At 44.0% G+C, this 115,343-nt stretch carries 102 protein-coding genes, 3 tRNA genes, 1 other RNA gene and 1 pseudogene (2 of these 107 cut by a window edge); 58 read left to right on the top strand and 49 right to left on the bottom strand.

The window, feature by feature from the left end; genetic code table 11:
* The 5 genes from JMX83_RS01685 to adk all read left to right on the top strand — a co-directional run.
* Window positions 1-1,822, top strand: partial view of a heme lyase CcmF/NrfE family subunit gene (locus JMX83_RS01685; RefSeq protein WP_201598494.1) — the 3' portion only. It extends 209 nt beyond the left edge of the window; only the last 1,822 of its 2,031 coding nucleotides appear in the window; the start codon falls outside the window, past its left edge; it ends in the stop codon at window positions 1,820-1,822.
* Window position 1,823: 1 nt separating this feature from the next.
* Window positions 1,824-2,474 (top strand): DsbE family thiol:disulfide interchange protein, encoded by a 651-nt coding sequence (locus tag JMX83_RS01680; RefSeq protein ID WP_201598493.1) that lies wholly within the window; start codon window positions 1,824-1,826, stop codon window positions 2,472-2,474.
* 65 nt (window positions 2,475-2,539) lie between these two features.
* Window positions 2,540-3,028, top strand: coding sequence for a cytochrome c-type biogenesis protein (locus JMX83_RS01675; RefSeq protein ID WP_371532508.1), 489 nt, complete (start codon window positions 2,540-2,542; stop codon window positions 3,026-3,028).
* A complete protein-coding gene (gene ccmI / locus JMX83_RS01670) occupies window positions 3,025-4,305 on the top strand; it encodes a c-type cytochrome biogenesis protein CcmI (RefSeq protein ID WP_201598489.1) in 1,281 nt (426 codons plus the stop codon). Before JMX83_RS01675 ends, ccmI begins: the two co-directional genes overlap by 4 nt.
* A 217-nt stretch (window positions 4,306-4,522) precedes the next feature.
* On the top strand, window positions 4,523-5,179 hold the full coding sequence (gene adk, locus JMX83_RS01665) for an adenylate kinase (RefSeq protein WP_201598488.1): 657 nt from the start codon (window positions 4,523-4,525) through the stop codon (window positions 5,177-5,179).
* A gap of 194 nt (window positions 5,180-5,373) precedes the next feature.
* Here the strand turns inward: adk and secB are convergent, their stop codons facing one another.
* From secB to rsgA, 4 genes are all read right to left on the bottom strand, one after another.
* On the bottom strand, window positions 5,374-5,826 hold the full coding sequence (gene secB / locus JMX83_RS01660) for a protein-export chaperone SecB (protein ID WP_057760989.1): 453 nt from the start codon (window positions 5,824-5,826) through the stop codon (window positions 5,374-5,376).
* A gap of 182 nt (window positions 5,827-6,008) precedes the next feature.
* Window positions 6,009-6,272: a glutaredoxin 3 gene (grxC, locus tag JMX83_RS01655; protein WP_201598487.1), complete on the bottom strand. Its 264-nt coding sequence runs from the start codon at window positions 6,270-6,272 to the stop codon at window positions 6,009-6,011.
* Window positions 6,273-6,569: 297 nt separating this feature from the next.
* Window positions 6,570-7,025, bottom strand: a complete 456-nt coding sequence (locus JMX83_RS01650; protein WP_201598479.1) for a rhodanese-like domain-containing protein — start codon at window positions 7,023-7,025, stop codon at window positions 6,570-6,572.
* 161 nt (window positions 7,026-7,186) lie between these two features.
* On the bottom strand, window positions 7,187-8,290 hold the full coding sequence (gene rsgA / locus JMX83_RS01645; protein ID WP_201598478.1) for a ribosome small subunit-dependent GTPase A: 1,104 nt from the start codon (window positions 8,288-8,290) through the stop codon (window positions 7,187-7,189).
* A 221-nt stretch (window positions 8,291-8,511) separates the two neighbouring features.
* Here rsgA and orn point away from each other — a divergent pair, with 221 nt between their 5' ends.
* The gene (orn, locus tag JMX83_RS01640; protein WP_201598474.1) at window positions 8,512-9,099 is read left to right on the top strand and encodes an oligoribonuclease; all 588 of its coding nucleotides are present in this window, start codon (window positions 8,512-8,514) and stop codon (window positions 9,097-9,099) included.
* Between the two features lie 145 nt (window positions 9,100-9,244).
* On the opposite strand, the gene JMX83_RS01635 is transcribed toward orn, so the two are convergent.
* Both JMX83_RS01635 and JMX83_RS01630 read right to left on the bottom strand, forming a co-directional pair.
* Window positions 9,245-10,132, bottom strand: coding sequence for a UDP-2,3-diacylglucosamine diphosphatase (locus tag JMX83_RS01635; protein WP_201598472.1), 888 nt, complete (start codon window positions 10,130-10,132; stop codon window positions 9,245-9,247).
* Between the two features lie 123 nt (window positions 10,133-10,255).
* The gene (locus JMX83_RS01630) at window positions 10,256-10,771 is read right to left on the bottom strand and encodes a peptidylprolyl isomerase (protein WP_058025915.1); all 516 of its coding nucleotides are present in this window, start codon (window positions 10,769-10,771) and stop codon (window positions 10,256-10,258) included.
* Between the two features lie 314 nt (window positions 10,772-11,085).
* Here JMX83_RS01630 and JMX83_RS01625 point away from each other — a divergent pair, with 314 nt between their 5' ends.
* From JMX83_RS01625 to JMX83_RS01605, 5 genes are all read left to right on the top strand, one after another.
* On the top strand, window positions 11,086-12,825 hold the full coding sequence (locus JMX83_RS01625; RefSeq protein ID WP_201598470.1) for a glutamine--tRNA ligase/YqeY domain fusion protein: 1,740 nt from the start codon (window positions 11,086-11,088) through the stop codon (window positions 12,823-12,825).
* Between the two features lie 197 nt (window positions 12,826-13,022).
* Window positions 13,023-13,574 carry a TFIIB-type zinc ribbon-containing protein gene (locus JMX83_RS01620; protein ID WP_201598468.1) on the top strand — a complete coding sequence of 184 codons (552 nt, stop codon included), beginning with the start codon at window positions 13,023-13,025 and terminating at the stop codon, window positions 13,572-13,574.
* Between the two features lie 224 nt (window positions 13,575-13,798).
* On the top strand, window positions 13,799-14,437 hold the full coding sequence (locus JMX83_RS01615) for a peroxiredoxin (protein WP_201598466.1): 639 nt from the start codon (window positions 13,799-13,801) through the stop codon (window positions 14,435-14,437).
* 221 nt (window positions 14,438-14,658) lie between these two features.
* A complete protein-coding gene (locus JMX83_RS01610) occupies window positions 14,659-15,321 on the top strand; it encodes a glutathione S-transferase family protein (RefSeq protein ID WP_201598465.1) in 663 nt (220 codons plus the stop codon).
* Between the two features lie 334 nt (window positions 15,322-15,655).
* Complete coding sequence (locus JMX83_RS01605; RefSeq protein WP_201598464.1) at window positions 15,656-16,594, top strand: META domain-containing protein; 939 nt, start codon at window positions 15,656-15,658, stop codon at window positions 16,592-16,594.
* Window positions 16,595-16,738: 144 nt separating this feature from the next.
* On the opposite strand, the gene ruvC is transcribed toward JMX83_RS01605, so the two are convergent.
* Window positions 16,739-17,323 (bottom strand): crossover junction endodeoxyribonuclease RuvC, encoded by a 585-nt coding sequence (ruvC, locus tag JMX83_RS01600; protein WP_071001968.1) that lies wholly within the window; start codon window positions 17,321-17,323, stop codon window positions 16,739-16,741.
* Between the two features lie 153 nt (window positions 17,324-17,476).
* Here ruvC and JMX83_RS01595 point away from each other — a divergent pair, with 153 nt between their 5' ends.
* The gene (locus JMX83_RS01595) at window positions 17,477-18,100 is read left to right on the top strand and encodes an FxsA family protein (RefSeq protein ID WP_201598463.1); all 624 of its coding nucleotides are present in this window, start codon (window positions 17,477-17,479) and stop codon (window positions 18,098-18,100) included.
* Between the two features lie 113 nt (window positions 18,101-18,213).
* Here JMX83_RS01595 and ssrS read toward each other — a convergent pair.
* Window positions 18,214-18,409, bottom strand: a non-coding RNA gene (gene ssrS, locus JMX83_RS01590) — 6S RNA.
* A 234-nt stretch (window positions 18,410-18,643) separates the two neighbouring features.
* On the opposite strand from ssrS, the gene gpmI reads away from it, so the two are divergent.
* Together gpmI and JMX83_RS01580 are read left to right on the top strand one after the other, a co-directional pair.
* Window positions 18,644-20,308: a 2,3-bisphosphoglycerate-independent phosphoglycerate mutase gene (gene gpmI / locus JMX83_RS01585; protein ID WP_201598460.1), complete on the top strand. Its 1,665-nt coding sequence runs from the start codon at window positions 18,644-18,646 to the stop codon at window positions 20,306-20,308.
* 231 nt (window positions 20,309-20,539) lie between these two features.
* Complete coding sequence (locus tag JMX83_RS01580) at window positions 20,540-22,015, top strand: S41 family peptidase (RefSeq protein ID WP_201598459.1); 1,476 nt, start codon at window positions 20,540-20,542, stop codon at window positions 22,013-22,015.
* Window positions 22,016-22,103: 88 nt separating this feature from the next.
* Here the strand turns inward: JMX83_RS01580 and JMX83_RS01575 are convergent, their stop codons facing one another.
* From JMX83_RS01575 to JMX83_RS01565, 3 genes are all read right to left on the bottom strand, one after another.
* On the bottom strand, window positions 22,104-23,810 hold the full coding sequence (locus tag JMX83_RS01575) for a sigma 54-interacting transcriptional regulator (protein WP_201598458.1): 1,707 nt from the start codon (window positions 23,808-23,810) through the stop codon (window positions 22,104-22,106).
* A gap of 171 nt (window positions 23,811-23,981) precedes the next feature.
* Complete coding sequence (locus tag JMX83_RS01570) at window positions 23,982-25,742, bottom strand: sensor histidine kinase (RefSeq protein ID WP_201598457.1); 1,761 nt, start codon at window positions 25,740-25,742, stop codon at window positions 23,982-23,984.
* A 36-nt stretch (window positions 25,743-25,778) separates the two neighbouring features.
* Window positions 25,779-26,414 (bottom strand): response regulator, encoded by a 636-nt coding sequence (locus tag JMX83_RS01565; RefSeq protein WP_058025905.1) that lies wholly within the window; start codon window positions 26,412-26,414, stop codon window positions 25,779-25,781.
* A 435-nt stretch (window positions 26,415-26,849) separates the two neighbouring features.
* On the opposite strand from JMX83_RS01565, the gene JMX83_RS01560 reads away from it, so the two are divergent.
* Together JMX83_RS01560 and JMX83_RS01555 are read left to right on the top strand one after the other, a co-directional pair.
* Window positions 26,850-27,926: a serine hydrolase gene (locus JMX83_RS01560; protein WP_201598456.1), complete on the top strand. Its 1,077-nt coding sequence runs from the start codon at window positions 26,850-26,852 to the stop codon at window positions 27,924-27,926.
* Window positions 27,927-28,007: 81 nt separating this feature from the next.
* Window positions 28,008-28,673: a thiamine phosphate synthase gene (locus JMX83_RS01555; RefSeq protein ID WP_201598455.1), complete on the top strand. Its 666-nt coding sequence runs from the start codon at window positions 28,008-28,010 to the stop codon at window positions 28,671-28,673.
* A gap of 26 nt (window positions 28,674-28,699) precedes the next feature.
* Here JMX83_RS01555 and JMX83_RS01550 read toward each other — a convergent pair whose 3' ends face one another.
* Window positions 28,700-29,029, bottom strand: a complete 330-nt coding sequence (locus JMX83_RS01550) for a TraR/DksA family transcriptional regulator (protein WP_101206384.1) — start codon at window positions 29,027-29,029, stop codon at window positions 28,700-28,702.
* Window positions 29,030-29,471: 442 nt separating this feature from the next.
* Here JMX83_RS01550 and JMX83_RS01545 point away from each other — a divergent pair, with 442 nt between their 5' ends.
* The 5 genes from JMX83_RS01545 (at window position 29,472) to ruvB (ending at window position 34,645) form a co-directional block, all read left to right on the top strand.
* A complete protein-coding gene (locus JMX83_RS01545; RefSeq protein ID WP_201598453.1) occupies window positions 29,472-30,686 on the top strand; it encodes a phosphoglycerate kinase in 1,215 nt (404 codons plus the stop codon).
* 254 nt (window positions 30,687-30,940) lie between these two features.
* Window positions 30,941-31,327, top strand: coding sequence for a hypothetical protein (locus tag JMX83_RS01540; protein WP_058025900.1), 387 nt, complete (start codon window positions 30,941-30,943; stop codon window positions 31,325-31,327).
* A gap of 400 nt (window positions 31,328-31,727) precedes the next feature.
* The gene (fba, locus tag JMX83_RS01535) at window positions 31,728-32,765 is read left to right on the top strand and encodes a class II fructose-bisphosphate aldolase (RefSeq protein WP_071001960.1); all 1,038 of its coding nucleotides are present in this window, start codon (window positions 31,728-31,730) and stop codon (window positions 32,763-32,765) included.
* Between the two features lie 99 nt (window positions 32,766-32,864).
* Window positions 32,865-33,485: a Holliday junction branch migration protein RuvA gene (ruvA, locus tag JMX83_RS01530; protein WP_201598451.1), complete on the top strand. Its 621-nt coding sequence runs from the start codon at window positions 32,865-32,867 to the stop codon at window positions 33,483-33,485.
* Window positions 33,486-33,664: 179 nt separating this feature from the next.
* On the top strand, window positions 33,665-34,645 hold the full coding sequence (ruvB, locus tag JMX83_RS01525) for a Holliday junction branch migration DNA helicase RuvB (protein ID WP_058025939.1): 981 nt from the start codon (window positions 33,665-33,667) through the stop codon (window positions 34,643-34,645).
* A gap of 75 nt (window positions 34,646-34,720) precedes the next feature.
* Here the strand turns inward: ruvB and JMX83_RS01520 are convergent, their stop codons facing one another.
* The 5 genes from JMX83_RS01520 to JMX83_RS01500 form a co-directional block, all read right to left on the bottom strand.
* Window positions 34,721-36,148 (bottom strand): FAD-binding oxidoreductase, encoded by a 1,428-nt coding sequence (locus tag JMX83_RS01520; RefSeq protein WP_201598449.1) that lies wholly within the window; start codon window positions 36,146-36,148, stop codon window positions 34,721-34,723.
* Between the two features lie 96 nt (window positions 36,149-36,244).
* Window positions 36,245-37,903 (bottom strand): ABC1 kinase family protein, encoded by a 1,659-nt coding sequence (locus tag JMX83_RS01515; protein WP_201598447.1) that lies wholly within the window; start codon window positions 37,901-37,903, stop codon window positions 36,245-36,247.
* A 115-nt stretch (window positions 37,904-38,018) separates the two neighbouring features.
* On the bottom strand, window positions 38,019-38,723 hold the full coding sequence (locus JMX83_RS01510; protein WP_201598446.1) for a ubiquinone biosynthesis accessory factor UbiJ: 705 nt from the start codon (window positions 38,721-38,723) through the stop codon (window positions 38,019-38,021).
* A gap of 92 nt (window positions 38,724-38,815) precedes the next feature.
* Window positions 38,816-39,865: a bifunctional demethylmenaquinone methyltransferase/2-methoxy-6-polyprenyl-1,4-benzoquinol methylase UbiE gene (gene ubiE / locus JMX83_RS01505; protein WP_201598445.1), complete on the bottom strand. Its 1,050-nt coding sequence runs from the start codon at window positions 39,863-39,865 to the stop codon at window positions 38,816-38,818.
* Window positions 39,866-39,960: 95 nt separating this feature from the next.
* The gene (locus JMX83_RS01500) at window positions 39,961-40,674 is read right to left on the bottom strand and encodes an FFLEELY motif protein (RefSeq protein ID WP_201598444.1); all 714 of its coding nucleotides are present in this window, start codon (window positions 40,672-40,674) and stop codon (window positions 39,961-39,963) included.
* 334 nt (window positions 40,675-41,008) lie between these two features.
* On the opposite strand from JMX83_RS01500, the gene JMX83_RS01495 reads away from it, so the two are divergent.
* The gene (locus JMX83_RS01495; RefSeq protein ID WP_201598443.1) at window positions 41,009-42,688 is read left to right on the top strand and encodes an ATPase; all 1,680 of its coding nucleotides are present in this window, start codon (window positions 41,009-41,011) and stop codon (window positions 42,686-42,688) included.
* 640 nt (window positions 42,689-43,328) lie between these two features.
* Window positions 43,329-44,936, top strand: coding sequence for an inorganic phosphate transporter (locus tag JMX83_RS01490; RefSeq protein ID WP_201598442.1), 1,608 nt, complete (start codon window positions 43,329-43,331; stop codon window positions 44,934-44,936).
* Between the two features lie 100 nt (window positions 44,937-45,036).
* On the opposite strand, the gene JMX83_RS01485 is transcribed toward JMX83_RS01490, so the two are convergent.
* Window positions 45,037-46,269 carry an aminotransferase class I/II-fold pyridoxal phosphate-dependent enzyme gene (locus tag JMX83_RS01485; protein ID WP_227675662.1) on the bottom strand — a complete coding sequence of 411 codons (1,233 nt, stop codon included), beginning with the start codon at window positions 46,267-46,269 and terminating at the stop codon, window positions 45,037-45,039.
* 161 nt (window positions 46,270-46,430) lie between these two features.
* Window positions 46,431-46,668: pseudogene (locus JMX83_RS15420) on the bottom strand (helix-turn-helix domain-containing protein); the annotation flags it as partial.
* A gap of 388 nt (window positions 46,669-47,056) precedes the next feature.
* On the opposite strand from JMX83_RS15420, the gene msrB reads away from it, so the two are divergent.
* The 10 genes from msrB to JMX83_RS01435 all read left to right on the top strand — a co-directional run bounded on the left by msrB (window position 47,057) and on the right by JMX83_RS01435 (window position 53,053).
* Window positions 47,057-47,482, top strand: a complete 426-nt coding sequence (gene msrB / locus JMX83_RS01480; protein ID WP_201598436.1) for a peptide-methionine (R)-S-oxide reductase MsrB — start codon at window positions 47,057-47,059, stop codon at window positions 47,480-47,482.
* Window positions 47,483-47,625: 143 nt separating this feature from the next.
* On the top strand, window positions 47,626-48,111 hold the full coding sequence (locus JMX83_RS01475) for a glutathione peroxidase (protein WP_201598434.1): 486 nt from the start codon (window positions 47,626-47,628) through the stop codon (window positions 48,109-48,111).
* 223 nt (window positions 48,112-48,334) lie between these two features.
* Window positions 48,335-48,410, top strand: a tRNA-Val gene (locus JMX83_RS01470).
* A 37-nt stretch (window positions 48,411-48,447) separates the two neighbouring features.
* Window positions 48,448-48,524: transfer RNA gene (locus JMX83_RS01465), tRNA-Asp, on the top strand.
* A 348-nt stretch (window positions 48,525-48,872) separates the two neighbouring features.
* Window positions 48,873-49,139, top strand: a complete 267-nt coding sequence (locus tag JMX83_RS01460) for a YrhK family protein (RefSeq protein ID WP_201598432.1) — start codon at window positions 48,873-48,875, stop codon at window positions 49,137-49,139.
* A gap of 216 nt (window positions 49,140-49,355) precedes the next feature.
* Window positions 49,356-49,718, top strand: a complete 363-nt coding sequence (locus JMX83_RS01455) for an ArsR/SmtB family transcription factor (RefSeq protein WP_201598431.1) — start codon at window positions 49,356-49,358, stop codon at window positions 49,716-49,718.
* A gap of 47 nt (window positions 49,719-49,765) precedes the next feature.
* Window positions 49,766-50,173, top strand: coding sequence for an arsenate reductase (glutaredoxin) (gene arsC / locus JMX83_RS01450; protein ID WP_201598430.1), 408 nt, complete (start codon window positions 49,766-49,768; stop codon window positions 50,171-50,173).
* A 19-nt stretch (window positions 50,174-50,192) separates the two neighbouring features.
* Window positions 50,193-50,933 (top strand): arsenical resistance protein ArsH, encoded by a 741-nt coding sequence (arsH, locus tag JMX83_RS01445; protein ID WP_201598541.1) that lies wholly within the window; start codon window positions 50,193-50,195, stop codon window positions 50,931-50,933.
* Between the two features lie 68 nt (window positions 50,934-51,001).
* Window positions 51,002-52,309 (top strand): arsenic transporter, encoded by a 1,308-nt coding sequence (locus JMX83_RS01440; protein ID WP_201598429.1) that lies wholly within the window; start codon window positions 51,002-51,004, stop codon window positions 52,307-52,309.
* A gap of 123 nt (window positions 52,310-52,432) precedes the next feature.
* Entirely contained in the window at window positions 52,433-53,053 is a 621-nt protein-coding gene (locus tag JMX83_RS01435) for a DUF411 domain-containing protein (RefSeq protein WP_201598428.1), read from the top strand.
* A gap of 189 nt (window positions 53,054-53,242) precedes the next feature.
* On the opposite strand, the gene JMX83_RS01430 is transcribed toward JMX83_RS01435, so the two are convergent.
* Both JMX83_RS01430 and JMX83_RS01425 read right to left on the bottom strand, forming a co-directional pair.
* Window positions 53,243-53,318: transfer RNA gene (locus tag JMX83_RS01430), tRNA-Asn, on the bottom strand.
* 257 nt (window positions 53,319-53,575) lie between these two features.
* The gene (locus JMX83_RS01425) at window positions 53,576-54,778 is read right to left on the bottom strand and encodes a pyridoxal phosphate-dependent aminotransferase (RefSeq protein ID WP_201598427.1); all 1,203 of its coding nucleotides are present in this window, start codon (window positions 54,776-54,778) and stop codon (window positions 53,576-53,578) included.
* A 523-nt stretch (window positions 54,779-55,301) separates the two neighbouring features.
* Here JMX83_RS01425 and JMX83_RS01420 point away from each other — a divergent pair.
* The 4 genes from JMX83_RS01420 (at window position 55,302) to JMX83_RS01405 (ending at window position 60,480) form a co-directional block, all read left to right on the top strand.
* The gene (locus JMX83_RS01420; RefSeq protein WP_201598426.1) at window positions 55,302-56,039 is read left to right on the top strand and encodes an SDR family NAD(P)-dependent oxidoreductase; all 738 of its coding nucleotides are present in this window, start codon (window positions 55,302-55,304) and stop codon (window positions 56,037-56,039) included.
* A gap of 66 nt (window positions 56,040-56,105) precedes the next feature.
* Window positions 56,106-57,812, top strand: a complete 1,707-nt coding sequence (locus JMX83_RS01415) for an NAD(P)/FAD-dependent oxidoreductase (protein WP_201598424.1) — start codon at window positions 56,106-56,108, stop codon at window positions 57,810-57,812.
* 60 nt (window positions 57,813-57,872) lie between these two features.
* Window positions 57,873-58,943 carry a DUF1365 domain-containing protein gene (locus tag JMX83_RS01410; protein WP_201598421.1) on the top strand — a complete coding sequence of 357 codons (1,071 nt, stop codon included), beginning with the start codon at window positions 57,873-57,875 and terminating at the stop codon, window positions 58,941-58,943.
* A gap of 82 nt (window positions 58,944-59,025) precedes the next feature.
* On the top strand, window positions 59,026-60,480 hold the full coding sequence (locus tag JMX83_RS01405) for an SAM-dependent methyltransferase (RefSeq protein ID WP_201598419.1): 1,455 nt from the start codon (window positions 59,026-59,028) through the stop codon (window positions 60,478-60,480).
* Between the two features lie 116 nt (window positions 60,481-60,596).
* Here JMX83_RS01405 and JMX83_RS01400 read toward each other — a convergent pair whose 3' ends face one another.
* Window positions 60,597-61,769 (bottom strand): MFS transporter, encoded by a 1,173-nt coding sequence (locus JMX83_RS01400; RefSeq protein WP_201598418.1) that lies wholly within the window; start codon window positions 61,767-61,769, stop codon window positions 60,597-60,599.
* Window positions 61,770-61,877: 108 nt separating this feature from the next.
* Here JMX83_RS01400 and JMX83_RS01395 point away from each other — a divergent pair, with 108 nt between their 5' ends.
* From JMX83_RS01395 to JMX83_RS01380, 4 genes are all read left to right on the top strand, one after another.
* Window positions 61,878-62,765 (top strand): LysR family transcriptional regulator, encoded by an 888-nt coding sequence (locus tag JMX83_RS01395; RefSeq protein ID WP_201598417.1) that lies wholly within the window; start codon window positions 61,878-61,880, stop codon window positions 62,763-62,765.
* A gap of 39 nt (window positions 62,766-62,804) precedes the next feature.
* The gene (locus tag JMX83_RS01390) at window positions 62,805-63,215 is read left to right on the top strand and encodes a DUF2177 family protein (protein WP_201598416.1); all 411 of its coding nucleotides are present in this window, start codon (window positions 62,805-62,807) and stop codon (window positions 63,213-63,215) included.
* Between the two features lie 154 nt (window positions 63,216-63,369).
* Window positions 63,370-63,921, top strand: a complete 552-nt coding sequence (locus JMX83_RS01385; RefSeq protein WP_201598415.1) for an acyl-CoA thioesterase — start codon at window positions 63,370-63,372, stop codon at window positions 63,919-63,921.
* 173 nt (window positions 63,922-64,094) lie between these two features.
* Window positions 64,095-65,183, top strand: coding sequence for a cation diffusion facilitator family transporter (locus tag JMX83_RS01380; RefSeq protein WP_201598414.1), 1,089 nt, complete (start codon window positions 64,095-64,097; stop codon window positions 65,181-65,183).
* A gap of 171 nt (window positions 65,184-65,354) precedes the next feature.
* On the opposite strand, the gene dps is transcribed toward JMX83_RS01380, so the two are convergent.
* Complete coding sequence (gene dps / locus JMX83_RS01375) at window positions 65,355-65,837, bottom strand: DNA starvation/stationary phase protection protein Dps (protein WP_201598413.1); 483 nt, start codon at window positions 65,835-65,837, stop codon at window positions 65,355-65,357.
* 478 nt (window positions 65,838-66,315) lie between these two features.
* Between dps and uvrB the strand changes: the two genes are divergently transcribed.
* Both uvrB and JMX83_RS01365 read left to right on the top strand, forming a co-directional pair.
* Window positions 66,316-68,427: an excinuclease ABC subunit UvrB gene (gene uvrB, locus JMX83_RS01370; RefSeq protein ID WP_201598412.1), complete on the top strand. Its 2,112-nt coding sequence runs from the start codon at window positions 66,316-66,318 to the stop codon at window positions 68,425-68,427.
* 527 nt (window positions 68,428-68,954) lie between these two features.
* Entirely contained in the window at window positions 68,955-69,332 is a 378-nt protein-coding gene (locus tag JMX83_RS01365; RefSeq protein WP_201598410.1) for a hypothetical protein, read from the top strand.
* A 141-nt stretch (window positions 69,333-69,473) separates the two neighbouring features.
* Here JMX83_RS01365 and JMX83_RS01360 read toward each other — a convergent pair whose 3' ends face one another.
* Both JMX83_RS01360 and JMX83_RS01355 read right to left on the bottom strand, forming a co-directional pair.
* Window positions 69,474-69,863: a hypothetical protein gene (locus JMX83_RS01360; RefSeq protein WP_201598408.1), complete on the bottom strand. Its 390-nt coding sequence runs from the start codon at window positions 69,861-69,863 to the stop codon at window positions 69,474-69,476.
* 173 nt (window positions 69,864-70,036) lie between these two features.
* Complete coding sequence (locus JMX83_RS01355) at window positions 70,037-70,552, bottom strand: hypothetical protein (protein WP_201598406.1); 516 nt, start codon at window positions 70,550-70,552, stop codon at window positions 70,037-70,039.
* 316 nt (window positions 70,553-70,868) lie between these two features.
* Here JMX83_RS01355 and recJ point away from each other — a divergent pair, with 316 nt between their 5' ends.
* Window positions 70,869-72,710, top strand: coding sequence for a single-stranded-DNA-specific exonuclease RecJ (recJ, locus tag JMX83_RS01350; protein ID WP_201598404.1), 1,842 nt, complete (start codon window positions 70,869-70,871; stop codon window positions 72,708-72,710).
* A 68-nt stretch (window positions 72,711-72,778) separates the two neighbouring features.
* On the opposite strand, the gene JMX83_RS01345 is transcribed toward recJ, so the two are convergent.
* From JMX83_RS01345 to JMX83_RS01320, 6 genes are all read right to left on the bottom strand, one after another.
* On the bottom strand, window positions 72,779-73,444 hold the full coding sequence (locus tag JMX83_RS01345; protein ID WP_201598402.1) for a trimeric intracellular cation channel family protein: 666 nt from the start codon (window positions 73,442-73,444) through the stop codon (window positions 72,779-72,781).
* 67 nt (window positions 73,445-73,511) lie between these two features.
* Window positions 73,512-74,147 (bottom strand): trimeric intracellular cation channel family protein, encoded by a 636-nt coding sequence (locus JMX83_RS01340; RefSeq protein ID WP_201598401.1) that lies wholly within the window; start codon window positions 74,145-74,147, stop codon window positions 73,512-73,514.
* 102 nt (window positions 74,148-74,249) lie between these two features.
* Complete coding sequence (locus tag JMX83_RS01335) at window positions 74,250-75,350, bottom strand: multidrug resistance efflux transporter family protein (protein WP_201598399.1); 1,101 nt, start codon at window positions 75,348-75,350, stop codon at window positions 74,250-74,252.
* A gap of 98 nt (window positions 75,351-75,448) precedes the next feature.
* Window positions 75,449-76,180 (bottom strand): 7-carboxy-7-deazaguanine synthase QueE, encoded by a 732-nt coding sequence (queE, locus tag JMX83_RS01330; protein ID WP_201598398.1) that lies wholly within the window; start codon window positions 76,178-76,180, stop codon window positions 75,449-75,451.
* Window positions 76,181-76,425: 245 nt separating this feature from the next.
* Entirely contained in the window at window positions 76,426-77,247 is an 822-nt protein-coding gene (gene dapD, locus JMX83_RS01325) for a 2,3,4,5-tetrahydropyridine-2,6-dicarboxylate N-succinyltransferase (protein WP_071001928.1), read from the bottom strand.
* Between the two features lie 224 nt (window positions 77,248-77,471).
* The gene (locus JMX83_RS01320; RefSeq protein ID WP_201598397.1) at window positions 77,472-78,428 is read right to left on the bottom strand and encodes an alpha/beta fold hydrolase; all 957 of its coding nucleotides are present in this window, start codon (window positions 78,426-78,428) and stop codon (window positions 77,472-77,474) included.
* 411 nt (window positions 78,429-78,839) lie between these two features.
* Here JMX83_RS01320 and JMX83_RS01315 point away from each other — a divergent pair, with 411 nt between their 5' ends.
* From JMX83_RS01315 to JMX83_RS01290, 6 genes are all read left to right on the top strand, one after another.
* On the top strand, window positions 78,840-80,003 hold the full coding sequence (locus JMX83_RS01315) for an FAD-dependent oxidoreductase (RefSeq protein WP_201598396.1): 1,164 nt from the start codon (window positions 78,840-78,842) through the stop codon (window positions 80,001-80,003).
* 207 nt (window positions 80,004-80,210) lie between these two features.
* Window positions 80,211-81,206, top strand: coding sequence for an arsenosugar biosynthesis radical SAM (seleno)protein ArsS (gene arsS / locus JMX83_RS01310; RefSeq protein ID WP_201598395.1), 996 nt, complete (start codon window positions 80,211-80,213; stop codon window positions 81,204-81,206).
* 106 nt (window positions 81,207-81,312) lie between these two features.
* Window positions 81,313-82,134, top strand: a complete 822-nt coding sequence (locus JMX83_RS01305) for a DUF547 domain-containing protein (protein ID WP_201598394.1) — start codon at window positions 81,313-81,315, stop codon at window positions 82,132-82,134.
* A gap of 42 nt (window positions 82,135-82,176) precedes the next feature.
* Window positions 82,177-82,884, top strand: a complete 708-nt coding sequence (locus tag JMX83_RS01300; RefSeq protein ID WP_201598393.1) for a TIGR04283 family arsenosugar biosynthesis glycosyltransferase — start codon at window positions 82,177-82,179, stop codon at window positions 82,882-82,884.
* A 53-nt stretch (window positions 82,885-82,937) separates the two neighbouring features.
* Window positions 82,938-83,615 carry a TIGR04282 family arsenosugar biosynthesis glycosyltransferase gene (locus JMX83_RS01295; protein ID WP_201598392.1) on the top strand — a complete coding sequence of 226 codons (678 nt, stop codon included), beginning with the start codon at window positions 82,938-82,940 and terminating at the stop codon, window positions 83,613-83,615.
* A gap of 72 nt (window positions 83,616-83,687) precedes the next feature.
* Entirely contained in the window at window positions 83,688-84,731 is a 1,044-nt protein-coding gene (locus tag JMX83_RS01290; protein ID WP_201598390.1) for a methyltransferase domain-containing protein, read from the top strand.
* Window positions 84,732-84,898: 167 nt separating this feature from the next.
* On the opposite strand, the gene mtnP is transcribed toward JMX83_RS01290, so the two are convergent.
* Window positions 84,899-85,792: an S-methyl-5'-thioadenosine phosphorylase gene (gene mtnP, locus JMX83_RS01285; RefSeq protein ID WP_201598387.1), complete on the bottom strand. Its 894-nt coding sequence runs from the start codon at window positions 85,790-85,792 to the stop codon at window positions 84,899-84,901.
* Window positions 85,793-86,245: 453 nt separating this feature from the next.
* Between mtnP and JMX83_RS01280 the strand changes: the two genes are divergently transcribed.
* Genes JMX83_RS01280 through JMX83_RS01270 form a run of 3 tightly spaced genes read left to right on the top strand, consistent with a single transcriptional unit; the run spans window position 86,246 to window position 89,832 of the window.
* Window positions 86,246-87,265, top strand: coding sequence for a TAXI family TRAP transporter solute-binding subunit (locus tag JMX83_RS01280; protein ID WP_201598385.1), 1,020 nt, complete (start codon window positions 86,246-86,248; stop codon window positions 87,263-87,265).
* On the top strand, window positions 87,243-87,803 hold the full coding sequence (locus tag JMX83_RS01275) for a DUF1850 domain-containing protein (RefSeq protein ID WP_201598383.1): 561 nt from the start codon (window positions 87,243-87,245) through the stop codon (window positions 87,801-87,803). The genes JMX83_RS01280 and JMX83_RS01275 overlap by 23 nt, the downstream gene beginning before the upstream one ends.
* Window positions 87,775-89,832 (top strand): TRAP transporter permease, encoded by a 2,058-nt coding sequence (locus JMX83_RS01270; RefSeq protein ID WP_201598382.1) that lies wholly within the window; start codon window positions 87,775-87,777, stop codon window positions 89,830-89,832. Before JMX83_RS01275 ends, JMX83_RS01270 begins: the two co-directional genes overlap by 29 nt.
* 128 nt (window positions 89,833-89,960) lie before the next feature.
* Here the strand turns inward: JMX83_RS01270 and lipA are convergent, their stop codons facing one another.
* Window positions 89,961-91,004 carry a lipoyl synthase gene (gene lipA / locus JMX83_RS01265; protein ID WP_201598381.1) on the bottom strand — a complete coding sequence of 348 codons (1,044 nt, stop codon included), beginning with the start codon at window positions 91,002-91,004 and terminating at the stop codon, window positions 89,961-89,963.
* A gap of 148 nt (window positions 91,005-91,152) precedes the next feature.
* Window positions 91,153-91,548: a carboxymuconolactone decarboxylase family protein gene (locus JMX83_RS01260; RefSeq protein WP_201598380.1), complete on the bottom strand. Its 396-nt coding sequence runs from the start codon at window positions 91,546-91,548 to the stop codon at window positions 91,153-91,155.
* Between the two features lie 336 nt (window positions 91,549-91,884).
* Between JMX83_RS01260 and acnB the strand changes: the two genes are divergently transcribed.
* The 3 genes from acnB (at window position 91,885) to JMX83_RS01245 (ending at window position 95,773) form a co-directional block, all read left to right on the top strand.
* On the top strand, window positions 91,885-94,488 hold the full coding sequence (gene acnB, locus JMX83_RS01255; RefSeq protein WP_201598379.1) for a bifunctional aconitate hydratase 2/2-methylisocitrate dehydratase: 2,604 nt from the start codon (window positions 91,885-91,887) through the stop codon (window positions 94,486-94,488).
* A 207-nt stretch (window positions 94,489-94,695) separates the two neighbouring features.
* On the top strand, window positions 94,696-95,124 hold the full coding sequence (locus tag JMX83_RS01250) for a DUF805 domain-containing protein (protein ID WP_201598378.1): 429 nt from the start codon (window positions 94,696-94,698) through the stop codon (window positions 95,122-95,124).
* A gap of 205 nt (window positions 95,125-95,329) precedes the next feature.
* Window positions 95,330-95,773, top strand: a complete 444-nt coding sequence (locus JMX83_RS01245; RefSeq protein WP_201598377.1) for a PACE efflux transporter — start codon at window positions 95,330-95,332, stop codon at window positions 95,771-95,773.
* A gap of 118 nt (window positions 95,774-95,891) precedes the next feature.
* Here the strand turns inward: JMX83_RS01245 and JMX83_RS01240 are convergent, their stop codons facing one another.
* Window positions 95,892-96,689 carry an enoyl-CoA hydratase/isomerase family protein gene (locus tag JMX83_RS01240; protein ID WP_201598376.1) on the bottom strand — a complete coding sequence of 266 codons (798 nt, stop codon included), beginning with the start codon at window positions 96,687-96,689 and terminating at the stop codon, window positions 95,892-95,894.
* Between the two features lie 372 nt (window positions 96,690-97,061).
* Here JMX83_RS01240 and JMX83_RS01235 point away from each other — a divergent pair, with 372 nt between their 5' ends.
* Window positions 97,062-97,874 (top strand): alpha/beta fold hydrolase, encoded by an 813-nt coding sequence (locus tag JMX83_RS01235; protein WP_201598374.1) that lies wholly within the window; start codon window positions 97,062-97,064, stop codon window positions 97,872-97,874.
* Window positions 97,875-98,007: 133 nt separating this feature from the next.
* Here the strand turns inward: JMX83_RS01235 and JMX83_RS01230 are convergent, their stop codons facing one another.
* From JMX83_RS01230 to JMX83_RS01205, 6 genes are all read right to left on the bottom strand, one after another.
* Window positions 98,008-99,072, bottom strand: a complete 1,065-nt coding sequence (locus tag JMX83_RS01230) for an HpcH/HpaI aldolase/citrate lyase family protein (protein WP_201598372.1) — start codon at window positions 99,070-99,072, stop codon at window positions 98,008-98,010.
* A gap of 69 nt (window positions 99,073-99,141) precedes the next feature.
* Window positions 99,142-100,323: a cysteine protease StiP domain-containing protein gene (locus tag JMX83_RS01225; protein ID WP_201598370.1), complete on the bottom strand. Its 1,182-nt coding sequence runs from the start codon at window positions 100,321-100,323 to the stop codon at window positions 99,142-99,144.
* 138 nt (window positions 100,324-100,461) lie between these two features.
* Window positions 100,462-101,280, bottom strand: a complete 819-nt coding sequence (locus JMX83_RS01220; protein WP_201598368.1) for an HAD hydrolase family protein — start codon at window positions 101,278-101,280, stop codon at window positions 100,462-100,464.
* Between the two features lie 42 nt (window positions 101,281-101,322).
* On the bottom strand, window positions 101,323-102,615 hold the full coding sequence (locus JMX83_RS01215; protein WP_201598366.1) for a phosphoribosyltransferase domain-containing protein: 1,293 nt from the start codon (window positions 102,613-102,615) through the stop codon (window positions 101,323-101,325).
* A gap of 43 nt (window positions 102,616-102,658) precedes the next feature.
* Window positions 102,659-103,888 (bottom strand): trypsin-like peptidase domain-containing protein, encoded by a 1,230-nt coding sequence (locus tag JMX83_RS01210; RefSeq protein ID WP_201598364.1) that lies wholly within the window; start codon window positions 103,886-103,888, stop codon window positions 102,659-102,661.
* 66 nt (window positions 103,889-103,954) lie between these two features.
* A complete protein-coding gene (locus tag JMX83_RS01205; RefSeq protein WP_201598362.1) occupies window positions 103,955-105,112 on the bottom strand; it encodes an ATP-grasp domain-containing protein in 1,158 nt (385 codons plus the stop codon).
* A 293-nt stretch (window positions 105,113-105,405) separates the two neighbouring features.
* Between JMX83_RS01205 and JMX83_RS01200 the strand changes: the two genes are divergently transcribed.
* A complete protein-coding gene (locus JMX83_RS01200; protein WP_201598360.1) occupies window positions 105,406-106,674 on the top strand; it encodes a TerD family protein in 1,269 nt (422 codons plus the stop codon).
* A 121-nt stretch (window positions 106,675-106,795) separates the two neighbouring features.
* Here the strand turns inward: JMX83_RS01200 and JMX83_RS01195 are convergent, their stop codons facing one another.
* From JMX83_RS01195 to JMX83_RS01160, 8 genes are all read right to left on the bottom strand, one after another.
* Entirely contained in the window at window positions 106,796-107,404 is a 609-nt protein-coding gene (locus tag JMX83_RS01195; RefSeq protein ID WP_201598358.1) for a TerD family protein, read from the bottom strand.
* Window positions 107,405-107,461: 57 nt separating this feature from the next.
* A complete protein-coding gene (locus JMX83_RS01190; protein ID WP_058024750.1) occupies window positions 107,462-108,214 on the bottom strand; it encodes a TIGR00266 family protein in 753 nt (250 codons plus the stop codon).
* 207 nt (window positions 108,215-108,421) lie between these two features.
* Window positions 108,422-108,997, bottom strand: coding sequence for a TerD family protein (locus JMX83_RS01185; protein ID WP_101206441.1), 576 nt, complete (start codon window positions 108,995-108,997; stop codon window positions 108,422-108,424).
* Between the two features lie 471 nt (window positions 108,998-109,468).
* Window positions 109,469-110,389, bottom strand: coding sequence for a glutaminase (locus tag JMX83_RS01180; protein ID WP_201598356.1), 921 nt, complete (start codon window positions 110,387-110,389; stop codon window positions 109,469-109,471).
* Window positions 110,390-110,617: 228 nt separating this feature from the next.
* Window positions 110,618-111,679, bottom strand: a complete 1,062-nt coding sequence (locus tag JMX83_RS01175) for a DUF475 domain-containing protein (RefSeq protein ID WP_201598354.1) — start codon at window positions 111,677-111,679, stop codon at window positions 110,618-110,620.
* Window positions 111,680-111,901: 222 nt separating this feature from the next.
* Window positions 111,902-112,477, bottom strand: a complete 576-nt coding sequence (locus JMX83_RS01170) for a TerD family protein (RefSeq protein ID WP_058024753.1) — start codon at window positions 112,475-112,477, stop codon at window positions 111,902-111,904.
* Window positions 112,478-112,735: 258 nt separating this feature from the next.
* Complete coding sequence (rlmKL, locus tag JMX83_RS01165; RefSeq protein WP_201598351.1) at window positions 112,736-115,030, bottom strand: bifunctional 23S rRNA (guanine(2069)-N(7))-methyltransferase RlmK/23S rRNA (guanine(2445)-N(2))-methyltransferase RlmL; 2,295 nt, start codon at window positions 115,028-115,030, stop codon at window positions 112,736-112,738.
* Between the two features lie 168 nt (window positions 115,031-115,198).
* On the bottom strand, window positions 115,199-115,343 hold the 3' portion of the coding sequence (locus tag JMX83_RS01160) for a mechanosensitive ion channel family protein (RefSeq protein ID WP_227675660.1). Its footprint extends 1,070 nt past the window's final position; 145 of the gene's 1,215 nt are visible here — the last part of the coding sequence; its start codon lies off the right edge, out of view; its stop codon occupies window positions 115,199-115,201.

Below are 115,343 nucleotides of genomic sequence, written 5' to 3'. Positions count from 1 at the left end.
CTACGTCACTCAGCACTCCAATACGTTGCTGCCTTGGTATTACAAGCTGTCTGCAACGTGGGGCGGGCATGAAGGGTCATTGCTACTGTGGATGACCATTATGGCCACTTGGTGTGCGCTGGTCTCTTATTTCAGTCGTGGGTTGCCTCTGTCCATGCGTGCGCGTGTCCTTGTGATATTGGCAGGCGTACAGATGATGATGCTAGCGATGCTGATCTTTACCTCATCGCCATTTGATCGAACCTTGCCCAATTTGCCAGTTGATGGCGCGGATCTAAACCCTGTCTTGCAAGATTTTGGTTTGATTATTCATCCACCGATGCTCTACATGGGCTACGTAGGTATGGTCGTGCCATTTGCTTTTTGTATGGCGGCGTTGTGGGAAGGGCGCTTGGATGCGGTGTGGACACGCTGGTCGCGTCCGTGGGCGCTAGCTGCTTGGGGTTTCTTGACGGTTGGTATCGCACTTGGCTCTTGGTGGGCATATTATGAGCTTGGCTGGGGCGGCTGGTGGTTTTGGGATCCAGTAGAGAACGCGTCACTGATGCCATGGCTGGCGGGTACAGCATTGCTACATTCGCTTGCGGTCACTGAAAAACGCGGCGTGTTCAAGGCATGGACGATCATGCTTGCTATTTTTGCCTTTGCGCTAAGTTTGCTCGGTACGTTCCTTGTACGTTCAGGCGTTATCACTTCAGTCCATTCATTTGCTGCTGACCCAACGCGTGGTCTCGTTATTCTAGCCATTCTTGGCGTGATTATCGGCGGTGGTCTGCTGATGTTTGCGGTACGTGGTTGGCGCTTGACGGTTGAGAGTCAATATCGACTGATCTCACGCGAGTCGTTCTTGGTGATTAATAACGTCATTATTTTGATTTCGACCTTGGTTGTCCTACTTGGTACGCTATACCCCATTATTGCTGATTCTTTTGGCTTAGGTCAGGTATCGGTCGGCCCTCCATACTTCAATGCGCTATTTGTGCCATTAACATGGTTGCTGCTGGTAGCGATGGGTATGGGCTCTAATATTCGCTGGAAACAAGACAGCCGTCCATTATTGGGTGCTGGCATGGTTATCGCTGTGAGCAGTCTGGTGTTGGCGGCGATTATCGCTTATTTCACAAGTCCATCAGCGATGCTCAACATTGGTGTCACGTTGGCAGTGAGCTTTTGGGTGCTCTTATGGATGGTGGTCGACTTTAGAGACAAAACCAAGAATGCACCGAGTAGAGTAAAGGGGTTGCGTCAGCTGCGTCTGAGCTATTGGGGTCAACAGACTGCCCATATTGGGGTGCTCGTTGCAGTTATCGGAGTGGCATTTACCAGTACACTCAGTATTGAACGTGATGTGGCGCTGGGACCAAATGATAGTGTCAATGTCCAAGGCTATGACTTTACAGTAAAAGGTTTTAGCGAAGTAAAAGGCAGTAACTTTGACGCCACCCAAGCCGAGGTATTGGTGAGCAAAGACGGTCAAGAGGTAGCTACGTTATATCCTGAAAAGCGTAACTATATCATCAGTATGATGCCAATGACCGAGGCGGCAATCGATGCCAGCCTTATGCGCGATGTGTATGTCGCACTTGGTGAGCCAATTGCTGAGGACAGCAACGAGTGGGCGTTCCGTATCTATGTCAAACCGCTTATTCGCTGGATATGGCTAGGTGCGCTTATTATGGCGTTTGGTGCATTGCTCAGCATGCTAGACAATCGTTACCGTATTAAGAAAACCAGAACACCTGCGCAAATCGCTGCCAAAAAATCAGGCTTTGCTACGGTGGCAGATTTGGAATCGCAAGCTATCAAGACAGGGGATCAGTAACATGACGACCTCAAACAATGCACCTGATAAACAGACTCAGCAAAGCAATAAAAATACCAAACGTAAAAAGTCGCTTAAGTTAGGGTTTTTGATTCCTCTGGTGATTTTTATTGGTCTGGTTGCCATGCTGTATATGCGCTTGGGCAAACCGACGGATATCGTGACCAACACCGCGCTTGAGCGTCCAGTACCCGCTTTTGAGCTGCCATTGTTGTCCGATACCAGTCGTATCATGACCAATGACAACCTACCTGACGAGCCGTTCTTGATGAATATCTGGGGATCATGGTGTCCTACTTGCATCATCGAGCATCCTTTCTTAATGAAATTGGAGGAGCGCGGTGTCAATTTGGTAGGTGTCAACTACAAAGATGACATCGGTAATGCACTCGGATACCTGAACAAAGGCGGCGATCCCTTTTCGATGTCTATTCAGGATCTATCGGGGCAGTTTGCTTTAGATTTGGGCTTAACTGGCGCGCCTGAGACTTTTGTCGTCGATGGTGAAGGGATTATTCGTCAGCATATTATCGGTGAGGTCAATGAGAGCAACTGGCAAAGCCGTATCACGCCTTGCTTGATGGTGCTTAATGATGCCAATAATAATGGCGTCAGTTTAGAGCCAAGTCAGGTTGAGGAGGCGTGTCAATGATAGCTTATCAAATAAAATCCGTTACGATAAAGTTAGCAAGCTTGCTTATCGCTTGTCTATTCAGTATGGCTAGTTTTGCTGCTATCGACGTCTATGATTTTGACTCTGTACAGCAAGAGGCACAGTATCGAGGCCTTATCGAAGAGCTGCGTTGTCCAAAATGTCAAAACCAAAATCTAGCAGGCTCTGATGCCCCGATTGCCCAAGATTTAAAGCAAAAAACCTATGATTTGGTCAAAGATGGTCGTAGCGATGGTGAGATTCGTGCCTATATGCAGGAACGTTATGGCGACTTTATCAGCTACAAGCCACCAGTTCGTCCTTCAACGTGGATCTTATGGTTTTTCCCACCATTATTGCTCATCATCTTGTTAGTAGGTTGGTTTTGGCAAAGCAAACGACGTCAGCTTGTTGCCAGTGGTGCAAGCGGTATGACAGCAGACAGTACCGCTGAGGCGCTGTCTGTTGCCGAAAAAGCGGAGCTTGAGCGCTTATTATCACGTGCTGATAACAAAGACGATCACGATATTACAAGCCTTGGGGGCAAAAAATGACCATATTTTCTACGGTTGGCTTATTTATTGCGCTGAGCCTACTTACCGCCTTATTGCTTGCTGTTATAGCTATCAAACCATGGTTGAGAGCACCGCGTACGCATAGTAAGCCTTTGGACAATCAGCTATTAGATATCAACGTTGCCGTATTTCGTGAGCGCTTAGCAGAGCTGAAAATAGATAAAGACAGCGGCATCATTGATGATCATCATTATCAAAACCAAAAACTTGAGCTTGAACGCCAGCTGTTGGACGCTCAGCGCGAAGTCGCACCCATGGTGACGCCTGGTATCAAGAGTCGATTGATTATCGTCGTCTGGGTGCCCGTATTAGCCGCTATGGCGTACTTGATGGTCGGAGATCGCACGCCTGTATTCGAGCTTTGGGCAAGCGAAGACAAAGTAGGTCAAGTGGCGGATGATTTATTAACTGGCAAGATTGACCAGCCGCCTGCTTGGGCGATCGAAGATGGCAATCAGCTGATTAGTGCCATGCAGACCAACGTCTATCGCCATGCGTACGATTACAACCGTTGGATGCGCCTATCAGAGTTGTTCTTATCGTTAGAGGCGACCGATTCAGCACTAGAGGCCTTATCACGTGCTTATCGTTTATCACCTGATAATGAAGAGATTGCGATTACTTACGCGCAGATTAATTTCTTTGCTAATAAGGGTCAGTTAGACGAAAATAGTCGCCGAGTGCTAGAAACTGTATTGGCCAAAAACCCACAGCATGAAGGCGCGCAAATGCTCATGGCAATGGGTGAGGCGCGAGCGAATAACTTTGATCAAGCACAAGGCTGGATTAAGCGTTTGCGTGACAGTATTTCTGCCAAACCAGGCGATCATACGCAGGCGCTATCAAGCCTAGATGAGCTCAGTGCCAATGTAACCATGCAGCAGCAACAAGCCTCCGAAGGTATCGAGGTGACCGTTAAGATCAACTCAAGCCTACTGCCACTGGTCAAAGCGGATGACGTGCTGTTTGTGGCGATTCGTGATGTGAATGGTGGCCCGCCATTTGCGGCTAAACGTTTACCAATTACCGCCATCAAACAAGGTGAAGCTACTATTAGCCTAAGTGATCTTGATGCCATGATGCCAGGGCGTACTCTAGGATCTGCTCGATCTGACAAAGTACAGTTGGCTGTCATCGCTCGTATTAGCCATAGTGGTACGGCAATCGCAGAGTCAGGAGACCTATCAGGCAATCCTGTGGTGATTAGTGCCGATCAAAACCAGGCTAATGTAGAAATCAATCAACAAATCCCCTAGTATTGGGATATGTTATTGTCAGCATTTGTCGTATCAATGCTGTTGCCCACAAAATGGTGCAACAGCGTTGTATGAACAGCTAAGTCATGGCAACTTATGACCATAATCATGAAAATACTTGAGGTTTGCAAGGCCACAAGGTAAGGTATCTCTGCAATCCGCCAATCCCTAAGTTTTATTAATCCTAAAATCCCACTCAATTCAGGAGAATCGTGTAATGATGCGTATTATTTTGCTAGGTCCACCAGGCGCCGGTAAAGGTACTCAAGCCCAGTTTATTTCTAAAGAATATGATATTCCGCAGATATCAACGGGTGATATGCTACGTGCTGCAATCAAAGAAGGCAGCGAGCTTGGCAAAAAAGCCAAAGATATCATGAATGCTGGTGGTCTGGTTTCTGATGACCTCATTATCAATCTCGTAAAAGAGCGTATTGCAAAGCCTGATTGTGCCAACGGTTGTATCTTTGATGGTTTTCCACGTACTATTCCACAAGCGCAAGCACTTGCTGATGCTGATGTTGCCATCGATCATGTGGTAGAGATCAGTGTACCTGATGATGAAATCGTGAACCGTTTGTCTGGCCGTCGTCAGCATCCAGGTTCAGGCCGCGTTTATCATGTTGATTACAATCCGCCAAAGCAGGAAGGTATCGACGACGTGACTGGTGAAGCGCTTATCCAGCGTGAAGACGATCAAGAAGCGACCATTCGCGACCGTCTGTCGACTTACCATGAGCAAACATCTGCATTGGTTGGTTTTTATCAAGAAAAAGCCGCCGAGGGTGCAGATTCACCAAACTACGATAAGTTTGATGGCACGCAAGACATCGAAGAGGTTAAGCAGCAAATCTTATCTGCGCTAAAAGGCTAATGTTCGATTTTGGCTAATTAATTTAGCAGTCGATATAGTCATTAGAGACCCTGTTTCATTACAGGGTTTTTTTATGGCTAATGATTTCATACCTCATAAAAAACACCCACAAAAAAACCGCTTACTCATCATAAGTAAACGGCTCTTTCATCAAACATAATACTTATAAAGCTAGCATATTTATGATTTAAAAATTACGCATTACCTTGAGCATCAACTTGTGCTTGCTGCTGGCTTTGTGCATACGCTTGATCAAAGTTCACAGGGGCAAGCAATAGCTGAGGGAAGCTACCACGCGTCACGATGTCGCTGATGACTTCACGAGCATATGGGAACAGCACGTTAGGGCAGTATGCACCCAAGATTTGACCGATTTGATCTTCTGGAATGTCTTTTAACAAGAAGATACCTGCTTGATGTACTTCAGCGATGAATGCTGCCTCTTCCGCATTTTTTGCGGTTACGCTTACGGTCAAGATGATTTGATAATGATCATCATCTAATTTTTCAGCGTTGCTAGACAAGTTGATATCAAGCTCTGGGTTCCACTCTTTGGTGAATACGCTAGCGCCTGGGACTTCAAGTGACATGTCTTTTACATAGATGCGTTCTAATGCCAGTTGTGGTTGTGCTTGTTCTTCAGCCATGATAAATCCTCTAAAATTAAATCAAGTGATGGGGCAAACGGTCATGTTAATAAAAAGTCATTGTAATATAAACTAAGCGTGTAGCTCGATATTTTTTTAACCCTACTTTATATTACGGTTTCCAAGCTTGCCACTGTCTATCTTTACATAAATAAAGACAGACAGTAAAGCAAGGTAGCAGATTAACCCGCTAATAGCTCGTCAAGTTTGCCTTGTTGGTTCATTTGGTTAAGCTCATCAAAACCGCCGACAAAGGTCTCACCAACGAAAATTTGTGGCACAGTGCGGTAGTTATTGGTTTTTTTCATCAGTGCCTGACGATCTTCGCTGCTCATGTCGTGCATGCCGATTTCTTCGTAATCAACGCCTTTGGTTTTTAGTAGTTGTTTGGCGTTTGAGCAGTATGGGCAGATAGGGGTCGTATAAACTTTAACAGGTACAGTCATGGTAAATCCTTATTTATAAATTTATGAGATAACAAACTTATTATAGATAGCCTGATAAATTATCATAGTCTAAGTAATGGTAGAATCTGTTATCAATGAGTAAAGTGCAAATGTATTCGATTATGCTCATACTAAAGTGGGGATGAGCATGACAAATTCAAGCCGTCTTAGGTTAAAACCCTCGGTAGTAGTATAAACAGGATATAAAAAAAGACACCTATTGCTAAGGTGTCTTTTTATTTTGCTATCGTTAATCAGATGCTGTTTTTAGTCAGAAGCCATATTTCAGCCAATCTACTATTTGCTTAAACTAGGCTTGGTCTTAGCTTTGTTTTTTGACCTGGCGTCTTTTACACCAACCAATGGCATACCAGCGCCTTGCCAGCCGCCAATACCGCCCTCTAAGCGATAGACACTGTCTTTACCAATCATCTGAATGGCTGCGCCTGCTTGTACGCCCATGTCGCAGATGATAATCACTGGCTGCTCAATCGCACGAATCTCTGCTAAGCGCTCTTTGAGATCAGTGAACGGTATGTTGCGGCTGCCTTGAATATAACCTGATTCAAACTTCTTCTTGGCGCGAATATCGATCAGCTGCGCGTTTTGAGAGTTGACCATCATGCCAAGGGTGTTGGGCGATATTTTTCTACCGCTACGTTTGTTTTCAATGGTAAAAAACAGGATAGCAAGTACGGCTAATATACCAAATAAAAACGGGTGGTTGCCCACAAATTCCAGCGCACGATCCAAACCATACCTCCAAAAAAATAGGTGTTCTATTGAGCTGAGAAGCCAGCTCAATAATATTGAACAAGGCGCTATTATACCGATAAGGTCATCTATAGTAAACGGGCGATGACACGGTCAATAATTGAGCCGTCATTTTGCCTTTGAAATGACGTTAATTGGGCTTAATAAGGCTTAGTATCAGCTTCCTCTCGTAGCGTCACGAGATTTTCAACGCGGCGCTGTAATACGGTACCGTCAGCCACGGCTTCCCATAGTGCACAGCCTTTGCTGTTATAGGTGTGGCGACAGTCACGGAACTGGCAATCGCCAGCCAATGGCGCCAGCTCAACGAAGCCTGAGATGATATCGTCAGGCGTCAGATGCCAGATACCATATTCACGAATACCTGGTGTATCAACGATGCCGCCTTGGGTCAGATCGTCTGGATTAAATGGCAGTAGTCGACTGGTCGTCGTGGTATGTTGACCAAGCTTGGAGTTTTGCGAGATGATATTGACGCTTTGACCAGATTCTGGGAGTAGGGCATTGATTAAGCTGCTTTTGCCAACGCCAGATTGTCCAGCAAAGATGACTAGCTTTTTATCTATATAGCGTTTTAGTTCATCAAGGCCTTCTTGCTCATCGCTCTCAGCGATGTTTTCAGGACAATCGACTGAGGTCAGGACGCTCTCATAACCAAGTGCGGCATACTGTGCCAACAACTCATTGGTATCTACACCATTTTCTTGGGCCAACAGATCGGCCTTGTTGAGTACCAGTAACGGTTTGACGCCTGCGTGATGGCATACTACGAGATAGCGATCAATTAGAGTCGGGGCGGCGGCAGGTAGTGGCGCAAAGACAATAGCTAGTATATCGACATTGGCGGCGACGGGTTTGAGCTTATGATAGCGGTCAGGGCGAGAGACCAATGAGGTACGCGGTTTGACGGCTTCGATACGGCCAAAGCCTGTGTTGGAATCGGCACTCCAGCGCACTTGGTCACCAGCGGCTAGCATCGGCAAGTTAGTGCGTACATGGCAGCGCCAAATATCGCCGAGCTCAAGCGTTTGCCAAAACGGCTCCGGATCATCAGGTGCAATCTCTGGCTGCTCAGGTATCACTGCAGGTAGGCTGGTGACTTGTACTTCTAGTTGCTTACCGTAATGCGCCATGACCACACCATCCATCAGGCTGTCATCGATGCTGTCTTGATTGGACAATTGCTGCTTGTCGATGCGACGAATCTGTTGTTTGGTCAGTTTGCGTTGCCGGATTAATGCCATGGGTTTTTGACCTATTATAAAAATATTGCTAAGTGTAGCGTGAAAATTTGCTAACATACAGCCTAAAGCGTCTGCGGCAGACAGTGGTTTTGTAATATTGTACGACTCTATAGGTTTTCTAAACCAAGTAGCGTGTTGCAATACTGTTTGAGCACGAGTGTCTACATGTAATACGTTTTTCTAAAGTTGTTTTTCCAAAATTATGAATGATAGGATATTTTATGGCTACCGGCGACCATCCCAATAAGATTAAGATCAAAAACCAAGGCAAAAAAGGGTTGGTATGGATTGATTTAGAAATGACCGGACTTGATACGTTAAATGATGAGATTATCGAGATTGCTACTGTCGTTACTGACGAAGATTTGAATGTACTTGCTGAAGGGCCTGTGTTTGCGATCAAGGTATCGGATCAAGTCTTAAATAAAATGGATGACTGGAACACCAAGCAACATGGTCAGTCAGGATTGGTCGATCGTGTGCGCCGTAGCACGGTGACCTTGGCAGAAGCGGAAGCTGAGACCATTAAGTTCCTAAATAAATGGGTCGATAGTGGTAAGTCACCAATGTGCGGCAACTCTATCTGTCAAGATCGCCGCTTTATGGCGCGTCAAATGCCAGAGCTTGAGCGCTTCTTTCATTATCGTAACCTTGATGTGTCGTCAATTAAAGAGCTGTGTTTCCGCTGGCGTCCTGACATTCTAAAGAACTTTGAAAAAGGGGGCAGTCATCTAGCCTTAGATGATATTCGCGACTCTATTCGTGAGCTAAAGCATTATCGTCAGCATTTCTTTAAATTGATGGATTAGATAGCGAGCGATAAGCAGTTCAAGATTGTAGTGAACGTAAAAAGGGTCTGTTGAACTATCAACAGACCCTTTTTGTATTGAAAAGAGGTTTTTTAAGGTGCATTGTTTAAAATGCCATTAAGTTTAAAACGCCATTAAACGCATTTTAGCGAACAAGACATTCAAACTCGTACAACTCAAACTCAGTATTATTACTGCTTAAATCGTTACTATTGACACGGTCATTTGAATACTCATCATCTGTCACCACCCCAATCACCGCGCTTACTTTCGGCTGGCGATCGTCTTTATCTAACAATCGCCAGTCGCCAAGCACGTAGCGTTTTTTATCAGCAGTCGCCTGATGAATATCTGGACGGTGAGTATGACCGTGCAATAAGGCATCGCTAGCAGTGATTGCCTGACGAACTGCCACATCATTCACATCCATGATATAAGCCGCTTTGTTCGCATTGTTTTGCTGGCTTCTTTTACGCATGTTGTCTGCGATCGCCAAGCGTTTTTCTAATGACTTATTAAGCAAATACCACTGGGTCAGACGATTACGCATAATTTTGCGAAAGAACTGATATTTCTTGTCATCGGTACAGAGTGCGTCACCGTGCTCTAAGCGATAATTCTGCTGACCAACAGTCAAGTTATACGGCTCGCTGATAAGCTCACCACCGAACAGATTACAAAACGGTTGGCCTAACAAAAAATCACGGTTGCCGTGCATGACTAATATCTCGCAACCATTGATACGTAGCTTTTTGAGCTTTGCAATCAACGGGGTTAGCCAATGCGTTATTTGTTCATCCTCTGACCTTTTTTCTTTCAATAGGGATAAATACATATCATCGCCTAGCCACACCTCAAACCAGTCGCCCAATATAAAGAGGCGTTTGAGCGCTGGCAGGGCGAGACAGTCATCAAGCAGCGCCAAAAAAGCCTGCACTAAGGCAGGCTCCTGAGGCGATAAATGCAAATCGCTAATCAATACTTGCCGCACTTGATGAGGGCGGGTCGTGATTAAGTGATTAAAACGTTGCATTTATCTTTGTCCTCGTGACTTATCGTATGGCAAGCATGACTTAATAAATTTTATTAGAAAGTGCTCGCTTATTCACAGCTATCGCTAAGTAACTATTACTGAGTAGCTGCTGTTGAGTGGCTACTACTGAGTAATGATGGTCGCTGAGTTGATAACAACTGGCTCTTTTGGCACATCAGCATGCATGCCGAAACGACCAGTTGGGACGCCTTTCATTTTTTCGATTACATCCATACCGCTAGTGACTTTACCAAATACCGTGTAACCCCAACCTTGCATGTTTTTGCCAGAGTGGTTTAGGAAATCGTTGTCTTTTACGTTGATGAAAAACTGGCTAGTTGCTGAATGCGGATCTTGGGTACGCGCCATTGCGATAGTACCTTTATCGTTCTTTAGGCCGTTGTCCGCTTCGTTTTCGATAGGCGCGTTGGTTGGTTTTTCATTCATCTCAGCGTCCATTCCGCCGCCTTGAATCATGAAACCATCAATGATGCGATGGAAAATCGTACCGTCATATTGACCAGATTTTACGTAGTTTAAGAAGTTTTCTACGGTTTTTGGTGCTTTTTCTTCGTTGAGTTCGATAACGATCGCACCCATATTGGTGTCAAGTTCTACTACTGGTGGCATGTCTACCATGGGATATTCCTTTTTGATTGCAGCGCCTTAAATGACGCTGTCAAGTGGTGGTTAAAAATTGGTGGTTAAAAAGTTACGGGTAGTCTAACGGCTTTTTTATCCCGTGTCATGTATCAGGCTGTTAATGCGTTTGCAAAAGCTGATAGAATAACGCAACTTTACCCATTTTTGATCAGCTTTGACAAATTTTGATAATGCGGTCGCACTATCTGAGTTTTTATATCCCAATTTATTTTAATAATTTATTTTGAACGTTTTGTGATGCGTGATTGCACGTACCACAAATTGACAATTTGCGTTAGGAGCAATACCCGATGAGTGAGCACTCAAGCAACAATGCACAAAAAGACGAAGTAAAAAACGACTTTATTCGTAATATCATTCGTGACGATGTCAATGCGCAAAAGTATGAGCAAATTGTCACACGTTTTCCGCCTGAGCCAAACGGCTACTTGCACTTAGGTCACGTAAAATCTATCTGCTTAAACTTTGGCGTGGCCAAAGAGTTCGGCGGTGTGTGCAACCTGCGTTTTGATGACACCAACCCAACTGCAGAAAAACAAGATTTTATCGATAACATCGAAAATGATGTGAAGTGGCTCGGTTTTGAGTGGGCAGGTGAGGCGTACCACGCGTCAAGTTATTTTGACCAGTTACATGCATGGGCAATACAGTTGATTGAACAAGGCGATGCTTATGTCGATTTGCAAACGCCTGAGCAGATTCGCGATAACCGTGGGTCGTTCAATGAAGCGGGCAAACCATCTCCGCAGCGTGATGCTAGCGTCGAGGAAAACCTAGCCCTTTTCAATGATATGAAAGACGGTAAGTACGCTGAAGGTAAGGCGGTATTGCGCGCCAAAATCGATATGGCTAGCCCAAATATGAATCTGCGTGACCCTGTTATCTATCGCGTGATGCATCAATCTCATCATCAGACAGGTGATAAATGGTGCATTTATCCAATGTATGACTTTGCGCATCCACTTTCTGATGCACTTGAAGGTATTACCCATTCACTATGTACGCTTGAGTTTGAAGACCATCGCCCATTCTATGATTGGGTTATCGCCAAGATCGGCTTTGACGTGCCGCCGCATCAATATGAGTTTAGCCGCTTAAACGTGGATCATACATTGACCAGTAAGCGTAAGCTTAAGCAGCTCGTCGATGAAGGTATCGTGAGCGGTTGGGATGATCCCCGTATGCCGACTGTCGCTGGTATGCGCCGCCGTGGTTATACGCCAGAAGGCTTGCGTGATTTTTGTGAGCGTGTGGGCGTGACCAAAGCCGATAGCGTGGTTGATTTTCGCTTATTGGAATTCAGCGTCCGTCAGTCATTAGAGACGACAACTGGTCGCGGCATGGCAGTACTAAAGCCATTAAAAGTGACGATTACTAACTTTAGCGAGGCGGTCAGCAGTTGGGACACGCAAAAAGCCGATAGCGTCAATGCGCGTTTTGATGACGCGACGCAAACGCTTTGGTTGACTCAGCCCAAACATCCTAATGTCGATATGGGTGAGCGCGAGATTCCGTTTACTGAGACGCTATACATTGATCAAGGCGATTACGAGATTGAGCCGCCAGCAGGCTACAAGCGTCTATCACCAGAAAAGCCAGAGATTCGTTTGCGTAACACCTACGTGTTAGCCGTCACTGAGCATATCACTGATGAAAACGGCAATGTCGTTGAACTAAAAGCGACGATTGATCCTGCTACCTTGGGTAATAATCCTGAGGGCCGCAAGGTTAAAGGGGTAATTCACTGGGTATCAGCCAGTCAAGGTGTGCCAGCGACCGTGCGCATGTACGAGCAGCTATTCAGTGCTGAGGACCCAAGTAGCGTCGCTGATGTCCATCAAGCGCTAAACCCTGACTCGCTCACTGAGCTAAATGCAGTGGTTGAGCCATCTTTAGCCAATGCGGCTGCGGGCACGCGTTTCCAGTTTGAGCGCGAAGGGTACTTTATCGCTGATAGCGAAGATCACAGCACTGATAAACCCGTATTTAACCAAATTGTCAGCTTACGCGATAGCTATAAGCCAGCGTAATCTATGTTGGCCCAGTCTCTAAAAATGTCATTGCTAAAATGATGTTTTGAAACAATACTGAACAATAGTAGTTTGCAATCAAGCCTATTTCTAGTACGCTAGGGATGGGCTTTTTTGTGAATAATTATAAATCTACAGACAGTGCTTATTTGTGAATTATCAAACATACCCTAAACTTAACCTTAAAAGAGGATGTTATGAGTTTAAATTGCTATAAATGTACCAACCAAACCTTATCACCGACTAAGCTTGATGACACCCTGTCAGCTTTGGTTTGCGAATCCTGCGAAGGGACTTACCTCGATTTACTAAGCTATCGTACTTGGCTTGAAAATCATCCTGCTGTCAATAATGCGAATGAGACCTTAGACGCTTTCAGTGCAGATGAATTAGACAACACAGATAATGCGCTCATCTGTCAACGTTGTCGTAAGTTTATGCTGAAATATCGCATTAACAATGAGCATAAAAACACCATTAACGTTTGCCACACTTGTGATGATGTTTGGTTAGACCGAGGTGAATGGTCATTACTCAAATATCTAAACATGCAGGATAAACTCACTGCGGTAATGAGTGAGCCGTGGCAACAGCAACTAAGAAATCAAGATCGTGATCAGTCTTTTAAAAAACTTTATCAGCAGAAGTTAGGCACAGACTTCGATAAAGTTGAAAGTTTTGCGACGTGGTTGAGTGAGCATCCACAAAAGAGTGATATCCAGCACTATTTGTCACAATATAGACCTTAACAGGGCTATCATAGAACTGACCCAGATTCCACGTTCTCCGATAGTTTAGAGTGGAATAACCGCATTACAATCCGTCACAAGACATTCATAACCAGTTTGCTACTATAAAGTCAGTTTTTACGGATGTGCTTTGCATTTTTATAGCGAGCGCATCGAGGATAATAATAGAGCGCGCGGCCGATGGGTCAATACAAGCGTTCATCAACATAGCTAAGGAATAAAGCATGGCACATTTACGTTTAGGCGATACCGCACCCAATTTTGATGCTACAACCACAGAAGGTGATATCAATTTTCACGAGTGGGCAGGTGATCAGTGGGTCGTTTTCTTCTCGCATCCAGCAGACTTTACGCCAGTATGTACCACTGAGCTTGGTCGTGCAGCAGCACTGAATGGCGAATTTCAAAAGCGCAATGTGAAACCAATCTGTATCTCTGTCGATAGCTTAGAAGACCATAAAGCGTGGGCGAGCGATATCGGTGAGACTCAAGGGACAGAGATGAATTTTCCAATCATCGCTGATCCTAACAAAGAAGTCGCTGAGCTATATGACATGATGCACCCAAATGCAGATAGCACGCATACGGTACGCAGCGTTTTTATCATTGATCCAAACAAAAAAGTGCGTCTAACGCTGACGTATCCGGCCAGTTGTGGTCGTAACTTTGATGAAATCATCCGTGTTATTGATGCACTACAATTGTCAGATGAGTATAACATCGCAACGCCTGTAGATTGGAAGGACGGTGATGACGTAATCATTCCACCAAGTGTCAAAAACGAAGATATTGCTGCCAAATATCCAAAAGGTCATAAAGAAATCAAGCCGTACCTACGTACGACACCAGCCCCTAATAAATAACTGGACTGGTTGCATAAATATGATTAAATAAAGCCCCGTGACTTAAAGTTATGGGGCTTTTGCTATTTTGCCTCATGTTCAATAAGCCTTTGCCATGACGGTCAGAGTAAGCTATAACTATGGTATGGAGTATCAATAGATAGGTGCTCATTAGTACCACCATCATAATAAAGCGTATCAGCGCTAAATTTCTATTCAATTATTCTTACAAGGAGTTCATCATGAAAAAATTATACGTCACCCGTACAGCACCCAACCCGCGTAAAGCCCTTATCTTATTAGCATCAAAAGGTATCGATGTTGATGATATGGATGACATCGATGTGATTGATATTGATTTTGCCAAAAATGAGCAGATGTCAGACGAATTTACCAAAATAAATCCGATGCAGAAAGTCCCCGTCTTAACATTAGACGATGGCACCGTGCTCAATGACTCACAAGCAGTTTGCGAATATCTGGATCGCGTCTATGGTGAGCGTTCCGTTATGGGCAATGACGTGATACAGCGTGCGCAAGTGTGCTCGATGCGCCGTATTGCTGAGTTTGAGGTGATGTATAATTTGATGCTAGCGTTTCAGCATAGTCATCCGTCTAAAGCCCAGCGTGTTGAACAGGTACCAGAATTTGTTGCGCCATCAATTGCCCGTGCTGTCAAAGCCATGGGGTATTTTGAGACAATCCTGGAAGGTCGTGAATATCTGGTGGGTGAGCAATTGAGCTTTGCTGACATCGTGCTGTATTTGGGCTTAGACTTTGGTAAAGTGCTCAAGGTTGATCCTAATGAGCAAGGCAACAACCTAGCCCGTTTTTATCAAATGATGAATGAGCGCTTCAGCATTAAGAACATGGCTAAAGCTAAGCCTGCAGAAGTCAATGATTAGATAAAGAGATACATCGCAAGTTTTGTTGCTTTTAGATGCTTGCTCATTAAAGACAATATCGGGGATAGCTAATATGTATTAGCTATCCTTTTTTTGTCCATGAAATTAATGACATTAGATAGCAAAATAATAAAAGAATTTAAAACATAATAAAAATCAACATTTTATTACATAAGCTAATAATGCTCGGTCTATAGTGGTTAATCTAACGTGATTATAATAACGATATTCCAGAACAGTTAATTAAATGTTTCTTCAAAAGATGCAAGACCAGCAAGTATATAGAAATAAGTAATCGAGAAAATTGAGATACGCTTACTAAGAGGTTCGTAATATGGTAGGTAGAGCCAAAAAATCAGCACTGACAACGTTTTTATTGCCCAGCATAGTGGCGGCAAGCTTGATGCTGAGCGCTTGTCAAAAAGAAGACGTTTCTAATGAAAACGAGATATCAGGCACATCTGACATTAGTGAAACCACAGACGCATTATCTAGCGCAAACCTTTTGACAGATAACGAGCCAGCAATGGATAAACCTGGCTCGACTAAATTAAGTGCTGAAGAAAAGCTTATAACTACCTTATCCCGTCATCGCTGGACATTAATGAGTGCAATGGATGCCAATGAAAAACCTATGCCTGAGTTTGCGGATATCAATAGTCAGGTGACCCTAGTGTTCAATCAAGACACACTCAGCTACAGCGTTGGCTGCAATATGGTGAGCGCTGCTTATGAGCTACAGGGCCATGCTTTGAGCACTGAAGAAGTCATGAGCACCAAAATGTCTTGCAGCGATCTTGATATGGCAGAAAACACATTAAATACATTAATGCTCGGCAGCAGTGAATTAAAAATGGAGCAAGGTGAAAATCCAATATTGACCCAATTTACTGACGACGATGTGACTTTGGTTTGGAGTGGCAAACTCACACCTCAAGCGAAATACAACAGTAAGGGCGAGACGTTATTTTGGGCAGTGAATGCCAAAGAAGTCAATTGTGATATGAATGGTGAAAATCAGTGTCTCCAAGTTAGGCCCGTCACTTACAACGACCAAGGTGTCAAAGTTCGTGAAGGGAAGTGGAGAGTATTTGCAGGAGAGATAGATGGCTACCAGCATGACGGTATGCACGAAGAGATACTACGGTTACAGCGCTACCGATTAGAGACTAACGAATTAATAGCGGCAGATGAGACAGCAGAAAATGATACTGATGATGAAAAGTATGCATATGTACTCGATGCTGTCATTGAAAGTTCAGTCGTAGAGTAGTCCGCTATAATTTTGTCTTTTAAAAGATAAAAGCGACAGGACTTATACTCATAAAAAAACACGCATCCAATGGCGTGTTTTTTTTATTGTCTTACTATTTTAATGCCTATTTTTTTTAAAGCTTGTCTGCTTTAACGCTTATCTTTAACGCAAGTTACCCAAATCTTCCTCGGTCAAACGCCAACGACCTTTTTTCTTAGAGCCACCGCGTCCTCGCATAGAGCTATTAAGTAGTATTTTATTCATAGAATGACTGGAGTGTGCATGACAAATAGCACAGGCAAGACCATCGGCTGCATCCTGCTGTGGTACGACTTCTAACTGTAGTATGCGGCAAACCATCTCCTGTACTTGCTCTTTAGCAGCAGCACCATAGCCGCACACGGCTTGTTTGATCTGCCGAGCAGTATACTCTGATACTTCTAAATCCAAGGCGACCATCGCTGCAATCGCTGCGCCTCGTGCTTGCCCAAGCTTGAGTGCAGAATCAGGGTTTTCTGCCATAAAGACTTGTTCAATCGCCGTATAAATAGGCTCGTCAGCGTATTTTAAGTGATGCTGTGTGATGCGGGTCAATCCATTAAAAATACGCTTGAGGCGTTCAGGCATCTCTTTGGTGTCTGTGCGAATCGTGCCTGCATCGATATAAGTGAGCTTATCACCCGTCTGCTGGACTATTCCATAACCCGTCATACGTGACCCTGGGTCGATCCCGATAATAATTGCCATAGTATTCCGTCTTGCTTACATTTTGTTTTATGGCTTAAAAATCAGCCGTAAGTTTGATAGTATAGCAACCAATCCCCATATACATCATATGTTAGCCATTTTAATTTGCATGGCGCTCAATTTATTGGTTTTTATTTTATAGGACGACACTTTATGGGTCAGATAGTTGGTATAGCCATCGTTTGGTTTATTATCGAGATGCTACTGTGGTATTTGCTTGCTCAATTCATGAGCGGCTGGTGGGTATTCATGTGGTTTATTGTCGCAGCAGTGATCGGTATCTCTCTTGTGCGTAAAGGTATGGCTTCTTTGAATCCAATGGCTCAGCAGATGAAAGCAGGTGGTATGATGAACCCTGCAATGCGTCCACCAGAGTCCACCATGATTAAGAGTATTGCCATGGCAGTCGCTGGTATTTTGCTACTTATTCCAGGTGTGCTGAGTGATTTGCTCGCGCTACTCGTGATCTTGCCACCAGTACAAAAGAAACTCAAAGACTTTGCCAATAACTATGTCATGAACAATCAGCAAAAAATGATGGAAATGATGGCAAAACAGATGGGTGGTCAAATGGGCGGCGGCCAAAATCCATTTGGTGGTATGGGTGGTCAGAATCCATTCGGTGGCGCAGGCGGTATGAATAACCAAAATCCATTTGGTCAACAACAGCAAAACCCGTTTGGGGACGTATTCAAACAGCATACGACTGTTGATGGTACGGCCAAAAACATCCCTAAAGACGTGAAAAAAATTACCAAATCTGCTAATGATGAGTAACGGTGACTTAGTCATTCATTAGGCATAGAAAAAGCCCCTTCCGTCATTAACGAAAGGGGCTTTTTGGTGGCAGTAAATACATTAATTATAAAGAACATATTTACAAACCGAATGAAACAACCGAAGTGCCGCTGTAAGATGGTGACCCATGAACCGTGAAGTTCAGGGCGGATGCGTCATCATCTCTGCAGGTTTCCTGATACACCGCAAGCGGTGCAGGCATACACAATGAGACGATAGGTACCACATCCTGGTAAAGCATTATCGGCTCAGGGAATAAACATCTACTAGCCAACACTTCAGAATAGATTCATCTTAACCAATGATATGAATGATTGCAAGTATGATTTACAGATTGATACGCAGTATTGTTACCTGATATATGTGGTAGGTTTTGGGCTTTTGATAACGATACAAACCTCATCATTTTTTAGTGAAAAATTGTCAGTTTTTCAGCTATTTTAAGATATGTGTTAATATAGAGGGCTTTCCATACCCTAACATAGCATTAAAGGCGTTCATTCACTCGAGGAGCGGTAATATATGACCAGTACCCAGCAAGCATCAGAATCTATTGACGACAATCAGGCGCAGCAGCTCAGCAGTAAACAAGAAGACGGCGCACAGAATAAAAAAACGCCGCATGTCTTAATGATATTAGACGGCTTCGGTCATCGTGAAGAAGATAAAGATAACGCCATTGCTGCGGCAAATATGCCAAATTTAGACAGAATTTATCAGCAGTATCCTCATGGGCTGATTTCTGCTTCAGGAGAAGATGTGGGTCTGCCAGATGGTCAGTTTGGTAATTCAGAAGTCGGGCACATGAATTTGGGTGCTGGCCGTGTTCTTTATCAAGACTCGACTCGCATCTCAAGTGAACTTGCCAATCGCGAATTCTACAAAAACGAAGCATTGGTTGATGCAGTAAAAGCGGCTAATGAGCTTGGCGGTAATGTACATATTATGGGTCTGCTCTCTGATGGTGGTGTTCACTCACATCAAGACCATATCGAGGGCATGTGCCATTCAGCATTGGTTCATGGCGCCAAGAACGTCTTTATCCATTGCTTCTTAGACGGCCGTGATACCCCGCCAAAATCTGCGGATAAATACATCAATCGTCTACGTGATTACATTGATAAGCTTAATGCTCATTATGAAGGCGGGCGCGTACAGATTGCTAGCATCATCGGTCGCTACTATGCGATGGATCGAGACAACCGCTGGGATCGCGTGCAAAAAGCTTATGAGCTGATCACTGAAGGTAAAGCAGATCGTTTGTCGACACGTGCGGATGGTGCTGTCCAAGCGGCTTATAAGGCACGTGAGACTGACGAATTTATCAGTCCGACGACTGTCATCGGACGTGATGAAGTGCCTTATACCGTCGAAGACAATGATGCGCTGATATTTATGAATTTCCGTGCCGACCGTGCTCGTGAGCTTGCTCAAGCCTTTGTCTTACCTGATCATGAGTTTTCGGGATTTGCCCGTCAAAAGCAGCCAAAACTTGCTGCCTTTGTGATGTTGACCAAGTACTCAGACGTTTTGGCGGACAATGCAAAAACCAGCATTGCTTACTATCCAACGTCTTTGGCCAATACCTTGGGAGAGTACCTGCAAGATCAAGGCAAAACCCAGCTACGTATCGCGGAAACTGAGAAGTATGCGCATGTGACGTTTTTCTTTAGCGGTGGCCGTGAAGAAGAATATGAAGGCGAGACGCGTATCTTGGTACCCTCTCCAGATGTGGCGACTTATGACTTAAAGCCTGAGATGAGCGCACCCGAAGTCACAGATAAGTTAGTAGAAGCGATTGAGTCTGGCAAATATGATGTACTAGTAGTCAATTATGCCAACGGTGACATGGTGGGGCATACAGGTATCTTTGACGCTGCGGTACAAGCCGTAGAAGCCTTGGATGTCTGTGTGGGCCGTGTTGAGTCGGCAGTAAAAGCTGCTGGCGGTGACATGCTTATTACGGCTGATCACGGTAACTGTGAGCAAATGCAAGACTACGAAAGTGGCCAAGTACATACTCAGCATACGACAGAGCATGTACCGCTGATTTATGTAGGCGCACAAAAACTACAGGTACGTCGTGGCGGTAAGCTCAGTGATGTGGCACCGACTATTTTGGCACTAATGAATGTTGATGCACCCACTGAAATGACTGGTGAGAGTTTATTGGTTTCAGCATCGTAAACCGGTTGTCTCAAATTATCCGTACATCGGATAATCTGTAAAGGCATGGCTCATTAGATGAATGATAGAAACTAGAAAAGGGAAGGGTAGCTATTACCTTTCTCTTTTTTATGATGTGTTTTGCTTGATGATTTGCAAAACTGCCCTAGTTTGAGAGAGGCCTTTGGTGTTAACTTATACGGCAATACATAACAATAACTTTATACATTCTATTATCTAAATGAGTTTTTTATGCCTCCTACCTCTTTTGTACGCTCATCTTTGTCTAAACAATTAGACCAACGAGTGATGAAGTCGTCGCTAGCTAATATTGTATCTAAATTCGCGTTTTTTAAATCTTTATGCTTCAAGCCTACTTTAGCAATGGGTTTACTTGGATTATGTGTTGTCAGTATGGACGCGCAAGCAGCAGTGACCTCAGCCGATGATGCTAGTCCGACATCAAGCCTACAGCTTATCAGTTTGAATGCCGATGATATAGTGGCTGAAGATGATACTGAGATGCTGAATGCGGCAGACGAATCAGATGATTCAATAGACAGTATGCCGGACGAGAGTGCGTTAATAGACGATGATGACAATATCGACACCAGTATTCCATCAGAGGTTGCGCAAGTATCATTGAATGCAATTTCTCCTGAGACATTAAAGACCTTTGTTGCTGTTGTTGATTTAGTGCGCCGTCAGTATGTTGATGCGGTCAATGATGAGGAGTTATTTAATAATGCAATGAGCGGTATGCTAACTAAGCTTGATAGCCATGCCGAGTTTTTGGATGCTGAAGCCTATGAAAACCTACGCGCTTTTACCGAAGGTGACGTAGGTGATATCGGTATCCAAGTTACTTATCAGCCAGATGTAGGCTATTGGGTCATCACAGAAGTTATTGATGATTCGCCTGCAGATAAGAAAGGCATCGCGGTAGGCGATTATTTACATCAGGTTGGTGAGTTCAAACTTGACGAAAATCGGCAAAGTAATGACGTTGAGCAGCTATTAACAGGGATTGCTGGTACCCAAGTAGATATCATCACTTCTAAAGCGGGTCGCCGCAAGCACACGACGACATTACAGCGGAATAATAGTCACCCTCAAATTGTCGAAACCAAACTCGTCGATGGCATTGCGATTGTTAAACTACCTGCGTTCCAGAACAATAGCCGTGAAAAGCTGTTGGAAGGTTTGATTAATTTAGATGCACCGATCTCAGGCATTCTACTAGATATGCGTGACAATCCGGGCGGTGTTCTTACATCAGCGGTGAGCGTTGCCAGTTTATTTATGAATGATACCGATGTGGTACAAGTACAAGCACGTCAAGACAAATCGCGCGTACTAACGACCCAAGGGGATGCAATACTCAAACCTCTACCTATGGTTGTTCTACAAAATCGCTACTCGGCATCCGCGGCAGAAGTTCTGGCCAGTAGTTTACAGGCACAAAAACGCGCTACTATCATCGGCGAAGTAAGCTATGGTAAAGGCTCAGTACAGTCAGTCATACCACTCAATGACGAGCAAGCAGTCAAGTTGACAGTAGCGAACTATATGACAGCATCAGGCAGACAGATCGACGGCATCGGTGTTGAGCCTGACATTACTTTGTCAGGAAGTGAGAGCTCATGGGAGCAGCAGGCACTGGATTTACTAAAACCCCGCGCGCTCGATTCCGGCATCCGCTTCATTCGAAAGGCTACTGCAAATTAGTATATTGTTGATAGACTAAGACTTAACAACATACCGTCAGACAGCCATTGAATCTATGAAATAAAAATTCAATGGCCCGATAGAAGACCTACTCAGATTGGTCTTCTGCAATTTCTAACTTTTTCATACGATAACGTAATGAGCGAAAAGTCGTCCCAAGCAGTTCTGCTGCTTGGGTTTTGTTCCAGCCAGTCTGTTTGAGGGCTGTGATGATCAATAGCTTTTCTTGTTCCTGTAGATAATGCTCCAACCCTTGGGCTGGCAACTGACCATCAAGCGGTTCTTGCAGGCTTGCAGTCTCATTCTCTTTTGGTTGAATAGAACGGTTGAGCGGTGCTTCCTCATTCGTATCACTTGGACTGGTTGATGGTTCTGTATGATTAGGTACTGAGCGCTGTATCATTGAAGGGTAGTGTTGGGTATTAGTACGATAAGGGTGCAAATTAGTTGTTTCTTGCTTGTGCTTTACAGCCGCTAGCTCACGGTCAGATTGAAGCGCCTGTTCACGGTTTTCTGTGGCTTTAGACACTGTTTGGGTGATTGGTTGAGATTGGTTTTGCTCATTTGCGTAATGGTCAGATTGTTGCGCATTGCTGTGAGCTTGCGTATCTTCAAGGTCGTGACTAACATCAGGTAAGCCTAAATGACTGATATCAATGTCCGAAGTTTCCGCCAACGTCACTGCACGCTCAAGTAAATTACGTAGTTCTCGGACGTTACCAGCAAAGTCATGACGCTGCAAACGCTCGCTGGCTTCACGCGTGAGAGATGGTGGTATGTTTAGCTGCCATTCAGCAGAAATCATGGCTAAAAAGTGCTCTGCTAATACAGGGATGTCATCACGTCGATCATTCAGTGTCGGCAGCTTAAGCTCAATCACATTGATACGATAATACAAATCTTGTCGAAACGCACCATCCTGTACCAAGCGACTCAAATCTTTATGAGTGGCGGATAAAATGCGGATGTCTACTGGTACTTCTTTAGTGTCACCAATGGCCCTCACGGTCTTTTCTTGGATAGCACGCAACAGCTTCACCTGCATCGCTAATGGTAAGTCTGCCACCTCATCCAAAAATAAAGTACCGCCATTGGCTTGCTGAAACAATCCCTGCTTGTCAGCCACAGCCCCTGTAAAACTGCCTTTTTTATGACCAAAAAACTCTGATTCCATCAGCTCAGAAGGTATTGCACCGCAGTTTACTGGTACAAAGCTGCCATCTCGTCGCGGACTTAAATCATGAATCAGTCTAGCGACGACCTCTTTACCTGTACCAGACGCACCAGATAAAAAAACAGGCGCTTGTGAGCGTGCCAATTTTAGTATGGTGTTTTTAAGAGGGTGCATGACTGCAGAATCACCGATTAGCCTAGCGTCCAGCATCTTTTGCTCAGGTGAGGATTCAGGTGTGGCTTGTGCCTCATTATCTTGATGAATAACCTTTAGAGCGTTTTCTACCAATTGACGTAATCTTGGTAGCTCAAGTGGTTTATTGACAAAATCAAAAGCACCAAGCTTCAGTGCTTCAATGGCCAGATCCATACTTCCATGAGCAGTGATGACGGCTATCGGCGTATTCGAGCTGTTGCTAATTTCTTTGACCAGCTCCAACCCTGAGCCGTCAGGTAGTTTCAAGTCAGTGAGGCAAAAATCATAAGTATTGTCTTGCCAGTATGATCTTGCTTGCGCCAAAGTATAGGCTACATCACTTTTGATGCCCATCTTAGTCAAAGTGATTTGCATCAATCGGCATAGATCCACTTCGTCATCAACGACTAGCGCGTTTGTTGTCATACATTATCTCGTCAAATTCAATGGCTACAAAATATTAATAGCTAGGTCTAAATAGGGGTAAATTTCTTTTACAAAGAAATGTGTAAATCAATCATGTATAGTGGCTATTAGCTACCAATATGTAATGTTCAAAAATTTATGATTAGGTAGTGTTTTGATTTATGACTGGGATTAATAAAGATTTTCTTCCACGGCTTGAAAGATATTTTCAGAGTCAATAGCAGGCGAAATCAAACGAAAACACGTTTTTTCATGCTCAGGAATATAGAGCAAACGTGCCTGATTGGCTTCACAAAAGGCTTGCGATAAATATAGTCCCAAGCCGGTACCAGCTTTGTCTGTTGTAAAAAATGGATTAAACAAATGTTTTAAATCTTCAGTCTTAATACCATCACCATCATCCAATATGTCAATTATAACATCGTTGTCTGCACAGTAAATCTCGATTTCTACGTAAGCGTGAGGATGGCTATAACTGCTATAACGCAAGCCATTATTGATCAAATTAATCAAAATTTGTTCTAACTGGTGAGGATCAAATGATATGGTTGGTTGGGTTTTTACATGTAGAAAAATGTCGTGCCCTTGAAAATAGTTATCCAAAAATGCTGGCATCCACTCAGCCAAAACAATGGCTTGCTGAGAGGCCGCTTGCTGGCGAGACAGTTTTAAAATATCTTCAATAATACGGTTTACACGTTTGGTTTGTGAAAATATCATTTCATAAAGCTCATGATTGCCAGTCATGTCTACATTTGATGCATTTGCCAATGCATTGTCATTTTCTTGAATTTCGGTCAAGTCTTCCATCAGTAGTTGGCTGGCTTGTGAGATAGCGGCTAGAGGATTTCTAATTTCATGAGCAATACTGGCAGTGAGTTGCCCTAACGACGCCAGTTTTAATTGTTGGGCGCTAGCCTGCTCACGGCGTAAGTCTTCTAATAGGATTAATTTGCTATCATCTTTTAGCGGGATGATTTGTACACGTAGCTTACCAAATATCGAAGCGTTTGCCACCTCAGGTACATCGTACGTAAACGTACGTGATTGTCCTGTAGCGACTGACAAGCAAGCTTGGAGTAGCTGAGAATGCTGTTTGCTAAGTTGTTGTTTGAAGTTAAATAGAATGACATGAGGCGTATCGCCTCTCATTTCATCAGTTGAAGTGCTAGATGCGCGCAACGATGAATCCTGTGTGATACTGAGCAGTTGGTGGGCCGCTAGATTTGCAAGGACGATATCCTGTTTATCGATGACAATGACACCATTGACCATTTGTGTAATCACTTCTTGATTGATGACATTAAGTCGTTCAACCTCTTTGGCATGACTTTGTGCAACTTTCTCAAGCTGTACCAAACGTTGTGAGATAGACCAACTCAAACCACCTACTGCTAAGAAGCTTGCTGACATCAGCAAAGCATCGCCTAAATTGGCCAAATTCATGCTATTGGCAATGGCATAAAAAAACTGCTGATAGATAACAAAAATAATAGCCAATAAGGTGATAACTAGCGCTTGTGAACCATGCAATAGCATAAAGCTAGCGGCGACAACGACCATATAGAGCATGGTCAGCTGTAAGTCAGGCTCACCTGCTGTATACAGCAATAAGCTTAATATAATAACGTCTAATACTAGCCCAAACGCTAACTGTCGACGCATCTGCTTTGTGACAACGTAAAACAACCCGAGCAAAATCAAACTCAGCATCACATAAAAGCTCAGGGCTGTCTGCTGCAAAAAACTGGGGAGAGAGGCGCTATCACCAGCGCGCGCAGATATATATATCATCAGCATAGAAAATATGCTGACGACAAAGCGATAACTGCTGTAAATAATGCCTAGTCTGCGCAGCTGCGGCAAAGGAAGGGTATCATCGTGGTGTACATAGCGACTGATGGCAGAAATGATGGTGGTAGCAGGTTTCATAAATTGACCGTGATGACAAATGAGATACTAAGCAACTTATGGTTGAATCAAACCATGGCGAATGGCCAAATGCGTTAATTTTACATCACTATCAACGCCAACTTTTTCATAAATACGGTAGCGATAGGTATTGATGGTTTTGACGCTGACAAATAATTGGTCAGCAATCTGCTGAGGGCTTTGGCAATTGACCACCATCATAGCCACTTGCTTTTCTCTGTCACTTAATAAATCAAAAGGCGAGCTGGCATTGTCAGACAATAAGACGTCCGCCAATTGTTCAGCAACGTCTTGGCTAAAATAACGACCACCTTGATAGATTTTTTTGACCGCGCGTATCATCTCATCAAGTGGCGTACCTTTTGTGATATAACCATTTACACCAGCCTTGATGAGCATTGAGGGGTAGGGCTGTGCAGACATGCTACTAACAGCTAAAATCTTGATACCCATATCGAGCTGAATCAAGCGTTTGGTCGCTTCAAGACCACCAATATTAGGCATATTGACATCTAGCAATACCACGTCAGGACGTAACTGCTTGGCCTGCTTGATTGCCATATCACCGCTATCTGCTTCGCCCACTACTTCGATATCGGGGCTGTCTGACAACATACGGCTAATACCCATCCGTACTAAATCATGATCATCGACCACCAACACTTTAATCATCACCATACTCTTTATCGTTTGTCAGAATGAATGTTCTTATAAGGGTTAAATAACAGAAAAAACAAAGTTAACATAAGCCGTTTTTTGGTTCTAAATACAGTTTTTTGATTCTAAATACATAGGATACGGCTAATATGCTGTATCAATATCTTCATTTAATATAATAAAGTACAAAGAATGATAACATTCTAAGTTAAGTTATATTGCTGTATTGTTAATCAGTGTTTCTAAAATATAAATCAGTTGTATCAAAGTTTGAATGAAGCTAAAAAAAACCATTAAATCAGTTTGATAGATTAAACTTAAATGTAAACCATGATACACTAAAAATACAAAAGCTCTATGTGAGTACTTACAAACACATCTATAAACGCTACGTACGTTCTTGGCGTCAGGCAGTATGTAACTGGCGTGATAGCGACAGCAGGAGGCATAATGAAGCAACTACCATTAACCAAACAGCAATTGATCGCTGCTATGATTTCATTGAGTTTGGGCAGTGTTGCACAAGCCGCACTTACGATTAATGGTAGCACTGAGACAGCTTCTAGTGCACGCTTGAGTTGGGGCGGTGCGGATAGTTTGTCTGAAGCGCGTAACATCATGTACAAGTCTAATGGCTCTGCTATCAAAAAAGTCGATAATGGTTATGGTACGACCAATATCACGAATAGCAACAGTTTTGCTAGCAGTAACAATACCGCTCGATACAATACGACTTATCGCGGCGCGTTTGGTAGCAGTGATATGATCCCAATCAGTACTGACTCGCGCAGTGTCGCGGTGATTGATGCTGAAACGGGTGAATCTATCTACGAAAAAGACGCCGATATTGCACGTCCTATGGCCAGTATTACCAAAATAATGACAGCCATGGTTGTGCTAGATGCAGGTCTTGATATGCGTGAAGAAATCACGCTTGATCCAGAAGACTTTGTCGGGCCTAAGCGCGCCAGCTCACGCCTAAAATCAGGCGATCGTATGAACCGTGCCGAAATACTATTGATGGCTTTGATGAAGTCTGAAAACCCAGCGGCAAAGAGCTTGGCGCGTAACTATCCAGGCGGCTACAATGCCTTTATCCGTGCAATGAATAGAAAAGCACAAGATTTAGGTATGACTACTGCGTTTTTCGGTGATCCAACGGGTCTTGATAAGCGTAACGTCGCCTCATCGAATGATTTGGTAAAAATGGTTCGTGCGGCTGGCAACTACGATGTGATTCGTCGCTTCTCTACCACCAAGAGCTATGATTTCTTTGTTTCAAACTACTCAAGTGGTAACCGCACTTATAAAGCCAACAACACTAGTAGCTTGGTTCGTGCAGGTGATTACCCAATCGGTATCTCAAAAACAGGTTTCATCAATGAAGCTGGGCGCTGTGTTGTGATGGAAACGCGAGTTAATAACCGCCCTGCAATTATCGTCATCCTAGGGGCAAACAGCTCAGCAACACGTTGGGGCGATGCCAAAAACATCCTAAATAGTTTAGCGACTCGCCGCACTGTATAAGTTCACAGACTCAACGTTAATAAAAAGGCTGTTATAGGATATAACGGCTTTTTTATTGCGCCAAGATTAAGGATGCATTATATGACTCAAATCACGCCTACTGTGCCAAAGCTGTATCTACTGACCAATGATGATGAGTTTGAACTTCTCTATCAGAAGTTAGAAGCAGCGCTGGCAACAGGTCTTATTGCATTACTACAAGTTCGGCGCAAACAGGTATTGGCATTGCCAGATGGCAAGTCGAGGCTCTATGAAGAAGCTTCTAAGATTGTTGATTTGGCGCGCGCTTATAACATCGCAGTCGTGATTAATGACGATATTGAGTTGGCGTCAACCCTTGGCGTTGGGGTGCATCTTGGTCAGCAAGATGGCAATATTAATGATGCCAAACGGCAATTAGCTCCGAATCAAGTCATCGGTCGTACTTGTCATGGGAATGTTGAATTAGTCAAAGAGGCAAAAGATGATGGCGCAAGTTATGCTGCGATGGGTGCCATATTTGCATCTACCACAAAACCGAATGCTGATATTATCTCGCGTCAGAACCTAATTGAAGGCTGTCAACAAGACATACCTATATGTGTGATAGGCGGATTGACTGCAGAAAATATTTCAGAGCTGGCAGACATACCAATTGCGCTTGTGGCGGTAGTAGGCGATATTATGGATTTACCTGTAGAAAAAATCGCCGAGCGTTGCTATCAATGGCAACAGGCATTTTCTAAATGGAAAACACCTGCTGTATAAAATGTGTTTTAAATAGGATTTATTAGCTATTCAGCATGTTCCATACATAAAGTAGCGTAGGGCAGCGCTTCTAAACGTTGCTCTTCGATTGGCTCACCGCAGACCTCGCACTCGCCATAAGTACCGTTTTCGATACGACTTAAGGCATTTTCGACATAGATTAGGCTCTGACGTGCCTCGGCCATTAAATTTTTGCGCATATCATTTTGACGATAGGATATAGCCTGATCTTCCCAGTGCTCATTGAGATCATCTTGTGGGTTTTGGATATGATCTTCGATTTTGTCAATGCGAGACTCGTACTCATCCTTTAGTTTTAATAGATTTTGCTTGGCAGTGTCTAAGTCGATACTCATTGTGTTCTCCTAAAAGATTATTGTTATTGTCAACGCTTCTATCATAAAGAGCCTGACTGCTGAGTACCACCACGAAATGTTACTGATTATTGAATGAGTTCAAAGCTAGCAGTTACAACCGTTTCCTATCAATGCTGGGATAAAATTACTCACTCAATATTTTCATGTTTTTAAAAATCGTAAAAGTTTGCTTGTGAGCATCTCATAGAAAACTGATAGAATACACCGCCACTGATTTCTACTCACTTATCTGTTCCAGTAACTTGGTTTGATAATTAGTGTGAATGCTCAGTGATAAATATATAGAAAGATAACGAGAATGCAGTCTAATAAGGCTCATTGTTAGAGCGCATATAGTAGATGATAGTTAAAAAATTATTAGTCATACCAATCATGATAGTAATCGTAAATTAATAGATATATTGATGCATAGGAGCAGATAATGAATTTTTTGCGTATGAGCGAGCTGAACTTAACCGACAAAGTGGTATTGATCCGAGAAGATTTAAATGTCCCTATTAAAGACGGTAAAGTCACAAGTGATGCTCGCTTACAAGCAAGTCTACCTACTATCGAAATGGCACTAGAGAAGGGTGCTGCTGTTATTGTTTGTTCACATCTGGGACGCCCAACAGAAGGTAATCCTGAGTCTATTTATTCATTGGCACCAGTTGCTGACTATTTGACAGACAAATTGGGCTCGCAATTAGCGTCACCAGTGCGCCTCAATAATGACTACCTGACTCAAGGCGCTGCTGTAAAATCTGGCGAAGTCGTACTACTAGAGAATGTACGTTTTAACGATGGTGAAAAGAAAAACGATGCGACGTTAGCAAAAAAATACGCAGATTTATGTGATGTCTTTGTCATGGATGCATTCGGTACCGCGCACCGTGCGCAAGCATCAACAGAAGGCGTGACTCAAGCGATGCGTCAAGCAGACAAAACCGTTTGTGCAGGGCCTTTGTTGGCAGCTGAGCTTGATGCCTTGAGCCTAGCGCTTGAAACACCAGCCCAGCCTATGCTTGCCATCGTTGGCGGCTCAAAAGTGTCTACCAAGTTAGAAGTTCTACATAGCTTGGCTGAAGTCTGTACACAGATTATCGTTGGTGGCGGTATTGCCAATACTTTCTTAGCGGCGCAGGGACATAGTGTGGGCGCGTCGCTGTACGAAGCAGATTTGATCGATACTGCGCGCGATATCATGACCAAGACTGAGATATTACTACCTGAGTATGTGGTCGTTGCTGATAAAGACGACATCGATTTTGCTGACTTTACTGGTTCATTGCAAAAGGCAGTCGCAACGATTAAGTCTATTAATGTCATTGGCGAAAATGACATGATATTGGATATCGCACCAGAAAGTGCAAAGCAACTTGCCGACGCCATTATTCATGCAAAAACGATCTTATGGAATGGTCCAGTCGGTGTTTTTGAAGTTGATGCTTTTGGTCAAGGGACACAAATACTAGCAACAGCCGTAAGAGACAGCGACGGTTTTTCAATTGCGGGTGGCGGTGATACCTTGGCGGCTATTGATAAATATCAAGTCGCTGATGGCGTCAGTTATATGTCAACAGGCGGCGGTGCATTTTTAGAATTTGTAGAAGGTAAAGTGCTCCCAGCAGTTGCTGCGTTGCAAATTAACGCTTAACTAATTAACGTTACTCAGTATTTTCGTAACACTAGACGTACAACTAATAGTAAACATCTACGGTAGTCTGTGAAAATAATATTTTGACTTTCATTTGGCTTATTTATATTGGTATAGCTAAAATTTATAGTCATTGATTATTAAGCAGTAATTATTTGTTTCTACACTGAAAATTATTATTGCATGTCTCATTCGTACTCTATAAAATAGCGCGACCATGTATCTTGACATGCATTATTTACGAGAGGTTTATTATGTTAAAACGTCATTTGTTACTTGCTAGCATACTTGCTGGTACTTTTGCAGTTACTGCATGTAGCCAACAAACAGAAGAGAACACTGAAGCTGCTGTTGAGTCAGCTGGCGATGATGCTGCTGCAAACGCTGATGCTGCCGCTGCCGAAACAGACGCTGCTGCTGCTGAAGCTGAAGCTGCTGCTCAAAACGCTGGTGCTGAAGTTGCTGAAAGTGCAGATACTGCTGGTGCAGCTGCAACAGACGCTCTAGAGAACACTGGTGATGCTATCGCTGAAGGTACTAACACAGCAGTCGAAAACACTGCTGAAGCAGTTGCTGACGGTGCTAATGCTGTTGCTGATGGTGCTAACGACGTTGCAGTTGATGCAGAGCAACAGTACTAAGCTACGCAATAACTAAGCGATATAATGGCTGAAATTTTTGAATGCTATCCACTGGTAAGTCATTCATTATAATAGCCATTGCTTTATAAGCCTCGAAATATTAAAAAAGCCTTGGTGATTGCCAAGGCTTTTTGCGTTCCGTGCTATTAGCATAATAGATAAAACGGTTTAGTTGTCGTAGACACCAATAAGAGAAATAGACTGATTAGACTGACAAATAGTCAGGCAACCGCTACGAAGACAGCACAATTTTTGCTATAATCACCGCGTGATAATCATATCCCAAATGAGTCAGACTTTGACTGATATATATACAGTTAGTATGGTCTAACAGATAGTGGAATGGTTGTTACAAAGCTGTATTTAAAATACTATTCAAAATCCAATCAGAGAGCGTCTTATGGCCCTAATATCCTTACGTCAACTTCTAGATCATGCCGCTGAACACAACTACGGTGTTCCTGCCTTTAACGTCAATAACTTAGAGCAAATGCGCGCAATCATGATGGCTGCGGATGCTTGTGATTCACCTGTTATTGTTCAAGCCAGTGCGGGCGCACGTAATTATGCAGGGTCGGCATTTTTGCGTCATTTGATTATTGCTGCTATCGAAGAATGGCCGCATATTCCAGTGGTTATGCATCAAGATCACGGTATGTCACCAGCTATCTGCCAGCGCTCGATTCAGCTTGGCTTCTCATCTGTTATGATGGACGGCTCGCTCGGTGAAGATGGCAAGACGCCAATGGATTATGATTACAATGCCAGCGTCACTCGTGAAGTGGTCAAAATGGCACATGCGTGCGGTGTGTCTGTAGAAGGCGAAATCGGTTGCCTAGGTAGCCTTGAGACCGGTATGGCAGGCGAAGAAGATGGTTCTGGCGCAGAAGGCGTATTAGATCACGAGCAGCTTTTGACCAGTGCTGATGAAGCTGAGCAATTTGTCAAAGATACTAATGTTGATGCGCTCGCCATTGCTATCGGTACGAGCCATGGCGCTTATAAATTTACGCGTCCACCGACAGGCGATATTTTATCGATTGAGCGAGTAAAAGAGATTCATGCCCGTATTCCTAATACGCATCTTGTCATGCATGGTTCTTCATCAGTGCCGCAAGAGTGGCTAAAAGTCATCAATGAAAACGGCGGTGATATTGGCGAAACTTATGGTGTGCCTGTCGAGCAGATCGTAGAAGCGATCAAGCATGGTGTGCGTAAAGTAAATATCGATACCGATTTGCGTCTAGCATCAACAGGCGCTATCCGTGAGTTCTTGGCAAATAATCCAAGCGAATTTGATCCACGTAAATACTTCAAAGCCTCTATGGTCGCGATGTCAGATATCTGCACCAATCGTTTTGAAGCGTTTGGTTCTGCTGGTCAAGCGCATAAAATCCGTCCAATTAGCCTCGAAGGCATGGTTGATTTTTACCAGTAAGGCTAGGCGTATATAAGCAATAGATTATGCTAGTGAAAGGTGGTCTTGCATAATAAATGGCAGCGGATTTAACTTTATAATAATCGACAGAGGTGAGGAATGATTGGATTGATTACCGGACAGGTGCAATACTTAATGGCGCCAACGGCCTGTATCATGACAACCTCTGGCGTGGGTTATGATATCGAGCTGCCATTACCATCGTTTTGTCAATTACAACTCAATGAGCAGGCAAGTATTTGGACACATTTTCATGTACGTGAAGATGCGCAACTGCTTTATGGTTTTATTGACCGTAAAGAGCGCGATGTCTTTCGCCAATTGATTAAGATCAATGGCGTTGGGGCAAAAATGGCATTGGCGATGCTATCTGCGATGTCAGCGGCTGAGCTAAAAATGCATGTTGAGCAAGAGTCAGAGACAGCATTAACTCGTATCCCCGGTATTGGTAAAAAGACGGCTCAGCGCCTATTGATTGAGCTAAAAGACAAGCTAAAAAATATCGAAGTAGATAACGGCTCGTTTGAGCTCATGCCTCAGCAAACCGCCGTTTCTCATGAAGGCAGTATTATTGCTGAGGTAGAAGGGGCGCTGATTAGCTTGGGCTACAAAGAAAAAGAAGCTCAGCTAGCCATCAAGGCGGCTAAAAGTAAAGGTGATACCTTTGCAGACACTCAGGGCTTGTTAAAAGCGACCTTACAGCAGTTGTCTGGTTTCTAAGCTCATGTTTCAAAGTTATCTATCGATAACAACAAAATAGTATATTTAATAGATAAGCGACATTGAGTGTCGCTTATTTTCGTTTTGGCACCTGTTTAATGAGGTTTTGCATGACTTATGCGCAGCGTTTGGTTATGCTATTTATTACCTAATTTTTTAATATAATGATAAATTCTATGATGCAAGATCGCTTAATTAATCCGCTAGAAGGCGCGAACGACGCTCCTGACGCCAATATCCGACCAGCATTATTGGCTGAGTATATTGGTCAGCCAGTGGTGCGTGAGCAAATGGAGGTATTCATCGGTGCGGCTCGTGGCCGTGATGAAGCGTTAGATCACACGCTGATATTTGGTCCCCCAGGACTGGGTAAGACGACCCTTGCCAATATCATTGCTCGGGAGATGGGAGGCAATCTGCGCTCTACTTCAGGCCCTGTACTTGAGCGTCCAGGTGATCTAGCTGCTATGCTGACCAATCTAGAAGCGGGTGACGTGCTATTTATTGATGAGATTCACCGTTTGAGCTCGGTCATTGAGGAGATACTCTATCCAGCGATGGAAGATTTTCAACTGGATATTATGATTGGTGAAGGGCCTGCCGCACGTTCTATCAAGCTTGATTTACCGCCTTTTACATTGGTTGCAGCAACCACGAGAGCTGGGCTATTGACCTCACCGTTGCGTGATCGTTTTGGTATCGTACAGCGACTCGAGTTTTATAATATTGCTGATCTCACAACGATTGTCAGTCGAGCAGCGCGTCTGATGCGGGTACCTATGAGTGAAGATGGTGCTATCGAGATTGCTCGCCGTGCACGCGGTACACCAAGGATTGCTAACCGCCTATTACGCCGTGTGCGTGATTACGCTGAGGTAAAAGGCGATGGCAGTATCAATGGTGCGATTGCAGGTAGTGCGCTAGACATGTTGGCAGTGGATAGACGTGGTCTCGATCATCTGGATAGACGCTATATAGAGATATTACACGAGCGTTTTGATGGTGGTCCTGCTGGGGTGGAAGCCGTGGCAGCTGCAATGGCAGAAGATAGAGGTACGCTTGAGGACGTGATTGAACCTTATCTTATTCAACAAGGATATGTCCTGCGTACCGCTCGTGGACGGGTACTGACACAGATGGCAATTGATCAAATGCTATAAAGATAAATATTAAAAAATCGCCTACTTTTGATTGAAAGTAGGCGATTTTTTTTGGCTATAGCTTTAATAAAACCATTAGGAAGGAGATAAAGGCTCAGGCCATATTTTTCCTGGGTTTAAAATATTTTTGGGATCAAGTGCTGACTTGATGGCTCGCATGAGCATTAATGCGTTACCATGCTCTTGCTCCATATATTTTTGTTTGCCTTGCCCGATGCCGTGTTCGCCCGTACAAGTGCCATCCATCTCAATAGCGCGTGTGGCTAAGCGTCCGATAATGTCTTCAGCGGTGGCGACTTCATCAGGATTGTTCGCATCAACTAACAACAAGACATGAAAGTTGCCATCACCCACATGACCGACGATAGGTCCAATCATCCCCGATGCTTCGATATCTTTTGCCGTCTCACTGACGCACTCAGCCAGTCGTGAGATAGGCACGCAGGCATCAGTCGATAACGCGCTGGCTTCAGGCCTCAGGGCAGAGCTGGCATGATACGCATTGTGCCTTGCTTGCCAAAGGCGCTTGCGCTCAGCCTCATTGGTACCCCAAGCAAAATCATGCCCACCAAATTCTTCGATAATATCGCTAAAGAGCTTGGCTTGCTCAGCAACACTCGCGTCTGTGCCATGAAATTCGACAAATAACGTTGGTGTCTCAGTTAGACTGAGGTTGTCATATTGATTGCATGCTTTTATTTGCATCGCGTCAAGTAGTTCAATACGAGCGATAGGTAAGCACATTTGAATAGTCAGCATCACTGCCTGACAAGCATCTTCGATGGTCGAAAAATGACAAATGCCACTACCTATGCATTCGCTAATGCCAAACAGTTTCAGTGTGATTTCAGTGACAATACCCAGTGTTCCTTCCGAGCCTATCATTAAGCGCGTCAGATCATAGCCTGCTGCCGATTTTTTGGCTCGCGTGCCTGTTCGTACGATATCGCCACTTGCGGTCACTACTTCTAGTGCGAGTACCACATCTTTCATAGTGCCATAATGCACTGCATTGGTACCTGAGGCGCGAGTGGCGACCATACCACCAAGACTGGCATTGGCACCGGGATCTATCGGAAAAAACAGCCCTGTATCACGTAAGTAGTGATTTAACTGCTCACGCGTCACGCCAGGTTGCACCGTCACAGTCAAATCTTCATTATGAACTTGCAAGATAGTATCCATGGCATGCATATCGATGCATAAACCGCCATAGGGTGCATTCAGCTGACCCTCTAACGATGAGCCAATACCAAAAGCGATCACGGGCATATCATACTGATGACAAATCTCGACCGCCGCTGCTACTTCCTGCTTGTCCTGTACCGTTAATACTGCGTCTGGTGGCTGATTAGTCAGCCACGTCATTGTATGGCCATGCTGCTCACGCACTGTTGAATTCACACTCAATTGTTTGCCAAAACGTTCCTGTAAGGCTGTAATAGCCAAACTATGGTCTGGCTTGATAGTGTTATGAGTCTGTGACAATGGTAGTGATGACATGATGAATCCTATAGATAATGCGACTATTTAGCATTAAGTTAGCATATTCAATATATATTTAATATGTGTCATTGACGGGCATTTGTCCTATTGTAATTAAGCTAGGATACGCCACACAACCACTATAATAGCTAACAAATAAAATAAAGGCGCAAACCAGCCTACTTGAGTTGCAATACCAATATTTATTCCGAATCCGGCCAATGCCAACCAGTCGCGGCGACGGTCGTTGAGCATATCAGCACGAATTTGTTGTATTTCACGTAGTTGGCTGTCTTGCCGTGACCCTTGTGAGGCAAGGCTTTGTAGTCCTTGATCCAGTAACTTGGGAATGTCAGTGGTAGACAGTAGTATTTCAGGTAATTGTTGGCGCAACTGTTGTAGATTGCGCATCGGATCTAACTGCTCTTTAATCCAGCTACTCAAGATTGGTTTGGCAAGTGACCAGATATCAAGATCAGGATATAAGTCACGACCGAGCCCTTCTACATGTACCAAGGTTTTGAGTAATAGCATCAGCTGCGGCGGGATACTCATATGATGGCGACGAGCAATGTCTAAAATTTGCATCAGTACACCAGCAAAATCGATATCATTAATTGATTTTTGTAGCATGGGGCCAACAGTGCGCTTCATATCACGCATTAGGGCATGCTTATCCGCATTTGGTGGTATCCAACCTGCACGGCTAACGATGTCAACGACCGCGGTAAAGTTGTTATTCATGACCGCTAACAGCATTCGCGCCACGATAAGCTGATCATCTTTTGACAGGGTACCCATGATGGCGCAATCAAGCCCGATATAGCGTGGCTGATGACCCAAATCAACCGCTGCCATATCTGCATGCAATGTTTTGACAGGCGGTGTTTCTACGAAGACATTACCTGGATGCATATCAGCATGAAAAAAATTATCACGGAAGACTTGGGTAAAAAATATCGTCAAGCCTTTTTCTGCCAGCGCGGCACGGTCATAACCCAGCTGATCAAATACCTCAACTTGTGAGATCGGAACCCCTTGGATACGCTCCATGACCATCACGTTTTTGGCAGCATCATACACTTCGGGCACGTACATCAATGCTGAACCCAAAAAGTTGTTGCGCATCTGGGTGGTATTGTCCGCCTCAAGCGTCAAATCCAGCTCATTTAGCATTACTTGTCGATAGTCTTCGACAATATCGATGATATGAACGGCACGTGCCGCCTCGATACGAGCCGATGCCCAACTTGCCAGTTCTCGCAATAATTCAAAATCAGAGACAATTACAGTGCGAATATCAGGACGCACGACTTTAACCACGACTTCACGCCCATCATGTAAGGCAGCAGTATGGACTTGGGCGATAGATGCTGCTGCTAGTGGTTTGATATCGAAACGAGCAAACAATGTATCGATGGACTGACCGAGGCCATGTTTTGGATGCTCAATTTGAGCGACAGCAATATCAGCGTCGAAAGGTTTAACTTTATCCTGTAGCTGTACTAATTGAGCGATGATCTCAGGAGGTACCAAGTCTCGACGCGTTGAGAGCAGTTGGCCTAATTTGAGAAACAGCGTACCCATATCTTCAAGCGCGTACTTAATCCCATTTGGCTGATGCTTTTTACCCCATGCTGCTGGATGCGTACGAATTAAGCGCGCTAAAGGTTGCAGCTGCGGCGCTTCTTCGACAGATAAATGGGTATCAAGACGATACATCGCGGCGATACGCCAAAGCTCAAGTAAACGGGCGCGGTGAGATAGTAGCATGGGATAGGGTACTCTGGACAAAAACGAAAATAGGGTAGGCGCTATGTTTTATAGTAAATATGACCAGCAATACTGATTGCTGATCATGGGCTAAATACGCTACTCATAAAACAAACTAATGATGAGATGAGTTATTGAGGAAACGTGCTTGCTCTTCTTTGATAGCCGCAAGTTTGGCCTCTTCACGTTCGACATCAGCACGCAACTTTAGAATCTGCTGTTTGAGATCGTTGACTTCAGCGACCTCGACAGGGTCAGGCGCGCTATTGCCTGCCACATCATTGGCCCAATCGCTGACATCATCAAATGCGCGTTTGGCACTATGACGCCAGCTACCTTTGAGCTGAGAGATTAGAAGATGTAATTGGCTAGCCATTGGTTTGCCGATCAATGGCTCAAGCTGCCCAGCCAAATCAGGATCAAAGCCAGCCACCAGCTGTTTGAGCTGCATCAGTACTTTGTAATCGCCCGCGATTGGTAAGTTACCCTCCGCGCCGCGCATCAGATTGAGTAGCTGCGCTGGATTATCTACTGTGATGGTACAGTCCGGACGACTATGACCGAAACGGGCACGCTCCATACTGGCTTTTTGACGCTCATTCATCTGACCACTTGGCTCAAATACACTGTCTGTCGTGACTGGCTCAAAACGCAAACGTTCATGAGTGAACAGCACGTCCAAATCGATGTCAGGCATTCCCATGTTGAGACGCAATACTTTACCAGCAAGCGGCGCCAAACCTGCCTTGGTAATCTCGTCGCTCGCAATGGCAATGTTAATCAGCTTTTCGGCACCAGCCAATAGTAAGACAGTCAGCATAAGGCTCTCGCATCATTAAGTGAGCGCCTTTGAGTCAGCGCGTAGGGTATTAAGGTCAGGTTCAATATGGTATTGCTAATTGTACTTTGATTTTAAGCTTTAAAACCACGATGTACAGCGACAATGCCAGCAGTCAGGTTATGATAATCACAGTTTTCAAATCCTGCTTGTTGCATCATCTGTTTGAGCGTTTGCTGATCAGGATGCATACGAATCGACTCAGCCAAGTATTGATAGCTTTCAGAATCATTAGCAATCAGTTTGCCCATCACTGGCAACGCAGTAAATGAATACAAGTCATATGCTTTAGATAATGGCTCAAACACGGGCTTTGAGAATTCTAAAATCAATAAGCGACCACCCGGCTTTAAGACACGGTACATTGCGCGCAGCGCTGCATCTTTGTCGGTGACATTACGCAAACCAAAACTAATCGTCACTAAATCAAAGCTTTCATCATCAAATGGTGCTAACGTCTCCGCATTTGCCAATACAAAATCAACGTTATTGCAGCCAGCATTGATTAAGCGCTCGCGGCCCACTTCTAGCATGGCAGCATTGATATCAGATAATACAACATGGCCATTTCTACCGACTTCACGGCTGAATACTTTGGCTAAGTCGCCTGTACCGCCCGCGATATCTAGTACATGCTGACCGGCACGAACACCTGATAGGCTAATGGCATAGCGCTTCCATAGACGATGAATACCAAATGACATGAGATCATTCATGATGTCGTATTTTTTGGCGACTGAGGTGAATACATCAGCCACACGTGCTTGTTTTTCGGCTTTGTTGACCGTCTTATAGCCAAAGTGAGTTTGCTCATTGCCATCAGTTTCAGGCGTATGTGGGTTATTGATATCATCACGCTGATTGAAAAGCGCTTGCCTTTCTGTGCGTACTGAAGTATCCGTGCTGGTTGGTTTTTCGGTATTTGGCATAGTCGTTTGTTGGCCTTGTGGCGTTCCAGTGGGTAGGTCTTGGACTTTAGTAAAGTCATTATTGCTGTTATCTTTAGTAGATGCAGCTGTCTGCGCGCGTAATATTTGCGCGCTGATATCTTGGTTGTGATCGATACTGTCTTTTACCAATTTGTCTTGCAAATGAGCGTTGTTATTACTTGAAGTGTCGGTCATCACATTATCCTAGGATTTGTTTTTATGATTGTCTTTATTGAGTGGTCTATAAACTGATTTATCAAAAATTTGATTATTTATCGAAAGTATTAGCCCTATGATACATCAAATGCTACTGGCTTACCGCCATTATGAGTATCGTGAACTTGATCAATAATTGACAGCTCACGCTCACAAAACGGTTCGATAAAATCGCTGACACTACTCAGAGGTTTCATAGCCTTAAAGCCTGTGTCAATAAAGTCATAAAGTGGTTGATAACCATGACGATAGGCAGTGTTTTTTGCTAGTGAAAAAGCTTTTTTGAGCATGAATGAGTTTAGGTGTTTATCAGTACGATAGCAGACATCTTTTAGGTTAGCTATCTGTAGGCGGCGCTCACCCTCTTCATTGACAGCGCGGTAAGCGACTAACATATTATCTTCATTTACGGGTAAATTTTTAGCAAGTAGCCACTCAGCCAAATGTAGATCCAGCTCAATCGCAAAAATCGCTGCCTGAATACCCATACTGCCCGCCTCTAATGCAGACTCTTTGGCAAGACGTTCTAGCTTCTTAGCTTTCGGCAGGATACGGGCCAATTGTTCTGCCAACAGCTTGAACTCTTCACCTCCATATAGTTGCGTCAAAAAATAATCTGCCATCAACTGGTTTTTGGGTTGTTCAAATAATGCGCGGTGAGTTTGCTGAAGACGTGCCTGTTGCCATGATTGTACTGCTTTGAGACTAGTGTTTAAAGCTTCATCTTGGTGATGCGGCAGTGCCCAAAAGCGAGTCAAATGCTGTTGCAAGTCAGCTAAAGCGGTCATGGTGGTTAGTCCTATAGAAATAGATATCTTTTTGAATTGAATATGAAATAGCTAAACTTACTAAACATACTGGGCATTGTAATAGAATTTTAGTTATCTATCTTGGTAAGTGTGCAAAATGGTCCTCACCATAAAAGAAAATAAATGAGAATACAAATGTCAAACTGTTACATAGCAATATTATTTACTCGATTGGCGCAATGCTATGATGAAATCACTCTAGCATGAAATGCGATGTCAAAAAGAATCTGCCAAGCGAGAGTATCTAATATCGTTCAATGGCAAAGCAGTGTAATAACAATATCATTCAATAACAATAAAAGTGAGCCCAATCATGTCCCAGAAAAATGATACTACTGAACCAGAGGCACCACAAGCGGTCAGTTCGCAGTTTAGTGAGCAAGTCGTCGAGGAGCGCCTAACGCCCAATCCTTTGAGTCAGTTTTCTATGGATAAGGGTGCACTTAGGCTCGCCTTGGTTACAGCACAGTACGCACTGAGAGCCACTCGGCAACAGACACCGCCAACGCTTAATAAGCCAACAGGGCTGCTGGTACTCGTCAATGGGATGGAGCAGGCAGGCAAGGGTACTGCCGTTAAGCAATTGAGGCAATGGGTCGATCCAAGATTGCTTAAAGTTGAGGCGACCGTTGGTCATGCGCCGCTAAGCTATCAGCCTATTTGGCAAGTTCATACTGGCGCGATGCCGCGCCATGGTGATGTGATGGTTTATTTTGGTAATTGGTATGCTGACTTGTTATACAACGTCATGCGCATAGCAACATCAAATAATGAAGATAAAAAGAAGCAATCGAAAAATCAAAAACATATCGATAAAAATGCCCTTCCTATTGCGAAATGGCAAGCCTATTTACAGCAGCAATTAGCTGAGCTCAAAGCATTTGAGCAAGATCTTATAGCCAATCACACTAAGCTACTGAAATGCTGGTTCCATGTGGATATAGAAACACTGCATAGCCGCCTACAAGATAGTGAGGCTGATCCGCAGTTTTTGTATCAAATTGACTGGAACAGCAAAAAAGTGATCGAAAAATTTAACGAGGTTGCAGCCACTCTTTTACGGCAACAAGATGACTGGATCATCATTGATGGTGATGATAAATCAGCAGCGGCTGATAATTTTTGTCATGAAGTCCTACATGCGATGCAAATGGCGCTCGTCAGTAGTCGTACCAGTACAACCGAATCTACAGAAAAAAAACCACCGTCCAAGACGAAAAAATCCAAATTAAAAGTTGAACAGGCGCCGTTTGAGCCGGTAAAGATACTGAAAAGCTTGACCAATATTGATGATTCAAAGATCAGTAAGTCTGAATATAATGATGCTTTGGCAAAGAAACAAACACGCCTCGCTGAATTACTACGGGCGCGTCAAGGTCGTCATGTTGTCTTTGCCTTTGAAGGCATGGACGCGGCTGGGAAAGGAGGCGCAATTAAAAGGCTAGTTGCCGCACTCGATCCACGTGAATATCAAATTTACAATATCGGCGCACCGATGTTATACGAGACTCAGCATCCTTATTTATGGCGCTTTTGGACAAAGTTACCTAATGAGCAAACAAACCATGTTAGCCGTATCGCTATCTTCGATCGCACTTGGTATGGGCGCGTGCTGGTTGAACGTATTGAAGGGTTTGCCACCGATGAGGAGTGGCAGCGTGCCTATGATGAAATCAATCGTTTTGAATCAGACTTAGTAGAGGCTGGGACACTGGTCATCAAATATTGGTTAGCTATTGATAAAAAAGAGCAGCTAAAACGATTCGAAGCCCGCCAAGATACACCGCACAAGCAATTCAAACTCACTGATGATGACTGGCGCAATCGTGATAAATGGTCAGATTACGTGCAATCTGCAGCAGATATGCTGGCACGCACCGATACAAAAACAGCGCCATGGTGTATTATCGCGACCAATGAAAAGCGACAAGCGCGTTTGGACGTCTTAGATCATGCTATACAACAATTATCGGAAGCGTCTGATGGCAAATAGCTATCAAAAAATAACTAAGATTTGCCAGTTATTTATACTTTTGAAAAACCATCCTTTCCCAATTTTGCTTAGAGAAACATACGAAATCTAATCTGTCATTGAGAAAGGATGAATTCTGTGGACACGCTCACAGTTACAAATCTTGCAATATCATTATGCATTATGTGATTATATTTAATATAATAGGGCCGCAATTGTCTTTACCCTGTCATAAAATGTGCTGACATATGCATATCTTATGATGGGTACAGATGTTTAAAAGACATTATCGCCGTATCTAGGTACTGATAAACACTGTATTGATAAAAAATGTACTGATAAAAACCGTAACATCACCAGAAAGATAAGCCGCAAGATGCTGTAATCAAATGATTGGGCAATATACTTTGCGGCTTTTTGATATGTGATGTGTTTTTACAGAGAAGCGTATCAACGCCCTGAATCAAGCATAGATGAATGATTCCAAGGTACGGCAGCAAAATCCGCTAAACATTATTGTTTAGCATTCATTGTTTAAAAAGCACGTTGCGCATTTATCATCATGTTGCTTTAGTGTGTGATCTTAAAACTCACATGTATGGCTGCGCAATGTTACTAATCGCATATAATTTCAATCAGCTTACGCAGGACGTATTAACGTATGGGTATTAGCAACAGTTCTACAGAGCCAACCCAATCAGTCGGCTCTACGAAAGTAAATCTATTTTTTGCCATTTTATTGATTGCGATGACCATCTACTTTTTGTGGTGGGGTTTAGATTACACCATGCGTCAGCAAACGACGCTGTTTATTGTAGCGACCGCGTTTGGTGTCTTTATGGCATTCAATATCGGTGGTAACGATGTCGCCAACTCCTTTGGTACTTCAGTGGGTGCAGGGACATTGACTATCCCGCAAGCATTGGGTATCGCCGCCATATTTGAGGTGTCGGGCGCTGTACTGGCAGGTGGTGAAGTAACCGATACTATCCGAAGCGGTATTGTTGATTTAGATGGCCTATCAGTTGAGCCCAACCAGTTTATTTATGTCATGCTTTCAGCGCTGATTGCGGCTGCATTTTGGTTGTTATTTGCCACCAAAAAAGGTCTGCCAGTGTCGACCACCCACGCGATTATTGGCGGCGTGGTTGGTAGCTCCATTGTATTGGGTATCACGTTAGGTGGTACTGAAATGGCGTTATCAACGGTAAGTTGGAGCAAGATTGGTACCATCGCTATCTCTTGGGTACTATCACCGTTATTAGGTGGCGTTTTGTCTTATCTGCTATACGGACAAATCAAGAAAAATATCATTGAATATAACGATAGAACAGAAGCACATATTGGTGAGCTAAAAGCCAATAAAAAAGTATTAAAGCAAAACCATAAAGAGTTTTTGGATGGTCTAACCGAGTCAGAGCAGTTGGCTTATACGTCAGCGATGTTACGAGATCAAGAAATTTATAAAGACGATGACTGTGTTGTTGAAGATTTAGAGACCGACTATTACAAAGAGCTGTATGAGATTGAGAATGAGCGCAGCAGTCTTGATACGCTAAAAGCGCTCAAGCAATGGGTGCCTACTATTGCGGCTATAGGCGGTGCAGTTATGGCCTCACTGGTTGTCTTTAAAGGTCTGAAAAACGTCAATAACGGTATGACGACGCTGCAAGGCTTTTTAATCATGGGGATGATTTCAGCCCTCGTTTGGCTTGCGACTTATATTTATACTAAGAGTATCCGTGGTAAGCACAAAGAAGATCTGACCAAAGCTACCTTTATTATGTTTAGCTGGATGCAGGTCTTTACCGCGTCAGCCTTTGCTTTTAGTCATGGTTCAAACGATATTGCCAACGCAGTTGGTCCTTTTGCTGCGATTATGGATGTCATTCGTACCAATAGCATCTCGACCGAGGCGGCGGTACCACCTGCTGTCATGCTAACCTTTGGTGTGGCGTTGATCGTTGGTCTTTGGTTCATCGGTAAAGAAGTTATTCAAACCGTCGGTACCAATCTAGCGAAGATGCATCCAGCTTCTGGATTCTCAGCTGAGCTGGCTGCTGCTGCTGTCGTTATGGGCGCATCAACGATGGGTCTACCTGTATCGAGCACGCATACCTTGGTTGGGGCGGTACTGGGTATTGGTATGGTCAATAAAGACACCAATTGGGCGCTCATGAAACCAATCGGTTTGGCATGGGTAATCACCTTGCCAGTCGCTGCCGGTTTATCAGCGATCAGTTATATTATATTGAGCAATGTTTTTTAGTATTCAGGCGATAGAGCTTCTCAATAAAGCTTATTCTAGAGCCATAAAAAACGCTTATCAGCATGATGCCGATAAGCGTTTTTTAATGTTATATGAGGGTTTACTCAGTGCCAAACTGCTGGCGTTTTTTTGCAAAAAATCGGTCCAATCTATCCATTGCATTTTCTAAATCAAGCAAGTTAGGTAAAAAAACCAAACGGAAATGATCGGGTGTGTCCCAATTAAAGCCTGTGCCTTGTACCATCAATACGTTTTCTTCGACGAGTAAGTCCATCATAAAGTCCATATCATCCGTGATGGGGTAAACCTCTGGATCCATTTTTGGAAAACAGTAAAACGCACCTTGCGGCATGGTACAAGAAATACCTTTAATCGCATTAAGACGTGACACCGCCATTTCGCGCTGTTTATATAGGCGACCTGATTCAGAGGTCAAGTCTTGCATACTCTGATGGCCGCCCATTGCTGTTTGAATAGCATATTGTCCTTGAACATTCGAGCAAAGGCGCATAGATGCCAGCATATCCAAGCCTTCAATAAAATCAGCCGCGTGTTGTTTGCGTCCAGACACCATCATCCAGCCTGAGCGAAATCCGGCAATACGGTGCGATTTTGACAAGCCATTATACGAGAGTACCAATACTTCATCGGTCAAGGTGCTCATCGGGGTATGTACATTCTCATCATAGAGGATACGATCGTAAATCTCGTCCGCCATGATGATTAAGTTGTGCTCTTTCGCGACTTCGATAATTTGTTTGAGAAGCTCATCGCTATAAAGGGAGCCTGTCGGGTTATTGGGGTTGATAACGACGATGCCTTTTGTTTTGCTAGTGATTTTAGATTTGATGTCCTCAATATCAGGATGCCAGTTGTCTTCTTCATTACAGCGATAATGTACAGCGGTGCCGCCAGCGAGGTTAGCCGCTGCTGTCCAAAGCGGATAATCTGGCATCGGAATTAGGACTTCATCGCCATCGTTCATGAGCGCTTGCATAGTCATGACAATCAACTCAGAGACACCATTGCCCAGATAGACGTCACGTACATCAACTGCTGATAACAAACCTTTGGACTGGTAATATTGCAAAATGGCTTTGCGCGCTGAAAAAATCCCTTGGGAGTCTGAATAACCCGTTGCCTCAGATAAATTCATCGCCACGTCACGTAAGATTTCATGAGGCGCTTCTAAACCAAACGGCGCTGGATTGCCGACGTTAAGCTTCAGTATTCGCTTACCCTCTGCTTCCATTCTGTTAGCAGTTTGTAGTAGGGGGCCGCGAATGTCATAGCAGACGTTTTGTAATTTATCGGATTTTTTTATGGTGTTCATAGCGTGACCATTTATCGAGTGATTGTGTGAAGTTTTATCATGATTAAAAGATGTCGTATTAGAAGATAAAATCGGTTGAGCCGTAGTTGCTTTATGGCTCGTCGAATTGAGCTCGCTTTGCTTTGTAGATGATGCTAAATCATCGGTATTAGTAGCTTCATTCTTAAGCTCACCGCGCAATAGGTAGCCTTCGCTACAACCTAAAATGCGTGCGAGTGTGGGCAGCTTCGATGAGACAATACCATTAGTACCGCGCTCCCAGTTGGAGATAGCACCGCGACTCACCTTTGCACCAGCGGCTGTCATTGCTTGTGCTAGCTGCTCAGCAGTAAATCCTTTGTCTCGGCGCAACTGCACCAGTCGCTCTGCTTGCGTGTTTTTACTATTGCTATCAGACATCGTTATTTGAGCCTTTATCAATCAGTGAACATGTAGTAGGGGAGGTAACACTAAATATTGTTTTATGACTAGCCAATGCAAGATATTATTGCATTGCAAAACATATTGCAAGAGATAGAAACGCTTTTTATAAAACGCAAGAATAACTTGCAATAGTGTCTTTTTCCCTTTCCCTTTATGCTCATATCTATAGATAAGCGAATATTATTGGCTATATTCTATTCAAAAGGTGCTGCTCAAAGCACTACAAATCATATAGCATTGGCAGTACTCTTTTTGAACATGCCTTGAATAGTGGCGCGCTAACCTTCACATATAACCCATCGTTTTCATAATAGTAGGGCGATAAAATAGTTATCAATAATAAATAATCGAATAAGGGTAAATTATGCAAGACAATCAATTAAGTAAAGAAGAAATCAGCCAATTGACCGAAGCTGACTGGAAAGAGCGTTTGAGTGCTGACGAGTATCATGTCATGCGTGAAAAGGGCACAGAGCGTCCATTTACAGGCGTTTACAACGATGCAACTGATGATGGTGTTTATCGCTGCAAAGGCTGTGGTGCCAGTTTGTTTGATTCAAGCAATAAGTTTGACGCGGGCTGTGGTTGGCCAAGTTTCGACCAAGGTGTCGATAACAGTGCGATAGACGAGCATGTTGACAACTCATTGGGTATGACTCGTACCGAAGTTACCTGTAGCAACTGCGGCGCACATTTGGGTCACGTATTCCCTGATGGACCACGTGAGACGACAGGTATGCGCTATTGCATCAACTCAGTATCTATTGATTTAGATAAGTCTGAGAAGTAAGTTCTTTATCTGATTTTAGAAGTGTGAGAGGGGAAGTACAGAGTGCTTCCTTTTAAATCGCTTCTAATATTCATATGATAAAGAAAACAGCGTTATTGAAACAAATAATCAAAATAATAAAATTCTCAAATTAAGGATAGATGATGAGTACTATTTATGATTTTACCGCTGAGCGTATGGATGGCAGCTCGCAAGCGTTTTCTGTGTATAAAGATAAAGTATTGCTAATCGTTAATACAGCAAGCAAATGTGGATTCACTCCGCAGTTCGAAGGATTAGAGTCGTTATATCAGCAGTACAAAGATCAAGGGCTGGTCGTCATCGGTTTTCCTTGTAATCAATTTGGTAGTCAAGATCCCGGTAGTAATGATGAGATAGGCGCGTTTTGTCAAAAGAACTATGGTGTCAGCTTTCCTATGATGGCAAAGACTGATGTCAATGGCGCAGACGCTCATCCTATCTATAACTGGCTCAAAGACCAAAAAGGCGGTCTACTGACAGATGGTATCAAATGGAATTTTACTAAGTTCTTAATTGATAGCCAAGGTCAAGTTATCGATCGCTATGCGCCAACGACCAAGCCAGATGCCATCAAAAAAGACATTGAGCAAGCATTAACCAATAAGTAAGTATCGAGTCTGAAAAAAATTGATTTTTGATAAAAATATAAAATCAATAAAAACATATGCTTGCTAAAAATTTCGATATAAAAGTGAAAAATATTCAAAAAAGTGGAAAATAGGGTTTGACAGCCAACTCTAAATCTATATAATACACACCCACAGCAGCAGAGCTTAGTGACAAACGTAGAGCTCAGTTGATGTTGAATAAATTGCATCGCAATTGTTCGAAGGGTGATTAGCTCAGTTGGTAGAGCGTCTGCCTTACACGCAGAATGTCGGCGGTTCGAATCCGTCATCACCCACCACTTCTTAGCAAGTGGCTAAATAAGCTAAGAGACCTAAGCAGCGGTAGTTCAGTTGGTTAGAATACCGGCCTGTCACGCCGGGGGTCGCGGGTTCGAGTCCCGTCCGCTGCGCCATATTTAAAACGAATTTAGACTTACGAGTTTAAGCAAGTTTCGCCTCAAGCATTAGATTGTTTGAGGTTTTTTTGTGTCTGCAGTTTTTGCTCAATATCATCATGTTTTAGTATATTGCAGATGAGCTCGCCACGATAGCACGATCATCAATCGAAAATCCTTTTTGCCACTATTTTCAGTGATATGAAATATAAGTAAAAATTTGCTTTAAAATTATTGGATGAATAAGTCATAGCAGGCATAAATCTCTTTATTTTCGTACGCCTTACACCGCCCATTGTTGACAGTAGTGCTGGCTGACTGATATATCTAATGGCTCAATATACATAGGTAAGTAAGGAATAAGTTTTGAATGACAGTAAAAAATTAGATGTTGATATTGGACAAGATCATATTGTGATACAGCGGCGCTATGATGCCTTGGGCGCGGTAAATGACTTACTTATCGCTATTTGGTTTCTGATCGGTAGCTTTTTCTTTTTAAAAGAATCACTGACAACGGACGGTACTTGGCTATTTATCCTTGGTAGTGCGCAGCTGCTTATAAAGCCACTGATCAAGCTGGTCAGCTTGATTCATGTCGGTAGGGTATACAAACGATCAAATCAGCGATAAGTTATAGCGTTAGGTAATACCGCGCTTGTTATAACCCATAAGCTCTAACTATAAATATAATCAATCTAACAAGTATTACTCCCAAGAACCATAGTCATTAGTGCTAGAAGTAGTTTGGCTCATTGAACGATGGTGAGTGTTCTTTGATACTTCCAAAAGAAAAAATTTCATCCAAAAATCATTGAATTATTTTAATATGTCTATATTATTGGACATATGGAAATAAATACTGCTACTGCAAGCTTTGCAGCACTTTCTCAAGACACTCGTCTAAAGGCTTTTAGGTTGCTGGTCAGCCACGAGCCTGAAGGCCTACCTGCGGGTGAAATAGCCCGTCAACTTGGCGTACCGCACAATACCATGTCAGCGCATCTAGCGGTGCTGGCACGAGCAGGGTGGGTGGTCTCACAACGACAAAGCCGACAGATTATCTATCGGGCATCGCTCTCACATATGGATAGCGTCATTCAGTTTTTACTGCAAGACTGCTGTGCAGGACATCCAGAATTATGTGCCTCACTTATCGACAGTTTAAGTGGATGCAGGGTAAATGAGTCTGCTGAGCAAAGTGATGATTAACCAATGATTGATTCAATAAACATACTTATAAAATAGGTAAGATCACGATGAAACCTTTAATTTTTCATAATCCTAACTGCGGAACCTCTCGTAATACACTTGCTATTATAAAAGCGTCAGGGGAGACGCCAGAAGTGGTGGAATATTTAAAAAATCCACCAACGCGAGCGCGTTTAGTTGAATTGTTAGACCAAATGCAAATCTCTCCAAGAGAATTACTAAGAAGTAAAGAGGCGATCAATGATGAGCTTGGCCTAGACAACCCTGAGCTCTCTGATGATCACATCATCGATGCCATGATTGCACATCCTATTTTGATCAATCGTCCGATCGTGGTGACTGATAAGGGCGCGGCGCTGTGTCGTCCTTCAGAGCGAGTGTTTGCGCTGCTAGCAAATCCAGTCAGTAGCTTTACAAAAGAAGATGGAGAGGTTATTTATCATGACAAGCACTAGAGCTGAACAAGCATCTGTGATGGAGTCTACTGCTTCAGCAAATTCTAGCTTTGACGATTTACCCAATATCGATGTCGACAATATTCAACCTATCGATATTGAGTCATTGATTGCCCCAAATGATCCACGTCATGCGCCCAAAATACTGGTGCTATACGGCTCTGTCCGCGCGCGCTCATTCTCCAGATTGGCCGCGGAAGAATCGAGTCGACTGTTACGTTGGTATGGTTGTGAGGTGCGGATGTTTGACCCTTCAGGCTTGCCATTGCCTGACGATGTAGACTCAGACCATCCAAAAGTGCAAGAACTACGAGAATTGGCACAGTGGTCAGAAGGGATGCTTTGGGTGAGTCCAGAGCGTCATGGCAGTATCACCAGTATTATGAAAGCGCAAATCGATTGGATTCCGCTGTCTCTGGGCGGCGTACGTCCGACACAGGGTAAAACCTTGGCATTGATGCAAGTCAGTGGCGGTAGTCAGAGCTTTAATACGGTCAATCAGATGCGTATTCTTGGACGTTGGATGCGGATGATCACTATCCCTAATCAATCTTCTATACCTAAAGCTTTTTTGGAATTTAATCACCATAATCGCATGGACATGTCTCCGTTATATCTGCGTCTGGTCGATGTCTGTGAAGAGTTGGTGAAATTTACTTGGCTCACACGCGGACGCTCAGCGTATCTTACCGATCGCTATTCAGAACGCGTCGAGAGTGCTGAAGAACTATCGAACCGCGTCAATCAAAAGTCGCTTTGATACGGTTATGCGAATACCGTCTCCCTAATACAATCACATTAACATTATTATCTAAGTAAGGCTGTGCCATGCTTGCGTTTGCTATTTTTGTTGTCACTCTGGTGCTGGTCATATGGCAGCCGAAAGGATTGGGTATCGGCTGTAGTGCGATGGGCGGTGCATTGGTCGCTTTGGTGTTTGGTGTGGTGCAGCTATCAGACGTCGGTATCGTGTGGGATATTGTTTGGGATGCGACCTTTACTTTTGTGGCGCTGATTATTATCTCGCTTATCTTAGATAAAGCAGGATTTTTTGGTTGGGCAGCATTGCATGTGGCAAGGCTTGGCAATGGGCAAGGGCGACTGCTTTTCCCAATGATTGTCGTATTGGGTGCGTTTATTTCTGCGTTTTTTGCTAATGATGGGGCTGCGCTATTACTGACGCCGATTGTGATTGCTATTGTGCTGCGCCTCAATTTTGCACCACCATCCGCTTTAGCTTTTATCATCGCCACGGGATTTATCGCTGATACGGCAAGTCTGCCGTTCGTTACCTCAAACTTAGTCAATATCGTCAGTGCCAATTATTTTGATATTGGTTTTGGGCGTTATGCGGCGGTTATGGTGCCCGTGAATATTGTGTCCGTATTAGCGACGCTACTGGTGTTGTGGATGGTCTATGCCCGTCATATTCCCCAGCATTATCCAGTCGATAACTTAAGTGCCCCTTCATCTGCTATTACCGACCCATTGGTCTTTCGTACCGCTTTTCCATTATTGGGCTTGCTACTGGTTGCTTATTTTGTGACGGAGCCGTTGGGGTTACCTATTTCACTTGTCACTGGCGCTATCGCACTGTTGTTAATGGCCATCGCTGGTCGGTTATGGCAAGGCGGACGCGGCGCGGTGATTTCTATAAGTGATGTTGTACGCAAAGCCCCTTGGCAAATCGTCCTGTTTTCGATCGGCATGTATCTGGTGGTATATGGTTTGGGCAATGCAGGTCTTACTGCATATGGCGCGCGCGTACTTAACTGGTTAGGAGGACAGGGCGCAGTCATTGCCACAGTAGGGACTGGGTTTCTCTCTGCTATTGTCGCCTCTATCATGAATAATATGCCAGCCACCTTAGTCGGCGCGCTTGCGATTGATCAGGCGCACGTGCCCGCTGCGACGCGAGAGCTGATGATTTATGCCAATGTGATCGGTAATGATTTGGGCCCCAAGTTTACACCGATTGGCAGTCTTGCGACTTTATTATGGTTGCATGTATTGGCAGAAAAAGACTACAAAATCAGCTGGGGACAATATATAAAAATAGGCCTGCTGATTACGCCTCCTGTGCTATTAGTGACGCTTTTGGCCTTGGTTTTTTGGCTGCCTATGCTGCCAAGCTAATCAAAGCATTAGCAAGCTTTCTTTACGAGGACGGCAATTTGATAATAGTATGGATGTTCAGCTTTATTTGGACATGATAAGGTCTAAATGTGATCAGTGTTTTACCAAAAATGAGGCCATAAAATGACAATGCTAACTGTAAAACCTACCAGTAGACCTCGTCATCATTTACTCATGCCAACACGAGGGACAGCCGTATTGGTGGCTGTGCTCCTATTTTCAGCATGCGCACAGTCTGATAATACTGATGACTTAAGTGTCGACACCAATGCTAAAGAGGCAAACGTTGAAGCGGTGTCAGAATCTACAGCCCAGACGCAAGCGAGCCAGACTGGTATTTTGAAGAATGTATCTGCAACCGTCTACAAAGACGCCAATTGTAGTTGCTGCAAAGAGTGGATAGGTCATGCACAGACACATGGCCTAAGCTCGACAGTAGAGCACCCAGCTAACTTGTCATTGATTAAAGACCGTCATAGTGTGCCTGATGAGCTACGCTCTTGCCACACGGCAGTCACGACCGATGGCTATGTGTTTGAAGGTCATGTCCCTGCTAAGTATGTGGCAGAGTTTTTGCAGAATCCACCAGAGCAAGCTATTGGCCTCGCTGTACCCGGCATGCCAGTTGGTAGTCCAGGTATGGAGTATCAAGACCAGTTCATGCCGTATCAAATTATGCAAATAAACAAAGACGGGACAAACCAAGTATATGCGGAGGTTAAGTCTATGGCTCAGCAGTTATAATTTGCCGACGATATTATTGAAGCCCAAAAACGCGAGATAAAAGAAATGCAGGCGCTTATCAAAGAATTAGAGTAAGTGTAGAATTGCCTTCAAATCTAAGCCATAAAAAAACCCCCATCAAACTGATGAGGGTTTTGGCAAATGCCATAATTGAATCTATAGTGACTCAAAACTTTTACTACTAAAATGTGGCTCTCCAACCTGGGCTCGAACCAGGGACACACGGATTAACAGTCCGTTGCTCTACCAACTGAGCTATTGGAGAATAAGCTGTAAGTAACTAATCGCTTACAACGAGCCTTAGAAGTCTCTAACGAGTTCTTGCTAAGTGGGGCGTATTCTAGCAAAGATAAAAAATACGTCAAGCGTTTTTTCTCATAATTCGTAAAAAATATCACTTTAATGATGAGAGAGAGGGTTTTTGCGGATAAATAGCAAAAATAGGCATAAAAAAACGCCACATAGAAACTACGCAGCGTCTTTTTTATTAAAGCACTTGTAAGGCTAGCGATGCTTTGTGACTTATTCGGCAACGTCCAAGTCAGCAACGGCTTTTTCGATACGTGACAAGGCATCTTTCAATGTGGCTTCATCAGTCGCGTAAGAGATACGCATATAACCACCAAGACCGAAAGCATCACCAGGTACGACCGCGACACCAACTTTTTCTAGTAACCATGCTGAAAACTCAGTACATGATGATAGGCCAGCGGCTTTAATGAGTGGTACGATATTCGGATAAACGTAGAACGCACCATCAGGGCGCAAGCAAGTGATACCTTTGATGGCGTTTAGACCATCAACAACTAAGTCGCAACGCTTCTCAAACGCCGCTACCATTGGCTCAAGTACGCTCTGATCGCCACTGATTGCTGCTGTCGCTGCCACTTGGCTGATAGAGGTTGGGCATGAAGTAGACTGTGACTGTACTTTTTTCATCGCGCCGATGAGTTTGGCAGGGCCACCAGCATAGCCAATACGCCAGCCTGTCATCGCATAGGCTTTAGACACACCGTTTAGGATAATGGCACGGTCTTTTAACTCAGGCGCTGCATTTAGAATATTGTAGAACTTATCACCCGTCCAGCGGATGTGCTCGTACATGTCGTCTGATGCCACATACACGTGTGGATGCTTTTTCAATACTTCAGCGATGGCTTTTAGCTCGTCCAGCGTATAAATCATACCAGTCGGGTTAGACGGGCTGTTCAATACCAACATTTTGGTTTTTTCAGTGATGGCTTCTTCTAGCTGCTCAGCGGTGATTTTGAAGTCTTGTTCAGCTGGGCATTTTACGATGACTGGTACGCCTTCTGCGATGATAACCATGTCAGGATAGCTCACCCAGTACGGTGCTGGGATGATGACTTCGTCGCCAGGGTTGATAAATGCTTGGGCAAGGTTAAAGAATGATTGCTTACCACCGACCGATACTAGGATTTCGTTTGACTCGTAGCTGATGTCATTGTCGCGCTTGAATTTCTCTATGATGGCTTTTTTGAGTTCTGGGGTACCATCAACAGCGGTGTATTTGGTGAAACCGTCATTAATGGCATCGATTGCAGCTTTTTTGATGTGGTCAGGGGTATCAAAATCAGGTTCGCCTGCGCCCAAACCGATAATGTCTTTGCCAGCTGCTTTTAGTTCTTTTGCTTTATTAGTAATCGCTAGCGTAGGAGAAGGTTTGATGCTATTGACGCGGTCAGACAGTTGCAACTCGCTCATGAGAGATCCTTTTTTATATGGGAGTGGGATTGGTAAAAATCGATATTAATTATATAACGCTTTTATCACTATCAGGACAAGATATCAGGCAGTTTAGATAATCGCCTCATCTTATCGTGAAGATAGCCACAATTCGATCATAAATGAGACGCTCATCCATGTCTGCGCGGCTATTTTAATATTGTAGCATGCCGATATAGCGCTGTCTTATTACCCCGATAACAAAACATTGCGGACTGTCTTGCAGCATGACTCACTGTAGAAATATGAAAACCACAGTAAAGATAAGATGCTTTTGTTGTGGCAATTGCGAAGTCACAACAATAAACCTATAGCCGACCACTATAATTATTTAGGTTTGTTAAATAAGATGGCGTATAGGTTAATGAAAACAAGCAATATAACAGAGCACAAATACGCTCAGCTAAAAGCTCGCCATCCAAATTTAAAGACAGAGCTATTCAGCTCTTTGTTGAGCGATACGCTTTTCATATTATAAGAACATTTAAAAAGGATATTTACGATGACAGACGCTACTAAAAAACTACATATTCTCATTACTGGTGCGACCTCTGGTATTGGTAACCAATTGACAAAAGATTATCTGCTAGAGGGTCACACGGTTTATGCTGTCGGCCGTGACGATGACGCGCTGGCTGAGCTCAAGTCTCTCGGCGCAGAAACGATTGATTTAGACCTGATGGATCGGGATAAAGTTATTGAAGCTTTTGAAAAGGTCGAACATGTTGATTTGGCGATTTGCGGTGCTGGCATGTGTGAGTATTTAGATATGCCAAACTTCGATAGCGAAGTATTTATGAAAGTGATGTCAGTCAATATGGGCACGTTGTCTCATGCCATTGAAGGCGTATTGCCAAAGCTCATTGCGTCTAAAGGTCGCCTAGTCGGTATCGGTTCAGCGTCTGCGTATGTGCCGTTTGCCCGTGCTGAAGCTTATGGTAGCTCAAAAGCTGCTATCCATTATCTGATGAAAACATTACAGATTAGCCTTGCACCACACGATGTGTCGGTGAGCTTGGTCGTACCGGGTTTTGTTGAAACGCCTATGACCAAACAGAATGATTTCCCTATGCCGTTTATCCAGACGCCAAAGCAGGCCAGTCAAGCCATTCGTGATGGCATAGAAAGCGGTCATGAGGTTATCGAGTTCCCAAAAAAACTAACGATGCCTCTGAAAGCATTAGGCACACTACCTGACTTGGTTTGGCAGCAAGTCAGTGAAAAGCTTAATAAAAAGTAATTTATCATTATCAACAAACCTATTATCCACTATAAAAACAGCAAAAATATAGAAGGGAATGCTTTTATGCCGTTTATTCGTTTCAAGCGTGCAAATAATCAAAAAACTGCAGACAGCAATGATGTCAAAAATGCTGACCATCAGTCAGCGCAAAAACGGATTGCTATTATCGGCTCAGGTGTGTCAGGACTGACTTGTGCGCATTACTTAGGCGCGCAACATGAGGTAACCGTTTTTGAGGCCAATGACTATATCGGCGGGCATGTAAATACCATTGATGTGGCACTACAGGACGGCAAAAAAGCAAAGACTAGTAACGTAGAGAGCAGCGCTATAGACACCGGTTTTATTGTTTTTAATGAGCGTACTTATCCCAATTTCTTCCGTTTGCTCCACGATCTGCAAGTGCCATTTCAGGCGACAGATATGAGCTTTTCTGTTAAAAATACCGCACGTCATTTTGAATACAATGGGCATACGCTCAACACCTTATTATCGCAGCGCAAAAACGTACTCAATCCGAAGTTCTGGCAATTTATCAAAGATGTCTTGCAGTTTAATAAGCACATTAAGCAGCTACGTCAAGATTATGATAATGCGCGTGCTGCGGGGCAAGACATTAGCGGACTTACTGAGCAGACACTCGGTGGTTATCTAGCACAAAAAAACTATGGTCAGCTATTTACCAATAATTATTTGCTACCGATGGTCTCAGCTATTTGGTCAACCAGTCTGGATGAAGTACAAGATTTCCCATTGGTGTTTTTTGCGCAATTCTTTGACAATCATGGCTTGCTTGATGTGGTCAATCGTCCGCAATGGTTTACGATCAAAGGTGGTTCAAAGCAATACGTTAATAAGTTGATTCCACGCTTTATCAAAGCAGGCGGCAAAGTGCGAGTCAACAGTCCAGTACAGTCTGTGACGCGTGATGGTAAGCAAGTACTCTTGACGGTGCAGAGCAAAAGTGATGCTAACAGTAGCGAAAACCTTGTATTCGATGAAGTCATTTTTGCGTGTCATGCAGATACCGCATTGAAGATTCTAAAAGATGCCAGTACCGATGAGTCTGAGGTGCTGAGTCACTTCCGCTTTACCAAAAATACGGCAGTATTGCACACCGATACGAGCGTCTTACCCAAGAAGCCACTGGCGTGGGCAAGCTGGAATTACCTTATCGATGAAAAAACTTCAGACAATGTGCCAGACAAGAATCAAGCTAGCGTAAATACACAAGCACCTGAAAAACCAGTGCTAACGTATCATATGAATATTTTGCAGCGTTTGACCAAGAAGCATAATTATTTGGTTACACTTAACCATGAAGTCGATGATAAGCAAATCGTCAAAAGCATTGATTATAGTCATCCAGTGTTCGATCTAAAAATGATTGAGGCGCAAACCAAATGGTCAAGCATCTCTGGCGCTGGGTTGCACACGCATTTTTGCGGAGCATATTGGTTCAATGGCTTTCATGAAGATGGCGTACGCAGCGGTCTACGTGTGTGTCAGGCGCTCGGCCATGATATCGATATAAAAGACGAGGTTGATCCAGCGCATTTGCCCAATGCGGATAGTGCACATACGCCGTTTCGTTATAAAGACTTGCCGATAAAGGCTGACACAAAGGCACGCAAACTTGATAAGCGTCAGGTTATCACTGCGACCACCAATCAGGAGTTGGTTGAGTATGCTGAGCGTTTACAGAGTGCGACTCATGATAGTAACCAAAATAAAAAACGTGGTTTATTTGCTCGCCGTAAAGCCAAATAGCCTTGTGAGCAATATTGCCAATTGTTCTATCATCATGTGCCGTTACCGAAGAGAGTGTCTATGACCGTGTCCACCAAACCTACTAATGATATGTCACGTCATGAGTTAGCTTGTGATACTACTGCTTTACCGCATCAATTGCTTGAGGGCACGACATGGCATAGCCGGTTGCTACCTAGTGTGAATAAGTTTGTTTATCCGTATCGCTATTGGGGTGTCAATATCAGTGCATTGGCAGCAGGGCAGACACTGCCAGAGGTAGACACGGCAGCTTTTGGTGACCATAAGGTTTTAGGCGCCTCACACCTGAACAAGATATTACCAAAAAAGTTATTAGCAAAGGGATTGCCTTTATTTTCAGCCAAGACAAAGGCGCTGCAACGATTCTGTCCTGATGATTATCTACAAAAATTCAACAGCCTAAGTAATAATGAAAGCCTAAATGACAATGAGAGCATAAGTAGCAACGAAGATATTGATAACAATTTGCGGTCTAATCAAGCATTGAAGCAGCGTTTGAGCCAAGCATTTATTAAACATGCATGTAGCGCGCCTGAAGGCGATATGGTGGGGTTACTTGTCTGCCGTAATGCGGGTATGTATTTTAGTCCAGTTAATTTTTACCTAGGGTTTGATGAGCAGCAGACGCCTACGCACTTATTGGCTGAAGTGTCCAATACACCTTGGGATAAGCGTCATTACTATGGGTTTTTGCTAGAGGGAGAGGAGACTGAGTTTTGTCATGATAAAGATTTTCATGTGTCACCTTTTAATCCTATCGATCAGCTATACCGCTGGCAGGTGACGGTAAAACGTACACAACAAGATACGGCAGATAAGCAATCAAATACGGGCTTGCAGGTTCGTATCGCTATTGATATCAGTGATGAGCGTGGTGACGTTCTAAAAACGGGTATAAAGATATCAGGGATGCCGCTGACAGAAACCATTGTTCGCAATAGCTTACGAAGAAACCCACTGATGAACATGACATCGTTAGCACGTATTTATGGGCAAGCTTTTAAACTCTATGCGATCAAAAAGGTGCCTTATATCAATTATGATGAAAAGCTAGCCGACAGTAATCAGAAAACATCTGCCTCTTTAAAAAGCGGAGCTTTAAATGATTGATAATCTAGAAATGCAAAAACCAGCAATACATTTTATATAGTCAATTTCAAAATAAAAGAACCTAAACAAGGACAACCATACGATGTCAGTACGACCGACCGACCGAGCACCAGTGACAAAATTAGAGAAATTAACCGCTCGCATGAGTAAGGTGGTTAACGAAAGTGCCGTACTACAACCCGTCAGTGACGGCGTGAATCATTTAGCCAGAAAACTTATATTTCGTGCATTACAGCATATCCAGTTTGGCAGTCTTACTTTGATTGAGACATTCGGTAAACAAGAATCTAAGACAACTAGCTTTGGTATTGTCGCCCCTAGCGTGGCAAGTAGTTCGGCGGTTGGTCGTCATCCTCTGCATGTCACGCTGCGTATTCATGATAATGCTGTGTATCGTCAACTGCTATTGGGTGGCTCTATCGCTTTAGCAGACAGTTATATCGATGGCGAATGGGACACGGATGATTTGACAGGCCTGATTCGCTTGGCGGCGCGTAACTTGGAAGTGCTCAATAAGTTAGAAAACCGTTTTGCAGGTATCAGTAAAGCATTTGAGAAAGCGAAGCATCAGCTGCGTGGTAATGATAAATCTGGTTCTAAATCTAATATCCTAGCGCATTATGATTTGGGCAATGATATGTATCAGCGTTTTTTGGACGATACGATGATGTACTCGTCAGCCGTATATCCGATGCCTGATGTGACGCTTAGCGATGCTCAGCAGCACAAGCTATCGCTCATATGTCAGCGATTACAGCTGAGTGCTAATGATAATGTTATTGAAATTGGTACAGGCTGGGGTGGTTTTGCGATTTATGCAGCTACCCATTATGGTTGTCATGTGACTACTACTACGATATCTGATGCGCAATATGATGAGGCGCAACGAAGAGTCGAAGCGGCAGGATTGTCTGATAAGATCACATTGCTCAAACAAGATTATCGCGAATTGACGGGGAAATACGATAAGCTGGTCAGTATTGAGATGATTGAGGCGGTGGGACATGAGTACTTGCCAACGTTCTTTGCCAAGTGTAATAGCTTGCTCAAGCCGACAGGTCTTATGGTATTGCAGGCCATCACTTTTAACGATCAGAATTACCAAGACTATATCGATTCAGTCGATTTTATCCAAACGCATATATTCCCAGGCGGTTGTCTGCTCTCAAACCAAGAGCTCACTACCCAATTCACTGAGCAGACTGACATGGTCGTCAAGCAACTACATGATTATGGCTTTGATTATGCATACACGCTTCGTGATTGGCGTGCTGCATTTCTGGCCCAGTGTGCAGAAATTCAAGCGCTTGGCTATGATGATGCCTTTATCCGCCTATGGGAATTTTATTTCTGTTACTGCGAAGGGGGATTCTTGGAGCGTACCATCGGTGTGGTTCAAGTCACTGCGGTGAAGCCTAACAATATCGACACGCTGCATTTTTCTGATTTGCCAAGTGCGGTCTTGGAGAACGAAACGGTTTCGAACGATGAGACGACCTTTCATGACGCAGATATGGCAGACACAGCGTCAGTATAAGCTAGGTGATATAGATATGGTTTGTTCATAACATTCATAGGGTCTCATACTGCATAAACAGTTTGAGACCCATATGTTGAGATGTTGTACATTGAAAGGTTATATCTTGAATGGTTCTATGATGTTTGCAGGGCACGCTTATCGCGCAGGCCTGAATAGCGTGTTACCGCTAGTGCCATTAAAGAGATGACAGCACCGATCCAAGCTGTGTCTTGCAGTGACATATTTTCAACCACGCTACCACCGATGATAGAGCCTAGTGCAATACCGATATTAAATGCAGCAATGTTCAATCCAGAGGCAACATCGACAGCGTTTGGCGTATACTTTTCAGCTTGTTTGACCACGTAGATTTGTAGGCCCGGTACGTTACCAAAGGCAAAAGCACCCCATACCAAAATAGTCAGCACCGCGGCAATCTTGGATTGCATAGTAAAGGTGAACAGTAAAAGAACGACACTTAGGGCGCTAAATATAATGCTAAGCGCACTAATAGGGCCACGTTTATCTGCAAGTTTGCCGCCCCAAATATTACCGATAGCAACGGACACGCCATATATGAGCATGATAAGACCAATGGCTGATGGCGCAAATTTGGTTTGCTGTTCTAAGATAGGTGCTAAGTAGGTAAATGCCGTAAATGTACCGCCATACCCAAGGATCGTCATGAGATAGACCAGTAGTAATTGTGGTTTTACAATGACTTGTAATTGCTCTTTGAAGGTTGCAGGGATAGATTTTTTTAGGTTTTTTGGTACTAATATCGCGCTACCTATTAAAGCGATTAAACCTAGTGCTGAGACGACCAAAAACGTAGCGCGCCAACCAAAATGTTGACCAATCCATGTGCCAAGAGGTACGCCAGTGACGAGCGCTACAGTAAGTCCTGTAAACATAATGGCAATTGCGCTGGCTTCTTTTTCTTTACTGACAAGGCTGGTAGCAATCATGGAACCAATAGAGAAAAACACGCCATGCGCCAGACCGGTCAAGATACGGGCAAGTATTAAGGTTTCATAACTGGGTGCCTGCCAAGCCAGCAAGTTGCCGATGACAAATAGACCCATTAGGCTCATCAGTACTATTTTACGATTCCAGCGACCAGTGAGCGCGGTGAGGATAGGGGCACCGATAGCGACACCGACAGCATATAGGCTGACGAGCAACCCTGCTGAAGGCAAGCTCACGCCCAGATCGGTGGCAATAGTTGGTACCAATCCAACGATGACAAATTCGGTTGTCCCAATTGCAAATGCGCTCAGAGTAAGCGCCCATAAAGCGAGTGGCATAACGACATCCTAATAATTAAATGATGTGCGTAGTTTGACGGATTTATAGTTTGCAAAAAACAGCACAAATGACAAAATACCTTTGTCAATTTTGTAAAGGTCATTACGATGATGGGACATGCTAAAACAGAAGATATAGAGATATTTTTGACGGTAGTGGATACGGGTAGCTTTACTGGCGCTGCCAACTTGCTGAATCAGCAAGTCGCTAAAGTATCTCGTGCTGTGTCCAGACTCGAAGATACGCTGCAATGTACGCTGCTAAATAGAACGACACGGCGCTTGGAGCTGACGGAGGAAGGGCATATTTTTATTAAATATGCGCGTGAGGGTTTAAATACGTTATATACCGGTGAAGAGGCGATTAAGCTGTTAAAACAAGCGCCGAGTGGGCATCTACGAATTGACGCTGCGAGTCCGTTTGTATTGCATCAGCTGACGCCTTTGGTTGGTGAGTTTGTGCAGCAGTATCCGCATATCACGCTTGATTTGATCTCGCATGACAATATCATCGACTTGCTTGAGCATAAGACGGATTTGGCTATCAGAATTGGCGATTTAAAAGACTCAAATCTACATGCGCGTCTATTGGGTAAAAGTAAGCTGCGGCTATTAGCCAGTCCTGAATATTTATATCAGCATAATGAAGTAGCTCATATTGATGATTTAAGCACTCATAAATTAATTGGCTTTAACGATGCATCAAAACTAAATAGTTGGCCACTCAAAACACCAGTGAAACTGAACTTTCATATGACTGGCAGTAGCGGCGAGACCTTGCGTCAGCTGTGTTTAAATCATCAAGGTATCGCTTTACTGTCACATTTTATGATTGGTGAAGACTTGAAATCTGGACGATTGGTTGAGGTGTTGCCTGAGGCGATAGTCAGACCAAACAATCGCGAAGCCATACAGGCCGTATATTACAAAAACAGTGCCGTATCATCGCGTATTTTAGCATTTTTAGACTTTATTCAGCCACGACTGACATTATAAGTTTTATTCGTCTTTATTCATTTTATAAGGGGTATTATCATGGGTTATGTTTTTATTTATCTCGCTGCTGTGGTCATCTTTTTGGGCGTGGATGCTGTTTGGCTGACGACCATGAAAGGGGCTTTTTATGAGTCGCGTATTGGTCATCTATTGGCGGATGAGCCAAATATGATGGCTGCTGGCGTGTTTTATATGTTTTATGTCTTGGCACTCTGCATATTGATTCTATATCCACAAATCAAAGCAGGTGCATCGGTTGGTCATATTTTCTTACTTGGTGGTTTGATTGGCTTGATGGCTTACGGTACATATGACTTTACTAACTTGGCTCTATACAAGGGCTTTACGCTAGATACAGCGCTCGTTGACTTTGTATGGGGCGGTGTTTTAACGGGTTCGGTTAGCGCGATTGTCGCTTGGCTTGCTTATCGTTTTCATTGGTTGAGCTAACCAAGATCGCCCTTATTCATAAAAGCTGGCCCTATATAGCTTTGATTTACATAACCTAGACCGATTAGAGACACAGGGCTGTTTGCGCTATTTGGTATCCTACTGTATAAATGGTAGGCACAACAAATAAGTGTCAAACCATTTAAGGAACGTTATGCCGCAATACAATACCAGCTCGACTGCCAAAAAAGCCCCATTGAACCATGAGCTGTACATGTCGATTCTGATGACGCCTGATATGGCAAACTTCATTGGTAACGTACATGGTGGCGATTTGCTCAAGATGCTCGACCAGGTCGCTTACGCCTGTGCCAGTCGCTATAGTGGTAACTATGTAGTGACATTATCGGTGGATCAGGTCATGTTCCGTGAGCCAATATATGTGGGTGAACTGGTTACCTTTGCGGCTAGTGTCAACTATGTCGGCACCACGTCAATGGAGATAGGTATTCGCGTCGAAGCAGAAGACGTACGTGCTCGAAAGGTCCGCCATACCAATAGCTGTTACTTTACAATGGTTGCTATTGACGATAATGGTAAACCAACCGCTGCGCCGCCACTTGATATAAAAAGTAATCTACAGCAGTGCCGCGCTGATGCTGCAAAAGAGCGAAAAAAACTGCGAATGGATAGTTCACATCGTCCCAGTTGTGATCTTGAAACAATGAATAGCAAGTTTGATGAAGCTGAAGATAATGCTAAATAAGCTAGCAATTTTAATTATCAACTTTTGGCTGGTTAATAACCAACACCTTATACAACGACTCACTAAAAAGACACTGATATTATAAAGCGCTTACTTTAAGCTGATGGGTATTTCAAGCCATTCGTCTATGGTGAATATATTCACTATCAACGTGTTATTCCAGTGAGTTTAGTATGAGTCTAAAGCCATCCGTTGGTAATCCCCAACATCATTCGTCAGCTCCTTCTAAAGTGCCAAGTCATCGTGCGCGCGGAGCTGGCAATTTGACAGCCCTTAATGATTCTGAATTAAAGCATACCCTTAACCAAAGTCCTGAAACCAACGATGAGCATTCAGGCTCGCTCATTACAGTGTTGATTGCCGTTGGTGCCAATCTCATTATCGCCATTGCAAAAACAGTGGCCGCCTTTATGACAGGATCTGCCTCCATGATTGCTGAAGCAGCTCACTCATGGGCAGATGCGGGCAATGGTACGTTACTGATTGTCGCAGAAAAAAAATCTGTCAAACCTGCTGATAAGAGCCATCCATTAGGCTATGGCAAAGAATCCTATGTCTGGTCAATGATTGCCGCTTTTGGTGTATTTACGGCAGGCTCGATTGTGTCTATTTATACGGGCATTAAAGAGTGGAATGCTACTGAATCTGAGACCAACTATACAATTGCTTTTATCGTTTTAGCAGTAGCGTTTGTACTTGAAGGGTTTTCGCTAGTTCAGGCCTATAGACAAAGTAAGAAGCATGGTGAGGCGCTTGATATTAGTGCGCTTGGCTATGTGGTAGATACCTCTAATCCTACATTGCGCGGTGTGTTCTTTGAGGATTTAGCTGCCGTTATTGGTTTGGTGATTGCCGCCGCCGCTATGGGCATGCATGCCTATACTGGAGAGGCTTATTGGGATGCGCTTGGTTCTATCATTGTAGGCTTACTACTGGGTGTGGTCGCGATATTTTTGATTAGCCGTAATCGTGATTTTTTGGTGGGGCATAGAGTCACTGACCGTATGCATGAATACGTCTTGAGCGAACTGCTAAATCATCCAGATATCGATAGTGTCTCTTATCTGCATTTAGAGTGGGTTGGTCCTAAGAAGATATTTATGGTCGCCGCGGTGGATATCGCAGGTAATCAGAAAGAAGAGCATATCGCTCAAAAGTTTGAAGAGATTGAAAATCTGTTCCGAGATAACCCTGTATTCCAAGAGGCCATTTTAACACTGTCGGCGCCAAATGCTGATATTCTGAAATTAGAAGATATTTGATCTATATAGCAAGTCAATGAAAGAGAATACAGTAGACGGATTCATTGATAGCAAGCGGATCGTTGAATATTCGATACGTTATGCATTGTGTAAGATAAAAAAAAGCCGTCAATAATGACGGCTTTTTCTGTTCGTAAATATGAATCTAAACATTCATTAATTCACGAATTTTTATTTCTTTGGCGCATTCGCACCGATGAACCAAGCATCTTTATCGATGATACGGCTAGCTTCAGTGAATAGGTCAGCGGTATCTTCATCACCAGCGTCACCAGCAGTAGCGATAGCTTCTCTTAATGCCTCTGCTACTTTTTTGTAGCGACTAGTTAGCTCGCGTACGTGTTGATCTACTTCAGTAATGTCAGTTGGGTAATCATCTAGAATAGACTCTTTTACCACACGACTTGCTAAGCCGTTTGGTTGGCCACCCAAAATCACAATACGCTCAGCGATAGTATCTGATACTTCAAGGATACGATCTGACGTTTCGTCTAATAACTGATGCACACCGATGAAACCAGTACCTTGTAGGTTCCAATGGCACTGTTTGCCATCTAAGGTTAGATCGATGACGTTTGCTAGGTTAGCGTTTAACAAATCAATCATTTTTTTGGCGGTATCGTCTGAAATTCCACTTGCGTAACGTTCTCTCATATTTTACTCCGTTATTTATTTAAAATTATTATATTGAATGAAAAGTTCAATGTATTGTTATTAGTCTTTTACTCTTACTTGATGACAATCAATCCGAAATAAACGATATAAAAAATATCTCTATCAATCGGCTGAAGGTCGCCTGCTTGTTAATTCATGATCGATAATAGCAGCTTAAATCGATGTTGGAACCCCTGAGTGTTAGGCTTTGTTAGGTGGTCGTGTAACGGGTTTGTTAACCGTGAAAATCTTTGTAAATTTATCAAAGTCTGTGTGCGTTTTTTATAACAACAGCAGGTTTATTTATCGATAAATAGTATCTTTACAGACTTATATAGTATCTTTACAGACTTATATTTTGCGTAGCGCGATATGGCAATATGTATAAGATAAGACTCGTCATTATCCGTTAAAAAGCCTTTAAAAACCGCTGCTCAGACCCCATATTGTTATAAACTTTAATAAGAAGAAAATCATTATGAGAATGCCTGAACCGCGCTCATCGCGTCAGTTAAACCAATTGGCCACTCAGCTCCAAGGCGAAGCTGAAATCAGTGGTGTCAATGCATCGGGGACGCAAATCTCGAGCCGTGCCTTTGAGATGGTCACAGATTTTGAGCCAGCAGGCGATCAGCCGCAAGCCATCGAAAAGCTGGTCAAAGGTATTGACTCTGGTATGGATGAACAGCTATTGCTAGGTGTGACTGGTTCTGGTAAGACTTATACCATGGCCAAGGTTATCTCTGAATGTCAGCGCCCAACTATCATCATGGCACACAACAAAACACTGGCGGCTCAGCTATATGGTGAATTTAAGTCGTTTTTTCCTAATAATGCCGTTGAGTATTTTGTCAGCTATTACGATTACTATCAGCCAGAAGCGTATGTGGCTGCCAGTGATACCTTTATCGAAAAAGACAGTGCCATTAACGATCACATTGATCAGATGCGTCTGTCCGCCACACGTGCGCTGCTCGAGCGTCGTGATGCCATTATCGTCGCATCGGTGTCGTGTATTTATGGTTTGGGTGATCCAGAAAGCTATCTAAAAATGCTACTGCACGTCGTCGTTGGCGATCAGATAGATCGTACCGCAACTATTAAGCGTTTGGTCGAAATGCAATACACCCGTAATGAGTTAGATTTTGGCCGTGGTACGTATCGTTTGCGTGGTGAGCTGTTAGACATCTATCCTGCTGAGTCTGAGCAGTTGGCGGTACGCGTGCATTTGTTTGACAATGAAGTGGAGAAAATCACATGGTTTGATCCATTGACGGGCAAAACTGTACGCAGCGTGCCACGTATCACCATTTATCCAAAATCGCATTATGTGACGCCGCGCAATAAGTTAGAAGCGGCCAGCCATACCATTCGTGAGGAGCTGGAGCCGCGTTTGGAGTACTTCCGTGAAAACAACAAGCTGATTGAAGCACAGCGTCTCAAAGAACGTACCCAGTATGATCTTGAGATGATTCAGCAGCTCGGCTACTGTAACGGTATCGAAAACTATTCGCAGCATCTCTCTGGTCGTCCATCAGGGGAAGCGCCGCCGACTTTGTTTGATTATATTCCAGAAGATGCATTATTGTTCCTCGATGAATCACATGTCACTGTGTCTCAGATTGGCGCGATGTATAAAGGAGATAGATCACGCAAAGAAAACTTGGTCAACTATGGCTTTCGCCTACCAAGTGCGATGAACAATCGCCCAATGAAGTTTGAAGAATGGGAGCGCATCAAGCCTAAGACGATTTACGTCAGTGCCACGCCAGCGCTGTATGAGCTTGAACACAGTGAGCAGGTGGTTGAGCAGGTCGTACGTCCAACGGGTTTGATTGACCCTGAGATTGAGATACGTCCGGTCTTGACACAGGTCGATGATGTGTTGTCTGAGATTACCAAACGCCGTGAAAAAGACGAGCGTGTATTGATTACCACATTGACTAAGCGTATGTCAGAAGATTTAACCAGCTATTTAAAAGAATATGGCGTCAAGGTTGCCTATCTGCATTCGGATATCGACACGGTAGAACGCATGGAGATCATTCATGAGCTACGTACTGGTGTGCATGATGTGCTAGTCGGTATCAACTTACTGCGTGAAGGTTTGGATATGCCTGAAGTGTCATTGGTGGCGATATTTGACGCTGATAAAGAAGGCTTCTTGCGCTCTGAGCGTTCACTTATTCAGACCATTGGTCGTGCAGCACGTCACTTGAACGGTAAAGCCATTCTCTATGCTGATCGTATTACACCAAGTATGCAAAAGGCGATAGACGAGACAGATCGACGCCGTGATAAGCAAATCGCCTTTAACCTTGAGCATAACATCACGCCAAAAGGCGCACGCCGTAGTATCACTGATAAAATTGATACAGGTGATGACCACGATGCCAATGACAATCAAGTGATACCAATCAAGAGCAATTTGCCTGATGTGGATATCAATATCTTGCGTAGTCCAGATTTGCTTGCCAAAGAAATCAAACGCCTTGAGAAACAGATGCAGCAGATGTCTCGTGATTTGAAGTTTGAGGAAGCGGCAAAAACGCGTGATAAGGTGCTACAATTAAAAGCGCATCTGATCTGATAGGTTAGATATAGCAAAGGTGAGGTACTTAGGAAGTGCTTCACCTTTTTCATGGTTGAATTCTATAGTAGAGCATCTAAAAAGATTGTGATGTGGAAATTTATATGAACAGAATGCGCGTGCATGGTATTGCTGTTGGTCGGTCGTGAGTTTGTATCTATCACGGGCTTTAATCGATTAACACTGGGTAAGCCTGATGAGATGGCAATATTCGTGTAGGTGCTCAAGTTGTTTCGCGAGAAAGGTTGGTTTAATCAAGACAGCTAGAATAGTGTCACGATAATAGAAAGTCACGTTGCTCATTGGTCGCTTTCTTTTTTGTTACTTCTACACTGAAGATAAAGTCAACCTGCCTTCTTACCAACATCAAACGCAGTTTTACATATCGCACCTTAAAAAATCGCTCTCTATCTTATAAGATAACTGTGTAAAGCATGACCCACTAAGCATCTATATAAATGCTGTGCAATAACTATAAAGTTAGGCATGCTCACGTATCTGATAATTATAAAGTTAGGGATGTACTTATGTTTGATATCAAGTCGTTTTTTAAAAGAGAAGTAGAAAAAAAGCTCATCAACGTAGATGATTATATTTTTATGCCTGAGCGGGTAGAGATGGAGCTCGAAGGTGGTCAACTGAACTGTGTATTGAATAGTGATGGCCGCGTAGATATTTTTTATAGTAAAGAAGGCGTGACTGAGGTCGGTTCAGCATCGCGTAAGCATCCGTTTACTGCATTCGAAAAAGAGCTATATCACGGTATCTATGACGACGTTATCAGTGATTTGGTTAAGGAAGTGGATAAAATCATCGACGGCTCTTCTAAGTATTTCCGCCGTGGCCAGTTACTGCCTTTTACCGCCGCTCTCTCACAGAACCCAACGGACGCCAATAAGTTCTAAGCTGCTGAGCTTAACTAAACTGAAAGCATGGTAAAAAAAGCAGGTTAATAAAAAAGGTGCGTTATAGATAACGCACCTTTTTTATTAGCTTGATTTGACGTGTAACGATAGAGTGATGCACATCCTTATATAGGCTAGCGCTTATTTTACAAAACTGGCATAGCAGCTTTGTAGAGATTTCGCGACAACTCTGGCGACCAATTGAGTGCGATACTGTGAGTCGATAGCAGCATTGCCCAATTCAACGATGGTCACTTGCTGCGGTGCTTGCTCACTCACGCAACCACAAACGTTACTTTTGACAGACTCTTGCTGCGCTTCTGTCATAGCAACACTTGCAACACGCCAAGCAGTTTGTTTCTCAATTTGGCTACGGCATTGGTTGTCGATCGCAGCTCTGAAGACATTCATGCCAATCTCGTTTGCGGTACCGATTGCTGTGCCTGTGCCATTATTTGTAGCACCTGTCGTGGTGCAGCCTGCTAGGGCGACAGTAGCCAGCATAACTGTCGAAGCCAAAAGTTTTTTCATACATGAATCCTTTAAGGTATTTGATAATCTTTAAAGTTGTATATTATCAGTAAAACATAGTAATGGCATCATTAACCAGTCGCTTGAGACAGTCTGCAATGCTGTCACTCACAAAAAAGCCAGCTAAAAAAGCTCATAGCTGGCTCTATAGATATGGCGTTATCTAATTTCTATTAGACATTTTTACCATGTTCTTTTTGCTGAATGTCTTTTGCTAGCTTATAGCATTCGTTGATATGATCAGTGGCGATTTTCTTAAAAATCGTATAACCCATCGTTGCTGCAACCAATTGACCGCCTAATGGGATAAATTTGGTAACTTGTTTTGCGGCAATACGACCACCAAAGCCTTGAATAGTTTTCTTAACGATACCCCGTGTCGCCATCAATCCTGCAAAATCGACGGTACGGTCTTTGACAGCGCTCCAATGCACTTCGCGTGATTCTAGGTTAATGGCTGATTGACGGTCTTCGATCAAACCAAAACGTTCGCTAATCTCAGGAAGCAATTGCGTCAGCATACCAGCATCAACCGCCACATCAAAGAACGGTACAGGAACGATGGCGACACCAGCAGATACTCTGGCGCGTTTTTTTACCATGCCGAGGCATTCTTTTTTAACTTGATCAAGATCTAAGCTAGGATCAATCGTATTTGGTAGTTTTTCAGCAGCCGGTGTGGTTTTCATAAAGTATCCTTATAAATAATTAAAATATTAATGATGTAAAATTCAATAATTAGCAAGTCTCTCAGTTGTTTACTATTCTATGGATTTATAGGCGCCATACAATCATTGCTTTGTAGCAAAATGCAGAAAAGTACGGTCACTATGCATCCTTTTTGTAAATGAAGAGCCACATGCGATACGTGTTCACTGAATAAATACCTCTTTCAGAGTACCATTTAAGCCAACATCTTTGGTAGATAAATGCAATATTAGCTAGTGTACAGAGACGCTATAAATTGTCGTTGTGACCCTGCCTTAAAGGCAGTAAAATACGCTCATGCTAAATTTAACCCCCCGTACTACCAGCACTCGCATTGACGAGTTGCCCACCGCGTTGCAACCACTGGCCGCCCAATCATTGACGCTCGCTCGCTTATATGCGGGTCGAGGTATCACTGCGCCTGATGAGCTGGAGACCGGTTTGTCTGGCCTGTTGCCTGCTGACATGCTGCACGATATCACTGAAGCCGTGCGTCTATTGGATATCGCTATTGATGACGGTCAGCGCATTCTGATCGTTGGTGACTTTGACTGTGATGGCGCAACCAGTACCGCGCTGATGATGCGCGCACTCACAAAGATGGGTGCAGTCGTCGATTTTTTGGTGCCCGATCGTTTTAAATATGGTTATGGGCTAACGCCAGAAATTGTCGAATTGGGCATCGCAACCTTTCAGCCAGACATGATAGTGACGGTCGATAACGGTATCTCCAGTCATGAAGGTGTGGCGCGCGCCCAAGCGGATGGTATTACGGTAATTATCACTGACCACCATCTCACGACCAAAGAGACGCCACCCGCTGAAGCCGTCGTCAATCCCAATCAGCTTGCTTGCAATTTCACCAGTAAAGCTCTGGTCGGGGTAGGAGTCGCGTTTTATGTGCTGGGACGATTGGCAAAGCTACGCCGCGACGCTGGCAAGTCTACGGTACAGGTCAGTCAGTATTTAGATTTGGTAGCGCTTGGCACGATTGCAGATGTCGGCGTGCTCGATAAAAACAATCGTATCTTAGTGCATCACGGGCTATCTGCTATTCGTCAAGGTCGCTGCTGCATGGGTATTTTGGCGTTGCTTGAGCAAGCAGGCCGTGACCCCAAGCAATTACACGCGCAAGATTTTGGCTTTGTCTTAGGGCCACGTATCAATGCGGCTGGACGTATGGATAATATGCGTATCGGGATTGAGTGCCTATTGACTGAAGATTGGAGCACCGCCCAGCGTTTGGCGCAAGAGCTTGAGCAACTAAACCGTACACGCCGTCATGTAGAAGGCGAGATGCGTGCGCAGGCAGATAGTATCGTACAGGCATTGGCTACTGAAACTGATATTGAGGTCAATGAAAGCATAAGTGACAGTGGCGATGACCTCATTACTCAGGAAGTTAATACTCAATTCGCCACTACTCATAAGACAAGCTATACAGACACTCGTAGTATCGTTCTGTATCAGGATGATTGGCATCAAGGCGTGATTGGTATTGTCGCTGGACGTTTAAAAGAAAGTCATTACCTACCTAGCATTGTCTTTGCGCCAGCCGATACGGAGCAGACTGGTGAAGACGATGCGATCAAAGGCTCTGCACGATCGATCGCTGGCGTGCACATTCGTGATGCGATTGAACAAGTCGCCGAGCGTCAGCCTGATTTAATCAGTCATTTTGGTGGTCACGCGATGGCAGCAGGTCTGACTCTAAAGCGTCGCAATTTTGAGGCATTTGTCGCGGCTTTCAATGAAGTTATGGCTCAAATGGATGATGACGTATTTGCAGAGCAAAAATTCACTGATGGACCTTTGCAAGCGGAAGATTTTAGCTTGTGGTTCGCTGAACATTTAGCAGATGCTAGCATTTGGGGTCATGGATTCGCACCGCCGATATTTGACGGTGTGTTTGAGGTATTGAGTTTTAAGATATTGAAAGACAAACACCTTAAACTATCGCTGCGTTATCCAGACGTTCAATATCCTATAGAGGCAATCTGTTTTAACTTTGACAATGATGCTTGGAATTATCGTGCCAAAAAAGTGCATTTATTGTTTCAGCTAGACATCAATGAATGGAATGGCAAACAAAGCCTACAGTTGATGGTAAAAGACTTGGCTGTGGTAGAGCAGGGTTAAGGCTTAAATGATATGAGTACAGTCAAGTTTGAGTGTACTGATACCCTTTGCTACTTTTTGACTTAATATCAGTATTTCCACTCAAGAGTGGGGAACTGCCAATCATAACGAATAGCCAGCATACGCAAGGTAAAAATCGTACTCATCGCAGAGACATCAGCAACCCAATCAGCAACGCCTAAATTTTTTAGAGCAAAATACAGAATACCCCCAGTTAGCGCCGCAGTGATATAAATCTCTTGCTGCAATACCAGTGGAATCTCATTACAAATCATATCGCGAATTATGCCACCAACGATGATGGTAATCACCCCCAACAACAGTGCCACTGGCACATTGGTACCCATGCTATCAGCGACCTTAATACCTATGAGCGTAAAGGCGGATAGACCGATGGTATCGGACAGTTTTAGGAACTTGTCGACTCGTCTTGAGTTCGGATGAAAAAATATCTGCATGGCTAGTGAAGAGATCGTAATGACAGTCAGGTAGCTCATATCTACCATCCAAAACAGCGGATGACGATCCAAAATCACATCGCGTACCGTACCGCCACCGATAGCTGTGACGATAGAGACTAGTAGACAACCAAAGACATCAAAGTTCTTATGTTTGGCCAGTATCGTCCCTGAAACGCTACAGGCGATAATCCCAATCATGTCAAAGAAATAGATCAAAGAACGCGGATCAAAAGTAGTGATTAGAGCTGCAGGATCTAACGCGATAGCCAACATAAGCCATTCTCACTATTTTTAATTATCGTTCGTCATGTCTAGAGCAATCAATCTACCAAGTAGCTGATCAAGCAACCAGACGGATAGAGGGCAGATGCCAATCGAATCTAAGCGCCAGCATGCGTACCGCAAAGATGACAAAGAGCATAATAAACTCATTGATGCCAGCGCTGACACCGACATACTGTAGGCATAAATACGTCACAGATCCTGCGATACTGGCCGTGATATAAATCTCACGCTGTAATACGAGCGGTATCTCATTACAGATAATATCACGTAGCATTCCACCAATAATGGCTGTCCAGACGCCCATCATAATAGCGACAAGAGGTGACATACCTTGAGTCAATGCAACCTTAAAGCCAATCACACTAAATGCCGCGAGACCGATGGCATCAAACAGCTTAAGCGCATTATCAATCTTGTGATAGAGATGAAAGAATATTTGTAAGATAAGGGATGTCACGGTAATGACGATCACATAGTTGAGATCCGTCATCCAAAACAGTGGATGACGATCTAGTGCCATGTCACGTAGCGTACCGCCGCCGATGGCATTGACCATCGAAACCAAGATGCAGCCAGCAATATCAAAGCCTTTATGCTGAGCGAGCAATGTCCCTGCAATTGCGCAAGCGATGATACCCACCATGTCCAATAAATATAATAGAATATCAGGAAAAATTAAATCATTAACCATGGTTATATTGCCAAATCTTGAACATCAAAATGATGGGGTTTTTGTTTTGAATAATGAATTTTTGGCTGATGTAAAAAACTCAGCGCATCGTTAGAGCGTCATTTAGCCGTCTTTTGCAAACAAGATTAACCCAATGATAATCAGTACAATACCGATCAAACCCATTGCCGACGGTAGCGGATTGCCCAACAAGATCATCCCTCCAATCAAGGCAAAAATGATTTCACTGGCTTGGGTCGAGTCAACGCCAGCGACCTCGCTTGAGGTGACCGCTTGCTCACGCGCATATAAAAACAGACTGGTCGCAGCCACCCCTGATAACAAAGCAACTAGCAAGGTATTGAATACCTGACCGCTGCCTGGCAACTCAGGGCGTACTACCAACCCTAAGACAATCCAGAACGGGAAACTCCCGACGGTCATTAGCCAGACTTTGTTAAAGGCGTTTTGTAACAGATCCGTCTCGATAACGGGAATACGTCCAATTAAAGTTTGCAGCGTGGAGCTATTCGCAGTGTCACGGTCAGCGCTATGTATATCAACAGCATCGTGGGCACTGGCTAATAGCGCTGTTTCTGCACGCATCGGCTGCGAGTGGTGCTCACTATCTTGAAGTTTGGCCTTGTGCTGCTTGGCATTATAAGATGCCTGCCAAACCAATTGATTACCAATAGGGTAACTAAATGCGGCGATCAATGCTGGTAGCGCGCCATACAGCAGCATCTGTGTCAGCGGTATCGTATTAGCGTCGCTAGGCGCATACAAACCTTCACTGACGTTGACCAGTACGACGCCTACAAAGACAATCAACGCATAAACGATGAATTTTTTATCAAAGCGCTGTCCGAATGCCAGTAGGACAAGTAAACTGGTCACGACGGTAAACATAAAGGTCGCCGCTACGACCCAACCACTGGCGTGATCACCTGCGTAACAGATGCCAGTATAAAACATGCCGAAGCCAATGCTACCAGTAATGCACCAAAACCCTATATGTTGACGAAAAATTGCCCATAGCTCACCGATCCTACCCACGCCATGCTGAACACCAATCATCGCTGTCAATAGCAATAGCATAAAGACATAGCGCAGACTTGCTGACCAAAACCAATGCCCACCAGCAGCGCTCATCAACTCATTCAATACAAAGGTTGAGCTAAAAAACGCACCTGACAGTAGCCCTAGTAAGATCAGCCGAATCATGTTTCCTCCTTGAAAATATGTGCCTATATATGGATTTGTATTTATATTTATTGTTCTAAATGGATGTTCTATCGGTGACTAGCGTAGGGTTTGTCTTTTTATTTGCCTTTAGCGTCTGCCCAAATGATTTTATGCAGCTGCAATTGAAAGCGAACGGGCAAGGCATCTGCCAGCATCCATTCAGCAAGCTCTCTTGCCAAGACAGGAACCTCAGGGCTAAGCGCTTCATCAACATCGTCTGCCACGTTAAACATCGGAGAAAACCAAACGGTGCCGACCAGTTTATCTAGCTGATGCTGGTTCAACTTTTCTTTTGCCCAGTCATAATCTGTACGGTTCATAATGACAAACTTGATTTGATCGTGCTCGGTGAGATGATCGAGATTTGACCAGAGGTTTTTGTCCACTTCGCCTGAGCTTGGTGTTTTGAGATCCATCACTTTGCTGACGGCTGGTGGTACATTTTTTACCGAAAGCGCGCCTGCGGTTTCAAGAGATATCTCATAGCCATCGCTGAGCAAGCGTTTCATCAACTCAATCGCGTTTGGCTGTGCTAATGGCTCACCGCCAGTCAGGCAAATGCGCTTACATGGGTAGCTTTTGATCATGTCTATAATGGTTTCTAATGACTGACGCTCGCCGCCCGTGAAGGCATATTCGGTATCACAGTAAACGCAGCGCAGCGGACAGCCGGTTAGACGTACAAATATCGTCGGCAAGCCAGACGTCAGCGCCTCACCTTGTAGGGAATAAAAAATCTCAGTCAAACGCAACCCTGCTTCAGGGTCAGTGACGGGGATAGCGGCGGTGCGCAATAGTGATTCACTCATAATATGTCAAATACAGTTAAAGGTTGATAAGGCGATGAAGCGGTTATCAATCGTAATAAAGAAGAAGGCAGGTTGTGATATTTGTCGTTTTATGTTTGGATAAAACAAAACCAAAAAACGGATTATAACGCAACGCTCTGCATTAAGGTGCAAAAAAGACGCTGAAGTTTTCTTCAGCGTCTTTAGTAAAGATAGTTTATCGCCATCCGTACCGTTCGGGTAAGAGGCTATGAATATTAAAAATACTAGTCTAAACGTAATAGCTCATTCACAGCAGTTTTTGCACGTGTTTGCGCATCTACCTTTTTCACGATGATAGCAGCGTACAAGCTGTGAGTGCCGTCTTCTGATGGCAAGCTGCCTGGTACGACAACAGAGCCTGCTGGTACACGGCCGCGATGAATCTCGCCAGTCTCACGGTCATAGATGCGTGTAGATTGACCAATATAGACGCCCATAGAGATGACAGCGCCTTCTTCGACGATCACGCCTTCAACGATCTCAGAGCGCGCACCGATGAAGCAATTGTCTTCGATGATGGTTGGGTTGGCTTGTAATGGCTCTAAAACACCGCCGATGCCAACGCCGCCTGATAGATGCACGTTTTTACCGATTTGCGCACATGAGCCAACGGTTGCCCACGTATCAACCATCGCGCCTTGATCGACATATGCACCGATGTTGACATAAGAAGGCATGAGTACCGCACCCGCTGCGATATATGAACCTTTACGAGCAACGGCTGGTGGTACAACGCGAACGCCTGCTTCTTTGAACTGTGCTTCAGTCCAGTTAGCAAATTTCGTTGGCACTTTGTCATAGAACTGCACATGCTCGCCCGCTGCTTGAACGTAGTTATCGTTCAAACGGAACGATAGCAGTACTGCTTTTTTGGCCCACTGATTGACGACCCATTCGCCATCCTTCTTTTCGGCAACGCGTAGGCTACCGTTATCTAGCTGCTCAAGTACTTGCTCAATCGCGTCACGCACGTCTTGTGGCATGTTGCTTGGGCTGTATTCGTTGCGGTTTTCAAAAGCTTGTTCGATGGTTTGTTGTAATGACATAAAGGTTCCTAAAATGAATGAAAGGGAGGGTGATCTTAATGTTATGGTTAAAGACTTATATGACCCGGCCTAAAGAAAATTCAAGGTATGGCTTGGTCCAAAAACTTGCTTGCCGTATTGTCGCTAATTTGACCACTTTTAGCAAACAAGTTCAGTATTTCATTATGGCAGTGCTCGAGAAAAAGCGCTCAAAAGACTGCTCAAGATGAATGGTTTATCGTGCTTTAAGCGTCTGGTGCAATGTTTTTTATCCACGCTAAAATGTCTTGATAAACCGTTTGATGATCTGTTTCGTGTAATACTTCATGGCGCATATTGGGATACAGCTGAATATCAACATGGCTAAATTTTTGTTTATGTAGGCGTTTGACCACGCGGCGAATACCGCGTCCCATGTTACCAATAGGATCATCTTCACCGCTGATAAACAGCATTGGGAAGTGTTTAGCAATGGTGGTGGCCCAGCCTTTATTTAGTCCGGTATCCATCAAAGTAAATAATGTCATAAAGCCATTGTTAGTAAAGTCAAAACCAGTCTTTGGATCAGCTTCATAGGCTTCAATATTTGCAGTATTTTCACTCAACCAAGCAAACTTCGATGATGCAGTGCGATCTTTTAGTTGACTGTTCAATACTTTGTTCATGGTATTGGCAAGTACTGAGTTCGGCTGTCTAGGTGCCACTTTTGCCAATACTTTATTGATAGGCAGCAAAACTTTGGTCAATGGATTGACGTCTGCCGAGCCCATCAATATCGCTCCAGTGAAATTATGCGCATGATGCTTAAGTACGTTACGCACGATAAATGAGCCCATGGAGTGGCCCATCACAAAATGCGGTACATCGGGGTGACGTGCTTTTAGACTATCTGCCATAACAATCACATCTTTTAGCAGCGATTGCACGGGATGCTCTTCACCAAAAAACCCCAAATCCGCTTCGGTCTTGATGGTTTGTCCATGACCAAGATGATCATAAGTTGCGACAGCGATGCCATTGTCCGCCAAGAACTGTGCAAAGTCTGCATAGCGACCACTGTGCTCTGCCATCCCATGCACAATCAATAGCGTCGCACTGATGGCAATATTTTTGTCACTTGGCTCAAAAAAGTTGTGGTGCAAGTAGTGAGTGTTGTCGGAGGAGAGAATGTTATCATTACTGGTATCGAGAGTGTTACTCATATAAGCTTCCTTGACAGGTTTTAATGGTCTATATTTTTTATAGATCGTTATTTCAAAAATGCCGATCAGTTAGGTGGCGTCGTTATGATTTTATTTTACTAGGCGCTGATTGGTCGACCATTTTACCTTATTTTTTTGTGTTACGTGACAGGGTAATTAAATCTATACTTGGTAGCAGCATTTAATGACAAAAATGAGTATGGTCAGTATTATTTAAGTCACTTATACCATCCACCCGATCATCAGGGTCGTCTATCAGACATATCTTATTTGTAAACTGCTTTTGTGCTACTTATATTATAGGCACTAGGGCTTGTCCCTTGTTCAAACGTTTATCACTATTTTTAAAATAGGGACACGCCCTATAACTTGCTCGTCAAACATCTATCCATCACTTTGATTAGGATGCCAATGAAACAGCTGTCGCCAAAAAAACTACTATTAGCAGGAGCAGGTCATGCTCATATTGGACTGTTACGTCGGCTTGTTACTGGGCAGCTAGAGAGTACGGATTTTAAGGGAACGGCTATAGACATCGCTCTAATTAGCGAGCATCCGCAGACTATATATTCAGGAGTGCTACCTGGTTGGATGGCAGGACATTACTCGCTTGACGATATCAGTATCGATATAAAATCACTTTGTAGGCGAGCGGGTGTGCGCTTTATTCAGCAGTCGATCGTGCAGGTTGATGCGGCATCCAATATGGTCGCGACAATGGGCGATGAGCGATTGGCACTTGATTATGATGTGTTGTCATTGAATACTGGCGCAGATACAGATATGCGTTGGTTAGATAAACGAGACAGCTATGCTAAGACGGATACTCACGCTAGCACGGACGTAATCGCTATTCGTCCCTTGTCAGGTTTTATCACGCATTGGCAGCAGATTTTGGCTGAGGCGCGGCAAGCTAGTCAATACCAATTGGCTATCGTTGGTGCTGGGGCCGCCGCGGCCGAATTGGTCATGGCAGCTCAAGTCGCGCTACAGCATATCAATCCAAATCATCAAGTGACACTGGTGTGCGGTGAGCATCTTTTGTCAGGATTTAATCCGCGTTTTCAGAAGCGCGTTATTAGGCAGCTGCATCGCCATGATATTAAGATAGTCCATGAGCGAGCGACTGGTTATCATGATGGTCATTTATTGACCGCACATGACACGCTGCCTATGAATACTGTGATCGCTGCGACGGGAGTGGTAGGATCAGCATGGACCGCTGCCACTGATTTACAGACGGTAGATAATGGTTTTATGGCCGTTAATGCCATGCAGCAGAGTTTCTCTCACCCTAATGTATTTGCCGTTGGTGACGTAGCCACGCGAGTAGATAAAGACGTGGCGCATTCAGGCGTTCATGCGGTACATGGCGGCGCGATAGAGGCAGATAACCTATTGGCCTATCTCAAAGACAAACCCATGCAAGACTATCAACCCAAAACCAATACGCTATATTTATTGTCTTGCGGGGACAAGTACGCTATTGCTAGTTGGGGAGCGCTCAGTCTACAAGGTCGCGGGCTTTGGTATCTAAAACGGTACATCGATCAGCGCTTTGTTAAGGCTAGGTAGAGCAGCACTGGTTGGCATAAATAACAAAATCGATCTTACAAAACTGATGTTATTGGTGATTCACAATCAGGTATGATTGATTAAACAAAATGTAAAATGACAGGTCAATAAACAAGGTATGATGTTTATAAAATAGCAAATAAAAGCAATTACTTACATGTAAATATATCTTTTTTGAGTTGGGTCATTAACGGGGTCTATACGATTATGAAATCGACTATCGCATTACTTGAGCACACTGACTTTCCGGCGATCAAACGCCGAGAACTAACGATACTCCAAGTCAACATGGGCTACTTATGCAATATGTCTTGCGTCCATTGCCATGTGGCGGCCAGTCCTTATCGCACAGAGATGATGTCACGCGAGTTGGTTGAGCTGATTCCCAAAGTATTGCAAGCGCAAAATATCGATACGCTCGATTTGACCGGCGGTGCCCCTGAGATGCATGAGGACTTTAAATATTTGGTCACAGCGGCGCGTGCGCTGGGCGTCAAAGTGATAGACCGCTGTAACCTGACCATTCTTATGGAAGAGGGCTATGAGGACATGGCGCAGTTTTTAGCAGACAATCAAGTCGAAGTCGTGGCATCCTTGCCATGTTACTCCTTAGAAAACGTAGATAAACAGCGTGGCAAAGGGGCATTCGACGACAGTATATTAGGACTGCAAAAACTCAATCAGTTAGGATATGGTAGGTCTGATTCAGGTCTGACCTTAAATTTGGTCTACAATCCGCAAGGCGCGAGCTTACCGCCCAATCAGCAGCAGCTTGAAGCGGACTATAAGCGGGAGCTAAAAGAACACTTTGATATCGAGTTCAACCATCTATTTGCCCTTACCAATATGCCGATTCAGCGTTTTGGCGCGGTACTATTGGCCAAAAATGAATTCCACCCGTATATGGATTTACTCAAAGAAAACTACGTGTCGGACAACTTGAGTGAAGTGATGTGCCGCTCGACCATTAGTGTCAATTGGTTAGGTGAATTATTTGATTGTGATTTTAACCAGCAACTAGAGATGCCTGTGCCCAATAAATCGCGCCGCCATCTCAGCGATCTGCTTACCCAAAATCCCTCTGGCGATGCCATTGCTATTGCGGATCATTGCTACGGCTGCACGGCAGGACAGGGCAGCAGCTGCGGCGGCGCGTTAGAAGAAGAGACCGTAGAGCAGACGATAGCAGACACGACTGTTTAGACGCCCATATTTACCATTAAGGGTCGTTGATCATAAATAGTTGTTAGGCTATCGAGCTGGACAGCTGCGACAGACAAACATCACCAATTCAAGTGGAGTGAATCTCATGTCAAGATTGAATTTTTCAACAAAGACCTTGGTCGTGCAACCAATTATTGCGCTCGCGATTTTATCATCAAGCGCGGCTGCCTATGCAGATTTCAACCATCAAAGTTGGGATAGCTTATTAAATAAGCATGTCACCATGACCAACGGTGGTAAGGCTTCCGTGGTGAATTATGCGGGCATGCAAGCGGATAAGAGCAAGCTGGCAAGCTATCTTGAAGCGACGAGCAAAGTCTCTCAAGCAGAATTTAATCGTTGGAATAAAAACGAGCAGTTAGCATTTTTGATTAATGTCTACAATGCAGGTACGGTTGATTTGGTACTCACGAAATATCCTAATATTAAATCCATCAAAGATATCGGTGGTCTGTTTGGTTCACCGTGGAAGCAAGAGTTCATTCCGCTATTGGGTAAAACGCGTTCGCTTGATGATATCGAGCACAACCTCATACGTGGCTCCAAACGCTACAATGATCCGCGTATTCACTTCGCGGTTAATTGTGCGAGTATTGGTTGTCCTGCACTGCAAGATGACGCCTTTACTGGCAAAGGTTTGGATAGTCAATTAGAACAGGCAACTGCTAAATTTTTGGCAGATGGTAGTCGCAACAATCTTAAGGGCAATACACTAAGGGTGTCGCCGATTTTTAAATGGTACAAGTCAGACTTTGAGAGTAATTGGCGTGGCACAAAAGATTTAGAAGGATTTTTGGGTCGTTATAGCTCGTCACTCGGAATGAGTAAAGCGCAGACATCAGATCTAAACCAAGGCAAAATAAAAATCAGCTACACTGACTACAATTGGAATTTGAACAAAAAATAAGTCAATGCTCGCGAGTTTATTTTTATTAAAACGGGACATACCTTGAAAATCTCTATCATTATTCCATTATTAAATGAAGTGGATAATTTGCCACATCTCATTTCTCATATCCATACGCTCAGCCCCGCGCCGCAGCAAGTGATAGTGGTAGATGGGGGGTCAACGGATGGCTCGATGACTGCCGCTTATAATTTGCTAAAAGCGTTGCCAAAGATGACCCCGTCTTCAATTGACTGGCATATTATTGAGTTCACTGCTGGACGTGCTTGTCAGATGAACGCTGGCGCTAAGCGAGCGACTGGAGATGTGCTGCTATTTTTACATGCTGATACTCAGTTGCCGACTGATGCGATACATCAGGTACAGCGAGCAATGGCAGAGCATGACTGGGGACGTTTTGATGTACGCTTGGACAGTTCTCATCCGTTATTAAAAGTTGTTGGTATGATGATTAATAAGCGCTCACGTTTGGTCAGTATCGCAACGGGTGATCAAGCTATTTTTATTAAAAAATTTTTATTTGAACGACTGGATGGCTATCCTGATCAGCCATTGATGGAAGATGTCGAGCTATGTAAGCGCCTAAAAACCATTAGTAGGCCCGCTTGTTTAAAAAGCACAGTGACGACTTCCGCACGGCGTTGGCAGCAACATGGATATTTCCGCACCATATTTTTGATGTGGCATTTGCGCTTTGATTATTGGCGCGGGGTATCGCCTGACAGCTTAAAGCAGCGTTATTATAAGTAGGAACGATCCAGCCGTATTGGACTAATAACAATAATAAAAAGGGCTTCGTATTGATGCAGGCGACCAGCAACCGAACCGCTACCATAGATGTTAACCCACAGATAAGAGAACAAACTACCTGCGTCATTTTATTTGCCAAATATCCAGCACGTGATAAAGCAAAGACTCGTCTGCAACCTGCATTGGGTATCGATGGTGCTGCGGATATGGCAAGGCAGTTGTTATTACATAGTGTCGAGCAAGCTGTGGCGAGCGACTTTGCCATTGAGCTATGCGTGAGTCCAGCGCAAACTGATGCCTGCTGGCAAGCGCTTGATTTACCCGAGTCACTGCAATGGTCTGCTCAGGCAGAAGGTGATTTGGGTAGGCGCATGTTGATAGCCAGTCAGAACGCATTGGAAAAATATGAAAAAGTTGTCTTAATTGGGACGGATTGTCCTAGCCTCACGGCAGAGCGTATACAGACCGCCGTACAGCAGCTAGATGAAAATAGCGCGGTGATGATTCCTGCAACCGACGGGGGCTATGTGTTGCTCGGATTCAACCAAGTCGATGAAAGCCTTTTTTCAAATATCAGCTGGAGTACGTCTAGCGTCGCTGAAGTCACTAAGCAGCGTATCGCGGCGTTAGGTTGGGCACTGGCGTTATTGCCAGCGTTGCATGACATTGATGAGCCTGATGATTTAAAGCATCTACCATCAGATTGGCGCAATACACTCAACAAAATCTAAAAATTAAACATGATTTTCTATAGTTATTTACTTAACTTTTAATTGGATTTTACTATTAATAAGGACATTGTTATGCATGACGTTGTGCAAAATTACTATGGCAAAGAGCTGCAAGGTACTGATGATTTAAAAACCTCAGCGTGTTGTGATATTAGCAATATGCCTGAGTGGCTAAAGCCGTTATTGGCAAATATTCATGATGAGGTATTGAGCCGTTATTATGGCTGCGGACTGGTGTGTCCTGCATTGCTTGAAGGTTGCCGAATTCTAGACTTGGGCAGTGGTTCAGGACGAGATGTTTACGCACTTGCGCAATTGGTAGGCGAGACGGGGCATGTGGTTGGCGTGGATATGACCGATGAGCAACTAGCCGTTGCAAAGGAACATCAGGATTACCATGTCGAGAAGTTTGGCTATGACAATGTGACGTTTTTGCATGGTTATATCGAAAAGATAGATGAGCTAGACCTTGCTGATGGTAGCTTCGATATTATCGTTTCAAACTGTGTTATCAATTTATCACCAGATAAAGCCGCCGTGATGGCGAGCGTACAGAGACTACTCAAGCCTGGTGGCGAATTTTATTTTTCTGATGTTTATGCTGATCGCCGTATCCCGCAACACTTGATAGATGATCCTGTGTTATATGGCGAGTGTTTGAGTGGCGCGTTGTACTGGAAAGACTTTATCCGTTTATCAAGAGACGCAGGGTTTTTAGACCCACGTCTGGTCGAAGATCGTCCGCTTGAGATTACAGATCCTGTATTGGCTGCCAAAATTGGTGATATACAGTTTTTTTCGGCCACTTATCGTTTATTCAAAATTGCCACGTTAGAAGATGCCTGCGAAGATCATGGACAAGCGGTGATATACAAAGGGTCTATCGAGCAATCCCCACATCGGTTTGATCTAGACAAGCATCATGCGATTGAGGCAGGTCGAGTATTCCCTGTGTGCGGCAATACCTTTCGAATGCTACAAGAATCTCGCTTTGCGCCGCATTTTGAATTTATCGGTGATGACAGTCGCCACTATGGTATTTTTGCAGGGTGCGGTGAGCTGATGCCATTTAGTCAGGCTATAGTACCATCATCTGGTGTGGGCGGTTGCTGTTAAGAGTGGTGCTGTTAAGAGTAAAGGCGTCTGGTTAGCTTTTATCCCAAACATGCTGATTAAAACGATAAAAAGGCCACTAAGTAAATTAATGGCCTTTTTGCATGTGAGTAAAATTTGGGTTGTTGTTTTCGTCTCAAACAAGCACTTATCTAAATATGTTTAAATATCTAGTATAACAACGCAGCCAATCTGATTTTGGTATGTTCGTCCATCATGTCTATAGGCGTGACCAAGGCCTGTGCGAGAGCGTTATGGGCGATGGATTCGGGTAATTCAGCGGCAATTAAAGCAACGGCTTCTTGAATCACCTTTTGAGCGTTTTCAGCATTTTTCATCAGGTTTTTTATTGCATAGTCTGCACTGACGGCTTCTTCGCTAGGATGCCAACAATCAAAATCTGTCACCAAGGCCAATGTCGCATAAGCCATGCTGGCTTCACGTGCTAATTTGGCTTCTGGCATATTGGTCATTCCGATGATATCCGCTTGTATTTGACGATACCACTCTGACTCTGCACGGGTTGAGAACTGTGGACCTTCGATACAGACATAAGTCGCTTTTTTGTGACAGCTGCCCTCAGCAATATCTGCCTGATTGTAGGCACGCGTCAGGATATCTGATAGGGCGGGACAGAGTGGGTCTGCCATTGATACATGAGCGACTGCACCCTCACCAAAAAACGTACTTGCACGATATTTAGTCATATCGATCATTTGATCTGGCACGACCATATCTAGTGGTTTGAGGTGTGCTTGCAACGAGCCGACCGCGGATACTGAGACAATGTAGCGTACGCCTAACGTTTTTAGGGCGTATATATTGGCGCGATAGGGTACTTCAGATGGAGTCAGTTTATGACCTTGACCATGCCGCGTCAGAAAAGCAACCGTTACTCCTTCTAATTCACCCAAAACAATGTCATCGGATGGACTGCCATAAGGGGTCTGTATCGTCACGCTGCGCTTATTAGTCAGTGCTTGGATCTGATACAGACCACTGCCACCAATGATGGCAATGTCAGCAGACAATGATTCCAGCGCTTCTGTTGTAGATATTGTCATAAAAATTACCCAAGTTGAGTCATAAAAAATAATGGTTTCGGTTCATATAATGAAGCATTCATCGGCTTACGTAAAACGTGCTCTAGACAAAGCCAATGAATAAATATCCAGTCAAAATATAGCAGAATCAGAGTGGTAATAAAAACAAATCAAAATATACAGCGCAATACATGCACATAAACCGTGATAAAGGTTTACAACAGCATCGAAATTTGATTAAATAAAGATGAAACATTGTTTCACATAGCGGAACATTATAAGTTTTGGCTATTATACATAATGAAAATACTTTCTCAAAAAGCCTGAAATACAAGGCATTGAAAGCAAAAGAGAAAACAGTCTTTGGTTTATTTATAACAAAAATTGCTATATCATTACTCAAGTGTAACGGATTAATACCTATATATTAATACCGTTGATTGTATTAAATCTATTATTTCAAGGATGAACTCAATGCTCACTTCTCTAAAATCTCCCTTACTTTTGTCAGCGATATTAAGCGCCATGTTAGGCTTAACCGCCTGCTCATCTCCAAGCTCAGAAGGCAATGAGACGGCTGCTGCAGATAGCTCGGCAACGGATGCGGCTACCGATACACTCGATACTAAGTTCCTAACCATTGCCACAGGCGGTGCGTCTGGCCCTTATAACATCATCGGCACTGCATTGTCTGAAGTCTATGTAAAAAACTTTGGGGTCAACTCAAAGACACAAACCACGGGCGCATCGGTCGAAAACGTCAATCTCCTGACGCAAGGCAAAGTCGATATGGTATTGGCGCTCAGTGATGTGGTCACGGACGCGGTTGAAGGCAAAAACAACTTCGACAAGCCTATTACCAACATCCAGCAGATTGCAGTTTTGTACCCGAACGTGGTGCAAATCGTGACGACAAAAGACTCTGGTATCAAAAATATTGAGGATTTACGAGGCAAGCGTATTGCCGTTGGCGATCAAGGTTCTGGTACGGAAGTCAATGCTCGAACGCTCCTAGAAGGCTTCGGTATCACTTATGATGATATCACTGTTGATTACTTGGGCTTTGCTGAAGCAGCTGATGGTATGAAAGCAGGTAAGATTGAAGCGGCATTTTTTAGTAGTGGTCTACCAAACTCATCGCTTATGGAGCTAGAGCAAGGTTTAGATTTGCAGTTGGTTACTATCGATCAAGATAAGCTAAAAGAAATCATTGCGACCAAGCCTTACTTTAAAACCTTTGAAATCCCTGCTGGCACCTATGGCAATGATGCTGCGATTCCAACTGCCGCAATCATGAATGCGCTATTGGTGAGCTCTGATCTGTCTGAATCTGATGGCTATAAATTGACTAAGGCGTTATTTGATAATCTGGACGGTCTAAAAACAGCACACCAAGCAGCCAACGATATCAGTCTAGAGACGGCTAGTGAAGGTATGGTCGCTCCAATTCATCCTGGCGCTAAAAAGTACTATGACGAACAAGCAGCCAAATAATTTATTATGGTTATCGACTGGCGCAGCATGTATTGCGGCGCTGGTTTTTTTGACCCTATGGATAGGTGTCGCGCGTCAGTCTGTGGTTGAGGTTCGAGTTGCAATAGAGGGTAGTGACGACAAGGTGTGTTATTTCACTGACCCTGACTTTCAGTTACGCTGGATACATTCTGTAGAAAAGCAGTGGTGGGAAGAGCAATACCAACGCATAGAAAAAAGCAGTACAGAAGACGCTATGCTACTCCTCACTACCACATACTTTGAAGCATTTGGTGCTGGTACGCCTTCGACCGAACCCCTTGCGCCCATACAAAAACCTGGCTATCTGGGTTATCAAATCAATGAAAAACTGCCTAGCCTCAATTGGGTAGTCTCTAGACTGACCAAAGGCGAGATCGATTACGCTGGTCATCGTTTTTTGATTCATCAGTGGGTGCCAGATTATTCCGAAGTGGTGATCATGCCTAAGACGTATGGTTTAATTGATAGATTTAAAAAGGACTTGTGTCATGAACTCCCAAGTGACGGATCACAATAATGATTTGCCCATACATTCCAAAACCGACTCTCATACTAATGTCGACGCTGAACTTGAGGTGCAAGCCCACAATAAAGCCATATTAGAAAAATACGATCGAGAGTCAATCACACGTCATATCACGCAAGGACCAGTAAAATACTTTATCGCTGGTATTTGTATACTCTATTCACTTTTTCATCTTTATATTACCTTTAACCCGATGCCAGCATTGCTACAGCGCTCTGTACACGTCGGTGTTGGTTTTGCCTTAATTTTCTTGATCTTTCCCGCCAGTAAAAAAAGCAGTCGCAGTCGAATCGCATGGTATGACTGGATTTGGTTTTTATTGTCCTTGTCCGGTATGAGCTACCTGATCTACGAATATCAAGATATTGTGACCTCGCGCGGCGGCATGGCCAATCCGCTTGACGTGATATTTTCACTGATCACTGTAGTCTGTGTGCTAGAAGGTAGTCGCCGTATCACTGGTTGGATTTTGCCAATATTGGCAGGAATATTTTTGGCTTATCCGTTTGTCAGTCACATGGATTTTATGCCGGATAGATTGCTGACTCGCCCTTATGACATGGGCGATATTTTTGGTCAATTATTTCTAAAAACGGAAGGTCTATATTCTGTTGCGATTGGCGCGTCAGTGACCTTTATCTTTTTGTTCATTCTCTTTGGTGCATTCCTAGCACGCTCAGGAATGGGACAGCTGTTTAACGATTTGGCATTAGCCATCGCCGGCCACAAAAAAGGCGGACCCGCAAAAGTCGCGGTTATCTCTAGTGGCTTTATGGGTAGTATTAATGGTTCTGCATTATCAAACGTGGTGAGTACGGGTGCCTTTACCATTCCATTGATGAAAAAGGTCGGTTATCACAAAGATTTTGCAGGTGCGGTTGAGGCCAGTGCGTCAGTTGGCGGACAGATTTTGCCACCAATCATGGGTGCCAGTGCCTTTATTATGGCGGAGACCACTGGTCTGCCGTATAGCACGATTGCGCTTGCTGCTTTGTTGCCTGCGATATTGTACTACTTGGGAGTCATTGCTCAGGTGCATTTCCGCGCTGGACGCCGTGACCTAAAAGGTATTGCCAAAGAGAGCTTACCCGCGGTAAAAGAAGTGTTAAAAGCTCGCGGTCACATGCTATTACCGATTGTCTTTTTGATTTTCTTATTAATCAGAAACGTACCTGTCGGCTATGCAGCGGCTTATACGATTGGTTTTACCGTGGTAATCAGTATGCTACGCGCTGAAACACGTATGAGCTTCTCTGATATTTTGGGTGCATTAGAAGACGGTGCGCGCCAGTCGCTCGCGGTTATGGCAGCTTGTGCGGTCGTGGGTATTATCATCGGCGTGGTCAGTCTGACCAGCTTTGGTACAGTAATGACCTCATCTATCGTCACGCTAGGCGCAGGGTCGTTGTTCTTTACGCTTATTTTGACAATGCTAGCTTCAATGGTATTGGGTATGGGGCTGCCATCTATTCCTGCCTATATCATTACTGCGACCATGGCAGCGCCAGCATTGGCAGGGTTTGATATTCCAATTTTATCGGCGCATATGTTTGTCTTCTATTTTGGTATCTTTGCCAACATTACCCCGCCTGTGTGTCTGGCAGCCTTTGCTGGTGCAGGTATATCCGGTGGCGATCCGATGAAAACAGGATTCTTGTCGCTCAAACTGGCATTGGCTGGATTCATCGTACCGTTTATGTTTATCTATAATCCCACGATGTTGATGATAGATCCAACCGGTTTGGCTGTCACGGCGAAAGACTTCCCGCTACCGCCTATTTTGGACATTATCACAGTCGTTGTGACCTCGGTGACAGGTGTTATCGCATTAAGCTCAGCACTTGAAGGTTACTTCAAAGGCGATATGAATACGGTGACGCGTGTCATCTTAGCTATTGGTGCTTTATTGCTCATTTATCCTGAGATTACGACTGGTATCGCAGGCGGTGTGATTGTTCTTGGTATTGCTGCATGGAATATGAAAACAAGTAAAGCACCGACACCAACGGTGAGTGTCTAGTCGCTGATATTAGTAGATTTTTGAAACAAAAAAAGGGTGAATAACAAAATTTGTTATTCACCCTTTTTGTATTTTTAGCTACTATCTTTAGTACTTTGATATTGGTTTAACAATAATCAAATCAGCAATTAGCAGCCAAGTTTGCCTTCAGCTTCTAATGCTTTTTTGCTACGGATAGGCGCTGGGCAATCTTCGCCATAGTATTGACGATCGGCAAAGTAGCTTGAGCGTACCATTGGGCCTGCCCAAATGCTAAAGAAGCCGATCTTTTTGCCGTAATCCATATAGCGTTGGAACTCGTCTGGATGGACATAACGATCGACAGGCGCGTGGTTCTTACTAGGCTGTAGATACTGACCAATAGTAATCATGTCTACATCATGTGCTTTTAGATCATCGAGTAGGGCATAAATCTCTTCTTCTGTCTCGCCAAGACCAACCATAAAGCCGCATTTGGTTGCGATATCAGGACGACGCTCTTTATAGAGCTTGAGCAAGTCGAGCGAATGCTGATAATCAGAACCCGGACGGAAGGCTTTGTATAAACGTGGCACCGTTTCAATATTGTGGTTAAACACATCTGGCGCGGTCTCTGTCAATAAATCCAACGCAATATCCATACGGCCACGGAAATCTGGCACAAGGATCTCGATCAAGCAGTTCGGGCTAAGCGCTCTTGACTCATTGAGCACTTCTACAAAATGCCCAGCACCACCATCTTTGAGATCATCACGATCGACAGAGGTGATTACGGCATATTTAAGCTGTAGACCTTGGATGGTCTCAGCAGTATGACGTGGCTCATCCTTATCTAGCTCATTAGGGCGACCGTGACCGACATCGCAGAACGGGCAGCGACGAGTACAGATATCACCCATGATCATAAAGGTGGCTGTACCATCAGCGAAGCACTGTGGCAGGTTAGGGCAGGCCGCTTCTTCACAGACGGTATAAAGTTTTTGCTCACGCAAAGTGGCTTTAATACGCGCCACTTCAGCCGGCGATGACATTTTTACCCGAATCCAGTCAGGCTTTTTCTTGGCCTCAACGGTCGGGATTACTTTAATTGGGATACGGGCAACTTTATCGTAACCACGTAGTTTTTCGCCTTGAATGGCTTTTTTTGGTTTGACCTTAGCAGCAGGTACATGGGTTTGTACGGCAGTTGTCATAATAAAATTATCTCTTAACCCTTTATAGTATAAGGGTTTATGGAATTATCAGAATGTTTTATGAGTGGTGCTATTATAGCAGAAATTTATCAGGCAGTTTTTGTACAATCTCATTAAGATTACTATGATTAACCTAGTGACCATAGTTTTAAATATCTATATCGATTTCCATCTCATTTAGGGTATCTATGGCGGCGCGAAACGCTTCTTGCGTGGCAGGTGCACCGCAGTATGGCAAGCTATGCATTAGCACTTCGCGAATCTCAGCGACGCTAGCGCCATTGTTGATGGCACCGCGTATATGTCCTTTTAACTCGTTTGGGCTTTTTTGGGCAATCAAAAAGGCAATGGTAATCAGTGAGCGATACTTACGCGGCAATACCGAATCATCTTGCCATGTGCTGCCCCAAGCGTGCTCAATGATCCAGTCTTGTAATGGCTGAGTAAAACCAGTGGCTGCATCAAGAGAGCGTTTGACATGCGCTTCACCCATCACTTCTGTGCGTACCTTGAGGCCATTATCATAGTTGGTGTTGCTATCCATATTGGCTCGTCCTTTGATGTCTTATAGAAATGTCTTATAAAAGCGTATAACAGTCATATGGTGTCCATTGCGTCATAAAGCAAGTTTTTATCGATCAGTACAGGTACGTAAATACGAGCGATTATAAGGCGTGCAATCATATTATTGATGGGACTATTTTTATAATAAATGTTGGATATGGCCTTACTATGAGCCTTTTCAGGGCTGAGCCATTAACATTTAGAGCGTTTTAAGCTATGATTGCACGGATAATTATTCCCTATAGTATATAGACGCAGGCGGTCATGCTGACTACCCACGTAATGTGCTAAACCCCAACTGACGAGGACGACTATTGTGTTAGAAGCTTATCGTAAACATGTCGAAGAACGTGCTGAGCTAGGAACGGTTCCGCTACCATTGAACGAAAAACAAGTAGCAGAGTTGGTTGAATTACTAAAGAACCCGCCAGCAGGCGAAGATGCATTTTTGATGAACTTGCTAGAAAACCGTATCCCTGCTGGTGTTGACCAAGCAGCCTACGTGAAAGCGGCATTTTTGGCAGCGATCTTAAAAGGTGAGACATCATCACCATTGATCAGCAAGCAAAAAGCGGTTCAAATTTTAGGTACGATGCAAGGTGGTTATAATGTTCAGCCATTGGTTGCGGCACTAGATGACAGCGAAGTTGCGCAAGACGCTGCTGAAGCATTGAAGAAAACTTTGCTAGTATTTGACGCGTTCAATGACGTGACTGAAAAAGCTGAAGCGGGCAACACCATTGCCAAAGAAGTTGTTCAATCTTGGGCTGACGCAGAATGGTTTTTGAACCGCCCTGAAGTACCAAAGAAAACCACTTACACGACGTTCAAAGTCACTGGCGAGACCAACACGGATGACTTGTCACCTGCGCAAGACGCATGGAGCCGTCCTGATATCCCATTGCATTCACTAGCCATGCACAAAAACTCTCGCGACGGCATCAATGCTGACGAAGAGGGCGTTGTTGGTCCAATGAAGCAAATCGAGGAATTGAAAGAAAAAGGCCATCCATTAGCTTATGTTGGTGACGTGGTTGGTACGGGTTCTAGCCGTAAGTCTGCAACCAACTCAGTATTGTGGCTCATGGGTGAAGACATCCCTAACGTGCCAAATAAACGTGGCGGCGGTCTGGTACTAGGTAACAACATCGCTCCGATCTTCTTTAACACCATGGAAGATTCTGGCGCATTGCCAATCGAAAAAGTCGCGGTTGATAACCTAAACATGGGCGATGTGTTTGACATCTACCCACATGACGGCAAAATCACCAAGCACGACTCTGATGAAGTGCTATCAACGTTTACGCTAAGCTCACCTACTTTGCTTGACGAAGTGCGTGCTGGCGGCCGTATTCCATTGATCGTTGGTCGTGGTTTGACCAACCGTGCGCGTGAGTACATGGGTCTTGGCCACTCAGACGTGTTTGCTAAGCCAGAAGAGCCAGCCGATACGGGTAAAGGCTTTACGCTAGCGCAGAAAATGGTTGGTAAAGCTTGTGGCCTAGAAGGCGTACGTCCAGGTATGTACTGTGAACCTAAGATGACGACTGTCGGCTCTCAGGATACGACTGGCCCGATGACGCGTGATGAGCTAAAAGACTTGGCATGTTTGGGTTTCCAAGCGGATCTCGTTATGCAGTCATTCTGTCATACGGCGGCTTATCCAAAACCAGTTGACGTTGAGACTCAGCACACACTACCTGACTTTATCATGAACCGTGGCGGCGTAAGCTTACGTCCAGGTGATGGTATCATTCACTCATGGTTGAACCGTATGCTACTTCCAGATACCGTTGGTACTGGTGGTGACTCGCATACTCGTTTCCCAATGGGTATCTCTTTCCCAGCAGGTTCTGGTCTGGTTGCATTCGCAGCGGCAACTGGTGTGATGCCACTGGATATGCCTGAATCTGTCCGTGTTCGTTTTGTTGGTGAGCGTCAGCCTGGTATCACCCTACGTGATCTAGTACATGCGATTCCTTATCAAGCCATCAAAGAAGGTTACTTGACCGTTGATAAGAAAGGCAAAATCAACGAGTTCAACGGCCGTATTCTTGAAATCGAAGGCCTAGAAGATTTGACTGCTGAGCAGGCGTTTGAATTGTCTGATGCCTCAGCTGAGCGTAGTGCAGCTGGTTGTACCATCACTTTATCTGAAGCATCAGTGACTGAGTACCTAAACTCAAACATTACGCTGCTTAAGTGGATGATCTCAGAAGGCTATGGCGATGCACGTACCATTAGCCGCCGTGTTGAGCAAATGCAAGAGTGGTTGGCTAACCCAAGCCTCATGCGTGCTGACGACGATGCTGAATATGCGATCGACATTACTATCGATATGTCAGACATCAAAGAGCCTATCCTTTGCTGCCCGAACGATCCAGATGATGCAAAAACGCTAGCAGACGTCGCTGGTGATACCATTGATGAAGTATTCATTGGTTCATGTATGACTAACATCGGTCACTTCCGTGCGGCAGGTAAATTGCTACAAGACGTACCAGCAGGTAGCCTCAAGACTCGTCTATGGATTGCACCACCGACTAAGATGGATGCACGCCAGTTGATGGAAGAGGGTTACTACAACATCTATGCACAAGCCGGCGCTCGTACTGAAATGCCAGGTTGTTCACTATGTATGGGTAACCAGGCACGTATCGCACCGAAATCTACTGCGGTATCGACCTCAACTCGTAACTTCCCGAACCGTCTAGGTCAAGGCGCTAACGTATACCTAGCTTCTGCAGAGCTTGCCGCAGTTGCCGCCGTACTTGGTAAATTGCCGAATAACGATGAATATCAGCAGTATGCTGGCATGCTAAATAGCATGGGTGATGAAGTGTATCAATACATGAACTTCGACCGTATGGAAGACTATACGGAAGAAGCAGACAAGATCAATGTGGCTCAGTTGAGCTAGTCTTGGTTGACACTTAAATTAAACGTTTTTGAATAAGTAAAAACCCCGTATCGTGATGATGCGGGGTTTTTTGTTATGAAATAAAAATATGAATAAGCATTTGCAAACTTTTATTGAGTGTTATAATCAGTTTTATTAATAGAGAAATTTAAATGGCAACTGCTACGTCTAAATATTGTTAGCGATAGCATTTATGGAATATAAAATATGCTGAATAAAACGACCCCGCCCCCATTGCCCAGAACTACGACGACTAACAATCATAGCGCTGAAGAAAATTACGGCATCATTGACTGGTTTAAAAAAGGTATGAGAAATTATGTCAATTTCTCTGGTCGGGCACGCCGTAAAGAGTTTTGGTATTTTTCTTTGGTATATATGATCTTGGCAATTTTTGCGATGATAATAGATGCAATTATTTTTGACGCAGAAACAGGGCCTGTTTATATAGTTGTAGCGCTTGGTCTTGCTTTACCCAGTATTGCTGTTGGTATTCGCAGGTTACATGATACGGGTCGCTCAGGATGGTGGTTTTTAATATCCTTAATACCACTGATAGGCGGCATTGTGTTTCTTATATTTTGTGCTAATGATACTAAGCCTGAAACCAATCAATGGGGCCCGCCAGCAAAATAGTCTGGCCTAGGATAAAGTCGGTTTTTGATAAATCTGTTTACGTCTGTATAAATGTACTGGCTGATTTTTTATGCCATCTTATGTATAATATAGGGGCAGGCGGAAACCGTGGCTCTGCACTTCCTTTATCTTTTCTATCTCGGGACGGACCGATACTTTGATACGCACTTTTTTCTTAAAAATAGGTGCTTTGGAGTCTTGGTTGATGATTACGTTATCACCGTTCAAACGTCGTATTGTCTATGTGATTGTTTTCGAGATTGTCGCAATTATCTCTTCTACCTTTGTATTAATGAAACTCAGCAATAGTGATGCATCGGATTCTCTACCTGTCGCGATGATGGTCTCTCTGGCTGCCATCATTTGGAACTTTGTATACAACACCGCTTTTGAGACTTGGGAGGAGCGCAGGCAAATAGCAGAGCGTACGCTGCTTATTCGTAGTGTTCATGCCTTTATATTTGAAGTCGGTTTGGTTTTGATCTGCTTACCAATATACATGATCTGGTATCACGTTGGCTTGCTGCAAGCGTTTATGATGGAAGCCGCCTTACTGGTGTTTTTCTTAATTTATAATTTCGTATTTACCTTTATTTTTGACAAGATATTTACTTTACCGTATCAATATAAGTCAGCGTCTGCTTCTTAACCGTAGACATAAACGAAAAGAGGGCTACCGTACTGGCAGCCCTTTTTTTGATGTTGTCAATATGCTTTATCTGGTTAGGAATACATTTAGCCGTCAAATCAACCAGCCTACTACCCAGTTATTTACCTTGATAGACAGGCTTACGCTTTTCGATAAAGGCGCTAACACCTTCGATAAAGTCATCGGTTTTTGCCATAACCGTTTGCTGTTCTACTTCCGTATCTAGCGCATCGCTTAACCCAGCAAACGCATGTACATTGAAGCTCTCTTTCATAGCAGCTAGGGCTTTACCTGGTAGTTGGCTCAAGCGTAGCGCCAATGCTTGTACGGTGGCATCTAGCTCGTCAGCACTGACTACGTTGTTTACCAGATTTAAGCGCGCCATATCTTCTGCTTTTAGCTTATCACCCAGCATCACAAGCTCAGTGGCTTTTGCTGTACCAACCAACTGATTCAATAAATAAATACCGCCTGCATCTGGCACTAAACCAATATTAACAAAGGCTTGGACAAACTTTGCATTGTCCGCTGCGATACGGAAATCACAAGTAAGTGCCAAGTTCATGCCAGCCCCTGCCACGGCACCTTCTAATTTGGCAATGATTGGTTTATGGACATTACGTAGCTTTAAGCTGACTTCGCCGGCGCCTTCTACCATACCTCTTAATTTAGTTGAGATGACGTCTTTGTCCAGTCCTTCAGATAACATCTCTTTAATATCGCCGCCACTTGAAAAATTACCACCAGCGCCTTGCAAGATAATGACTCGTACTTGATCATCAGCCGCTGCTTTATCTAGCGCTATTAACACGTTGTTTTTTAAGGGCGTGCCAAACGCATTTAGGCTTTTTGGATCGTTAAACGTAATGGTGGCAATGTGATTATTCACTTGATAATCAACGATAGGCTGTGACATCTGCGATTTCCTTATTTTCAATGACTGTTTTAAGTGGCGATTTTGAGTATCTGTATAAGAGTTATTGGTACAAAATGGTTGTAATAAATAACGCAATGCTGATTACTATAGCAGCTTGCGCGCATTATAAAAGCGGGTTTTGTGGGCGCTTAAGACACATCTACATGGCGGTTAGCTCTTTGAGTTACTCGTACAAACTGTCATGTCTGTATGAACAAAAAGAGTGTATGAATAAGATATAGATAAGACGCATGGTTCATAAAAAGGTGACTTCCTGACTTATTAATAGATTATGCTACTATGCAGGTAGCGCGTTAGGTCATGCGCCGCTCAAATGATTAATCAAAGTTTTCACCAAACAAGGAAGTGATTATGCCAACGATAAAAGTCAACGATGTCGATATCTATTATGAAGACAGTGCGCCAAATGACACGCAAAAACCCGTTATCGTATTTGCCCATGGCTTGCTGTGGAGCTCGCAGATGTATGATAAGCAGGTAGAATATTTTCAAACGGATTATCGCTGCATTGCGTTTGATTTTCGAGGGCAGGGTCAGTCACAGATTACCAAATCAGGCTATGATATGGAGACGTTGACCGAAGATACGCTAGGGCTACTTGACGCACTCGCTATTGCTAAATGTCATTTTGTTGGGTTATCCATGGGCGGATTTGTCGCTCAACGTATTGCGCTTAAGCGACCGGATTTGCTGCTATCATTAACGCTGCTTGAGACGTCAGCCGACCCTGAAGATCCAAAAAACGTCCCGCAGTATCGTAAGTTAGTCAAAGCCATTCGCTGGCTTGGTATGAAGCGCGTGAGCAATAAAGTCATGCCGATTATGTTTGGCAGTACTTTTTTGGCAGATAAGCTACGCAAATCTGAGCGCAAACAGTGGCTGACGATGCTACAAAGTAATCGCAAGGACGGTGTCGTTAAGGCAACAATGGGTGTCATCGATCGCACTGGCACTTATGAGCAATTGGGTAATATCACGACACCGACACTTATCGTCATGGGTGATGAGGATGCCGCAACGCCTTATGCAAAGTCTGAGCGTATGCATTTTGCTATTGCTGGGTCGAAGCTTGCTATTATTAAAGGCGCTGGCCATACGTCGACAGTGGAAGAGCCTGATCAAGTGAACCGAGTGCTCAGTCAGTTTTTGGAAAACTGCGTGTAATATTTAGCGGTTAATGAAAGGTTTTGTATTGTCAGGTTGTTTAAGCAGTAATCTATAAAAATACATAAAAAAGCCGCTATTAATAAAAGGTAGCGGCTTTTTGCATCGTATTGAGGTATCACATAGTTAACGATTACATTCGTGAGCTGTATTGGCTGTGACCATCATCAATGGTACCAAAAGCTTCTGCACGATTGACGATTTCGGTTGCCCATGCACGATGGGTTGCAGGTTCTAGCATGGTGTTGTTGTACTTAAACACAGCCTTGGCCTCAGAGTGCAGAATTGCTTGCGCTTCATCCAATTTGCTTAACGGTACACAGTAGGCTTGTTGCACGAGTGCAATTTGGCTTGGGTGAATGACGGTTTTGCCTACCAGTCCCAAACTGACATCGCGGTTTAGCTCCTGCATAAAAAGCGTTGGCTGGTCCAAGTATTCAAATACTGGCGCTGTCAGATAAAAGCCATGCGGTACAAAGCAGCCAAGCAGCTGATAGGCAAGGGTGCCGATAGGCGTATCATAGACAATGCTATTCTTTGGACGACGCAAGCGCAGCGCAGCAAATAAGTCATTACCACCGATACGTAGCGCAAACACTGGCTGACTAAAAGCTTCTTTAAAGGCAATCGCCAGCTCTTGATTATGATGCGGATTGAATAAGGCAGCTGTTTCAAGCGTTGGCATCAGCAGATGGTCAACGCTAAGATTCTGACAAGCCATGCGCCAATTGGATAAGCTATACATATCGACCTTTGGCATGACAAAACCATCAATGAGATCAATATGCGCATAGTCAGCCAATTGCTGTAGCATCATCGGGCTACGCGGACGTATAAAGACCAATGGACGCGTTGGATGCTGTGCATGAATAGCAGCGGCTCGGGATGGATCATTGATGCTATTGACGTGCTCAGCCCAAGTACTCAGCAGCGTGCGCAAACGCTCAAGCGCCAACTCCACATCCTCATGACTGACGGCATCTTCTAAACAAATAATAATACTATTGATCGTTGGTAGCTTGTCACGCTTAATCACTTGCCAGATGTCTTGGCGAGTGGCAGGCATATATAGGCTAGCACCCAGCTGGTATGGGTGATGTGTGTGCGGTCTGACCATCGCATGACGCTCAGTAATCAGATGCGCATAAGACTGAGTATCCTGATAAAGCTCTGATTCGTTGTATTGTATATCTGACATAATTGGCATCATAAATAAAGTGTAAAGGGCAAGCGTTCAATCACGCTAGTGGTGCTCATGCCAAAAGCATTAACTGTCTTTGGCTCGTTGCTTGATAAGGGTGATGGCTTGATAAGGCAGTATTTTATCACCTAATACATCAATAGTGATGCCTCGTTGCGCACATAAATGACGCAGTAGTATGGTATCGGGATGTTCGGCGGTCGCGAGCAATATACGCTCGGGATCACGGCGCAATATAGCGCGCGTCGCCTCGGCGATAGTTGGCTTGATACGGTTGCGATTGGTAATGTCATAGTCTGCTGCGAGCGTATCTATCAATGCTGCCGTCTGGTAACGCGGCTGCTGATAGGTCGGCAAACACTCTGGTGGCGTAGTCAGTGAGTGTCTTACTGCATCAACATGATCAATAAATGCCAAGCTATGATCTGCCTCTATCAAATCTTCATAGAAGACACTGCGATGAAGACCTGATTGCGGCTCGGTGTATAAGCTACGTGAAATCAGCCCTGATACAGTGCTATTTAACAAACCCGACGGAATCAACCAATCTTCCTCACTAGCGGCGAGCCAAGCGACGCCTGCTGGATCGGCAAGAGTCAGTAGCGGAATGACGTCAGCACCTTGATGAAAAATATTGGCAAAGCTAGGATGAGCCGTATCGCTAAATGTCTCTAAGCTACGAGCCAGCTCCTTATAGATCGCACCTTTACCTGTCCAGCCATCGACAAATACAATCGGACTGCTTGGATAAGCGTCCAGCAGTATTTGCAGCGCCACGGGATCAAGCCCGCGATCACGAATGATGCTGATGCCATAATGCTTGCTTGGTAAGTGGTAACTACTATCTGTGTCAGACAATGCGCGCTGCAATAGCACGCCAATCGGCAGACCTGCCCGTACCAAACTCACCAAGACCAGCGGATGCTCGTCACTGACATTATGCTGAAAGACATCATGTAGGGTATGCGCTAAGCGTGCGATATCAGTTGCGGCTCTCTCACCACCTTGCGCTAGCGCTTGACTGTATAGCTGCTCATGCATCGCGGTAGGTGCTTGCTCCAAGGTCAACATATCAGAGTAGTGACGCTGCCCACTTTGAATAAGTGCTTCTTTTTGACTGACAGGCACATCGGCAACAGCGTCTTTATCGACAATATCGAGTAGGACCGTCACATCACTGGTAAGGTAGCTACCTGAGCCGTAATTGTTTAGATTGGCTCTATGGGCCTGTATGTTAGGTAAAGTCATAATATGAATAGTGGTACTCGTAATGATAATGAGGTTATGTGTCTATTTTTGGGCTGATTTTCTGGACTAACTTTTTAGGCTAATGGTTGAAAAAGATAGCTTAGCCTGACGACTTAGCCCAAAAAATTAAACAGATGGCTAAGACTGATATTGCTCATGCATCTGACCGCGGCTTGGCATACCGTACCAGTCAAGCAGTTGCAGAAAAGGCAAATCTGCTAAGCTATCACCAAAACCAAAACTGGGACGCTGATGATCTAAATGATTGTCTAATAAAAACTGTACGGCATGACGCTTGTGTACCACATGCGGTAATATCGCTAGATTATTGGCATTGACATGCACATAAAAATCTTGCTCAAAATCGCGTATTAACGTGGGCAGTTTTTTGGCCAAATCTATTAACGCTTGATGGTCTTTTTGCGCGTGTTTGATGGCCAGATAAATGATTAATTCTTTATCGATAGAATCACTGTTAAAGCTATCGACATGCGGCGTAAATACCAACTGGCTTTGCTTACTTTTGCTATGACTAGCAAACAGCTCGCTCAGTTGGTTTAACTTATCTTGCAACGGTGCAAGCTTACTATACATATGTTGTTGCCATTCGCTGAGTAGTTGCCCATCAGCCGTTAAAATAATCGCACCATGGGTCAATACTTGCCAACTGTCAAAAGGCAGTTTTACACGCTTAATTTCACTACGGTCACGTGCTGTTACTACGATTAATTCAGTGCTGTTAAGTAGCCAATTAAAAAAAGTCGCTTGGCGCTGACTCATAAAGCTGAGTGGTTCGTTCTGCTTATTAACCGTCGCACATACTAAGTTTTCAGTTTCAGCAGTAGGCAAATCCCATGCGTCGATTTTACGTTGGGTTTGAAAAAGTGTATCGTCCAAATCCATTAAGGCATATGGTTTGATAACATTGGGATTGGGCTTGAAAAATGGGGTAGTCATGACGTCGTCCATAAACAGGAAGTATGAAGGTGAAAGAATGATTTAAGGCGTCGGACTGACCACCAATACATTATCCAAACCGCGCCACATAGCATCGACGCTATCAGCAGCTGTCTCCACACATAACACAATCAAGTCCCACTCGTTAGGATCAACATTATAAGCAAAGTTGGTCATACCCAGTCCATAATTATCATGAAAGCTCAGCATGGTAGTGATGGCGCCACCAAGCGCAATCGGTGAACGGGTTAATGCGCTAAAATTAACCATGGACGCTGTATCTCCGCTCAGTTTTTTAGACTCTATTTCAAGCCATTCCGCCAATAAAAACGGCAACCAAACAAACTCATTGCTACCCAACACCAAGATTTTTTTGGGTAATTGAGTCACATCAAAGCTGTCTTGATCATTAAAACGCGTAAATACAGCCTGAAAGTTTGATAGGTAATTGTCAAACCCATCTGTGCTATTTAATGTGGGAAAACGTCCCCAGTTGCCGGTAAATCCAAGCGCTTGACTACCAGCGGCAGTAGTATCAACCGATGGCATGGTGATGGGTTCTGGGTTGGGCGCGTCTGTCCATTCCCATGCACCAGACAGTAAGTGATGGCGATGAAACTCGATACCAGTTAAACGATCTGCCATACGCTCAGGCTTAGCGTTATCTGTCTGCTGGTTTGTATTTTCTTGATCCAATGACCAATCAACCAGAGTCGTTAGATGTACTTGCTCTAAATGAGTGAGTCCTGCATCACGTAAGGCAGTGACGACATTGACACAAGTATTGCCGGTTGATGCTTCATCATCGACCATGATTAGCGTTTTGCTAGCGAGTAGCTGTGCTTGTGTGGTAATGTCTGTACTTTGATAAATTAAATGCTGGCTGGCATGACTGTGATCTTCATTAAACGTTGTTAGTAACGCTTCGGAGTTATTGTCACTATGTTGAGCATGACGAGTAGAGTTTAGCAGTAACGCGTTTGGATAACGTGTTTGTAGCGCTTGATGCACGCCAGCGGATAGACCCACTGCTGTCTCTGCCATACCAATGACTAAAACTGGCTCAGGCAAATCGCTAGGAACTAAATTGGCTAAATCAGTAAACGTACTTCGCATCGTGCTGGGTGCCACGGGAATATGACGCCCCAATACTTTTGAGACAAACAAAAACGCCCGTTTTGGGTTAATGCGCTGAGCAAATCCAAGCAGGTCTTCTAATTGATAACTGTCGTTTTGTTTCAAGCTATTTTTTTTAGTTGCTGAGTTGGTCTGATAGGTCAGATCAAGGGTGCCGCGAGGTAGGGTGATGCTCGTACGGTGTTGCTTATTTAACATTCATATTCCTTTGCGTTTTTCATTTTATATAGGTATAGATTTCTTAACCCTGACAGCCAACCAGCCATAATGCACTGCGACTTTGCTTACTGAGTTGCGGTGTAGTCAAAGGCATAGCGATTGATGAATCAGCCTTACTCTCCAGACTGATCCCAACGCTCGCAATTAAGGCAGATAATAACTGAAATTTCACCGCATAGTTCATGTTTTGTGCGTGTTCATGAACGAGACTGGCAGTCACCATACCGACAACCTCGCCAGTTGGTAGCAACAAAGGACTACCACTAGAGCCAGGCTGAATGGGTGCGGTAAACTGAAGGTAACGGATGTCATCGTTTAAGCCCGTTAGCCCTGATATACAACCTTGTGTGACTTGTAGTTGACTGCTCAGTCCTGATAATGGAAACCCTAATGTGGTAATGGTCTCACCCAATATATCACTACATTGCTGTGCCAATGGGATATGGCTGGGCAATGGGTCGCTGACTCTGATAATAGCGGAGTCGCTACCGATATCACTGAGCACGACTTGTGCCTCGCGATCAGGCTGACCTTGCTGACGTATGCCAATTATTTGAGCCGACTCAATCACATGATAGCAGGTAAGCAAGTGGTACGGATCAATGGCAAACGCCGTCCCTGTCCATGTTTCACCTGCCTGCACTTGACGAGGCGGACGCATTTCATTGTGAGGGTAGGCTTGCTGTTGCTGTTGCTGTGCTGCTTGGATACGTGCATGTGTGTTGGGTGGACGAACATCAAGACTGACTTGTACTCTCTGTTCAAGACTCACCAAACCTTGGGTCGAAGCTTCGCCAAGCGCTCGACATTTAAACTGTCCATTACGCTTATATATCTCTAATATAATGGCGGCTTTGACGTGGCGTACGCGCGCTGTAAAGTCATAGCGAAGTGCACCATGATTGAGATTTAGGCAAACGTCGCTTAGCTCAACCGCAGGCAAGTTCAGGCTAGGCTCATCGTAAGTATAAGCAATCAGCTGTAAAAAATGCACACCTTGTTGCTCAAACAATTTGGGTAGATCAAGCTGCCATTTGCTTGGGTTATTGGCATCATCTATCGTTGCCCAGTCTTTGGGCTCATGTAAATAAGCTGGGCTACAAACGGCCTGACGATTGGCATCTAGAGGCAGCCATAGTAGCCCAAGCTGCTGTCCAAACCTAAGCGGAGAAGCGCTAGAAAATGCGATCGAGCAGCGCACGTCTGCGATAACAGCATTGGCGCCTAACACGAGTGTGGTCTGTGCTGTCATCATCTACCTCTTATTGGATATATGTTCGATCGTCAGTCGATCTTTATGTTGCCTGCTTATTTTTACTTACTCAGTAGTATCTTCAATTTTTACGCCCACCATAATGGAGCGTACTTGACAGGGTGTTATTTGTTGCGTGATATCAGCCAGTGTTGGCTTATCAGTTAGACCAAGCCAATAGCCAAAGCCAACCTGTGTCAAATCCACACCGCTATGCGTCGTGTAACCAATACCACCAGACGGGCGGCTATTGATCTCAAGCACACGGTGCTGACCGTCATCATCAGCTTTGGTCTGCACACTGACAATACCATCACAGCCAAAAGCTTTAATTAATGGAGTCACCACATCCATGACGGATTGCTCATAGCCGATATGCTGGATTTTGCCTGTTTTATAACGAGTAACGGCGGCCAATACTTCACCGTATTCGCAGACCACATCGATAGAGTATTCCTGCCCTGATAGATACGGCATAACCAGCATAGGAATAGGGCGCTCACGTACCATCAGACTATTGGTGTAAGCATTAATAAATTGTGCGGTATTGATCTTTTTCTCTTCGGTAAAGTACAAGTGCTCAAAGCTATCGTAGTGCTCATCAGGTTCTTTGCCTAAATCCAATCGCCAAAATCCTTGGGCAAAAATACCAACAACCGGTTTGATACATAGCGGCTGATGACCGTGTTCGGCGAGTAAAGCCTCAAGCTCGGCTACATTGTCAAAACGCCAAGCATCAGCGACAGGGATATTATGCTGATGGCACTGTTGCATAAAGGCAAATTTATCTTCGATCGACTCTAGTGCTACTACGCTGGTTGCGCCTGTAAGCAAACGAATACCAGCGGCATCAAACGCCTCACGATGCGCTTCATAATCGACCCCATTGCGGCCCGTCAATAAGACTTTAACGTTGTTCTCTTTGGCGTGTTCCAAGACGAATTGCCAGCGAGGCGTCGCTGACTTAGTCATTTCTTCTATATTATCCTCTATCTCATCAACTATGGCTGCTTTTGCCGGATACGGTTCGCGATAGACCTTATCAGCAAATTCAAAAATCTCAGGTCGGTTATGACGGTGTGAGGCGATAATATGAAAGGCGCCGGTTGATTTACTTTTTAAGTTTTGTAAGCTCTCTAACATATCGCGCTGGCTGGATTGACCCTCAGCTAACCAAGCAGCTATTGATGTGGATTGGAAGCTATCGTTAGCAAGGTTAATCATAATTCTCTCAGCGTTATTATCATATGTAGGGGGTTGGATGAGTGGATACGGTTGTTGAAAACTAGCGGCAGTATAGTCAAAATTTGATCATTCAGCAGCATATATTATATACAAATGGCACAGGTTATAAATGCCCCTGATGAAATAGGCAAAAGGATTTGTAAGAGTGATTTTGTAGCTAGTAGCGCGATTGCTCGGTTTAAAATGTTCATAATATTCATGCTACTATATGACGATAGTGAGCATGCCAATTACAACAATGACAATATAATAAAGAATCCAAAGGACGTATGATGAATCAACCTCAACAACTAGTCGCAGGTGCCAATGCGCCATTACCAACTGATAATATTAGTGTTCGCATCTTAAGCCAAAATGCCATTGATTGCGCCGCTTATCGTCTGACGACTGATGGCAAAGTACGCGGCGATGGTGACATGATATTTTATGGTCAGAAACGTAGCGATGACGGCAATGTTAGTTTTCGTGGTCACGATAGCGACGGATTTTTTGATATTAACCTACCTGCGCAGCCTGCGAGTATTGAAAAAATTGCCTTGGCATTCTCTAGCGCGCAGACGTTGGCACAAGTTGGCGATGTCGATATTCAAGTACTACAAGGCAGTCAGGTATTGATGACTTGTCAGCTGAGCAGTGCTGGACGTAACGAAAAAGCCATTATTTTGGCGGAGTGCTATCGTCGGCAGGGCAGCTGGAAGTTTCGTTTTATCGCTCAAGGATTTGAGGGAGGTTTAAAACCGTTATCTGAACATTTCGGAGTTGAAATCGCAGATGAAGCGCCAGCGCAACATCAGAACGCATCGCAGAATCAGGCTCAGCCTATTAATACGCAGCGACCCATCAATACGCAAAAAGCAGGCAGTACCTCTCAAGCGAACACCCCGCCACCGATTCCTGCTACTCCTTCGATTAATCTTAGTAAAATCACCTTAACCAAGAACCAATCGAGCATCAATCTGAAAAAGCGTGACGACTTTGGCAAAATCTCAGTGAACTTAGATTGGAACCAACGTCCAGAGAGTAATAATTCAGCACCCAAAAAAGGCCTATTAGGCGATCTGTTTAAGCAGCATCAATCAAGCGGTATCGATCTAGATGTTGGCGCGATGATTCATCTGAAAAACGGTGAAAAAACCCTCATTCAGGCATTGGGTGATCGCTTTGGTAGTCTACAATCAGCGCCGTATGTGTGTTTGCGAGCGGATGATAGAACGGGGCAGGTAAGTGGTGGCGAGTGGCTCGATATCAACGGTCAGCAGTGGTCACAGATTGAAGAGGTGTTTATCTTTGCCTTTATTTATGAGGGCGCGCCAAACTGGGAAAAAACCGATGGGGTCGTGACGATTCATGTACCCGATCAGTCACCGATTGAGACTCGCCTAACAGAAGGGGCTGGTAACTTGCCGATGTGTGCTATTGCACGTTTGGTCAATCAGCAAGGCAGTATCAATGTTGAACGTATTAACCAATACTTTAAAGGACATCAAGAGATGGATAAGGCCTTTAACTGGGGCTTTAGCTGGAAGCGTGGTCGTAAATAATATTTTTAGTCTATAAATGATAAGCAAAAAAGAGCGGCCCATCTATCAATAGATGGGCCGCTCTTTTTTGAAATAAACTATTTAACTAGATTATTAATACTCCAGTTAAGGGCTCAACTCGTTAAGCATGTGGCGTAATCGCTGGCATTAAGTCATGGAAGGTGCGACCAGACGCAGTCTCACCAATAGCGTGCATTTTCCATTCGTTGTTATGACGATAGACTTTTGCCATCACCATAGCAGTGTGTCCACCTTGTGCCGATAAGTTGTAGCGAGCTACTTCACTGTTGTTATTGGCATTAACGATACGGCAAAACGCATTTTCGACCGTCTCAAACGTCTGACCCGTAAAGCTGTTGACCGTAAATACTAATGAAGTCACGTTGGCTGGGACTTTTGAGAGATCAACGTTGATGACTTCATCATCACCATCGCCGTCGCCAGTACGGTTGTCACCCGTATGAACGATACTGCCATCTTTTGATTTAAGCTGACTGAACCAAATAGCATCGACCGCTTGTTTATTGGCGTCAAACATGATGCACGAAGCATCCAAATCGATAGAATCACCGCCGCTACCGCCGCCAAATAATTTACCTAAAAAGCTACCTTTCTTGTCTTGTGGACCTTGAGCGACATCCCAGCCTAGACCCAATTTAACTTGAGTCAGCTCGCCGCCTGCTTCTTTACTTAGGGAGATTTTCTGCCCTTTTTGTAGACTAACTGCCATGTGAGTATCCTTATAGTAATTGTGAGTAAAACTGCTTAAACATAGTTCTAAAAGACGCTATAAGATATTATCTAAAAAACCACCGTTGCCGCCGCGTCCACCTGAGCTCGTTCCTAAGACACTTTGCAGCCATCCTTGATAGCTGTCACGATTGCGTGAGCAAATGATTACCTTGCCACTGCCCGAAAAGTTCAAAACCATACCCTCGCCACTGGTGACGGAGTTGATGATATTGCTCATGATGCCTTTTTTCTTACTGGTCGAGACGGACAGTTTATAATCGAGGTTCGAATCCCAGCAAACCACATGACCATTATCAATGATGACATCTTTGTCTGGGGTGACCTCAATCTCAAACAATGAGCCAAAACCAGATACTACAACCTGACCTTTTCCTTGAGTCTGCATGACCATAAAACCGCCCGTATCACCAAATACCGCGCCGCCTAAATTGCGCTGAATATTGGCTCTGATATCAACGCCAGTTTGTGCCGCGACAAAAGCACCATCACTCAATGTATATTGCTGTGACCCCACCTCGATGATTTGCATATCGCCATCTAGTGTGGGGGCAAGCAAGCAATCACCTTCACCATTGACTGCTTCAATCTGCTGTTGAAACAACGATTCATCATTGGCAAAACGGCGCATGAGCGATTGCATCAAGCCACCTTGTAGCTTACCTTTTAGCTCAAGGTTAGACTCCATCATCACCATTGCATTGGCTTCACAATAAATTGAATCGCCTTTTTTGAGATTACAATGCAAAAAAGGCTCAATAGTACCGATTAAACTGAATGTTGCGGCCATGGGGTGCAAATCCTTATTCTAATATTTTTGATAGGTGCTCTTAATGTGTGGAGATAGACCTATGTGTTTTAGCGTTTTTATATTGATGGGCCTATTAAATTTAAAGCCATCAAATGCGTTAAAAGGGCACACTTGATGGCTTATGGGCGTTGCTATCAAAAACTGATAGCAACGCTTGGCTCGCTAGATATTCACGTCAATTTAACGTTACACATTTACGCCATAAGACGCTGCTAATGGTCCCAGACCACCGCTGAAACCTTGACCGACGGCACGGAATTTCCAGTCGCCGTTATGACGATATAGCTCACCAAAGATCATAGCCGTTTCAGTGCTGCCATCTTCTGATAGGTCGTAACGGGCAATTTCAGCTGCGCCATTGTCGTTTACGACACGGATATAAGCATCGCCAACTTGACCGAAGTTTTGGTTACGTGCTTGGCCTTCATATATAATCGCACAAATGGCAACTTTGCTCACGTCAGCTGGGATGCTCGCAAGATTGATTTTGATTTTTTCGTCATCGCCATCGCCTTCGCCAGTACGGTTGTCACCAGTGTGCTCAACGGCACCATTGTCTGACTTTAGGTTATTAAAAAAGATAAAATCTTGGTCGTTACGGACTTTGCCTGCTTCGTTGATTAAGAAGCCAATAGCATCCAAGTCAAACTCTTGACCGTCAGTTGCGCGTGGATCCCAGCCTAGACCAACTGTAATGTTGGTTAAACCTGGTGCTTCTTTTGATAAGTTTACGTTGCCGCCTTTTGTTAAGCTAATAGCCATACAAATATCCTTTGGATTAATAATTAAGTGGATTGGGTTTAAAAAATAAACTAAAAGTTGTGCAGTGACTGATATGAAAGGACAACTGGCAAAGAACCTACCTGTACACCACGTCCTGCATATCATTACGTTTTACTATACTAAGCGTTTGCTCACTAAGCAAGGCGTATTTTGTGCGCTTACTATATGCTTACTAAGCGACATAATAACCCTGCATTTTCGATACTTTTTAATCATCTTAGCAATAGTGGTTAACGTATTGTTATGCAAAGGTAAATTATTCTACAGCTGTTTTCTTTGAATTAAGCCATAGAATGAAGAGAAACCTACCTTAGTTGCAAAGACATCACCAAAAAAAGCGGGTCGTACCAGATATGTTGGTACGACCCGCTGTGAGCCTAAAAACTCAATACAATTTAGACGTAATATTGTGCTGAATAATCTATCGATAAAAGTATTTAGATAAAGCTTTTATTCGGCAAAAACAGACCAGCCCGTTTCTTGTACAAACAGCTCTAATGCTTTTAACCCAAGCTTGGAGTTGCCGATATGATCCAGCCCTGGCGACCAGACAGCGATAGAGCCTTTACCGGGAGCTATGGTCAAAATACCGCCACCAACCCCACTTTTACCAGGCAAACCGACGCGATAGGCAAACTCACCAGACCCATCGTAATGACCGCACATCATCATTAGTGAGTTAATCCTTCTTGCTCGATGCTCGTTGATTACACGTACCCCTGAGTGCTTATCAACTCCGTTAGAGACCAAATACAGACCAGCGCTGGCTAATTGCTGGCAATTCATCTCGATCGAGCATTGATGAAAGTAAGTACCCAACACCTTGTCCACATCGTGCTTGAGACGACCAAAGGATTTCATAAAGTGCGCAAGCGAGGCGTTGCGGTCTTTGTGCTCCATCTCAGACGCTGCCACTTTGTGGTCAAAACGGATGGACTCATCGTCCGTAATAAAATGCACAAACTGTAGAATCTCAGCCAATATTTCTCTAGGTTCGTGGCCCATCATGATCGCATCTACCACCGCAATGGCACCAGCATTGATGAATGGATTGCGCGGTCGACCAGTTTCATGTTCTAGCATGACGATTGAGTTGAAAGGGTCACCTGAGGGTTCACGACCAACGTGTGTCCAAAGTCCATCGCCCAACTTGCCAAGTGCAATGGTTAGGGTGAATATCTTAGAGATACTTTGGATCGAAAACAGAGTGCTCGCATTGCCTGCTGTATACATCTTTCCGTCAGGTGTCGCGACTGCAATACCAAACTGGTTTGGATCTACATGGGCCAGTTGTGGGATATAGTCCGCTACTTTTCCACGATCGGTTTCAAGTGCCATCTGTGCGGCAATATCATCAAGAATCTGTTGCATAGTGGTTGAAAGGTCTCATTTTTGGTGAGTGATTAATGGACGAGGATTCTAACCGAATAACGCATAGTAGTGATGAGAAAATTGTATGTGAAGCAAAATACGTACCTATTTTGGCGATAGGTAAGGATTCGCCGTGTAACTAACGCCTGCCATTATAACGCAAAAAAGCAGGCCATATCTGATGATACGACCTGCTTAAGCTACACAGCATCATGCGGACAATAGGTCTTAATTAAGCCTTGCTGCTTCCGCTTTACGATGTTTCAGCGATGCCCATAATGCAAAACCAATAAAGGCAATACCGATAAGACCAGTAATGATTTCTGGTACATGGAACTTCACTGACAACAGCATAATGATGGCCAAGGCACCGATGGCGTAATGTGCGCCATGCTCAAGATAAATAAACTCATCAAGCGTGCCTTTGTCTACCAAGAAGATAGTCATTGAACGCACGAACATCGCACCAATAGCAAGACCAAGCATGATAACGATGACATCATTGGTAATGGCAAATGCGCCAATCACACCATCGAAACTGAATGACGCATCGAGGACTTCTAAGTATAAGAAACCGATGATACCGCCTTTCATGATAGCGCTGGTCGCGGCTGCGCCACTTCCTTCGTTCTCTAAGTCTTCTTCAAGATCACCTTCTAGCATACCAGATACGACCTGTACACCAAGGTATACTAGAATACCCCAAACGCCAGCAATGAGCACAGCACTTGACTGCTCTGCGCTGGCCCATGATACGGCAATCATTAAGACGATAAGAGCAACAAATACGCTCATTGCATCGACTTTACCTAGCTTGACCAAACGGCTCTCAAGCCATTCAAACCAATGGACATCTTTGTCATCAAAAATAAAGTTCAAGAAAACCAATAGTAAGAAAATACCACCAAATGCTGAAATTTCAGCGTGATGTGCCATCAATCTGGCTGAGTATTCTTGAGGATTGTTCAATGCCAAGTCGATCACTTGCATCATACCAAGGTCAGCGGTAACCGCAACGATGACAATAGGGAAGACCAAGCGCATACCGAATACCGCGATTAAAATACCCACGGTTAAAAATATCTTTTTCCAAAATTCGTCCCAGCCCTTAAGGACTGAAGCGTTGACCACCGCGTTATCAAAAGATAACGAAATCTCCATGACGGCTAAAATAGCGGTAATCGATAGCGTGGTTATCATTCCACCCATACCGCCATGTGAATATCCCCACCATGCCGCTATTGCTAAGGCAATGATTGTGAAGATAATGTCTAAATAAAAATGTCTCATGACACATCCTGTCTGGTTGCGTAAAGCTGGTCTAGTATAGACACAAGCCGCAAAAAAGTGGTTATTGCTAACCACTTTTTATGCATAATTTTAAACGAAACGTAAAGCATTACTAGTCATTGGGGCATTAAAAATTGTGACTATTTGCAACGATGGTCGCTTGATATTTTGGACGTGCTAATCGGAATGGCTGATAGCGCAAATGCCAATAAAAATAAGGCTCTAGATATCAACGCCGTACTGATGACACATCGCTTGCAAGCCGCCTGAATAACCTTGACCTACCGCGCGGAATTTCCATTCGCCATTGTGGCGATACACTTCACCAAACACCATGGCGGTCTCAACAGAGTAGTCTTCTGCTAGATCAAAACGTACCACTTCAGTGCCGGTCTCTTCATTGACAACGCGGATAAAGGCATTGGCTACCTGACCGAAGTTTTGGTTGCGAGTAGCAGCGTCATGGATAGTCACCGTCACAACTACCTTATCAACGTCAGCAGGTACTTGGGTTAAGTTTACTTTGATAACTTCATCATCACCATCGCCTTCGCCAGTACGGTTATCACCCGTGTGCTCGACCGCGCCATTATCAGACTTCAGCTGATTATAAAAAATAAAGTCATGGTCGCCGCGCACTTTACCTGCACCATTTAGCAAAAATACACTGGCATCAAGATCGAACTCAGCACCAGAGGTGGCGCGCTCATCCCAGCCTAGACCGATTAGTAGCTTGGTCAAATTTGGATCAGTTTTCGTTAGCGATAAGTTACCGCCTTTGTTAAGTGATAAAGCCATGGTGTTATCCTTGTTATTAGACGTTAGAGATTTAATGACATAAAAGGCGATGCTTACGCTATAACTGCGCAAATCCATCGCCTAGTAATGCTCTATCATAACAACAAAAAATGACCCAATCAAAGCCGATTGGGTCATGGTTATATTTCATATACATTGGGCAAAAACCTAAGTTTCAGGTAGTTACGCTATTTATTATAGCTACCTTGTTCATGGCATTTGCCTATATAGCAGCAGTGCTCACTCATAAATGCTTATCTATAGACTCTGACGATGGCGAATCTCAAAGCTTTGATGAATAGGCTTTTTGATATTGAAATCAAAACCAATCGTTTTTTGCGTGATATTAACGATATCGTAGCGCTCGACTAACTGCTCATCTAGCTCAAAGCGCGTGAAGTTATTAGAGAAATACAAAACGCCATCAGACGTTAAGCGGTTCATGGCCCGATTGATCAGAGCTGCATGATCACGCTGCACATCAAAGGTGCCTTGAAACTTCTTCGAGTTTGAGAAAGTCGGCGGATCAATAAAGATAATATCAAACTGCTCGGTGTTGTCTTTAATCCATTCAAAAATATCGGCGGCAACGAATTGATATTTATTGCGGCTGACGTCTAGACCATTGAGCACAAAGTTCTGTTTGCCCCAATCTAAATAGTTCTGTGACAAGTCAACGCTCGTGACTTTTTTGGCACCAGCAAGCGCTGCATGCACACTGGCGGTACAAGTATAAGCAAACAGGTTTAAGACAGATTTGCCGCGACTGTTGTCTTTAATACGAGCACGCATATTACGGTGATCGATGAACAGCCCCGTGTCTAGATAGTCCGTAAAGTTAACATAAAAATAAGCACCATCTTCGCGGGCGACATGAAACTTGCCGCGTTTTTCTGTGGTGTTCTGTTTACTGTACTGATCGTTACCAGACTGACGGGCACGCGTTTTGATAAAAATCTGTTCACGATTAATATCAAAGACTTCACGGATACCCATCAGTGCTAGGTTAAAGCGTTTTTTAGCCGTTTCAGGTGGAATGGTTTTAGGCGGTGCATACTCTTGCACGTGGGCATAATCGCCGTATAAATCGATCGCGACTTTGAAGTCAGGCAAGTCGGCATCGTAGACGCGAATGTTGCTAACATTGTCTTTTTTAGCCAGTTTCTTAAGCTTGGTCAGATTTTTTTGCAGACGATTAATAAAGTCCTGTCCGTCTTCTACTTCGATCTCACGCTTTTCAAAACGGCTGACAAGATTGCCTGTCTGTCCAGCGATAAGCGTTCCGTAGCGGAAATAGACGGTGATCGCGCCATTATGACAGCGTAACGTTTTTGGTTCTTTAATCGGTAGGATATCTACTTGCTCGACACGAGCAGCCAATATGCCAAGCATTGGATCGATACCGCTGCCCGCAAAGCTGTCTTGTACAATCAGGCCAATGGCTTGATACAGTGGCTTGATCATTTCTTCATCACCCAAACGCTCACCATAAGGCGGGTTGGTAATGATTAAAGGATTACTCAATCGACCATCATCCACGAGCGGCTTTAGGGCGCTACCGAGTTGATCAAGCGCACGCTGTTCGATGTCGAGTAGCGGGAGTAAGTCTTGAAGTCCTGCCGCGATGAGGTTTTTTTCGGTTGCGATAATCGCGCCATTATCAGCATCAAAACCCAACACAAGCGGCAGCGTATCTGGTTGCTCATTGGCAATCTCTAATGCTTCGCGAAAACGTGTCTGTGCATCCTCAATCATCTCCTGCCATAGCGTCTCGTCATGATGCTGCCACTCATAGAATCCAAATTGATTGGCAGCTTTGTCGATACCTACAGCATAATCACAGTGCATGAGTAGCGCTTCGATAAGGAAGGTACCAGAGCCACACATTGGGTCTATTAACGCATTATAGTAAGGCGCATCGCCTGCGTCGTTTTTCTTGTGCCAACCAGCGCTATAGAGTAGGGCAGCTGCCAAGTTTTCTTTTAATGGGGCTTCTGTCATAGCCACACGATAACCACGGCGATGCAAACTGGTCCCTGATAAATCTAAATACAACTCGGCTTGTTTGTCATTGACAGTCGCAAAGATAGAAAAATCTGGGTTTTTGCTATCGACATTCGGACGGCTGTCGTACACTTCATTGAAGGTATCCGCAATGGCGTCTTTGACACGTAGCATGGCAAACTGCTGACTGACGGCAACGCGCTTATCAACAGATAGACGAATGGCAAAGGTTTGCTCTAAGCTAAACTGCTCAGTCCAATTGATGGATTTTGCCAAACCATATAGCTGCTCTGCAACATCGTATTCTGCATTGATGTTTTTGCGTTTGATGAGCATTAATACCCGAGAAGCCACACGTGACCAAAGGCAGATGGTATACAAGTCGCGTAAATCACCCGTGACGGCAAGACGACCAGTACTTTTGATTTCGCTATCAATACCGAAACTTGTCAGCTCAGTCTGCAGCGGTGCCTCAAGCCCATCGGCACAAGTAATGATAAGATCAAGCGACAATGTAGAAGAGGGTGCAGCTGCGGTTTGTTCGGTCATACGGGTACCTGTGGGCTAAATTAACAAAAGAGGCAAATAATAAAATAGATGTTTTAACCAGTAATTTTACCATAATTCACAGTAGGATGGTTCAAAGTGGCAATGTTTAAGGTGCAATAGGTGCGACAAGTTTGAGGTGCGATAGATAAATACATGAAAATAAATCAGCTACTCATCCTTTGCCAATGATGACTTTCCCGATACAACTTGAGTGGTGGTCGCAAAAGGCTTAGTAGCGATAGGGTAGTCGACGTCTTTTGGCATGAGCAGGCGCATATGTGGATAGGGCGTCGAGATATTGGCCGCATCAAAG

Source organism: Psychrobacter piscatorii (genome assembly GCF_904846415.1).
GTDB classification, from domain to species: Bacteria; Pseudomonadota; Gammaproteobacteria; order Pseudomonadales; family Moraxellaceae; genus Psychrobacter; species Psychrobacter piscatorii.
Note: the sequence above shows the minus strand (reverse complement) of the source record. Positions and strands in the feature narration are given on the sequence as shown.

Coding starts and splice junctions, on each gene's coding strand:
- JMX83_RS01200 (WP_201598360.1), top strand. CDS start 105,406: ATGAATCAACCTCAACAACTAGTCGCAGGTGCCAATGCGCCATTACCA.
- JMX83_RS01395 (WP_201598417.1), top strand. CDS start 61,878: ATGATGGGACATGCTAAAACAGAAGATATAGAGATATTTTTGACGGTA.
- JMX83_RS01180 (WP_201598356.1), bottom strand. CDS start 110,389: ATGCAACAGATTCTTGATGATATTGCCGCACAGATGGCACTTGAAACC.
- ubiE (WP_201598445.1), bottom strand. CDS start 39,865: ATGACCGACACTTCAAGTAATAACAACGCTCATTTGCAAGACAAATTG.
- JMX83_RS01295 (WP_201598392.1), top strand. CDS start 82,938: ATGCAGGCGACCAGCAACCGAACCGCTACCATAGATGTTAACCCACAG.
- ruvB (WP_058025939.1), top strand. CDS start 33,665: ATGCAAGATCGCTTAATTAATCCGCTAGAAGGCGCGAACGACGCTCCT.
- JMX83_RS01495 (WP_201598443.1), top strand. CDS start 41,009: ATGTCCCAGAAAAATGATACTACTGAACCAGAGGCACCACAAGCGGTC.
- JMX83_RS01555 (WP_201598455.1), top strand. CDS start 28,008: ATGACTCAAATCACGCCTACTGTGCCAAAGCTGTATCTACTGACCAAT.
- uvrB (WP_201598412.1), top strand. CDS start 66,316: ATGAGAATGCCTGAACCGCGCTCATCGCGTCAGTTAAACCAATTGGCC.
- JMX83_RS01235 (WP_201598374.1), top strand. CDS start 97,062: ATGCCAACGATAAAAGTCAACGATGTCGATATCTATTATGAAGACAGT.
- JMX83_RS01580 (WP_201598459.1), top strand. CDS start 20,540: ATGCCTCCTACCTCTTTTGTACGCTCATCTTTGTCTAAACAATTAGAC.
- JMX83_RS01230 (WP_201598372.1), bottom strand. CDS start 99,072: ATGTCAGATATACAATACAACGAATCAGAGCTTTATCAGGATACTCAG.
- JMX83_RS01390 (WP_201598416.1), top strand. CDS start 62,805: ATGGGTTATGTTTTTATTTATCTCGCTGCTGTGGTCATCTTTTTGGGC.
- JMX83_RS01380 (WP_201598414.1), top strand. CDS start 64,095: ATGAGTCTAAAGCCATCCGTTGGTAATCCCCAACATCATTCGTCAGCT.
- JMX83_RS01635 (WP_201598472.1), bottom strand. CDS start 10,132: ATGCAACGTTTTAATCACTTAATCACGACCCGCCCTCATCAAGTGCGG.
- JMX83_RS01500 (WP_201598444.1), bottom strand. CDS start 40,674: ATGACCGCTTTAGCTGACTTGCAACAGCATTTGACTCGCTTTTGGGCA.
- gpmI (WP_201598460.1), top strand. CDS start 18,644: ATGACCAGTACCCAGCAAGCATCAGAATCTATTGACGACAATCAGGCG.
- JMX83_RS01520 (WP_201598449.1), bottom strand. CDS start 36,148: ATGTCATCACTACCATTGTCACAGACTCATAACACTATCAAGCCAGAC.
- JMX83_RS01680 (WP_201598493.1), top strand. CDS start 1,824: ATGACGACCTCAAACAATGCACCTGATAAACAGACTCAGCAAAGCAAT.
- JMX83_RS01475 (WP_201598434.1), top strand. CDS start 47,626: ATGAGTACTATTTATGATTTTACCGCTGAGCGTATGGATGGCAGCTCG.
- JMX83_RS01385 (WP_201598415.1), top strand. CDS start 63,370: ATGCCGCAATACAATACCAGCTCGACTGCCAAAAAAGCCCCATTGAAC.
- JMX83_RS01440 (WP_201598429.1), top strand. CDS start 51,002: ATGCTTGCGTTTGCTATTTTTGTTGTCACTCTGGTGCTGGTCATATGG.
- JMX83_RS01320 (WP_201598397.1), bottom strand. CDS start 78,428: ATGAGTAACACTCTCGATACCAGTAATGATAACATTCTCTCCTCCGAC.
- JMX83_RS01250 (WP_201598378.1), top strand. CDS start 94,696: ATGCTGAATAAAACGACCCCGCCCCCATTGCCCAGAACTACGACGACT.
- JMX83_RS01355 (WP_201598406.1), bottom strand. CDS start 70,552: ATGAAAACCACACCGGCTGCTGAAAAACTACCAAATACGATTGATCCT.
- grxC (WP_201598487.1), bottom strand. CDS start 6,272: ATGACTGTACCTGTTAAAGTTTATACGACCCCTATCTGCCCATACTGC.
- msrB (WP_201598436.1), top strand. CDS start 47,057: ATGCAAGACAATCAATTAAGTAAAGAAGAAATCAGCCAATTGACCGAA.
- JMX83_RS01190 (WP_058024750.1), bottom strand. CDS start 108,214: ATGGCCGCAACATTCAGTTTAATCGGTACTATTGAGCCTTTTTTGCAT.
- mtnP (WP_201598387.1), bottom strand. CDS start 85,792: ATGACAATATCTACAACAGAAGCGCTGGAATCATTGTCTGCTGACATT.
- JMX83_RS01365 (WP_201598410.1), top strand. CDS start 68,955: ATGTTTGATATCAAGTCGTTTTTTAAAAGAGAAGTAGAAAAAAAGCTC.
- JMX83_RS01625 (WP_201598470.1), top strand. CDS start 11,086: ATGAGTGAGCACTCAAGCAACAATGCACAAAAAGACGAAGTAAAAAAC.
- JMX83_RS01570 (WP_201598457.1), bottom strand. CDS start 25,742: ATGAAACCTGCTACCACCATCATTTCTGCCATCAGTCGCTATGTACAC.
- JMX83_RS01425 (WP_201598427.1), bottom strand. CDS start 54,778: ATGAGCGAGTTGCAACTGTCTGACCGCGTCAATAGCATCAAACCTTCT.
- JMX83_RS01435 (WP_201598428.1), top strand. CDS start 52,433: ATGACAATGCTAACTGTAAAACCTACCAGTAGACCTCGTCATCATTTA.
- JMX83_RS01340 (WP_201598401.1), bottom strand. CDS start 74,147: ATGGTTAATGATTTAATTTTTCCTGATATTCTATTATATTTATTGGAC.
- JMX83_RS01610 (WP_201598465.1), top strand. CDS start 14,659: ATGAAAAAATTATACGTCACCCGTACAGCACCCAACCCGCGTAAAGCC.
- recJ (WP_201598404.1), top strand. CDS start 70,869: ATGCTAAATTTAACCCCCCGTACTACCAGCACTCGCATTGACGAGTTG.
- JMX83_RS01280 (WP_201598385.1), top strand. CDS start 86,246: ATGCTCACTTCTCTAAAATCTCCCTTACTTTTGTCAGCGATATTAAGC.
- JMX83_RS01275 (WP_201598383.1), top strand. CDS start 87,243: ATGACGAACAAGCAGCCAAATAATTTATTATGGTTATCGACTGGCGCA.
- arsH (WP_201598541.1), top strand. CDS start 50,193: ATGGAGTCTACTGCTTCAGCAAATTCTAGCTTTGACGATTTACCCAAT.
- JMX83_RS01240 (WP_201598376.1), bottom strand. CDS start 96,689: ATGTCACAGCCTATCGTTGATTATCAAGTGAATAATCACATTGCCACC.
- JMX83_RS01335 (WP_201598399.1), bottom strand. CDS start 75,350: ATGATTCGGCTGATCTTACTAGGGCTACTGTCAGGTGCGTTTTTTAGC.
- secB (WP_057760989.1), bottom strand. CDS start 5,826: ATGGCTGAAGAACAAGCACAACCACAACTGGCATTAGAACGCATCTAT.
- ccmI (WP_201598489.1), top strand. CDS start 3,025: ATGACCATATTTTCTACGGTTGGCTTATTTATTGCGCTGAGCCTACTT.
- JMX83_RS01565 (WP_058025905.1), bottom strand. CDS start 26,414: ATGATTAAAGTGTTGGTGGTCGATGATCATGATTTAGTACGGATGGGT.
- JMX83_RS01220 (WP_201598368.1), bottom strand. CDS start 101,280: ATGACTACCCCATTTTTCAAGCCCAATCCCAATGTTATCAAACCATAT.
- JMX83_RS01415 (WP_201598424.1), top strand. CDS start 56,106: ATGCCGTTTATTCGTTTCAAGCGTGCAAATAATCAAAAAACTGCAGAC.
- rsgA (WP_201598478.1), bottom strand. CDS start 8,290: ATGGCATTAATCCGGCAACGCAAACTGACCAAACAACAGATTCGTCGC.
- JMX83_RS01215 (WP_201598366.1), bottom strand. CDS start 102,615: ATGTTAAATAAGCAACACCGTACGAGCATCACCCTACCTCGCGGCACC.
- JMX83_RS01545 (WP_201598453.1), top strand. CDS start 29,472: ATGAATTTTTTGCGTATGAGCGAGCTGAACTTAACCGACAAAGTGGTA.
- JMX83_RS01455 (WP_201598431.1), top strand. CDS start 49,356: ATGGAAATAAATACTGCTACTGCAAGCTTTGCAGCACTTTCTCAAGAC.
- JMX83_RS01205 (WP_201598362.1), bottom strand. CDS start 105,112: ATGATTAACCTTGCTAACGATAGCTTCCAATCCACATCAATAGCTGCT.
- JMX83_RS01345 (WP_201598402.1), bottom strand. CDS start 73,444: ATGTTGGCTATCGCGTTAGATCCTGCAGCTCTAATCACTACTTTTGAT.
- JMX83_RS01170 (WP_058024753.1), bottom strand. CDS start 112,477: ATGGCTTTATCACTTAACAAAGGCGGTAACTTATCGCTAACGAAAACT.
- queE (WP_201598398.1), bottom strand. CDS start 76,180: ATGAGTGAATCACTATTGCGCACCGCCGCTATCCCCGTCACTGACCCT.
- JMX83_RS01225 (WP_201598370.1), bottom strand. CDS start 100,323: ATGACTTTACCTAACATACAGGCCCATAGAGCCAATCTAAACAATTAC.
- JMX83_RS01485 (WP_227675662.1), bottom strand. CDS start 46,269: ATGAACACCATAAAAAAATCCGATAAATTACAAAACGTCTGCTATGAC.
- JMX83_RS01615 (WP_201598466.1), top strand. CDS start 13,799: ATGGCACATTTACGTTTAGGCGATACCGCACCCAATTTTGATGCTACA.
- ruvC (WP_071001968.1), bottom strand. CDS start 17,323: ATGGCAATTATTATCGGGATCGACCCAGGGTCACGTATGACGGGTTAT.
- ruvA (WP_201598451.1), top strand. CDS start 32,865: ATGATTGGATTGATTACCGGACAGGTGCAATACTTAATGGCGCCAACG.
- JMX83_RS01290 (WP_201598390.1), top strand. CDS start 83,688: ATGCATGACGTTGTGCAAAATTACTATGGCAAAGAGCTGCAAGGTACT.
- JMX83_RS01360 (WP_201598408.1), bottom strand. CDS start 69,863: ATGAAAAAACTTTTGGCTTCGACAGTTATGCTGGCTACTGTCGCCCTA.
- JMX83_RS01315 (WP_201598396.1), top strand. CDS start 78,840: ATGAAACAGCTGTCGCCAAAAAAACTACTATTAGCAGGAGCAGGTCAT.
- JMX83_RS01210 (WP_201598364.1), bottom strand. CDS start 103,888: ATGACAGCACAGACCACACTCGTGTTAGGCGCCAATGCTGTTATCGCA.
- JMX83_RS01420 (WP_201598426.1), top strand. CDS start 55,302: ATGACAGACGCTACTAAAAAACTACATATTCTCATTACTGGTGCGACC.
- arsS (WP_201598395.1), top strand. CDS start 80,211: ATGAAATCGACTATCGCATTACTTGAGCACACTGACTTTCCGGCGATC.
- JMX83_RS01260 (WP_201598380.1), bottom strand. CDS start 91,548: ATGGATAGCAACACCAACTATGATAATGGCCTCAAGGTACGCACAGAA.
- JMX83_RS01515 (WP_201598447.1), bottom strand. CDS start 37,903: ATGCTACTATCTCACCGCGCCCGTTTACTTGAGCTTTGGCGTATCGCC.
- JMX83_RS01675 (WP_371532508.1), top strand. CDS start 2,540: ATGGCTAGTTTTGCTGCTATCGACGTCTATGATTTTGACTCTGTACAG.
- JMX83_RS01550 (WP_101206384.1), bottom strand. CDS start 29,029: ATGAGTATCGACTTAGACACTGCCAAGCAAAATCTATTAAAACTAAAG.
- JMX83_RS01175 (WP_201598354.1), bottom strand. CDS start 111,679: ATGAGACATTTTTATTTAGACATTATCTTCACAATCATTGCCTTAGCA.
- JMX83_RS01630 (WP_058025915.1), bottom strand. CDS start 10,771: ATGGTAGACATGCCACCAGTAGTAGAACTTGACACCAATATGGGTGCG.
- JMX83_RS01245 (WP_201598377.1), top strand. CDS start 95,330: ATGATTACGTTATCACCGTTCAAACGTCGTATTGTCTATGTGATTGTT.
- lipA (WP_201598381.1), bottom strand. CDS start 91,004: ATGACAACTGCCGTACAAACCCATGTACCTGCTGCTAAGGTCAAACCA.
- JMX83_RS01605 (WP_201598464.1), top strand. CDS start 15,656: ATGGTAGGTAGAGCCAAAAAATCAGCACTGACAACGTTTTTATTGCCC.
- orn (WP_201598474.1), top strand. CDS start 8,512: ATGGCTACCGGCGACCATCCCAATAAGATTAAGATCAAAAACCAAGGC.
- JMX83_RS01405 (WP_201598419.1), top strand. CDS start 59,026: ATGTCAGTACGACCGACCGACCGAGCACCAGTGACAAAATTAGAGAAA.
- JMX83_RS01510 (WP_201598446.1), bottom strand. CDS start 38,723: ATGCTGACTGTCTTACTATTGGCTGGTGCCGAAAAGCTGATTAACATT.
- JMX83_RS01400 (WP_201598418.1), bottom strand. CDS start 61,769: ATGCCACTCGCTTTATGGGCGCTTACTCTGAGCGCATTTGCAATTGGG.
- fba (WP_071001960.1), top strand. CDS start 31,728: ATGGCCCTAATATCCTTACGTCAACTTCTAGATCATGCCGCTGAACAC.
- JMX83_RS01195 (WP_201598358.1), bottom strand. CDS start 107,404: ATGGCAGTTAGTCTACAAAAAGGGCAGAAAATCTCCCTAAGTAAAGAA.
- JMX83_RS01490 (WP_201598442.1), top strand. CDS start 43,329: ATGGGTATTAGCAACAGTTCTACAGAGCCAACCCAATCAGTCGGCTCT.
- JMX83_RS01305 (WP_201598394.1), top strand. CDS start 81,313: ATGTCAAGATTGAATTTTTCAACAAAGACCTTGGTCGTGCAACCAATT.
- JMX83_RS01410 (WP_201598421.1), top strand. CDS start 57,873: ATGACCGTGTCCACCAAACCTACTAATGATATGTCACGTCATGAGTTA.
- JMX83_RS01560 (WP_201598456.1), top strand. CDS start 26,850: ATGAAGCAACTACCATTAACCAAACAGCAATTGATCGCTGCTATGATT.
- JMX83_RS01575 (WP_201598458.1), bottom strand. CDS start 23,810: ATGACAACAAACGCGCTAGTCGTTGATGACGAAGTGGATCTATGCCGA.
- adk (WP_201598488.1), top strand. CDS start 4,523: ATGATGCGTATTATTTTGCTAGGTCCACCAGGCGCCGGTAAAGGTACT.
- JMX83_RS01540 (WP_058025900.1), top strand. CDS start 30,941: ATGTTAAAACGTCATTTGTTACTTGCTAGCATACTTGCTGGTACTTTT.
- JMX83_RS01270 (WP_201598382.1), top strand. CDS start 87,775: ATGAACTCCCAAGTGACGGATCACAATAATGATTTGCCCATACATTCC.
- JMX83_RS01595 (WP_201598463.1), top strand. CDS start 17,477: ATGGGTCAGATAGTTGGTATAGCCATCGTTTGGTTTATTATCGAGATG.
- dapD (WP_071001928.1), bottom strand. CDS start 77,247: ATGTCATTACAACAAACCATCGAACAAGCTTTTGAAAACCGCAACGAA.
- JMX83_RS01185 (WP_101206441.1), bottom strand. CDS start 108,997: ATGGCTATTAGCTTAACAAAAGGCGGCAACGTAAACTTATCAAAAGAA.
- dps (WP_201598413.1), bottom strand. CDS start 65,837: ATGAGAGAACGTTACGCAAGTGGAATTTCAGACGATACCGCCAAAAAA.
- arsC (WP_201598430.1), top strand. CDS start 49,766: ATGAAACCTTTAATTTTTCATAATCCTAACTGCGGAACCTCTCGTAAT.
- JMX83_RS01620 (WP_201598468.1), top strand. CDS start 13,023: ATGAGTTTAAATTGCTATAAATGTACCAACCAAACCTTATCACCGACT.
- rlmKL (WP_201598351.1), bottom strand. CDS start 115,030: ATGACCGAACAAACCGCAGCTGCACCCTCTTCTACATTGTCGCTTGAT.